General features: G+C 38.1%; 111 protein-coding genes, 1 riboswitch and 2 other annotated features (2 of these 114 cut by a window edge). Of the genes, 83 read left to right on the top strand and 28 right to left on the bottom strand.

What is annotated here, in order from left to right; genetic code table 11:
- Window positions 1-1071: the 5' portion of a hypothetical protein gene (locus QH639_RS05755; protein WP_281115785.1), read on the bottom strand. 114 nt of this gene lie to the left of the window's left edge; the window shows 1071 of its 1185 coding nt (coding positions 1-1071); its start codon is at window positions 1069-1071; its stop codon lies beyond the left edge, outside the window.
- 235 nt (window positions 1072-1306) lie between these two features.
- On the opposite strand from QH639_RS05755, the gene QH639_RS05750 reads away from it, so the two are divergent.
- The 4 genes from QH639_RS05750 to QH639_RS05735 all read left to right on the top strand — a co-directional run bounded on the left by QH639_RS05750 (window position 1307) and on the right by QH639_RS05735 (window position 3635).
- Entirely contained in the window at window positions 1307-1957 is a 651-nt protein-coding gene (locus QH639_RS05750) for a BMQ_0737 family morphogenetic spore coat protein (RefSeq protein WP_004231775.1), read from the top strand.
- 84 nt (window positions 1958-2041) lie between these two features.
- Window positions 2042-2614, top strand: coding sequence for a hypothetical protein (locus QH639_RS05745; RefSeq protein ID WP_281115784.1), 573 nt, complete (start codon window positions 2042-2044; stop codon window positions 2612-2614).
- Window positions 2607-2888, top strand: coding sequence for a hypothetical protein (locus QH639_RS05740; protein ID WP_112116799.1), 282 nt, complete (start codon window positions 2607-2609; stop codon window positions 2886-2888). Before QH639_RS05745 ends, QH639_RS05740 begins: the two co-directional genes overlap by 8 nt.
- 9 nt (window positions 2889-2897) lie before the next feature.
- Window positions 2898-3635, top strand: coding sequence for a hypothetical protein (locus tag QH639_RS05735; protein WP_281115783.1), 738 nt, complete (start codon window positions 2898-2900; stop codon window positions 3633-3635).
- Between the two features lie 148 nt (window positions 3636-3783).
- Here QH639_RS05735 and rpmG read toward each other — a convergent pair whose 3' ends face one another.
- On the bottom strand, window positions 3784-3933 hold the full coding sequence (rpmG, locus tag QH639_RS05730; protein WP_004231780.1) for a 50S ribosomal protein L33: 150 nt from the start codon (window positions 3931-3933) through the stop codon (window positions 3784-3786).
- 169 nt (window positions 3934-4102) lie between these two features.
- Here rpmG and QH639_RS05725 point away from each other — a divergent pair, with 169 nt between their 5' ends.
- Window positions 4103-5296 carry a GTP-binding protein gene (locus QH639_RS05725; protein ID WP_131520932.1) on the top strand — a complete coding sequence of 398 codons (1194 nt, stop codon included), beginning with the start codon at window positions 4103-4105 and terminating at the stop codon, window positions 5294-5296.
- 20 nt (window positions 5297-5316) lie between these two features.
- On the opposite strand, the gene QH639_RS05720 is transcribed toward QH639_RS05725, so the two are convergent.
- Both QH639_RS05720 and QH639_RS05715 read right to left on the bottom strand, forming a co-directional pair.
- Window positions 5317-5859 (bottom strand): isoprenylcysteine carboxyl methyltransferase family protein, encoded by a 543-nt coding sequence (locus QH639_RS05720; RefSeq protein ID WP_112116796.1) that lies wholly within the window; start codon window positions 5857-5859, stop codon window positions 5317-5319.
- Window position 5860: 1 nt separating this feature from the next.
- On the bottom strand, window positions 5861-6943 hold the full coding sequence (locus QH639_RS05715) for a type III polyketide synthase (RefSeq protein ID WP_281115782.1): 1083 nt from the start codon (window positions 6941-6943) through the stop codon (window positions 5861-5863).
- 392 nt (window positions 6944-7335) lie between these two features.
- On the opposite strand from QH639_RS05715, the gene rsgA reads away from it, so the two are divergent.
- The 4 genes from rsgA to metG all read left to right on the top strand — a co-directional run bounded on the left by rsgA (window position 7336) and on the right by metG (window position 11552).
- Window positions 7336-8406, top strand: coding sequence for a ribosome small subunit-dependent GTPase A (rsgA, locus tag QH639_RS05710; RefSeq protein ID WP_004231826.1), 1071 nt, complete (start codon window positions 7336-7338; stop codon window positions 8404-8406).
- Window positions 8407-8423: 17 nt separating this feature from the next.
- Window positions 8424-8849, top strand: coding sequence for a FosM family fosfomycin resistance protein (gene fosM / locus QH639_RS05705; protein WP_131520930.1), 426 nt, complete (start codon window positions 8424-8426; stop codon window positions 8847-8849).
- A 15-nt stretch (window positions 8850-8864) separates the two neighbouring features.
- Window positions 8865-9512 (top strand): HAD hydrolase-like protein, encoded by a 648-nt coding sequence (locus tag QH639_RS05700; protein WP_036079520.1) that lies wholly within the window; start codon window positions 8865-8867, stop codon window positions 9510-9512.
- Window positions 9513-9599: 87 nt separating this feature from the next.
- Window positions 9600-9860, top strand: a binding site (T-box leader).
- Between the two features lie 57 nt (window positions 9861-9917).
- Window positions 9918-11552, top strand: coding sequence for a methionine--tRNA ligase (gene metG / locus QH639_RS05695; RefSeq protein WP_281115781.1), 1635 nt, complete (start codon window positions 9918-9920; stop codon window positions 11550-11552).
- Window positions 11553-11601: 49 nt separating this feature from the next.
- Here the strand turns inward: metG and QH639_RS05690 are convergent, their stop codons facing one another.
- Together QH639_RS05690 and QH639_RS05685 are read right to left on the bottom strand one after the other, a co-directional pair.
- Entirely contained in the window at window positions 11602-13173 is a 1572-nt protein-coding gene (locus tag QH639_RS05690; RefSeq protein ID WP_036079516.1) for a 2-isopropylmalate synthase, read from the bottom strand.
- A 91-nt stretch (window positions 13174-13264) separates the two neighbouring features.
- Window positions 13265-13503, bottom strand: a binding site (T-box leader).
- A 261-nt stretch (window positions 13504-13764) separates the two neighbouring features.
- Window positions 13765-15459: a methyl-accepting chemotaxis protein gene (locus QH639_RS05685; RefSeq protein ID WP_131520927.1), complete on the bottom strand. Its 1695-nt coding sequence runs from the start codon at window positions 15457-15459 to the stop codon at window positions 13765-13767.
- 311 nt (window positions 15460-15770) lie between these two features.
- On the opposite strand from QH639_RS05685, the gene QH639_RS05680 reads away from it, so the two are divergent.
- From QH639_RS05680 to QH639_RS05665, 4 genes are all read left to right on the top strand, one after another.
- Window positions 15771-16265 (top strand): DUF1648 domain-containing protein, encoded by a 495-nt coding sequence (locus QH639_RS05680; protein ID WP_131520926.1) that lies wholly within the window; start codon window positions 15771-15773, stop codon window positions 16263-16265.
- A gap of 232 nt (window positions 16266-16497) precedes the next feature.
- Window positions 16498-17088 (top strand): RNA polymerase sigma factor, encoded by a 591-nt coding sequence (locus tag QH639_RS05675; protein ID WP_281115780.1) that lies wholly within the window; start codon window positions 16498-16500, stop codon window positions 17086-17088.
- The gene (locus QH639_RS05670) at window positions 17060-18184 is read left to right on the top strand and encodes a DUF4179 domain-containing protein (RefSeq protein WP_131520924.1); all 1125 of its coding nucleotides are present in this window, start codon (window positions 17060-17062) and stop codon (window positions 18182-18184) included. The genes QH639_RS05675 and QH639_RS05670 overlap by 29 nt, the downstream gene beginning before the upstream one ends.
- A gap of 524 nt (window positions 18185-18708) precedes the next feature.
- Window positions 18709-19689 carry a GNAT family N-acetyltransferase gene (locus tag QH639_RS05665; RefSeq protein ID WP_237898819.1) on the top strand — a complete coding sequence of 327 codons (981 nt, stop codon included), beginning with the start codon at window positions 18709-18711 and terminating at the stop codon, window positions 19687-19689.
- A gap of 48 nt (window positions 19690-19737) precedes the next feature.
- On the opposite strand, the gene QH639_RS05660 is transcribed toward QH639_RS05665, so the two are convergent.
- The gene (locus QH639_RS05660; RefSeq protein ID WP_048394127.1) at window positions 19738-20175 is read right to left on the bottom strand and encodes an Rrf2 family transcriptional regulator; all 438 of its coding nucleotides are present in this window, start codon (window positions 20173-20175) and stop codon (window positions 19738-19740) included.
- Between the two features lie 190 nt (window positions 20176-20365).
- Here QH639_RS05660 and hmpA point away from each other — a divergent pair, with 190 nt between their 5' ends.
- The 11 genes from hmpA to QH639_RS05605 all read left to right on the top strand — a co-directional run bounded on the left by hmpA (window position 20366) and on the right by QH639_RS05605 (window position 28074).
- Complete coding sequence (gene hmpA / locus QH639_RS05655) at window positions 20366-21532, top strand: NO-inducible flavohemoprotein (protein WP_281115779.1); 1167 nt, start codon at window positions 20366-20368, stop codon at window positions 21530-21532.
- A 220-nt stretch (window positions 21533-21752) separates the two neighbouring features.
- Window positions 21753-22013, top strand: coding sequence for a metal-sensitive transcriptional regulator (locus QH639_RS05650; RefSeq protein ID WP_004231849.1), 261 nt, complete (start codon window positions 21753-21755; stop codon window positions 22011-22013).
- A gap of 41 nt (window positions 22014-22054) precedes the next feature.
- The gene (locus tag QH639_RS05645) at window positions 22055-22396 is read left to right on the top strand and encodes a rhodanese-like domain-containing protein (RefSeq protein WP_131520921.1); all 342 of its coding nucleotides are present in this window, start codon (window positions 22055-22057) and stop codon (window positions 22394-22396) included.
- Window positions 22397-22408: 12 nt separating this feature from the next.
- A complete protein-coding gene (locus QH639_RS05640; RefSeq protein WP_281115778.1) occupies window positions 22409-22708 on the top strand; it encodes a rhodanese-like domain-containing protein in 300 nt (99 codons plus the stop codon).
- A gap of 47 nt (window positions 22709-22755) precedes the next feature.
- A complete protein-coding gene (locus QH639_RS05635) occupies window positions 22756-23322 on the top strand; it encodes a sulfurtransferase TusA family protein (RefSeq protein ID WP_281115777.1) in 567 nt (188 codons plus the stop codon).
- Between the two features lie 17 nt (window positions 23323-23339).
- Window positions 23340-23735 (top strand): DsrE/DsrF/DrsH-like family protein, encoded by a 396-nt coding sequence (locus QH639_RS05630; protein ID WP_016992899.1) that lies wholly within the window; start codon window positions 23340-23342, stop codon window positions 23733-23735.
- A 79-nt stretch (window positions 23736-23814) separates the two neighbouring features.
- Window positions 23815-24942, top strand: coding sequence for an MBL fold metallo-hydrolase (locus tag QH639_RS05625; RefSeq protein ID WP_259419935.1), 1128 nt, complete (start codon window positions 23815-23817; stop codon window positions 24940-24942).
- Between the two features lie 144 nt (window positions 24943-25086).
- Entirely contained in the window at window positions 25087-25314 is a 228-nt protein-coding gene (locus QH639_RS05620; protein ID WP_131521045.1) for a sulfurtransferase TusA family protein, read from the top strand.
- Between the two features lie 80 nt (window positions 25315-25394).
- Window positions 25395-26171 (top strand): sulfite exporter TauE/SafE family protein, encoded by a 777-nt coding sequence (locus tag QH639_RS05615; protein ID WP_103118920.1) that lies wholly within the window; start codon window positions 25395-25397, stop codon window positions 26169-26171.
- Between the two features lie 12 nt (window positions 26172-26183).
- Window positions 26184-26888, top strand: a complete 705-nt coding sequence (locus tag QH639_RS05610; RefSeq protein ID WP_054549636.1) for a DsbA family oxidoreductase — start codon at window positions 26184-26186, stop codon at window positions 26886-26888.
- A 235-nt stretch (window positions 26889-27123) separates the two neighbouring features.
- Window positions 27124-28074: a c-type cytochrome gene (locus QH639_RS05605; RefSeq protein WP_131520916.1), complete on the top strand. Its 951-nt coding sequence runs from the start codon at window positions 27124-27126 to the stop codon at window positions 28072-28074.
- A gap of 39 nt (window positions 28075-28113) precedes the next feature.
- Here QH639_RS05605 and QH639_RS05600 read toward each other — a convergent pair whose 3' ends face one another.
- On the bottom strand, window positions 28114-29808 hold the full coding sequence (locus tag QH639_RS05600; RefSeq protein WP_281115775.1) for an FAD-dependent oxidoreductase: 1695 nt from the start codon (window positions 29806-29808) through the stop codon (window positions 28114-28116).
- A 250-nt stretch (window positions 29809-30058) separates the two neighbouring features.
- On the opposite strand from QH639_RS05600, the gene QH639_RS05595 reads away from it, so the two are divergent.
- The gene (locus QH639_RS05595; RefSeq protein ID WP_131520914.1) at window positions 30059-32047 is read left to right on the top strand and encodes an ABC1 kinase family protein; all 1989 of its coding nucleotides are present in this window, start codon (window positions 30059-30061) and stop codon (window positions 32045-32047) included.
- A gap of 322 nt (window positions 32048-32369) precedes the next feature.
- On the top strand, window positions 32370-33524 hold the full coding sequence (locus QH639_RS05590; RefSeq protein WP_004231877.1) for a C40 family peptidase: 1155 nt from the start codon (window positions 32370-32372) through the stop codon (window positions 33522-33524).
- A gap of 161 nt (window positions 33525-33685) precedes the next feature.
- Here QH639_RS05590 and ytvI read toward each other — a convergent pair whose 3' ends face one another.
- The gene (gene ytvI / locus QH639_RS05585) at window positions 33686-34744 is read right to left on the bottom strand and encodes a sporulation integral membrane protein YtvI (protein WP_281115774.1); all 1059 of its coding nucleotides are present in this window, start codon (window positions 34742-34744) and stop codon (window positions 33686-33688) included.
- A 90-nt stretch (window positions 34745-34834) separates the two neighbouring features.
- Here ytvI and QH639_RS05580 point away from each other — a divergent pair, with 90 nt between their 5' ends.
- From QH639_RS05580 to QH639_RS05485, 20 genes are all read left to right on the top strand, one after another.
- The gene (locus tag QH639_RS05580; RefSeq protein ID WP_131520912.1) at window positions 34835-35389 is read left to right on the top strand and encodes a hypothetical protein; all 555 of its coding nucleotides are present in this window, start codon (window positions 34835-34837) and stop codon (window positions 35387-35389) included.
- Between the two features lie 81 nt (window positions 35390-35470).
- Window positions 35471-36016, top strand: coding sequence for a glutathione peroxidase (locus QH639_RS05575; protein WP_131520911.1), 546 nt, complete (start codon window positions 35471-35473; stop codon window positions 36014-36016).
- Between the two features lie 124 nt (window positions 36017-36140).
- A riboswitch (cobalamin riboswitch) is annotated at window positions 36141-36338 on the top strand.
- A 158-nt stretch (window positions 36339-36496) separates the two neighbouring features.
- The gene (locus QH639_RS05570) at window positions 36497-37054 is read left to right on the top strand and encodes a hypothetical protein (protein ID WP_131520910.1); all 558 of its coding nucleotides are present in this window, start codon (window positions 36497-36499) and stop codon (window positions 37052-37054) included.
- Complete coding sequence (locus QH639_RS05565) at window positions 37038-37988, top strand: ABC transporter substrate-binding protein (RefSeq protein ID WP_281115773.1); 951 nt, start codon at window positions 37038-37040, stop codon at window positions 37986-37988. The genes QH639_RS05570 and QH639_RS05565 overlap by 17 nt, the downstream gene beginning before the upstream one ends.
- A 145-nt stretch (window positions 37989-38133) precedes the next feature.
- Entirely contained in the window at window positions 38134-38901 is a 768-nt protein-coding gene (locus QH639_RS05560; protein ID WP_237898813.1) for a tyrosine-protein phosphatase, read from the top strand.
- 134 nt (window positions 38902-39035) lie between these two features.
- Complete coding sequence (locus QH639_RS05555) at window positions 39036-40403, top strand: MATE family efflux transporter (protein ID WP_259419929.1); 1368 nt, start codon at window positions 39036-39038, stop codon at window positions 40401-40403.
- A gap of 2 nt (window positions 40404-40405) precedes the next feature.
- Window positions 40406-41239 carry a putative RNA methyltransferase gene (locus QH639_RS05550; RefSeq protein WP_281115772.1) on the top strand — a complete coding sequence of 278 codons (834 nt, stop codon included), beginning with the start codon at window positions 40406-40408 and terminating at the stop codon, window positions 41237-41239.
- A gap of 79 nt (window positions 41240-41318) precedes the next feature.
- Window positions 41319-41921, top strand: coding sequence for a lysophospholipid acyltransferase family protein (locus QH639_RS05545; protein ID WP_048394163.1), 603 nt, complete (start codon window positions 41319-41321; stop codon window positions 41919-41921).
- Between the two features lie 60 nt (window positions 41922-41981).
- Window positions 41982-42443: a low molecular weight protein-tyrosine-phosphatase gene (locus tag QH639_RS05540; RefSeq protein ID WP_259419928.1), complete on the top strand. Its 462-nt coding sequence runs from the start codon at window positions 41982-41984 to the stop codon at window positions 42441-42443.
- Between the two features lie 201 nt (window positions 42444-42644).
- A complete protein-coding gene (locus QH639_RS05535) occupies window positions 42645-43364 on the top strand; it encodes a YebC/PmpR family DNA-binding transcriptional regulator (RefSeq protein WP_237898810.1) in 720 nt (239 codons plus the stop codon).
- 64 nt (window positions 43365-43428) lie between these two features.
- Window positions 43429-44724 carry an arsenic transporter gene (locus tag QH639_RS05530; RefSeq protein ID WP_281115771.1) on the top strand — a complete coding sequence of 432 codons (1296 nt, stop codon included), beginning with the start codon at window positions 43429-43431 and terminating at the stop codon, window positions 44722-44724.
- An 82-nt stretch (window positions 44725-44806) separates the two neighbouring features.
- The gene (locus tag QH639_RS05525; protein WP_281115770.1) at window positions 44807-46555 is read left to right on the top strand and encodes a methyl-accepting chemotaxis protein; all 1749 of its coding nucleotides are present in this window, start codon (window positions 44807-44809) and stop codon (window positions 46553-46555) included.
- 224 nt (window positions 46556-46779) lie between these two features.
- Window positions 46780-48522 carry a methyl-accepting chemotaxis protein gene (locus QH639_RS05520; protein ID WP_281115769.1) on the top strand — a complete coding sequence of 581 codons (1743 nt, stop codon included), beginning with the start codon at window positions 46780-46782 and terminating at the stop codon, window positions 48520-48522.
- 90 nt (window positions 48523-48612) lie between these two features.
- On the top strand, window positions 48613-49173 hold the full coding sequence (locus QH639_RS05515) for a YdcF family protein (RefSeq protein WP_131521044.1): 561 nt from the start codon (window positions 48613-48615) through the stop codon (window positions 49171-49173).
- Window positions 49174-49314: 141 nt separating this feature from the next.
- The gene (locus QH639_RS05510) at window positions 49315-51012 is read left to right on the top strand and encodes a M3 family oligoendopeptidase (protein ID WP_131520900.1); all 1698 of its coding nucleotides are present in this window, start codon (window positions 49315-49317) and stop codon (window positions 51010-51012) included.
- Between the two features lie 165 nt (window positions 51013-51177).
- Window positions 51178-52269: an AI-2E family transporter gene (locus tag QH639_RS05505; protein WP_281115768.1), complete on the top strand. Its 1092-nt coding sequence runs from the start codon at window positions 51178-51180 to the stop codon at window positions 52267-52269.
- Window positions 52270-52280: 11 nt separating this feature from the next.
- A complete protein-coding gene (locus QH639_RS05500) occupies window positions 52281-52904 on the top strand; it encodes an NUDIX hydrolase (protein ID WP_131520898.1) in 624 nt (207 codons plus the stop codon).
- A gap of 134 nt (window positions 52905-53038) precedes the next feature.
- Complete coding sequence (locus QH639_RS05495; protein ID WP_004231915.1) at window positions 53039-53503, top strand: hypothetical protein; 465 nt, start codon at window positions 53039-53041, stop codon at window positions 53501-53503.
- A 22-nt stretch (window positions 53504-53525) separates the two neighbouring features.
- Window positions 53526-53717 carry a hypothetical protein gene (locus tag QH639_RS05490; RefSeq protein ID WP_004231917.1) on the top strand — a complete coding sequence of 64 codons (192 nt, stop codon included), beginning with the start codon at window positions 53526-53528 and terminating at the stop codon, window positions 53715-53717.
- Between the two features lie 17 nt (window positions 53718-53734).
- Window positions 53735-54343, top strand: a complete 609-nt coding sequence (locus QH639_RS05485; RefSeq protein WP_131520896.1) for an alpha/beta hydrolase — start codon at window positions 53735-53737, stop codon at window positions 54341-54343.
- Between the two features lie 44 nt (window positions 54344-54387).
- On the opposite strand, the gene QH639_RS05480 is transcribed toward QH639_RS05485, so the two are convergent.
- From QH639_RS05480 to QH639_RS05470, 3 genes are all read right to left on the bottom strand, one after another.
- The gene (locus tag QH639_RS05480; protein ID WP_131520895.1) at window positions 54388-56499 is read right to left on the bottom strand and encodes an MMPL family transporter; all 2112 of its coding nucleotides are present in this window, start codon (window positions 56497-56499) and stop codon (window positions 54388-54390) included.
- A gap of 105 nt (window positions 56500-56604) precedes the next feature.
- Window positions 56605-57621: an inorganic phosphate transporter gene (locus QH639_RS05475; protein WP_004231925.1), complete on the bottom strand. Its 1017-nt coding sequence runs from the start codon at window positions 57619-57621 to the stop codon at window positions 56605-56607.
- A gap of 21 nt (window positions 57622-57642) precedes the next feature.
- Window positions 57643-58263, bottom strand: a complete 621-nt coding sequence (locus QH639_RS05470) for a DUF47 domain-containing protein (protein WP_004231927.1) — start codon at window positions 58261-58263, stop codon at window positions 57643-57645.
- Between the two features lie 425 nt (window positions 58264-58688).
- Between QH639_RS05470 and QH639_RS05465 the strand changes: the two genes are divergently transcribed.
- Together QH639_RS05465 and QH639_RS05460 are read left to right on the top strand one after the other, a co-directional pair.
- The gene (locus QH639_RS05465) at window positions 58689-59375 is read left to right on the top strand and encodes an ABC transporter ATP-binding protein (protein ID WP_004231931.1); all 687 of its coding nucleotides are present in this window, start codon (window positions 58689-58691) and stop codon (window positions 59373-59375) included.
- A 1-nt stretch (window position 59376) separates the two neighbouring features.
- Complete coding sequence (locus QH639_RS05460) at window positions 59377-60696, top strand: ABC transporter permease (protein WP_131520893.1); 1320 nt, start codon at window positions 59377-59379, stop codon at window positions 60694-60696.
- 62 nt (window positions 60697-60758) lie between these two features.
- Here QH639_RS05460 and QH639_RS05455 read toward each other — a convergent pair whose 3' ends face one another.
- Entirely contained in the window at window positions 60759-61919 is a 1161-nt protein-coding gene (locus QH639_RS05455; RefSeq protein WP_131520892.1) for a class I SAM-dependent methyltransferase, read from the bottom strand.
- 198 nt (window positions 61920-62117) lie between these two features.
- On the opposite strand from QH639_RS05455, the gene putP reads away from it, so the two are divergent.
- The 12 genes from putP to QH639_RS05395 all read left to right on the top strand — a co-directional run bounded on the left by putP (window position 62118) and on the right by QH639_RS05395 (window position 75664).
- Window positions 62118-63605, top strand: a complete 1488-nt coding sequence (gene putP / locus QH639_RS05450; RefSeq protein ID WP_066038005.1) for a sodium/proline symporter PutP — start codon at window positions 62118-62120, stop codon at window positions 63603-63605.
- 133 nt (window positions 63606-63738) lie between these two features.
- Complete coding sequence (gene hflX, locus QH639_RS05445; RefSeq protein ID WP_066038006.1) at window positions 63739-65025, top strand: GTPase HflX; 1287 nt, start codon at window positions 63739-63741, stop codon at window positions 65023-65025.
- A 400-nt stretch (window positions 65026-65425) separates the two neighbouring features.
- On the top strand, window positions 65426-66913 hold the full coding sequence (locus tag QH639_RS05440) for a peptide MFS transporter (protein ID WP_048394189.1): 1488 nt from the start codon (window positions 65426-65428) through the stop codon (window positions 66911-66913).
- A gap of 205 nt (window positions 66914-67118) precedes the next feature.
- Window positions 67119-68264 (top strand): M20 peptidase aminoacylase family protein, encoded by a 1146-nt coding sequence (locus QH639_RS05435; RefSeq protein WP_131520889.1) that lies wholly within the window; start codon window positions 67119-67121, stop codon window positions 68262-68264.
- On the top strand, window positions 68264-69088 hold the full coding sequence (locus QH639_RS05430; protein WP_131520888.1) for a GNAT family N-acetyltransferase: 825 nt from the start codon (window positions 68264-68266) through the stop codon (window positions 69086-69088). Before QH639_RS05435 ends, QH639_RS05430 begins: the two co-directional genes overlap by 1 nt.
- 21 nt (window positions 69089-69109) lie before the next feature.
- On the top strand, window positions 69110-70216 hold the full coding sequence (gene menC / locus QH639_RS05425; protein ID WP_131520887.1) for an o-succinylbenzoate synthase: 1107 nt from the start codon (window positions 69110-69112) through the stop codon (window positions 70214-70216).
- 51 nt (window positions 70217-70267) lie between these two features.
- On the top strand, window positions 70268-71320 hold the full coding sequence (locus tag QH639_RS05420; RefSeq protein ID WP_131520886.1) for a YkvI family membrane protein: 1053 nt from the start codon (window positions 70268-70270) through the stop codon (window positions 71318-71320).
- Window positions 71321-71604: 284 nt separating this feature from the next.
- Window positions 71605-72555: an ABC transporter permease gene (locus tag QH639_RS05415; protein WP_131520885.1), complete on the top strand. Its 951-nt coding sequence runs from the start codon at window positions 71605-71607 to the stop codon at window positions 72553-72555.
- Window positions 72548-73501 carry an iron chelate uptake ABC transporter family permease subunit gene (locus QH639_RS05410; protein WP_131520884.1) on the top strand — a complete coding sequence of 318 codons (954 nt, stop codon included), beginning with the start codon at window positions 72548-72550 and terminating at the stop codon, window positions 73499-73501. The genes QH639_RS05415 and QH639_RS05410 overlap by 8 nt, the downstream gene beginning before the upstream one ends.
- Window positions 73498-74259: an iron ABC transporter ATP-binding protein gene (locus QH639_RS05405; RefSeq protein WP_131520883.1), complete on the top strand. Its 762-nt coding sequence runs from the start codon at window positions 73498-73500 to the stop codon at window positions 74257-74259. The genes QH639_RS05410 and QH639_RS05405 overlap by 4 nt, the downstream gene beginning before the upstream one ends.
- Before the next feature lie 63 nt (window positions 74260-74322).
- Entirely contained in the window at window positions 74323-75348 is a 1026-nt protein-coding gene (locus QH639_RS05400) for a siderophore ABC transporter substrate-binding protein (RefSeq protein ID WP_131520882.1), read from the top strand.
- 1 nt (window position 75349) lies between these two features.
- Window positions 75350-75664: an antibiotic biosynthesis monooxygenase family protein gene (locus QH639_RS05395; RefSeq protein ID WP_237898801.1), complete on the top strand. Its 315-nt coding sequence runs from the start codon at window positions 75350-75352 to the stop codon at window positions 75662-75664.
- 79 nt (window positions 75665-75743) lie between these two features.
- Here QH639_RS05395 and QH639_RS05390 read toward each other — a convergent pair whose 3' ends face one another.
- The 4 genes from QH639_RS05390 to QH639_RS05375 are packed head-to-tail and all read right to left on the bottom strand — an operon-like array spanning window position 75744 to window position 79258.
- Complete coding sequence (locus QH639_RS05390; protein ID WP_481817322.1) at window positions 75744-76283, bottom strand: C40 family peptidase; 540 nt, start codon at window positions 76281-76283, stop codon at window positions 75744-75746.
- A 4-nt stretch (window positions 76284-76287) separates the two neighbouring features.
- Window positions 76288-76986, bottom strand: a complete 699-nt coding sequence (locus QH639_RS05385; protein WP_281115766.1) for a phage minor tail protein L — start codon at window positions 76984-76986, stop codon at window positions 76288-76290.
- Entirely contained in the window at window positions 76986-77315 is a 330-nt protein-coding gene (locus tag QH639_RS05380; protein WP_069904044.1) for a phage tail protein, read from the bottom strand. Before QH639_RS05380 ends, QH639_RS05385 begins: the two co-directional genes overlap by 1 nt.
- Window positions 77312-79258 carry a phage tail tape measure protein gene (locus QH639_RS05375; protein ID WP_281115765.1) on the bottom strand — a complete coding sequence of 649 codons (1947 nt, stop codon included), beginning with the start codon at window positions 79256-79258 and terminating at the stop codon, window positions 77312-77314. Before QH639_RS05375 ends, QH639_RS05380 begins: the two co-directional genes overlap by 4 nt.
- On the opposite strand from QH639_RS05375, the gene QH639_RS05370 reads away from it, so the two are divergent.
- Both QH639_RS05370 and QH639_RS05365 read left to right on the top strand, forming a co-directional pair.
- A complete protein-coding gene (locus QH639_RS05370) occupies window positions 79197-79484 on the top strand; it encodes a PhoU domain-containing protein (protein WP_348638172.1) in 288 nt (95 codons plus the stop codon). The two genes, QH639_RS05375 and QH639_RS05370, sit on opposite strands and share 62 nt — an antisense overlap.
- 424 nt (window positions 79485-79908) lie before the next feature.
- The gene (locus QH639_RS05365; protein ID WP_001614175.1) at window positions 79909-82395 is read left to right on the top strand and encodes a hypothetical protein; all 2487 of its coding nucleotides are present in this window, start codon (window positions 79909-79911) and stop codon (window positions 82393-82395) included.
- A gap of 472 nt (window positions 82396-82867) precedes the next feature.
- Here QH639_RS05365 and QH639_RS05360 read toward each other — a convergent pair whose 3' ends face one another.
- Window positions 82868-84055, bottom strand: coding sequence for a pentapeptide repeat-containing protein (locus QH639_RS05360; protein WP_001614174.1), 1188 nt, complete (start codon window positions 84053-84055; stop codon window positions 82868-82870).
- Between the two features lie 301 nt (window positions 84056-84356).
- Here QH639_RS05360 and espY4 point away from each other — a divergent pair, with 301 nt between their 5' ends.
- Window positions 84357-86765 carry a T3SS effector EspY4 gene (espY4, locus tag QH639_RS05355; RefSeq protein WP_281115763.1) on the top strand — a complete coding sequence of 803 codons (2409 nt, stop codon included), beginning with the start codon at window positions 84357-84359 and terminating at the stop codon, window positions 86763-86765.
- Between the two features lie 136 nt (window positions 86766-86901).
- Here the strand turns inward: espY4 and yieH are convergent, their stop codons facing one another.
- On the bottom strand, window positions 86902-87567 hold the full coding sequence (yieH, locus tag QH639_RS05350; protein ID WP_281115762.1) for a 6-phosphogluconate phosphatase: 666 nt from the start codon (window positions 87565-87567) through the stop codon (window positions 86902-86904).
- Between the two features lie 141 nt (window positions 87568-87708).
- Here yieH and QH639_RS05345 point away from each other — a divergent pair, with 141 nt between their 5' ends.
- Window positions 87709-88242: a phage portal protein gene (locus tag QH639_RS05345; protein WP_077871121.1), complete on the top strand. Its 534-nt coding sequence runs from the start codon at window positions 87709-87711 to the stop codon at window positions 88240-88242.
- Between the two features lie 493 nt (window positions 88243-88735).
- The gene (locus tag QH639_RS05340; protein ID WP_021563763.1) at window positions 88736-91330 is read left to right on the top strand and encodes an SIR2 family protein; all 2595 of its coding nucleotides are present in this window, start codon (window positions 88736-88738) and stop codon (window positions 91328-91330) included.
- Window positions 91331-91533: 203 nt separating this feature from the next.
- Here the strand turns inward: QH639_RS05340 and QH639_RS05335 are convergent, their stop codons facing one another.
- Window positions 91534-92172, bottom strand: a complete 639-nt coding sequence (locus QH639_RS05335) for a hypothetical protein (protein WP_281115761.1) — start codon at window positions 92170-92172, stop codon at window positions 91534-91536.
- A gap of 167 nt (window positions 92173-92339) precedes the next feature.
- Here QH639_RS05335 and QH639_RS05325 point away from each other — a divergent pair, with 167 nt between their 5' ends.
- The 3 genes from QH639_RS05325 to QH639_RS26470 all read left to right on the top strand — a co-directional run bounded on the left by QH639_RS05325 (window position 92340) and on the right by QH639_RS26470 (window position 93488).
- Window positions 92340-92762 (top strand): DUF977 family protein, encoded by a 423-nt coding sequence (locus tag QH639_RS05325; protein WP_281115760.1) that lies wholly within the window; start codon window positions 92340-92342, stop codon window positions 92760-92762.
- The gene (locus QH639_RS05320) at window positions 92759-93115 is read left to right on the top strand and encodes a class I SAM-dependent methyltransferase (RefSeq protein WP_001310834.1); all 357 of its coding nucleotides are present in this window, start codon (window positions 92759-92761) and stop codon (window positions 93113-93115) included. Before QH639_RS05325 ends, QH639_RS05320 begins: the two co-directional genes overlap by 4 nt.
- A 262-nt stretch (window positions 93116-93377) precedes the next feature.
- Window positions 93378-93488, top strand: coding sequence for a DUF7167 family protein (locus QH639_RS26470; protein WP_001224677.1), 111 nt, complete (start codon window positions 93378-93380; stop codon window positions 93486-93488).
- A gap of 1336 nt (window positions 93489-94824) precedes the next feature.
- Here the strand turns inward: QH639_RS26470 and QH639_RS05315 are convergent.
- From QH639_RS05315 to QH639_RS05300, 4 genes are all read right to left on the bottom strand, one after another.
- Window positions 94825-94980 carry a hypothetical protein gene (locus QH639_RS05315; protein WP_193767392.1) on the bottom strand — a complete coding sequence of 52 codons (156 nt, stop codon included), beginning with the start codon at window positions 94978-94980 and terminating at the stop codon, window positions 94825-94827.
- A 57-nt stretch (window positions 94981-95037) separates the two neighbouring features.
- A complete protein-coding gene (locus QH639_RS05310) occupies window positions 95038-95631 on the bottom strand; it encodes a DUF2812 domain-containing protein (RefSeq protein ID WP_281115759.1) in 594 nt (197 codons plus the stop codon).
- Window positions 95618-95905 (bottom strand): PadR family transcriptional regulator, encoded by a 288-nt coding sequence (locus QH639_RS05305; protein ID WP_193767394.1) that lies wholly within the window; start codon window positions 95903-95905, stop codon window positions 95618-95620. Before QH639_RS05305 ends, QH639_RS05310 begins: the two co-directional genes overlap by 14 nt.
- A 145-nt stretch (window positions 95906-96050) precedes the next feature.
- On the bottom strand, window positions 96051-96677 hold the full coding sequence (locus tag QH639_RS05300) for a YczE/YyaS/YitT family protein (protein ID WP_004230690.1): 627 nt from the start codon (window positions 96675-96677) through the stop codon (window positions 96051-96053).
- A gap of 162 nt (window positions 96678-96839) precedes the next feature.
- Between QH639_RS05300 and QH639_RS05295 the strand changes: the two genes are divergently transcribed.
- Together QH639_RS05295 and ade are read left to right on the top strand one after the other, a co-directional pair.
- Entirely contained in the window at window positions 96840-97262 is a 423-nt protein-coding gene (locus QH639_RS05295; protein WP_048392416.1) for a pyridoxamine 5'-phosphate oxidase family protein, read from the top strand.
- A gap of 94 nt (window positions 97263-97356) precedes the next feature.
- Window positions 97357-99102, top strand: a complete 1746-nt coding sequence (ade, locus tag QH639_RS05290) for an adenine deaminase (protein WP_281115757.1) — start codon at window positions 97357-97359, stop codon at window positions 99100-99102.
- Window positions 99103-99268: 166 nt separating this feature from the next.
- Here the strand turns inward: ade and QH639_RS05285 are convergent, their stop codons facing one another.
- Together QH639_RS05285 and QH639_RS05280 are read right to left on the bottom strand one after the other, a co-directional pair.
- On the bottom strand, window positions 99269-100063 hold the full coding sequence (locus QH639_RS05285) for an SDR family NAD(P)-dependent oxidoreductase (protein WP_131521477.1): 795 nt from the start codon (window positions 100061-100063) through the stop codon (window positions 99269-99271).
- Between the two features lie 111 nt (window positions 100064-100174).
- Window positions 100175-101185: an AraC family transcriptional regulator gene (locus tag QH639_RS05280; RefSeq protein WP_131521582.1), complete on the bottom strand. Its 1011-nt coding sequence runs from the start codon at window positions 101183-101185 to the stop codon at window positions 100175-100177.
- A 508-nt stretch (window positions 101186-101693) separates the two neighbouring features.
- Between QH639_RS05280 and QH639_RS05275 the strand changes: the two genes are divergently transcribed.
- Together QH639_RS05275 and QH639_RS05270 are read left to right on the top strand one after the other, a co-directional pair.
- A complete protein-coding gene (locus QH639_RS05275) occupies window positions 101694-102233 on the top strand; it encodes a flavodoxin family protein (RefSeq protein ID WP_281115756.1) in 540 nt (179 codons plus the stop codon).
- Window positions 102234-102495: 262 nt separating this feature from the next.
- A complete protein-coding gene (locus QH639_RS05270; protein ID WP_103119090.1) occupies window positions 102496-103395 on the top strand; it encodes a LysR family transcriptional regulator in 900 nt (299 codons plus the stop codon).
- Window positions 103396-103417: 22 nt separating this feature from the next.
- Here QH639_RS05270 and QH639_RS05265 read toward each other — a convergent pair whose 3' ends face one another.
- Together QH639_RS05265 and QH639_RS05260 are read right to left on the bottom strand one after the other, a co-directional pair.
- On the bottom strand, window positions 103418-104446 hold the full coding sequence (locus QH639_RS05265; RefSeq protein WP_281115755.1) for an S-layer homology domain-containing protein: 1029 nt from the start codon (window positions 104444-104446) through the stop codon (window positions 103418-103420).
- Between the two features lie 125 nt (window positions 104447-104571).
- Complete coding sequence (locus QH639_RS05260; protein WP_016991666.1) at window positions 104572-105309, bottom strand: SDR family NAD(P)-dependent oxidoreductase; 738 nt, start codon at window positions 105307-105309, stop codon at window positions 104572-104574.
- Between the two features lie 160 nt (window positions 105310-105469).
- Here QH639_RS05260 and QH639_RS05255 point away from each other — a divergent pair, with 160 nt between their 5' ends.
- From QH639_RS05255 to QH639_RS05205, 11 genes are all read left to right on the top strand, one after another.
- Complete coding sequence (locus tag QH639_RS05255; RefSeq protein ID WP_066037768.1) at window positions 105470-106078, top strand: TetR/AcrR family transcriptional regulator; 609 nt, start codon at window positions 105470-105472, stop codon at window positions 106076-106078.
- Between the two features lie 206 nt (window positions 106079-106284).
- Window positions 106285-106446: a hypothetical protein gene (locus tag QH639_RS05250; protein ID WP_004230657.1), complete on the top strand. Its 162-nt coding sequence runs from the start codon at window positions 106285-106287 to the stop codon at window positions 106444-106446.
- Between the two features lie 152 nt (window positions 106447-106598).
- Complete coding sequence (locus QH639_RS05245; RefSeq protein ID WP_281115754.1) at window positions 106599-107513, top strand: metal ABC transporter solute-binding protein, Zn/Mn family; 915 nt, start codon at window positions 106599-106601, stop codon at window positions 107511-107513.
- A gap of 9 nt (window positions 107514-107522) precedes the next feature.
- Window positions 107523-108251 carry a metal ABC transporter ATP-binding protein gene (locus QH639_RS05240; RefSeq protein WP_048392425.1) on the top strand — a complete coding sequence of 243 codons (729 nt, stop codon included), beginning with the start codon at window positions 107523-107525 and terminating at the stop codon, window positions 108249-108251.
- A gap of 11 nt (window positions 108252-108262) precedes the next feature.
- Window positions 108263-109135, top strand: a complete 873-nt coding sequence (locus QH639_RS05235; RefSeq protein WP_281115753.1) for a metal ABC transporter permease — start codon at window positions 108263-108265, stop codon at window positions 109133-109135.
- Entirely contained in the window at window positions 109132-110001 is an 870-nt protein-coding gene (locus QH639_RS05230) for a metal ABC transporter permease (RefSeq protein ID WP_281115752.1), read from the top strand. The genes QH639_RS05235 and QH639_RS05230 overlap by 4 nt, the downstream gene beginning before the upstream one ends.
- A 220-nt stretch (window positions 110002-110221) precedes the next feature.
- Window positions 110222-111409 carry an MFS transporter gene (locus QH639_RS05225; RefSeq protein ID WP_036077291.1) on the top strand — a complete coding sequence of 396 codons (1188 nt, stop codon included), beginning with the start codon at window positions 110222-110224 and terminating at the stop codon, window positions 111407-111409.
- 153 nt (window positions 111410-111562) lie between these two features.
- On the top strand, window positions 111563-112831 hold the full coding sequence (locus QH639_RS05220) for an MFS transporter (RefSeq protein WP_131521472.1): 1269 nt from the start codon (window positions 111563-111565) through the stop codon (window positions 112829-112831).
- Between the two features lie 16 nt (window positions 112832-112847).
- On the top strand, window positions 112848-113339 hold the full coding sequence (locus QH639_RS05215; RefSeq protein WP_237898163.1) for a kinase: 492 nt from the start codon (window positions 112848-112850) through the stop codon (window positions 113337-113339).
- 563 nt (window positions 113340-113902) lie between these two features.
- Complete coding sequence (locus QH639_RS05210) at window positions 113903-114691, top strand: lipid II flippase Amj family protein (RefSeq protein ID WP_131521580.1); 789 nt, start codon at window positions 113903-113905, stop codon at window positions 114689-114691.
- 141 nt (window positions 114692-114832) lie between these two features.
- Window positions 114833-115343: the 5' portion of a response regulator transcription factor gene (locus QH639_RS05205; protein ID WP_131521471.1), read on the top strand. The gene runs 164 nt beyond the window's last position; only the first 511 of its 675 coding nucleotides appear in the window; it begins with the start codon at window positions 114833-114835; the stop codon falls past the right edge of the window.

The raw sequence follows: 115343 nt of genomic DNA, 5'->3' as shown, positions 1-115343 counted from the left end.
AACCTCATAGGTTGCATCAGCATGATACACTTCAATATATTCTTCTGTTTCTAATGAAGGAGAATGATCTATAGCTGCAGGTTCTGCTACTGTTTCTGCAATGATTTGCTTGAGAGGCTCACTAGCTATTGCTTCAATGTCTTGACTAACAGGTTCGCTAGGTTGCTCCAAGAGAACTTGTTCTATCGATTCATTCGTTACAATGGGATTCTCAAGATTGTTATGTTCATTCTCAGTTTTTACAGCCTCCATAGGATTATTGAATGTTTCAGTTTTAGCGCTATTTTCATTAACTATAGAAGATTGTAAAGTATCATTCTCGATGTTTTCTTCTCTTGAAGCAGGCTGTACGGCAGATGGATCATAAACACTTACTGGAACTTCCTTTGCATCCATAGCATTTTTAAAATGGAAGGTGGATTCAACTGTCGTGTTTCTGTATAAACCATTGTATATTTGGCTGGGGTGCGTATTGATTGATTGGAAATATTGCTGATTAAAATGCCGTTCTTCAGGTTTAGTTTCCGGTAGACCATTCTGAGGAGAGGGACCCCCGATATTTACATTTGGTTGGTGGTTTTTGGCTTTACCTGCCACACTTTGTAGTAGTCTATAAGAAGGTTGTGCTGATGTAATTGTAGTTTGATCTACTGTCTGTGTCATTCTAGGTTGTCTAGGTAAAAGATTCGAATAAGTTTGTGCAGGCATGTCAATGGAGGGAGGTACGGTTTTTGTTTCATTTCCTTTAATTGGCAATAGCTTATTTAAAATTGATAAAATCTCTTGGTTCATTCCTTCAATGGTTTGATTCAAAGACTCAAGCTGTGTTGAAAGAACCTTGATTTGATCGTCGTATCCTTTTATATATGAATTTTGTTTAGTATCCAATGTCTCTGTAATCCCTTCTAAATGGGCCATCTGTGTTTTTAGTCCATCAAACTCCTGCTTCATATAAAGGAAATCTTCAATTGACTTCCCCATTTTTAACGAGGTTAATGATTCTCTATAAGATTCAATTTTTTGCTTTAAATTTTCAATTTCTTGAGTGGTATACAATTTTGACTCTTCCATTGTAGTTCACCCCTTTCAGTCCATTATTAGTTTATTAAAAATATTGACTTTCTGTTACAAATATAACGGTTCTTTCAACATTTTGATTCGTATCGTTAATGAGAGAAGTGTATGAAAACAAATCTTAATTGATTTTAATAAATATCCAATGTAACTATTTGTTAGCCCATGCACTTATAGCTGAAAAACATATGCTACAAACGAAAGATAAAAATTTTATGGAGGTGTCAAAAGGATGCAAGAGCATATGCCATCCCAGGCGCAGGAACTAATCTGTATAAATGTTGATAAGGTATACGACTGGATTGTAAAAGAAATGTCGTTTGATATTTCACCTACTGGACCAATTACATTCCCAGGTGTTACAGCAACTACTGACTTAACAGGTGCTATTGTTACTTGTCGAGTAATTCCAGCAACTACAAATCCAATTGTGATTCTGAACCGTGAGAATCGCCAGTTCTCTATTGATGGATCAACTGTTTGTCTGCAACATCTAAATGTTCAAAAGAACTTCATTCTAACAATTGTCGTTACTTTACCTAATGGTACTGTTTTCACAAGCAATAATATTCCAGTTTCTCGCTGTGAGCAAGTGACATTATGTGCACCTAAGGGAACAGACGTTGAAATATTATACACAGATTTAGATTGCTTCGTTTGTACAACTGGAACACTTAGTGTTGGAACAGGTGCTGCAGCAGGTACAATCACGTTCTCTGCGTTGACAATTACTGTTGCTGTTTGTCAAAGTATTCAATCTACATTCCCAGTTACTGTGGAATTTTTAGCAACTTTCTGCGAACCAAGAGCAGACTTACCATTCTCATGTCCAACTGCGGTTCGTCCACAACAATGCCCAGTTATTTTCCCAACTGTTGGTTAATTGTGATAACAAAAAGAAGAAAGTCATACTATGAAGAGAGGGTAATCCTCTCTTTTTTTAATGGAAATAACAAGGAGGTTTAAAGTGGCAGATCGTATTGAAGACAAGATACAGGCACTAAAAGAACAAACAAATGCCTATGTTCATGATATTAAAAGGTTGGTTGAGGAATTGGCAATTCCGAATAGGATTAACCTCATTAGTTATTTTACAACTGCATTTAATATTTCTTATGATCCTGAGCAAGAGAGTTTATGTTTAGGCTCCTATCATATTCGTAATATGGGTAGTGCAGCCGTCACGAACCCATCTTTGTGTATAACAATACCCAAGGAGTCACCGTTTTACTTTTCAGGGAGATATGTTCATGAAAATTTCACTCCAAATTTTAAAACACAGGGGCAGAGTCAGTGGGAGCGTTTTAATGACAAATCAAGCAAAGAGGAGTATTGGCTGAGACCAGTTGGTAAGTCAACAATCGAACCGAATGAAACCATTTCATTTACCAATTTTCAAATAAAATGGTCCCACAATTTATCATATTCAGGAACGATTATGGGTTTTACATATTGCGATCAGCTCACAGAAGGTGTTGTTGTTTTAAATCCAATTAATCTAAATGGAATGGGCCAAACACAGGAGGAAGACAATGGGTGACAACGAAAAACAAGAGTTTGGTAGTGTAATTCAACAATTAGTGAAGGAACAGTTAAGTCGTCGTAATGAACAAGATAATAGCTTTGCTTTTCTTGAAAAAAGTACATTACAGTTATTAATGGCCTATCTTGTTTCAGGTGAAAAGAGTCATGTTGAACAAATAGAGAATTCAAAGTTAGAAGAAAAATGGATGAAGCAGCTGGATGATTTACTAGAGGAAAGTAGAGAGCAGCTTGAAGAGGTGGTCGATTTACTAAAAAGATATTCAGGCTAGGGGGGTGTGATGATGGACAATGATATTGTGAAAAACAATGATCCAATACAGCTCCAACAAATGATTATTTTTTTAAGGGCCGAGTTAGCCAAGTACAAAAATGAAGTAAAAAGACTTAGAGATAGTGATTATTATGCTTTGGTTCTTCGACTTGAACGAGAAAATGTTCAATTAACAAGGCATAAAAAAGAACTTTCGATGGAGCTCCTAAAGCTGAAAAGAGACTTTGATAAAGAATTGCAAGCTTACGATGAAGAAATTCAGAAGAGAGAAGCGCAAAGAAAAAAGCAAATTGCATCCATTGAGGCATTATTAAAGGAATTGGCAGAATTGCGGGCTGAAAAAAAGTCATTGATGGACAAAATTCAAGCATCGAAGGAGGCTTCGATCGATTCAAATGAAAGGTCTATTATGGAAGGCATAGATAAAAAGTTAAGTGACTATACAACCATAGCAAGTAAACAAATGGAGAATATTTTAGAGACACTAGAAAAATACCATAGAGAGAAAGTAGAATCGGACAGCCTTCATCGACATTTACTAAGTGAGTTAGAGACGAAAAATCTAGATATTGAGCGATTATCCAATGAAATAGTTGCATTAAAGAAACAATCGAAGGATGGTAGCCCATCAATGACACAAGGAGTTAATATTGATGAACAAATAGATTTTAGATTACGCATGCTCGATGAATTAGATGAGAAATTGAATGAATTAGCGTTAGAAATCAATAGTGAGCAGCTTTAGCTATAAAATTTCATCATGACTGTTTCAAAGTGTACCCTTGAAACAGTCATTTTTTTGATTCGAATAAGAAGCTTTTAAGAAGGTTCAACCCCTCACAAAGAAGAGGAGGGTGCTCCAAAGCATCTCATCTTGACCCCCTATTCCAATATTACTTTGTTTCTCTATGCAGGGTTACGCGTTTCAGGCGAGGGGAGTACTTTTTAAGCTCCAATCTTTCGGGATTATTGCGTTTATTTTTAGTAGTAATATAGTTTTTATCACCTGTTTCAGTACAGGCTAATGTTACTTGTACACGCATTGAAGGACCTCCTTTTAAATAGTAATTATTACGATTTAAACAATATATTTCTCACTGGATATTGTCAAGTTTAATTTCACTAGTAATAAAAAGCTTTGCATTTTCCAAAATAATATGATTTAATTACAAATTGTAAATAGTAATGATTACGATTTGAGGAGTTGTAAGAATGACAAAGAAAATTCCTGTTACAGTATTGAGTGGATATTTAGGTTCTGGTAAGACAACAATGATGAATCATGTATTGCAAAACAAAAAGGATTTACGTGTCGCTGTTATTGTGAATGATATGAGTGAAATTAATATTGATGCGGAGCTTATCGCAAATGGTAGCGGTATATCACGTACAGAAGAGAAATTTGTGGAGCTATCGAATGGTTGTATTTGCTGTACATTACGAGAGGATCTATTGCAGGAGGTGGAACGTCTTTCGAAGCTAGGCAATATTGATTACATTTTGATTGAATCGACAGGGATTAGTGAGCCGATTCCAGTTGCACAAACATTTAGTTATTTAGACGAGGAGCTTGGCATTGATTTAACGAAGTTTTGTCGATTAGATACAATGGTTACTGTCGTAGATGCCCATCGTTTTTGGCATGATTTTCAGTCTGGGGAAAGCTTATTGGAGCGGAAGGAAGCTGTTGGTGAATTAGATGAGCGTGATGTTGCAGACCTTCTTATTGATCAAATTGAATTTTGTGATGTCCTTATTTTAAATAAGTGCGATTTAGTATCCGCAGAGGAGCTTGAGCGATTAGAACGTATTTTACGTGCATTACAGCCTGAGGCAAAAATTATACGTACAACAAATGGTGTTATTGATCCAGTTGAAATTTTAAATACGGGGCGCTTTGACTTTGAACGTGTCTCTGAATCGGCTGGTTGGTTAAAGGAGTTGGAGCTTGGTCATGAAAACCATACACCAGAGACTGAGGAGTACGGGATCTCTTCTTTTACCTATAAACGCAAAAGACCGTTTCATCCGATGCGCTTTGTTGAGTGGTGTGATCACATGCCAGATTCAATAGTACGAGCAAAGGGTATTATTTGGAGTGCAAGACATCAGGAAGTTGCGCTATTATTATCGCAAGCGGGGTCATCTGCAAAAATTGAACCAGTCTCTTATTGGGTAGCGGCACTTTCTCAAGCCCAGCAGCAGGATGTATTCCAGCAAAGCCCTGAAGTATTGGAAGATTGGGATGAAGAGTTCGGAGATCGAATGACACAACTTGTGATTATTGGCATTGATCTAGATCGAGAAGACATCACTAAACAGTTGGACAACTGTTTGTTAACAAATGAAGAGTTTCAGAACCCTTGGGAACGTCTACAAGATCCCTTTAACTGGGAATGGCAATAAAGAAGAAAAGAAGATTTCGGCTAAGACTCCGAAATCTTCTTTTGAAATACACGATTATAATTAGTAGCATCTCGTAATGCTTTTTCTTCTATAGGTATTCGGACAGAAAGCATTGTAATATTGAGTAATGTAAAACAAAATGCTGTAAAGTATGCCTGAAACATGAGTGGTAGCAAAAGGATTTCTAAACAAACTACCGCATAATTGGGATGGCGCATATATTCATATGGCCCTTTACGAACAACATGTGCGTCAGGTAAAATGAGGATCTTTGTATTCCAAAAAGTGCCTAAAGAACGAATACACCAGATTCTTAAAGCCTGCACAGCTAAAAATAATATAAAAAATAACGGAAATAAGGGCGAGATACCATTGTTGTTTGTGACGATTTCCACTATTAAAAACAGAAAAAAGCTAATATGCATGGCTACCATATAGGGGTAGTGTGAAGCACCTACTTCATAGGCTCCTTGAGAAAGCATCCACTTCTCATTGCGCTTGGCAATAACAACCTCTGTCAATCTTTGTAGAACGACAAGGATAAAAATAAAATAAAAGATCATGTTACTCCCTCCAGTTTAATAATACAGCTTCTGCACAAAAACCAGGGCCAAGAGCTACGAGCAAGCCTGTATCCTCCACTTGTCCTTCATTTAACATAAACTGCTCTAATACGTATAACACTGTCGGTGATGACATATTACCATGTCGTCTCAATATTTCCCGAGAAATGTCGGTTTTTTGGGGAGATAGATAAAGTGTATCTTCGTAAGCTTTTAATACCTTTTTTCCTCCAGGGTGCGCAATAAAATGACTCAATTGTTCGCTATACAGTCCTTGTTCCATTAAAAATTGCTCAATGAAAGGTCCGAGCCAATTGGTAATAATAGAAGGAATACTTTTTTGGAAAACGACATGAAGCCCGTTGTTTTTCACATCCCAACCCATTACATTTTCCGAATCTGGCATCCATTTAGAACCTGTAGCTAGAATATTAGGGGTTGGCCTTTTTGTTGCGATAGCTACTTCATCCCCACAAACAAGTATGCATGCTGCACCATCGGCAAAAAGGGAAGCACCAATTAAATTACTTTTAGAAAAATCATTTGGCTGAAAAGTAAGGCTACATAACTCGACACAAACGACAAGTACCTTTGCATGTGGATGGGCTTTACAAAAATCATAGGCTCTGCTTATACCAGCGGCTCCTCCTGCACAACCAAGACCCCATAGAGGAATGCGTTTAAGTCGATCTGAAAAGGGAAGCTTGTTCATAACACGTGCGTCAATGCTAGGTGTTGAAATTCCTGTACTGCTAACAAAAATGATGGCATCGATGTCCTCAGTAGGAATAGATGAGGATAAAAAAGCTGTATTAGCTAAACATGCTTGAATGACACTTACACTGTATTGTGTAGCTAACTCAATATATAAATTATTACGTTCTTCAAAGGAGTGATTCGTACGATGCCATTCAGCTGGCACACAAAAATGGCGTGTGTCGATGCCACCATTTTCAAAAACCTTTAAGTAGCGCTCTAGTTTTGGAATTTTTGCATAAAAAAGCTCTTTCGTTAGTTCCTCTGCGTTATCTTGCTGTAATGTGTAAGGTGGTTGATATGTGCTAATTGAAATGATTTTAGGCAATCCAACATCTCCTCGCATTTAATGGTTTTGTTCATTGTATGCGTGGAAGATTGGAATAAATGCTTATAATATTGTAATTGACAATTTCTGAAAATTTAGCTATATTGATAACAACTAAATGGAAAGTAGGTGATGTGACATGATGAATAGATCTGTAATTAGCGAACTGCAATCCGGTTTGTTCAATTTCACACGCCTAAAATATACAAAGTGACGCCGTGCCATAACTCGGGGTATTTGTGTATCTTTTAAACGTGCCTGTGAAACCTTGTAACTGCCGAATTGCAGCTACAAGGTTTTTTATTGTAGTTCCAAAAGGTGAATTGCGATAGGGCCTCTTGCGGATGACAACTATTTTCGCTGAGGCATCATACGTTTAGGAGGAAAATAAATTGAATTTAACAACATTAGGTTTTACAACATATTTTGAAGAGCAAATGATAGAAATGAAAAAACAGGCTAAATTAAAAAATTGTGTGCCTGCAAGGGTTACTTTAGAGCATAAGCATTCTTATCGGGTGTTAGCTGAAGAGGGAGAATGGCTTGCGACAATTGCTGGTCATTATGCGTATACATCTTTAGCGAGGGAGGACTATCCAGCAGTTGGTGATTGGGTGCTAGTGGAGAAAATGCCCGGAGAGGAACGAGCAATTATTCATCAGCTATTCCAACGAAAATCTGTATTTTCACGTAAAGTTGCAGGAACGGAAATTCAAGAACAGATTGTCGCATCAAATGTCGATATTGTGTTACTTGTTATGAGCTTGAACGCAGATTTTAATATTCGACGTTTGGAGAGATATTTAGTGGCTGCTTGGGATTCAGGGGCAAAGCCCATTATTGTCCTGACAAAAGCTGATTTATGCGAGGATGTTTCGAGCTTAGTACAAGAAGTGGAGTCTGTAGCCTTTGGTGTGGATATCTTTGTAACGAGTGCTCTATCGGGCGAAGGTCTAAAGGAAATTCAGACGCTATTCACAGAGGGGGTCACGGGGGCACTATTGGGGTCTTCTGGAGCAGGGAAATCCACATTAACAAATGCTTTATGTGGTGAGATACTAATGAAGGTAGCGGGTATACGTGAGGATGATGCCAAGGGACGACATACAACAACCCATCGAGAGCTAGTAGTATTGCCTGCTGGCGGCTGTCTAATTGATACGCCAGGGATGCGTGAGCTTCAATTGTGGGATCAAGGGGATAGTTTAGCTTCTAGCTTTCAAGATATTGAGGAACTAGCAACAGCTTGTCGTTATCGTGATTGTACACATCAAAAAGAGCCTTATTGTGCTGTCCAGCAAGCTATAGTAGATGGGGACTTGGACCAATATCGTCTACAAAGCTATTTTAAGCTGCAAAGAGAATTGGCTTATATGGAGCGCAAAACAAATACGCAAGCAAAACTTGAGGAGCAGCGCAAGTGGAAGCAAATAGCCAAGGGAATGAAAAAGGGGAAGAAATAATCAATAGGAGCACAGCCATGACAATTCAAAACATCAATCATTTATTGTTTTCAGTTTCTAATTTAGAGGAATCCATCACTTTTTATGAAAGAGTATTTGATGCCAAGTTGCTAGTAAAGGGGAACAGCACAGCCTATTTTGATGTAAATGGGCTGTGGCTAGCTCTTAATGTAGAAAAGGATATACCCCGTAATGACATCCATCATTCCTATACACACATTGCCTTCACAATCGCTGAGGATGACTTTGATAATATGTATGACAGATTGGTGCAGCTAAAGGTCAATATTTTAGCAGGTCGGCAAAGAGATGAAAAGGATAAAAAATCGATTTACTTTACAGATCCTGATGGTCATAAATTTGAATTTCATACAGGAACTTTGCAGGATCGTTTGAGTTTTTATAAGCAAGAAAAGCAGCATATGTTGTTTTTTGATAACTAATGAAGGAGAGATTTTATGAATAAAGCGTTTATTTTTGATATGGACGGAACATTATTTCAAACCAATCTTATTTTAGAGCCTGCGCTCGATGCAACATTTGATGTGCTGCGGACAAACGGCTTGTGGCAGGGAGAAACACCTATAGAAAAATATAGAGAAATAATGGGGGTTCCTTTACCTGTTGTGTGGGAAACATTATGTCCTATGCATGCTTTAGAGATACGAGAAGAGAGCAATGTATTATTCCATGTAAAGCTGATTGAGCAAATACGTGGACATAAAGGTGCTTTGTATCCAAACGCTGAACAAACCCTTGCAACATTGTCAGAGAATTATCCGTTATACATAGCGAGTAATGGACAGGTTGACTATTTACAGGCAATCGTCGAAACTTATCAGTTGGAGCGTTTTATAAAAGGAATTTATAGCATTCAAGCAATTGCAAGTGGGCATAAATCGGATCTGGTAAAAAGAGTTGTAGATGAAAATAAAATTGATTATGGAGCAGTGGTAGGAGATCGTTCTTCGGATATCCAAGCTGCACAGGACAATCAATTACTATCAATAGGTGTTCGCTTTGACTTTGCACAAGATAAGGAGTTAGAAAAAGCAGATATAGTAATTGATGATTTAACTGATTTGCTAAAGGTTACATTCGATTAACTCAAGAAAATGAATTAAAAAAAAGACGCTTTTATAACAGTCATTGCAATTCTTCACAAGAAGGCGTAAAATAATGCCAATCCTATAGAAAAAGCATTGAGAAGGAAAAGTAAATTGGATTAGCATTTTATAGAGAGCCTCTGTTGGTGGAAATGAGGTAAATGAACCCTTTTGAAAATGACCTTTGAGCTTCGTACCGAAAGCTTTTTAGCCAGTAGATTACGACGAGATGGGCACTCGTTACAACAGCAGCAGTATCTCTTTTTTGAGTGAAGACGTACTGATAGAGGCAAATAGTGTGAGCTATTTGTAAATATAGGTGGTAACACGGGTATACTCGTCCTAATCAGATTTGATTAGGGCGATTTTTTTTTACCATTTTTTCTGTGAGGGGAGCAATTTAGAATGACAATTGTTATTGGAGGCGCTTGGCCGTATGCAAATGGCTCTTTGCATTTAGGGCATGTTGCCGCATTATTACCAGGTGATATTTTGGCTAGATATTACCGACAAAAAGGTGAGCAGGTTTTATATGTATCGGGCAGTGATTGTAATGGTACACCCATTTCTATTCGTGCCGCCCAAGAAAATACAACGACAGAAGCTATAGCTAATCACTATCATGAGGAGTTTACTAGATGCTTTCATGATTTAGGATTTACCTATGATTTGTACACAAGAACGGATGCGGAGCACCACCATGAATCCGTTAAGGCCCTTTTCTTACAGCTACTGGCTAATAATTTCTTATACAAAAAGAAAATTGAACAGGCTTACTGTGAGACGGATAATCAATTTCTACCAGATCGATTTGTCGAAGGTCTTTGTCCAAATTGTGGAGCGAAAGCAAGGGGAGATCAATGTGATAACTGCTCAGAAATTTTAGACCCCTTGGATTTAATTGATAAGCGCTGCAAAATTTGTGGGAACGAACCTGTTATTCGGGAAACTGAGCACTTTTATTTTACCTTTAGTCAATTTCAAGGAAGGTTGGAGTCTTATTTAGCACAAGCAAAAGTCGAGAAACGTTGGCGTGACAATGCTTTAGGGTTAACGGAGCGATACTTGGCAGAGGGAGTTCCCGACCGAGCAGTAACAAGAGATTTACCGAATGGCATAGATGTTCCAGTGCCAGGTTTTGAAGGAAAAAAAATATATGTATGGATTGAAGCTGTAGCAGGGTACTTAACAGCAAGCTTAGAATGGGCAAAAGAGCATCAAATAGCTATTGAAGATTTATGGAATGAAGAGACCATTTCATACTATGTACATGGAAAGGATAATATTCCATTCCATACAGTTATTTGGCCAGCCATTTTAATGGGAATTGGATCCAAGGCATTACCTACTCATATCGTATCTAATGAGTATTTAACATTAGAAAAACGCAAATTATCTACTAGTCAGAATTGGGCTGTATGGGTTCCTTATATTTTAAGCCGTTATGATGCGGACTCTATTCGTTATTTCTTAACGATGAATGCGCCAGAAAATCGTGATACTGATTTTTCATGGCGGGAATTTATTTATAGCCATAATGGCGAACTACTCGGAGCCTATGGCAATTTTGTAAACCGTACATTGAAGTTTATTGAGAAATCATTTGCTTGTCAGGTGCCACAAGCGGAGGTGGATAGCGACATTCGAAAACAAACCGTACAATTGTTTAATGAAGCGGGTGTTCTTATCGAAGGTGGTCATTTCAAGCAGGCGTTAGAATCCATTTTTGAATATATTCGTGGTGCTAATCGTTATTTTGATGAACAACAGCCATGGCTACAGGTAAAAGAAAATGTAGAGGCAGGTAATCGTACATTAGCAACTTGTGTCTATATCATTGCGAATTTAGGACAGCTGCTGCATCCTTTCTTACCGTTTTCAGCAAAGAAAGTAAGAAATATGTTAGGTATAAATGAAATGATGTGGCATGAGCAGGTAGATCTCCCTAAAGTCATTCGAGAGGTGACACCATTATTTGAACGTCTTGATATTGAACGAATCGATGAGGAATATCAAAAACTAGTTAGGGATAGTCACTAGGATTGAAAAAGCAGTATGGCGCAAGAGCCATACTGCTTTGCTATTTCATTTAATTCATAACAGGTGTTAATTTTGTCACTACAATGCTATTGATGGCATTAATATAGGCTAATGCACTTGCCTTAAGAATATCTGTATCTGCTGCTTTTGCAATATACTTTTCGCCTTCATGCTCAATCGTAATTTTTACTTTACCTAAAGCCTCTTTGCCTCGTGAAACACTATTGATATTATATTCCACTAGTTTTACATCCATATTTGTAATTTCTGCAATGGCTGAATAGAGGGCATCAATTGGACCAGAGCCTACTGCACTAGCTTTAAATACTTCGCCGCCTTTTCGAACCTTAACACTTGCTGAAGGGAAGCTTGTATTGCTGACGACTTGTAGATCATCAAAATCAAAGAATTGCTCACTATAATGTGTAGCATTTTTATTATTGGCATCATGTTTTTCATAATAGCTTTCAACAATAACATATAAATCGTGATCATATACTTCTTTCTTCGCATCGGCTAGCTTTAAGAATCCTTCGAAAATACCTTCAAATTCCTCTGTTGAAAGATTAGTAAAACCTAATTTTTCAAGAGCATTTTTCACTGCATGGCGGCCAGATCGAGCTGTTAGTACTAGCTCCATATCATCAAGACCTACATCCTCAGGATGGACGATTTCATAAGCATCACGCGATTTTAACAAACCATCCTGGTGAATACCAGAAGAATGGGCAAATGCATTATCTCCTGTAATGGCTTTATTGACCTGTACATCTAAGCCCATAAAGCTAGAAACAAGACGTGAAGTATTCATAATTTCTTTTGTATTAATGCGTGTTTCTGCATTGTAGACGGAGCTACGAGTTTTAAGTGCCATGACAACTTCTTCTAATGCAGCATTACCTGCGCGTTCACCGATACCATTGATTGTACACTCTACCTTATCTGCACCATTTTTAATTGCAGCTAGCGTATTAGCCGTTGCCATGCCAAGATCATTGTGACAATGAACGCTTAAAAGAACGCTATCATCTAAGTTTTTCATACGGTCATTTAATTTAAAAATCATTTCGCCAAATTCCTCTGGCTCTGCAAAGCCAACCGTATCAGGAACGTTAATCATCGTTGCGCCAGCTCTCATAACAGCTTCAATTGTTTTCCAAAGATATTCAAAGTCAGAACGAGAGGCATCCTCTGTGGAATATTGAACTTGCGGCAATAATGTTTTAGCGTATTTCACAGCATCCACGCCAATTTGTAAAATTTGATCTTTTGACTTGCTGAATTTTTTCTCCACATGAATATCAGATGTGCCAAGTACCATGTGAATCATTGGGTTTTGAGCATATTTCACAGCGTTATAGACAGCATCGATGTCAGCCTTTACTGCACGTGCTAATGCTGTAATCATAATGTCGTTTGTATTGCCAACCTTTTCAGCTACAGCTTTGACGGCATCAAAATCACCTTGAGAGGAAGCGGGGAATCCAGCCTCAATAATATCGACACCTAATTTTTTCAGCTGCTGTGCGATCTCTACTTTTTCATAAAGATTTAGCTTTGCTCCAGGCACCTGTTCGCCATCACGTAAAGTTGTATCAAACACCCAAATTTTTCTTCCCATTTTCAAACACTCCTTTTTAGTGATTAGTATCTAAAATCTACACTTAGGCCAATAAGTCATTAAAAAATAAAAAAACCCGTCTCTATTTAAAAATAGAGACGAGTTTATGCTCGCGGTACCACTCTAATTGACCTTCTCTTTATAGAAAAAGTCCCCTTATCGACAGCTATCACTGTCTATCCTGTTAACGGGGGAAACCGACATCCCTTACTAAAAAGTTCAGGGAGTAGCTCATGGACGAGTTCAAAATGTGTGCCTACCGATTTACACCAACCATCGGCTCTCTACAAGTACACAAACACTTTTACTATTTCCAATCTTGGCCTGCAATGTGTTGTTGAAAGCAATATTACTTGGATATTAACTTCCTGTCAATAATATTCTAAAAATTTATTTAATTCTGTCTTAGGTAATGTCTATTTTATTAAAAATTTGATATTTGGTGAAGTGTGAAATGAAATGGTGAAGAATGTATTTATTTGGATAAAATGTAAGTGAGGTTAGCATACGATAGGTAGAAAAATCATGCTATTTTTCATTGTATGAAGAAACTGCTCGTTTTCTATAAACCTAAAGAAAACGAGCAGTTTTTTATTCTACCTTAAAACGAGAGACTTGCGTGTGAAGTTCTTCTGCCATATTTGAAAGTGTTGCTGCTGAAGCAGCTACTTCTTCGATAGTAGCTAATTGTTCCTCGGAAGCAGAAGCAACATTTTGTAAATTAGATGAGGACATCTGTGCAATAGTTGCAATTTCATCAAAGGAAGCATAGATTTGCTCTGCACTAGAGGACATCTCCTCTGACACTGTCGTTGCTTCTTGGATTTGCATGGATACTTGCTCAATCAGCTCAACAATCTTAGAGAAACCTTCTTCTGCTACCTTCACTACTTGCATACCAATTTGAACCTCTTGAGTTCCAGTATCCATCACCGTTACAGCACGGTTTGTATCCTGCTGTATTTCAGAAATCAAGGTAGCGATTTGCTCAGCGGATTTTTTTGATTGCTCTGCTAGCTTTTTCACTTCATCTGCTACGACTGCAAAGCCGCGTCCATGATCGCCTGCACGAGCCGCTTCAATGGCAGCATTAAGTGCTAATAAGTTTGTTTGTTCTGCAATATCAGTAATAATGCCAATGATATTGCCAATTTCAATAGAATGTCCGTCTAGATTTTTAACAACACTTGCTGACTCTAAAACAGCCGTGTTGATTGTTGTCATCTGAGAGATAACACGATGTAAAGAATCATTCCCTTTCTTAGCCTCTGAATTTGTTTCGATTGCCAGTTCAGAAACAGCCGCAGTAGTAGAAGCTAATTGTTGTATACCCTTTGTCATGTTTTTCATTGCTTCTGAGCTTTCAGTTGCGTTTTTCCCTTGAGCCTCTGAGCCACTAGCAACCTCTTGAATAGAAGAAGTGATTTGTTCTGTAGCCTGTATAGTTTGCTCTGCACTAGCTGTTAACTCAGCAGCAGAGCCACTTACTTGTACAGTATTTTGGCGAACATTCGTAATTAAATCCTTTAAATTTGTAGCCATTTGATTAAACGCAAGCGCTAAATCACCCACTTCATCACGATTCTTTATACGAATTTTTTCAGCTGTTAAGTCACCCTCAGCTATTTTTTTCGCAGCCTTAGCCATGCCGTTAATTGGACGAGACATTAGACTACCAACAACCATAGCAATTATCAGACTTATGACAACAGCAAAAACTCCAAGAAGCATCATTTGGAGCTTGATGTCTTGAATTTGATTGGATGTAGCAGCCATTTTACCTTCTACATATTCATTTTGATAATTAGAAAGGTTTTCAACACGTTCATCGAATTGTTTAATAATTAAGCGTCCTTGAGTACTATCCAATTTTTCGTACTTCTCTGTTTCGCCAGCAGCTTTTAACTCAAACATACGATCTGCAAATTCTTGCACATTTTGCTCACTTTTATTAATCGCTTCAAGCATCTTAATTGATTTTTCTGAATCTAAAGTAGCCATTAATTCTTCTGATTTTTGTTTGAATTCCTCGCGTGAGGCTTGATTACTTTGAAAGTTTTGTTTGTCTCCAAGTAGTAAGTAGCCTCGCATGCTGACAATTTCCTGTTTTGCAATCACCCGTAATTCCTGAATACTTATAGATTTAGTAGTTTGTTCCTCCAATAATGTACGATAGGTCTTATTTACAGAATCAAGCTGTTTTATATTTAAGCCGATTGTTGTAACGAGTACCAAAATAACTATAAAAAAACCGAGTAATAATTTCTTGTAGATAGTAAATCGCATAGTTGAAATATCCCTTCTCAGTAATTAGTAGAAATGTTACAAAATAATGAAATATGTATATATATCATTTATATCAGATTATATGAATTTTACAAAGTATTATGAGTATTTCTACAGTAATTAGTAGTTTGAAAATGGGTCTTAATTATATATGAAGTAATAAAAAAAGTAGATTTTATCGCTATAATGCTACTAATAATAGGGATAATTAATGGTGCATGTTGAATATTAAGTCAATTTTCATAAATTTTGAAACTTTAATAGTAGTCATAACGTAGAAGTAGTAGAGGAAAAGAACAGGGGTGGAGAAAATGTATAGGCCAATTTTAAAGTTACCTAAAACAAGATCAGAAAAGATATGGGACTATATTGGTGGTAGTATATTTATTTTATCCATCTTTTATATTATATTGGCATGGGGTAAGTTGCCTGATGAAATACCTGGTCATTTTAATGGATTAGGTGAGGTGGATCGTTGGGGCGCAAAAATAGAATTATTCATTCTTCCGTTCATCGGTTTATTTTTATGGATTGTTATGGGGCTGCTAGAAAAAGCACCTCATATGCATAATTATCCGACACGTTTGAATGAAAGTAATGTAAAAGCATTTTATTTGAATAGCAGAAAAATACTAAATCAAGTGAAAAACATCTGTCTCATTTTATTTGCCTTTATATCGTTTCAAATGGTTCGTATCGGTCTTGGTGAGGTAAATTCATTAGGAAGGTGGTTCCTACCCATTGTATTGATAGGAGTATTTATCCCAATTATTAAAGGGTTTATAACAAGCTACAAAATAAAATAGTGAGACTCAAACGCTTAGGATACCCTTAAGCGTTTTATTTTTGCGAAAAAATTTTTATAGTGTGTCACAAATGGCTGTTGATTTCAGTTATATAGGCGAGGAAGGGAAGAAATAAAAGATTTCTCCAAGTAACTCGATGACATTCAAGATAGAAATAAAATTTTCAAGATTTTTTATCTAGTGTCACAAACTTCTATTAATTTCAGTTATAGATTGGAAAGGGGGGACAACTTTGACTGCACTAAATCAATCAAAAGAGCGAGCTGATATAGATATTGAATCAATTGTGGAGCAAGTTCAATCAGGTGATACGCGTGCCTATGCAGAAATCATTTGTTGTTTTCAAAAGCAAATTTATATTTATTGTTACTATATGCTAGGAACTAAAGAGGAGGCGGAGGATGCTTCGCAAGATATTTTTATTAAGGGATTAGAAAATATTCATAAATTTTCTTATACAGTATCCTTATCAGCTTGGCTTTATAAAATCGCTCATCATCATTGTATTGATGTCATAAAAGCAAAAAATAAGGGCTATAAATTTTGGCTAAATCTGAAGCAGGAACAGGTGAAGCAGACACAGACACCAATGCCTGAATATGATGAAATGGTACATAGGCTACTGGAAAACTTACATGTAGATGAAAAAAGAATTTTACTGCTTCGTTCTATTGAAGAGTATAGCTTTGAAGAAATTGCTGCCATTATGGATTTGAAAGCAGCTACAGTAAGAAAAAAGTATGAACGATTACGGAAAAAATTGATGAAGGAAAATATGTTAGGAGGGGATATTTATGGACACTCGTTCAAAATTGGAGGATAAGGAGTTAACTCAGATAGAAAGATTTATTCGGGAAACACCTGTTGAAGTGGATATAGTAAATCGGACTATGGACAAATATGAAAGCAGCCGTGATACAAAGCAGTCTGAAAAATTTAAAGCTCGTAAGAACTTACGTCAAAGAATCATGATGATTACAGTCTCCGCAGCAATGATTGTTAGTTTGATTATTATTACAGGTTTAATTTCACCAACGATGGCTGCGGCGATGAAAGAAGTGCCTTTATTATCATCTGTTTTTAAATTTACAAGGGATCTTGGTCTACACGCCGCAGATGAAAAGGGACTCTCAACAAAATTGAATATAAGCGTTACGCATGAAGGCTTTACATTAAATGTAACAGAAGTAGTGTATGACGGTACACGTGTTGCAATTGGGATCGAACGCCATCATAAGGAAGATGAAAATGCCAAAGAAAGTTTATCAGAGCAAATCAGTAATATTGAATTTTTACTAAATGGTGAACCATTGAATCACACCAATTTTAGTAGTGTTTTTGGACAACCAAGTAAGGATAAGAATTCCGCCATTCTTGAATTTGCAGATTTGAAAAACCAAGGTGGAAGTCCTTTTCCAAAGCAATTTAATTTGACATTTTCTGCTACAATAAATGGGGTTTCTAAACCTTTTAAAATGGATATTCCAGTGAGTGATATTGGTAACTATGTAAACCTACAGCCTAATATAAGTAGAAAATACAAAAATAATCAGTTTACTATTGAACAAATTGTGCTAACTCCCATAACAACTAGTATTACAACAAGAATAGCCTTGCTTGATAAAACAACTTCTGTCGATTTCCGGGAAGGAATAAGTATCGAAGTTTATGATGAACAAGGGCATGAACTAAAACTAATTCATGGCAATGGTAGACGTGAGACAAATAAAGGAAATAGTGATTTCATCATGGATCTACGGGTACATCCATTTGAAACCGTACCGAAAGCTATTACAATGAAACCGTATATTCATCTTTATGACGATGAGGGATCATACCAACTGGATGAAAACGGAGACCCCAAGATTCAATACATTCCAGAGCTAGAAATAACAATACCAATTAACTCAAAAGAATAAAAAAGTAAAGAAAGTGAGGCAAAGCTCACTTTCTTTACTTTTTAGTACTTCAAACTATCCTCTTATATAAAAATAATAAGTACAAGTAGTGCTTGTACTACAGCGTTCCCCACATTGACAACTCTCTCTCCTTGCGCAATTGACCAATGATGACCATTCAATGCGATTCTAGAGTCAACATTTTGAATTAAATTCCAATAAATAATAACGTTATAAAAATAACGTGTTATGAATTTAATGGTAAATATCGTATATTTTACAATAGGTGTTTTATAATGAAATGTTGCAAAGTGAGTAATGCATAAAATACAGTTGATCTTTTATAGAAAGGAATAATGAAAGTATTAATAAAGTAAACTTTTTTATAACTCGTTTGGTTGTAGTTTTTGTTGCCTTTATTTAAAGTAGTTTGTAAGGCTACAAAGATTATTACGTCTTATGGATATTCCAATCGATGAAAAAGTTTTTCGTAAGCTTTACAATAAAGAAAATGTATTGTTAACAGAAATAAAGGAGAATAGAAGATGACGGTAACTTTAGTGAGACACGATATCAAATATGCCGAGGCTATGCATGCGTTGTCTTCTATGCCGCAGGTTCGTGATGCCCTTGGCTTACCTGCCGGCAAGGTAGAAGACACGATTCATTTTATTAAGCGTGAACGTATAGATGAAGAAGAAGGTAAAACCGTTCCTCGTGTGGTTTTAAATGAGGAGGGGCAAGTCATAGGTGTTACATCTCTGATGTTTATAGACCATCATAAAAAGAGCTGTCATATCGGCTCTTGGCTTGGCTATCAATTTTGGGGGAAGGGCTATAATCTTGAAGCAAAAACGGCTATTTTAGATATTGCGTTTTTTGAGTTGGGATTATCACGTGTTTTTGCAGGAGCCCGAAAGGTTAATATCCGTTCACAAAAAGCCCAAGAAAAGCTCCCTTTTGTTCGAGTAGGGGTGGAACAAGATTATCCTGAGGAGCATTTGTGGTTAGAAGTGAAGGAAAAGCAACCATGTGTGTTGAATGTTTTTGAACGAGAAGATTATGTCCGTTATCGAACATCCCTAGAAAAGGTAGAAGGAAACCGAGAAGCCTTTTTACCTCAGCTTTTATTAGCGGATGAGAGTGAGGTGGCGGTTCGGAAATATTTAGATAAGGGTACATTATATAAAATTAATTGTGGGGAACTGCTGGTGGGAGTGGCATTAGTCATTCCTCAAACTGATACTACAATTGAATTGAAGAATATTGCTATTGAAGCCAAGTATCAAGGTAAGGGAATAGGCAAAGAGATTTTGCGACAACTTACTGAAAAATGCCGTAAGGAAGGCTATCAGGTAGTATTGGTTGGAACAGCGAACTCAAGTATTGATAATATTGCTTTTTATCAAAAAGCAGGCTTTCGCATGGAGGCTATTGAAAAGGATTTCTTTAGTCATTACCCAGAACCAATTTATGAAAATGGTATTCGTGCATTGGATATGATTTTCTTTACAAAGCAATTATAGGCAATTTCATAAAAAAATACCCGTTCAACAAATGTTGAGCGGGTATTTTTATTTACCGAGCAGTAGAGCCATTAATTTTTCCTTAGAATGAAGGAAATCGTCCAAGGTGTATTGATCTAATACTTTCAAATAGGCTTGCAAAGCTTCATACAGTACACCCTTTAATTGACATTCTGGAGCTATTTTACATAGGTTATTTTCTTTATCGAAACATTCTACAAGATGAAAATCCTCTTCTGTATGACGAACAATTTCACCGATGGTAATGGTTTTTGGATCGATAGCAAGGCGAATTCCACCGCCGCGTCCACGAATTGTTTCAATGTAACCTAATAATCCAAGCTGGTGTGTCACCTTCATTAAATGGTTTTTCGATATATTATAAGCATCTGAGATCTCTTGAATAGTTGATAATTGACCATCTTCCTTTGCGCCTAAATAAATAAGCGTGCGCAGAGAGTAGTCCGTGTATAAAGTTAAGCGCATCCGAACACCCTACTTTCTATAATTCATAATAATTATAGCATTTTTACATTGAAGTATAATATCTTCAACCTATTTTTAAAGATGTATTTAGAATACATCAAATATGTCTATTTTGTTAAAGATGTATTTTATATATTGCTTTAAGAGAATGAAAGCGTTATATTGTAATCACGAAAGGATGGTAAGCGATATGTTAAAACAAGAAACAATTCAAATTATTAAAGCAACAGTACCTGTATTAGAAGTTCATGGTGTTGAAATCACAAAGACGTTTTACAAAAATATGTTTCAAGCTCATCCAGAATTACTAAATATTTTTAATCACACGAACCAAGAACAAGGCCGCCAGCAAACAGCATTAGCTAATACTGTTTACGCTGCAGCAGTTCATATTGAAAACTTAGAAGCGATTTTACCAGCAGTAATGCTTATTGCACATAAACACCGTAGTTTAGGGATTTTACCTGAACATTACCCAATCGTGGGTGAAAACTTATTAAAAGCGATTAAAGAAGTACTTGGTGATGCAGCAACTGATGACATTATTGGTGCATGGGCCGAGGCTTATGGCGTTATCGCAGATATTTTCATTCAAGTAGAAGAAGAGTTATATCAAAAAACTGAGAACAATGGTGGTTGGCGTCTATTTAAACCATTAAAAGTGGCAAAAAAAGTTGTAGAAAGTGACTTAGTAACTTCTATTTATTTTGTTAATGAAGATGGATCACCACTACCAACTTATGAACCAGGTCAATACATCTCTATTCGAGTGAAAGTGCCAGGAGAAGAGTATTTAATGAACCGTCAATATACACTTTCACAAGCGAGTGCAGAAGATGGCTATCGTATTTCGGTGAAACGTGAAAGTGACCATACGCCAAATGGTAAAGTGTCAAATTATATTCATGATCACTTACAAGCTGGAGATTTGGTAGATGTAAGTGCTCCAGCCGGATTATTTGTGTTAGAAGAAACGGCTGCACCAATTACATTTGTAAGTGGCGGTATCGGTGTAACACCTTTAAACAGTATGCTGCAATCTTTAAATGATAATGCAGTGAATGAAGTGAATTTTATCCAATGTGCTCGTAATGAGAAGGTTGTAGCATTCAGTGATGACATTCAAGAGAAAGTAAACGTATTACCGAATGCATCCTATACAGCTTTATACTCTGATGAAGACAAGCTTATTACAAAAGAATTGCTGGCTGAAAAAGTAGCTGATAATGCAGATGTATATGTATGTGGCCCTGTAGGCTTTATGGAAGCGGTTATTAAAAATTTACAGGAAATTGGCGTGAAAGATGAAAAAATTCACTATGAATTCTTTGGACCAGCCATGCAATTAGCTAAATAAAAAATAAACTCCCTGCTATGAGTAATAACTCGTAGCAGGGTTTTTTGTTGAAATAATAAGGAAGCAGATAGTTGAGGTTAAAGCAATAGGCAGAACATTGTGACTCGCAAGTGCAGCATTAAAAAAAGATTGAAGCTTTATATTGACAATATACCTATAGGGGTATAATATAAATCTCGTAAGGAAGTTGAAGCTATCGTTTGAAAGGGGGCAAAACAGAATGGCGTATGGTTCAAACACTGCAAATCGTGTGAAACGTATGGAAGGTCAAATGCGGGGTATTTTACGCATGATGGAAGAAGATCAAAGTTGTAAAGATGTGATTACACAGCTATCTGCCGTGCGTTCTGCTGTTGACCGGACGATCGGTGTCATTGTAAGTGAAAATTTATTAGATTGTGTATCGACTGCTGAAGGTAATGCTGAAAAAATGAATGCTGCTATCCAAGAGGCGATGGATTTGGTCGTGAAAAGTCGATAACTTGATATACCCATAATTGTATAAAAAGGAGGACTGATCATATGGAAATATGGATTATTATCGCGCTTGTGGCAGCCTTTTTCGTTTGGCGAATGAAGCCGGCGAAAGGCGTTCAATCAATTTCTACAACCCAATTAAAAGATATGCTGAATGATAAGGATAAGCTATTTATCGATGTACGCACGCCTGCTGAGTATAAAGGTCGGCATATCTCGCAATTTAAAAATGTTCCGCTTGGATCAAGCTTTGAAAATCTTCCGAAGGATAAAGAGATCATAGTTATTTGTCAGAGTGGCATGCGAAGTAGTCAGGCTTGTAAGCAACTGAAAAAGCAAGGCTTTGAGCGTGTTTCTAATGTTCGTGGTGGAATGAGTGCATACTAGGAGGAGAAAAAAATGAGGGAAATTACAGCCAGAGAAGTTCAGCAAACGATGGAGCAAGGAGAGAAGCTGAATCTTATTGATGTGCGAGAGGTAGATGAAGTAGAGGCTGGTCACATCCCAGGCGTTATTCATATCCCGCTAGGTTTATTAGAGTTTCGACTACATGAATTGAATAGGGGGGAGTCGTATATTATGGTTTGTCGATCAGGTGGACGAAGTGCTCGGGCTACTCAACTATTAGAAAGTCATGGTTTTAATGTAACTAACATGACTGGTGGTATGTTAGCTTGGGAGGGCAAAGTACAGTTATAGTTTTATATCTATATTTTTTTTGAATAAAATAATACCCTTACAGGTATATGGAGGTTATGGAAAGTATGAAGGCGGATTTTCAGCTAGATGCCAAGGGCCTTTCTTGCCCGATGCCGATTGTGAAAACCAAAAAAGCGATGGCTGATTTAGTAGATGGTCAAATTTTAGAAGTAGCTGCGACAGATAAAGGGTCAAAAGCTGATATTGCGGCATGGGCTGAAACTGTAGGTCATCAGTATATTGGTACTTTAGAAGATGATGGTGTACTGAAACACTATATTCGTAAATGTACAAACGACCAAATAGAAGAAATGACGTTTGATCAAACAATTGATTTAGAGCAAATCACAAGTTGTAAAGGATTAATTCTAGATGTACGTGAGGAAGCGGAATTCGCTTTTGGGCATATTGCGGGAGCAAAATCGATACCAATGGGCGAACTGGAGACACGACTTTCTGAGCTTGATAAAGAGCAGGAGATATATGTTATTTGTCGTACTGGAAAACGCAGTGACATGGCTGCGCAAAAGCTGGCTTCACGTGGTTTTACGAAAGTATTTAACGTCTTACCAGGTATGACATCCTGGTCAGGTGATTTAACAAAAAACATTTAAATTGGAGGAATTTTATTATGTCGAACAAAGTAGCAATCATTGCAAGTAACGGTGGTTTATTTGATGCGTATAAGGTATTTAATATCGCAACAGCTGCGGCAGCTTCTGAGAAAGAGGTAGCTATCTTCTTTACATTTGAAGGTTTGAACCTAATTCATAAGCAAGGTATGCATGCATTACCAATGCCAGCTGGAGCAGAACACTATGCTGAAGGGTTTACAAAAGCAAATGTGCCAGCTATTCCTCAATTAGTGGAAATGGCACAAGAATTAGGTGTGAAATTTATTGCTTGCCAAATGACGATGGATGTTATGAGTTTAACTACTGAAGATTTCATAGAGGGTATTGAAGTTGGAGGAGCCGTAACGTTCCTAGAATTCGCGAAAGACGCAGCACCGTCACTTACATTCTAGTGACCTACCTATAAAAGCGGAGAGGGCACCCCTCTCCGCTATAAAAAACATAAAAATAATACCGATGGGGGTAAAAGAGATGTCAATTCAAAAATGGAGCGCGTCACAAGTAGCTAAAAAGGTTATTCACAATGAAGAGTTGTTTATTTTAGATGTTCGTAATGCGGATGCATTCGAAGATTGGAAAATCGATGGACATCGTTTTGAGTACTTAAATATACCGTATTTTGAACTGTTAGATGGTATTGATAATATTTTACCGAATATCCCAACTGATAAAGATGTATTAGTCGTTTGTGCTAAAGAAGGATCGTCTTTAATGGTTGCTGAAATGTTAGCTGAGGCAGGTATTGAGGTTGCCTATTTAGCTGGAGGTATGAAATCCTGGAGTGAATATTTAGAGCCAATTAAAGTGGGTGATTTAACAGGCGGTGGTGAGCTTTATCAGTTTGTTCGCTTAGGAAAGGGCTGTCTGTCTTATATGGTCCTTTCTGAAGGTGAAGCAGCTATTATTGATGCTGTACGTTTTACAGATGTGTTTATAAATTTTGCAGAACATAAAAATGTCCAAATTAAACATGTTTTTGATACACACTTACATGCTGATCACATTTCAGGTGGGCGCCATATTGCAGAGATGACAGGCGCAACCTATTATTTGCCACCTAAGGACGCTGAGGAAGTTATGTTCCACTATACACCATTAGTTGATGGAACGACTGTTCAAATCGGTGCATCAAAAATAGATGTAGGAGCTATCTATTCTCCTGGTCATACGATAGGTTCTACTTCATTTGTGGTTGACAGCAAATATTTATTAACAGGAGATATTTTATTTATCGATTCAATCGGCCGTCCTGATTTAGCTGGCCTTGCTGATGACTGGGTTGGAGATTTACGAGACACGCTTTACAAGCGTTATCGAGAATTGTCTGATGAACTTATTGTCTTACCAGCACATTTTATGATTATTGATGAGCTGAATGAAGATGGGACGGTTGCTAGACGACTAGGGGATTTATTTGTACAAAACCATGGATTAAATATTCAAGATGAAGCAGAATTTAGACGTGTGGTAACAGATGAATTACCTCCACAACCAAATGCTTATCAGGAAATTCGTCAGGTGAATATGGGGAAAATTACACCTGCGTTAGATGAGCAAACAGAAATGGAAATTGGACCAAATCGCTGTGCAGTACGATAAAGCATGCTAAAGTGCAATGAGTATGCATGTATGCTGATTATATGTAAATTTCGTGAATTGAAGGCGCTCATCCTTCATGAAGATATAAAACAAGAAGAACCGGCAAAATCGCTTACAACCTTTGCCGAGTCGAAGGAGAATATGATGAAATCAAGTTTACAACTAGATGCAAAAGGCCTTTCTTGTCCAATGCCTATTGTGAAGACAAAAAAAGCAATGGATACCCTAAAGTCTGGGGAAGTTTTAGAAGTTCAGGTGACAGATAAAGGAGCTTTAGCGGATATTCCTGCTTGGGCAAAAGCAGGAGGTCATATCATTTTAGATCAATCTGAAGAGGCTGACGTTATTACATTTTTCATTCAGAAAGCATAGGGCTGATTGAGGGTTGTCTATTACAGTAGAACAACCCTTCTTTCCTTTTGTTGAATACAGCCAGAAAGAAGGAAAACTAAATGGATATTGCATGGATCTTAACCATTTTACTTATTGGTTTTCTCGGTTCATTTGTATCAGGGATGTTAGGTATTGGCGGTGCCATCATTAATTTCCCGATGCTACTATATATACCGCCATTACTAGGATTTGCGGCCTTTTCGGCACATGAGGTGTCAGGAATAAGTGCGATTCAGGTGCTTTTTGCTGCTCTTTCAGGTGTTTGGGTCTATCGTAAAGGTGGGTATTTAAATAAATCACTCATCATCTATATGGGGAGCGCCATATTAGCGGGAAGCTTTGTGGGTAGCTTCGGTTCAAAATTTTTATCTGAGTCTGGTATTAACATGGTCTATGGAATCCTTGCATTGATTGCAGCTGTGATGATGTTCATACCGAAAAAGCAAATTGATGATAAACCGATGCAGGCTGTTACATTTAATAAACCATTGTCGGCCCTATTAGCTTTCGTTGTTGGTATCGGTTCCGGGATAGTAGGGGCAGCTGGTGGATTTTTATTAGTACCAATCATGCTTGTGGTCTTAGGAATCCCTACTCGTATGACCATTGCGTCAAGCCTTGCTATTACGTTTATCTCCTCAATAGGAGGAACTATTGGTAAATTAATGACTGGGCAAGTGGAATATTATCCAGCGCTCATCTTGATTGTAGCTAGTCTAATAGCTGCTCCTCTAGGTGCGAGAATAGGGGGCAAGTTAAATACTAAATTCCTACAAATTATTTTAGCGGTTCTTATATTAGCAACAGCTATTAAAATTTGGATGGATATATTATAAGGGGGTATGGTAATGAAAATTGAAGTTTTCTCTGATTTTACATGTCCATTTTGTTATATTGGCAAGCGAGAACTGGAACGGGCGATTGGCATCGCAGGCTATACAGGATTAGTGGAAATAGAATATAAAGCATTTCAAATAGGCCCAGATATCCCGAAAGTGAATGCACCCTCTTTTTATGAGGCGCTGGCTAAAAAGTATGATGTCACGCTAGATGAAGTGAAAGATATGGTCGAGGGTATAGCTACGAGAGCAACGGAAGTTGGTTTGCATTATGATTTTGCTAAGATGAAAACAGCGCATACAGAAAAGGCTCATCGTTTAGCTAAATGGACGCAGCAATTTGGTAAAGCGACAGCTTATACGGAAGCACTAATGGCTGGTTATTTTAAAGATGGTGAAGATTTGAATAAAGATGAGTTCTTATTAAAAGTTATTGCGCAATTAGATTTGGATAGAGAAGTTGCAGCGGGAATATTAGCTTCAACTGATTTTAGTGAAGAGCTAGACAAGGATCGCTATGAAGCACAGCAACTTGGCGTGCAAAGTGTTCCGTTCTTTGTATTTGAAAATCGTTATGGTATTAAAGGGGCTGAGCCGAATGAAGTGTTTGTGCGAACTTTGCATCAAGCTGCAGAAATAGCTGGTATTCAGCCAACGATAATGATAAATGGTAATGGAGAATCGGTATGTGCTGATGGACAGTGTAAACTATAAAAGGCTTTAAAGGTGTCGAGTGCGTATGTGTACTTGACGCTTTTTTTTTCGAACAAATGAATACTGCAAGAGGTATTAAGTCTTGTTTTCTGTGTTATAGAACAAAATTAAATGTATAATTTATCCTTTTTTATCATCTAAATGGTTCTATTTTATGGTAGTGTGAGAAAAATCACATCCAATAAATTGTTATGTTGCTAAAATATAAGTGTGAATACAAAGGGGGGTATTATAGATGAAACCTATAGTAGCAGGAGTAGCAGGAACAGTACTGTTAGCAGGCGCCATTTTTGTTGGGACGTTTGTCAGTGACAAAATTACAGTTGATTCGAATGTGAGTGAGAAAGAAGCGACAGTGCAAGCACAAATACCAACAACAGCAGCTGCTCAGTCAGTGGTCTATGCTCCACCAAGTATTGAAGAAGTACCAGATGGTCCAATGAAAGAAGCAATATTAACGGGCTATGAACTTGTTAATAACACACATGTTGCGGCAGATGAATATGTGGGCAACCAATTATCTTGCACAAGCTGTCATGCTGGTGCTGGCTATGACGAGCAAGCCTCATCATTAGTAGGTGTAATGGCAAATTATCCACAGTATATTGGACGCTCAGGTGGTGTGGTTACAATAGAAGAACGGATTAATGGCTGTATGGTTCGTAGTATGAATGGTAAAAAATTCGAAATGAATAGTGATGAACTAGAGGCTATGGTGGCGTATTTCGCTTATATTTCTGAAGGTGTTCCGATTGGAGCAAAACGTGAATGGGCGGGCACAAGTGATATGAAGAATGTGCCGATTCCAAATGTTGCAGATGGTGAGGAGCTTTATGCACAGTCCTGTATAGCCTGTCATGCAGCTGATGGCGCAGGAACTGGTGCTAATACTGGCCCAGCTTTATGGGGAGATAATTCATTTAATGATGGCGCAGGCATGGCACGTATGTCAAAAATGGCTGGCTATATTCAAAATAATATGCCGATAGGTGCAGCGGGGACCTTAACAGATCAAGAAGCTGCAGATTTAGCTGCCTTTATTTTATCGCAAGATCGTCCAGAGTGGGCAAACCATGAAAAAGACTGGCCAAAAGGCGGACGTCCAAATGACATCATGACTAAGGAAAAACGTGAACAAGTTAAAAATGGTACGATTGACTGGGAAAAAGTTTTGTCTACAAACTAACGTAGAAAAGGGATGCTGATAATTGGCATCCCTTTTAATTTATTTAAAATTATAAGCAGTTACTATTTTGTCTCTGTTTGTTGTGATATCTGTAAAATATTCATATAAGCTAATCCCAAGGAATGACCCACTTACATTAAAGACGTTAGAAAAACCGCTATTTTGAAGGGCCATAACAGCATTATAGCTACGTTGACCAGATCGGCAATGCACATACACTGCTTGATCCTTCGGAATTTCATCCATTCTTTCCCGAAGTTCACTTAGAGGAATATTGTGTGCATTGATGAGGTGACCTGATTCAAATTCATTTTTTTCACGAACGTCTAAGAAAAAGGCTTGATTTTCAATGAGTTCCCTCACTTCATCAACTTTTACCTGCTTAAAGTGTCCGTGTAATAGATTTTGAGCTACAAGAGCTGCCAAATTAACGATATCACGGGCAGTGCTAAACATTGGGGAATAGGATAACTCTAGCTCCTTTAAATCTTCTAAAGTACCACCCATGGTGATGAGGGTAGCTATTACGTCAATCCTCTTATCTGCATTACCTTTGCCTATTGCTTGAGCCCCTAGTATTTTACCTGTGGGTGTTTCATAAACAAGCTTAAAGTGAAGTGGATGACTATTAGGCATTAGTCCTACTTTGTCGGGAGCTATCAAATAAACACTTTTTGCTTGAAAGCCATTTGCTAGGGCTGTTTTTTCGTTCAAACCTGTTGTTGCGCATACGAGATCGAAAATTTGTACGCTTGAAGATCCAATGACTCCTTTGTTGTGATGAGGGATGTTATACATATGATTAGCTGCTGCACGTGCTTGTCGTTGAGCGGGACCGGCTAAAGCAAGGCGCGTCTGTTTATGGGTAAGCTGATGGAATACTTCTATCGCATCTCCCACAGCATATATGGAAGGATCAGACGTCACGTAATTTGCATCAACTTGGATACCTCCGAGTTCACCAATTGTTAATCCGGCCTCTTTGGCTAAGCGGATTTCAGGTCGAACGCCAATTGCTAATACGACTGCTTGTGCCTTCAAGTGTTTGCCTGAGTTCAACGTCACATTATTTGGTGTAACCTTTGCAAGACCGTCATTGACAATAACTTGAATCCCTTTATCAGTCATTTCCTTGTGTAAGATTTGAGCCATATCATAATCAAAAGGGGCCATAATTTGTTGGCCGAATTCAACTAGAGATATATTATAGCCTGCTAGCTTCAAATTTTCCGCTACCTCTACACCAATGAAGCCTCCGCCGACCACGGCAATATCCTGTACATTATCTGCTTGTAGATACCAATTTAAACGGTCAATATCAGCCACGTTTCTAATAGTAAAGACGTGCTTAGATTGAATGCCCTCTAAGTCAGGGACGATAGGACTTGCTCCTGGGGATAAAATTAATGTATCGTAACTTTCCTCATAATCTCTATTCGTTTTTAAATCCTTAATGGTGATGGTTTTTTGCTCTCTGTTAATACGTACAACTTCCTGCTGAACACGAGCCTCTATATTGTATTTTGTTTGGAAGCCTTGAGGCGTCATTAAAATTAATTTGTCGCTATTTTCAACAATCCCGCTTAAATGGAAGGGGAGAGAACAATTAGAGAATGAAACATTCGGCCCCTTTTCAAATATAATAATTTCTGCCTTTTCATCTAGACGACGAAGACGAGCAGCTGTGGATGCACCACCTGCAACGCCGCCGACTACTAAAAATTTTTTACTCAAATGTAAACACTCCTTTTCTTAGTAAATACATGATGGGGTATTTGAAAGCTTATAAATAAAGATTTTGTTTCTATAAGTAAGTAGATTATGTAGTTTAAATACTACAAATAAATAATATACCCTAAAGGGTATATTATCAAGGTGCAAAATTAATAAATTTTCTGTGGTGTTCCTTCTTCAAGAAAGTTGGTGCACAAATTTGCTATACTAACGGTAGTAGGAAATGGAAATGGCACAGGGGGTGAAACTGTTGATCTTTTTGAAATTTTTAACCCAAATCCTCATAGTATCGGGTTTGATTTATATTGTGAGTGGACGATTAATTGGCTCGAATATCAATTTTGTACGAAGAGTGCTGTCAGTTGTTATTAGTGTGACATTAACCTCTTTTGTGTATTGGTATTCTTATCTGCGCCATACAGATTTTTTATCAGAAACGATGATGCAAACAGTAACCGAGGTAAGCACACTGATTTGGATCGGTAGTATGCTACTAATTTCGATGTTGCTTTATTTGGTATTTGAGCTTTTTGACCCGAGTGGTATTACAAATGGAGATCGCCGTCACGGCCAAAAATCTTTAATACTACGATTGCGTAGCTATTGGCGACAGCAGAAACGCCTGCGTCAGGTATTAAAAATTGCTGTTACAAACGGTGTCGTACAAACGATTAAATATGCGAGGCAACGAGAAAATGAAAAAGAGCTTGCAATTGCTTTGCGCGCAACGTTAGAACAATGTGGTGGGATTTTCATCAAATTTGGCCAGGTGCTTTCCACACGAAAAGAGCTTTTTTCACCTATTTTTATTGATGAATTAGAAAGACTTCAACACCGAGTAAGGCCTTTATCAGAGGAGCAGGTGAAACAAATTTTAGAGAGGTCTCTTCCGCAATCAATGGACGAAATATTTAGCCAATTTCAAATGGAACCCATTGCAGCAGCCTCTATTGGCCAGGTGCATAAAGCAAGGCTTAAAAATTATGAAGAGGTGGTAGTCAAGCTATTGCGTCCAGAAGTAAAGGGAATTATGCGCGATGACCTTGAAATTTTAGAGGAATTTGCTAATTGGCTATCCACAAAATCAACCTGGGCAGAATCATTGGGCTTTCGAGAGTTGGCTGGGGGATTTGCAGATGGGTTACGTGAGGAGATTCATTTAGATATTGAGGTACGTAATACGCTACAGGTGAAGAATGCTTTGGCGAAAAGCGATTACAAGGTTCGCATTCCTAAAATTTTTACGCCTTACAGTAATGAAAATGTTATTGTGATGGAGTATATTCGTGGACAAAGTGTGGCAGATGGGGCATCTGAATTTAATCGCTTGTCTATTGATCGTAGGCAGTTTGCAAGAACCGTACTCTATTCATTTTTTGAGCAGATGCTATTCTCTGGTATTTTTCATGCAGACCCGCATCCAGGAAATATCCACATAGATGAAACAGATGGCACACCAGTCTTGCTTGACTTTGGCGCAGTAGGACGTTTAGGTGCAACACAGCAAGAAGGCTTAAAGTTATTTCTGATGGGCATTCAACTAAATGATTCAAGTGTTTTATATGATGGTTTAACATTATTGGTGGAAAATGCTGATCATGCAGAACGTGCGAAAATGGAGCAGGCAATCGACCAAATATTACTGAAAATTTCCTATGTTGACCGTATACCAACTGAAGAATTAATTCACGCGCTATTTACAGTGGTAAGAGATTTTGGACTTGCATTTTATCCAGCAGTAGGATTAGCTCTCCGTTCCTTAGTGACGTTAGATGGCACATTACGGGTAATAGATCCACGTTTTGATATCTTTACTGAGGCAAAGGATTTTTCTGCTACATATATGCGTGCCTCTTTCCTTAAGCCTTTTAAAGAACCGATGGCAACTAAGGAGCGGCTGCAAGAAGAATTATCTATGCTAATACCGACTTTACGTAAAATGCCTAGAAGAGTCGATCAGCTCATTCAGCGAGTTGAGAGCGGAAAAATCATTTTACATCATGATGTCTTTTCGGATGAACATAATTCACGTTTTATTACACATTTGTTTTCTCAATTTGTTTTGCTGCTGGTGGGTATAACTTTTGGTATTATATCTGTCGCTCTTTTAGCTATTTCACAATTTATCCACGATTCTTATGCGGTCTATTTGAACACAGCGGCATATTTAGGTTTATTTTTATGTGCTATTTTGTTAGTGAGATTATCTATACAAGCCTTAAGGTCGATGAAGCAATAGGTAGGGAATTTTTTCCCTACCTTTTTTCTTTGGCACCTAGAAATATTACAAAAACATTACAAAAGATCTGTTAGGTCTAATGTCGAATTAGCTAATAGTTTCTTTGTGTAGAAGAAAAATGTGTTTTGTAGAATAATGTAGTTTAAGTGCGAATGTTACAGAATTATTTCGAGTTTTACTAATGTATTAAATAGACATGAAATAGTATAAAAGTTATGTAGAAAATGCTAAACTTTAAAAGGCTAAAATAAATATAAGAACATTTGATTAAAATAGAAATCGTTCAAGTGATTACATAGAATATCGAGAGCGAAATTGATAGATGAAGGGAAATGAAGGTAACGTGGCTAAGCGTAACAAATGGCGTAAGTCGATGGTGCTAGCATTAGCACTAGCTGGCGGCTTATTATTTAATACAATTCAACCAACAGAAGTACATGCCGAAGAAACTTCTCAACAAATGATTGAGAAAAAGGCTGAAATAGATGCACAAATTAAAAAATTACAAGAAGAACTAACGAAACTACAACAAGAGATCGACGCAAAAGTAAAGGTATTTAAACAAGTACAAGCAGATATTAAAGAAGTGGATGCTAGTATTGTTGAAACACAAAAACGTATCGAGCAACGTTCAAAAATTTTAAGTGAGCGTATGGCTGCATACCAAGCACAGGACAACACTGTAGGTGTTTATTTAAATGTAGTGCTTGAGGCAAAAAGCTTTGCAGATTTAATGGATCGTGTCGTAGCGGTAAAAACATTAATGGATGCTGACCAAGAATTAGTAGATCAACAGGAAGCAGATAAAGCAAGCTTAGAGCAACAAAAAGCTACATTAGATGAAAAACAAAAGGAACTTCAAAAACAATTCCAAGAGCTTCAGCAAAAAGAAAGCGAAATGGAAGTGAAGAAAGCTGAGAACGAAGCGAAATCACTTGCATTAAAAGCTGAAATTGCAACGAAACAAGAAGAAGAACGTTTAGAAGCTGAGCGTAAAGCAGCTGAAGAAGAGGCAGCTCGTTTACGTGCACTTCAAGCAGCTACACCAGTTATACAAGCAACTCAAAATAATGGTGGAGGCGAACCACAAAAAATTATTGTTGGGTCAGGAGCTGGCACTGTTTCTTCAGGAGATGCCATTTCTACAGCTAAACAATTCCTAGGACGCCCTTATGTTTGGGGTGGTAGCAACCCATCGACAGGCTTTGACTGTTCAGGTCTTGTACAATGGTCATATAAGCAAGCGGGTGTTTCTTTACCTCGTACAGCATCACAACAATATTTAGCAACACAACGCATTTCAGCAGGTGAAGCACGCGTTGGGGACTTAGTGTTCTTCAGCTATGGTTCAGGGGTAGCACACGTAGGTATTTATTTAGGTAATAACACAATGATCGACGCTCAAAACAATGGTGTCGTAATTGAATCACTTGATTGGTGGAATCAATACTTAGTAGGCTTTGGACGTATTCAATAGGCCTCACTATTATATAGACGGTTGAGATAAGAAAAAGGTCATCTTTGTAGAGAAAAATATACAAAGATGACCTTTTTTGTTTTTGGAATGCTATTCTTTCAAAGAAACAAGACGACAACTTCTATTCTTGAAAAGAGATTTTCCTGCATACTAGATGGATATTAAATTTTAAAATTTACTTTGATGACACCTGTCTCTTTCAACGCTATAAAGAAAATAATAACGAATGGGCCGACAAGTAAACCGATAATACCAAATAACTGTAGACCTATGAACATGGAAATTAATGTTGGTAAAGTGGATAAACCGATATGGTCTCCCATTAATTTAGGCTCGACTACTCGACGAATAATAAGTAAAATAGCAGCTAAGATGAATAATTTTACAGCTATAGAGGTGTTTCCCATCAATAGGTGATAAAGTCCCCATGGGGCTAGAATAATGATAGAGCCTAGGAATGGTACAATATCTATTAACCAGATAATAATCGTCATTGTTACTGCGTATTTCGGTTGGATTAATAGCAGTCCAATGAGTGTGACGCCTCCAATAATAAAGCTTACAAATAAGTGAGCCTTCATATAGCCAAGTGTTGCATCTTTTAAGCGATTTAAAATAATTTTTATCTTCTTTGCTGTATTGGGCTTTAAATATTTATAAGTGATTTGCTTTAACTTAGGCAAATCAAGCATAAATAGGAATAGCGCAATCATATAAACGAGAAGACTGATGAATAGGCTGGGTATCTCTGAAAAGAAGGCAGAAACTTTGCTATAATTAAAGAAGCTTAAAAAGGATTCTTCAACTTTCTTTATGAAATCCATTGTGGTTTTTTGAAGCGAAGCACTTACTTCAGGTGGAAAGTCTTCTGTATATTTAGAAATATTTTCTTGCATATGAAGCCACATATCTGATAGCTTGGAAATATAATAGGGAGCTTGCTTAGACAGTAAAATTATTTGTGTCATTATTTGGGTAATGGACAGATAACAAATAATAGATATAACTATTACACTCACTATGTAAATAAAAGCAACTGCTATTTTCCGTGACATTTTCCATTTCCGTTTAACGAACATGACAAGTGGTTCTAAGAAAAATGCACTAATCCCAGCAAGGATTAAAGGCATGGACACTGGGATAACAAAATACGCAGCTAGAAGTAGGAATATAATCACAATCAACCGAAAAATCAATTTCCTAGCATTAAATTTATTCATAAACTCACCTTCTTTGCGAAAAAAATTAAGTTAAGTGTACCATAAATCAAATTTTATTACGTTCTGAATCAATAAAGGTAGGGATGAATTATGGAAAAAGAGATTTTGCAACTTTTTAGTAATTTAACAGAGCATGATCGCGATATTCAATATGAATCTTACGAGGAATTAATGAAAATTATGCAGGAACCTGTAGATTGGACATATGCAGTTTGGGAACAGCTAGTAAAAGCACTTACATACAATAATGGTTATTCTCGTGCACGTGCTGCACAAATTTTATGCGCTTTAGCTGCAAAAAGTGATCCAGAAGAAAGGGTCTTGGAGGATTTTTTAAAGATTTGGGCTGTGACTTACGATGAGCAATCTGCTACAGCAAGGCATGCATTACAAGCAATTTGGAAAATTGGACAAGCGGGTCCAGTACAAAGAGATTTGGTTGTATCGTATCTAGCTAAAAGATTTCAAACATGTATAGATGAAAAACAGCCATCTCTTATTCGTCAGGATATTATTATGTCATTTAAAAAGCTATATGATCAAACAAATGACTCGAAATTATTAGATATTGCCCATCGTTTAATTAATGAAGAACAAGATGCTAAATATAAAAAGAAGTATAAGTCAGCCATCCGTTCAAAGTAGCGAGGTGGTGTTTTTTTGTGCAAATTCTTTGATGAGCGGTAGAATAGTCAACTATAATAAATGAAAAAAGGGGATTATGGCATGAGCATTTATAATTATCTAGTTCGGAAGCCTAATGGCGAAATTTTATCGATGGAAACATATCGTGGAAAAACAATGTTAATTGTTAACACGGCAAACCAATGCCGATTTACATATCAATTTGAAGACTTACAGAAAATGTATGATAAATATGGAAAAGAGAATTTTGTAGTTCTTGGATTCCCTTGTGATCAATTTGGCCATCAAAATCCTGAAGATGGGGAGGAAACTAAGCATCTCTGCAAGGTAAACTATGGGGTCACATTCCCGATTTTTGAGCTTGTACAGGTAAATGGAGAGGCTACCCATCCACTCTTTAATTATTTAAAGCATGAAGTGGATTACCGAGAGTTTGGGAAGGCAAGTATGCAGGAGAAAATGTTGGCAGAAGCAATTGTTCAACTTGCCCCAAGCTTTTTAGATGGTCGTAATATTCGCTGGAACTTTACAAAATTTCTAGTAGATGCTAATGGTAAGACCGTCTCACGCTTTGAACCAACAGATTCACAGCTCGATATTGAAAAAGCAATTGAAACACTATTATAGTAAATTTCTTAATAATGTAAAAATTTGTTAGGGTTTTCTCTTCAAGTAGAAATATTGCTATATTTTAAAACTGAGTACAGCTATTTTTTCTGAAGCATATATGATAAACTGCTTTACAAATGAAATATTCTTGCAGAATAAAGGTGCTAATTAGCATAATCGGGAATCCGGTGAAAAACCGGAGCTGTTTCCGCAACTGTAAGTGCAGCCATTATAAAGATTTACCACTGTCTCAAAGAAGATGGGAAGGTCCTTTATAACACATTCGTTTCATGTGACGAACTGTACAAGCCAGGAGACCGACCTTTATTTGAACGTATAAAAACTTCTCGGAAGCTAGGAGGATATACGACAAATACATAGGCTTTGTCCAGTTTGATGGCTCATTATGTTATTTTTGTCGTTCCTTTGCAAAAAGGAGCGACTTTTTTATGCCTTTCAAATAAGAATTTTTCATTATAGAAAATAGGGGGGAAGCAAGTGAAAAAAGATGCCCGTTATTCTTGTTATCCATTTATGCGTGAGAAAGCTTCAACGGTCGATTTTGAAATTCGAACAGATAGCCTTACAACACATCTAGGAGTTGCATTAGCTGCGGTAAAAAAAGAGGATGTTCAAGTCGTTGCTGAGGATTTATTGCTTATGTTACCTATGGCGTATCATGTGAATGGCTCAGTTCGTGGGAAATTAGCAGTAACTGAAGAGGATTTATCTTGGTTAAGTGAGCGTTATGATTTTTACGTTCGCCATGTGAAGGAAGAGATTCAAAGTTTTGTTTTACCTCAAGGAACAGAGGCCGCTGCAGCCTTACATCTTTGTCGCAGTGAAGCAAAAAAATCATATCGTACTTTACACAAAGTATCAGAAGAACGAGAGGTTCCTGCTATTCTTTTCGATTACCTTGGTTTATTAGCTAATGTATGTTTTGTCATGGCTGTTTTTATGAATCAGCAAGCTGGAATAGCTGAAATACCGTTTATTAGTAAATCCTACCCAATGAAAAAGAAAAAGGAGAATAACAATGAAGAAAGTATTTAATTTCCAATGGCTATCGGTGCTCTTACTTGCACTGGTATTAGCAGGCTGTGGCACTGCTGAAGATACAAAAAATAAAGATGCTTCGCAAGATACACAACACGCAGAGAAAACAAGCTATAAAGTGACAGATGACCGTGGAGTGGAAATAGAGTTTAAAGAAGTACCAAAAACAGTTGTATCTTTACAACCAAGTAATACTGAAATTTTGTTTGCTTTAGGTGTTGGCGATAAAATTGTAGGAGCAACTGAGTACGATACTTACCCAGAGGAAGCACAAAAAATTGAACGTGTCTCTGATACTACGAACTTTAACAGTGAAAGAATTATAGCGTTAAAGCCAGATGTTGTCATTGCTTATACAATCGGTGATAAGGATGCCCTAAAGCCGCTTGAGGACGCAGGAATTAAAGTGTTTGTTATTCAATCTGCGACTACTTTCGATGATGTTTATGGAGATATCGAACAAATTGCTGCTGTGATGGATGTTGCTGATCTAGGAAATAAATTAAATGAAGAGATCAAGGCGAAAATTGCTGAAGTACAAACGAAGGTGAAGGACGTAAAAACGCCGAAAAATGTTTATTTAGAGGTTAGCCCTAAGCCAGACATATATACAGCAGGCTCTAGCACTTTCCAGCAAGAAATATTAGATGCAGCTAATGTTAATAATGTTTTTTCTGACTTGAATAGCTGGGCAAAAGTGAATGAGGAAGATGTTATTGCGAAAAATCCAGATGTTATTTTAACAACAGTAAACGATACAGAAGATCCAATAGGAGAAATTCTTGAACGAGATGGTTGGAATACTGTGACAGCTATTCAAAACAAAGCGGTATTGTCCATCGATACAGATATCTCTAATCGACCTGGTCCGCGTATTGGTGAAGCTGTAGAATTAGTAGCGAAAGCTGTGTACCCCGAATTATTTAAATAAGAAATGTTTCCATGCTAGCTGTGAGCCATTCAGCTAGCATTTTTTATGTGGTTTAAATTATTACCTAGCGTGAAAATTGGAATTAATGTAGTTTGTTCTTTAAAATAAAAGTAAGTATGCTTAATAATCTTAGGAGGTGTAGTGATTGGAGCAATTAGAGACAAAGGTAATTCCATTTGAGGCAGTCTATAATTTCCGAGACATGGGTGGATATAAGACAAAAGATGGGCGTAGGGTAAAAAAAGGTTTATTTTACCGCTCAGCTGCTCTTGGAAAAATGACACTGGCAGATAAAGAGCTATTTGAAACATTAGGGATTAAAACCATTTTTGATTATCGCGATAACAATGAGGCGTATCATAATCCTAACCCAGTGTTCTCGTATGCTCAATATATACAAATCCCAGCGAAGGGTAATCATGCTTTTGAAATGCCTACCAATGCTGGTGGTAGAGATTTCTATAAAGTGGTAAGCCCTGAGATGTTTCGGGATTTTTATGCACAAATGCCTTTTAACAATCTTTCATTTAAAGAGTTAATGCAAACGATTCAAAATCCTAATAATCTAGGTCTTGTCCATCATTGCGCAGTTGGTAAGGACCGAACGGGTATTGGAGGAGCACTTATTTTACTAGCTTTAGATGTACCTGAGGAGACTATCATGGAGGACTATTTAGATACTAATATACATTTACGTCCGATGGTAGAAAGAATGGCTCAGGCTATTCAGCATCAGTATAATGAGCAAGAACTACTGCAATTTTATGCCTTAATGTCCGCCCGTGAAGACTATTTACAAGCAGCATTGGATGCGATGGATCGTCGCTATGGTTCTAAGACTGGGTTTTTAGAGCAGGAATTTGGCCTAACAATTGAAAAACGAGAGCAATTACAATCCTATTGCTTGATTTAAAAATGGACCCTTTCACACGATGTGAGAGGGATTTTTTATGTGGAAGCGCTGTCTTCCTATAAATCTCTTTACAGTCTGAATATTTGTGATAAGATACAATAGATTTTTAAGAAAAAATAGGAGAAGTGAAAGTATTGGCAGACACAATTAAAGAGACAAATAAGTTAAGTCTATTCCATTTAACATGGCCGATCTTCTTAGAGGTTTTTCTATTTATGTTGATGGGACTAGCCGATACTTTTATGCTCAGTGCTTTATCGGATAATGCTGTATCAGGAGTAGGTGCAGCCAATCAATATATCCATATTGCCATCTTGATTCTGGAGGTAGTGGGCAATGGTGCATCTATTGTTGTTTCTCAGTATTTAGGCTCCAGACGCTTTTTTGAAGCAGCCAAGATCTCGGCGTTAGCGGTCACGATGAATTTGGTCGTAGGGCTTTTAATGAGTATTTTATTTTTCTTCTTTGCGAGACATTTAATGACAATGATGAACTTGCAGGGAGAAGTACTCCACTATGCACAAAGTTACTTAGCCATCATTGGGAGTTTTATTTTCTTACAGGCTATTATTAATGCACTCGCTGCAATTATTCGTGTACATGGTTGGACAAAACAAACTATGTACGTTTCACTTGGCATGAACGTCTTACATGTTGTGCTAAACTACGGTCTTATTTTTGGGAATTTAGGTTTACCAGAGCTTGGTGTGAAAGGAGCGGCTATTTCCTCTGTCATTAGTCGCGGATTAGCTGTCCTAGTATTTTTCTGGTTACTGTATCAGGTAATGGAAGTGCGCGTAAAGTTACAATATTATTTTGAGTATTCAAAGGAATATGTGAGGAAAATACTAAACATTGGTTTACCATCTGCGTTTGAACAGGTACTTTATCAATTTTGCCAAATCATCTTTTTATATTATGCGACATACTTAGGAGCAGAAACACTAGCAGCACGACAATATGCTATGAATATTTCGATGTTTACATATTTATTTGCAATTGCCATTGGTACAGGAACAGCCATTATTATTGGTCGTCATGTAGGTGCAGGAGAAAAAGATGAGGCGTATCATCAGCTATGGAAAAGTGTTCGTGCAGCATTTGCTTTTACGATTATTATGGTCGCTGTCGTTACGCTATTCCGTAAGCCACTTATGCAGGTATTTACTGATAATCCAGAAGTCATTAAGATTGGGGCATCCGTGTTAGCATTAAGTATTTTGCTAGAGACTGGCCGCACAATGAATATCGTGGTCATTAACTCTTTACGCGCTTCTGGGGATGCTAGATTCCCTGTGAAAATTGGTTTTCTATCAATGGTTTGCATGAGCCTGCCGCTTGGCTATTTATTTGTCTTTGTATTGGATTGGGGCTTGGTCGGAATTTGGCTAGCCATTTCAGCAGATGAATGGGTGCGGGCAATTATCGTATACTTTAGATGGAAAAGTCGTAAATGGGAGCGTTATGCTCTTGTATCACCGAACGACAAAAAGGAGGCATAGAAATGGGCGCATTATCGAAACGTGCGATCGGGGCGGCATTAATGGATCAACATATCACCCTTTTTGCTTGTCCAATCTGTCAGCAATCAATGCATGTCTATGAGCAGGGGAGATTGGTTTGTACTTCTAACCATTCCTTTGATATTGCGAAACAAGGCTATGTCAATATGCTGACACATAACGCCGCTTCTAAATATAGTAAGAGCCTTTTTGAATCCCGCAAGGCTGTTATTGATAGTGGGATTTATGATGCTGTAGAAGCCCGAATCGGTGAGCTTATAAGCTCTGCTAAAACGGTGCTCGATACTGGTTGTGGAGAGGGCTCACATTTAGCTCGCATTATGAATGATAGAGATCATGGTATTGGCGTTGGAATTGACATAGCGAAGGAGGGCATTTTGGCTGCAGCACGTCATTATCCTCAACAAATTTGGTGTGTAGGGGATTTAGCTAAAAGTCCATTTGCTCAAGCGAGTTTCGATGCCATTTTAAATATACTATCACCAGCAAATTATGAGGAGTTTAAACGACTTCTTACACCGAATGGCTGTCTTGTGAAGGTTGTACCGCAAAGTGGTTATTTGAGGGAACTGCGTGCTCAATTATATGCAGATTCAAATAAGGAAACTTACTCTAATGAACAAATTGTAGCTCGTTTTCAAGATAGTTTTCGTGAGGTAAACGTAGAACGTGTAACTTATACTTTACCGCTTTCGGAAGAGCTAGTACCCGCGCTATTAGAAATGACACCAATGGGTTGGCATAAAGCAGAACAAACAGCCGTTGAACTAAATGAAATCACGATTGATGTGGATCTATTAGTAGGGAAGGTTTAAGTTGGTCACCTGCAATTGCAGTATACTGGTCTTTTCGATTACAATGGGAATAACTATTGAATAAGGTAGGAATGTAACAGTGTATAAACTAGCAGCAAATGTTGTCAAAGTAATATTAAAATTAATGGGTTCAAAGGCTCGTGTATACGGAGAAGAAAACTTGCCGAAAGAGGGTGGGTTTATTATAGCTTGTACACATACCGGCTATGTTGATATTTTAAACCTTGGTGTAGCCATGTACCCTCGTGAAATTCACTTTATGGCGAAGAAGCAATTATTTGAAATGAAAGGGCTTGGCTGGCTTGTTAAGCATTTAAATGCTTTTCCGGTAGACCGTGATAATCCTGGACCAAGCGTGATTAAAATTCCTTCGCAGTTATTGAAGGAAGGTAAAATTGTTGGGATTTTCCCCTCTGGGACTCGTAGTGCAGAAGGAACAGATTTAAAACAAGGGGCTATTACCATCGCACAGTTGGCAAAGGCGCAAATTGTTCCAGCTGCTTATGTTGGTGCACGTAATGTGGGTGATGTAATGAAGCGAGGTAAGGGCTATTTAATTTATGGTGAGCCATTTTATGTAACAGGCAAGGGTAAAGAAGGCCGTGAGCAGTTTACTCAACACCTTGAGCATGAATTAGTTGCTTTAACAGAAGAACTACAGAAACGTATTCCCGTAAAATAAAAGCAAATGGCACTCAGAATCAAATTGATTTTGAGTGCTTTGTTGTAGGAGGACAATAAAATGATTCGAGTACTTTTCGTATGTTTAGGTAATATCTGTCGCTCACCCATGGCTGAGGCGGTCATGCGCGACATGGTGAAGAAAGAGCATTTAGAAGATAAGATTGAAGTGGATTCCGCTGCTACTAGCTCATGGCATATCGGTGAACCTCCACATAGAGGAACACAGGATAAGCTTAGGGAATATGGTATTTCTACAATAGATATGCAAGGTCGACAATTACAACAATCAGATTTTGAAAAGTTTGCTTATATTATTGGAATGGATGAAAGCAATATTCGTAATATCCGTACAATACTAGGTCATCCAAACTCGCCAAAGATTTTTCGTTTTTTAGATTTAACAGCACATCGCAAGGATGTCCCGGATCCTTATTATACAGGTGATTTTCAGGAAACCTATGAATTGGTGCAAGAAGGCTGTCAGGCATTGCTAGCAAAAATTAAACAAGAGCTGTTGTAAGATGGCGCTAAAATCGTAAATTTTAACAGCCGTTTTTTTAGAAAAATACTACCTTAAACATTGGTATATCTAGCTTTGTAAGCATCATTGTGTTATTATTTGCAGAGTAAAGATACGATAAGTATTTAATTACCATTTACAGATATACAACTGTGTATCTATTATTTTTATAAATTTATCTTTTGAAAGAGAGTGGAAACAATGGGTCGTAAGTGGAACAATATTAAAGAAAAGAAAGCGTCTAAAGATCAAAGCACAAGCCGTATTAATGCAAAATTTGGGCGAGAAATTTATGTGGCAGCTAAATCAGGCGAACCAGATCCAGAGTCAAACCGTGCACTTAAAGTAGTGCTTGAACGCGCAAAAACATACAGTGTTCCAAAACATATTATAGAAAAAGCCATTGATAAAGCAAAAGGTGGCGGTGATGAAAGCTTTGATGAATTACGTTATGAAGGCTTTGGACCAGCCGGCACAATGATTATCGTGGATGCTTTAACAAACAATGTAAATCGTACAGCATCTGATGTACGTGCAGCATTTGGTAAAAATAACGGCAATATGGGTGTCAGTGGATCTGTAGCTTATATGTTCGATTCAACAGCGGTTATTGGCTTAGAGGGTAAAACGGCTGATGAAGTACTAGAGATTTTAATGGAAGCTGATATAGATGCTCGTGATATTCTAGAAGAGGATGAAGCGGTAATTATTTATGCAGAGCCAGACCAATTCTTTGCGACACAAGAAGCATTAAAGGCTGCGGGTGTAGAAGAATTTACAGTAGCAGAGCTTTCTATGTTGCCTCAAACAGAAGTGACTTTAACTGGCGACGATGTAGCGAAGTTTGAAAAACTAATTGATGCATTAGAAGATTTAGAAGATGTACAAAATGTTTTCCACAACGCAGATTTAGGCGAATAAACCATTAACAAAATGAGTAAACCAGTAGCATTTAAGCTACTGGTTTTTAATTAGGGAGGAAAAGATGCAGACTGCTTTAGCCATTATTTTATTTTTAGTCACATTATTTTTTGTCATCGTGCAACCACGAAAACTATCAATTGGCTGGTCAGCCTGTATAGGAGCAGCTATTGCGCTAGTAATAGGTGTAGTAACCTGGCATGATGTGTTAGAGGTAACGGGGATTGTTTGGAATGCAACGCTATCATTTATTGGTATTATTTTAATTTCACTCATTTTAGATGAAATTGGCTTTTTCGAATGGGCGGCTCTACATATGGCACGACTTGCAAAGGGAAGTGGAATTCGCTTATTTGTTTATATTAGTTGCCTTGGAGCTGTTGTATCGGCTTTGTTTGCGAACGATGGGGGTGCTTTAATTCTAACGCCAATCGTTTTAGCGATGGTGAGAAAACTGAACTTGAGTGAAAAAATGATCTTTCCATTTATTATTGCAAGTGGATTTATAGCAGATACAACCTCGTTACCGTTCGTTATTAGCAATTTAACGAATATCGTATCAGCTGACTTTTTCGATATAGGCTTTATAGATTATGCAGTTCATATGCTTGTACCGAATTTCTTTTCGTTAGTGGCAAGTATAGTAGTGCTTTACATTGTTTTTCGCCGTTCCATACCACAACATTATTCTCTTGAGGCAGTTGAGCAACCAAGTCAGGCAATCCGAGATCCCAAATTATTTTCGATCGCTTGGTATGTAATTGGGATTCTATTAGTGGGCTTTGTAGCTGGTGAGGTTTTACACATCCCTGTATCTTTTATTTTATGTGGGGTCGCTGCAATATTCTTATGGCTAGCACAGCGTAGCTCTGTGGTAGATACAATAAGAGTTGTAAAAGGAGCGCCGTGGAATATTGTGTTTTTCTCAATTGGCATGTATGTGGTTGTCTATGGGTTAAAAAATGTAGGGATGACAGGAATATTAGCAAATTTATTAGAACTAGCTATACAGCAGGGCTTCGTAGTAGCAACGATGACGATGGGATTTGTTGCTGCCATTTTGTCTGCTGTCATGAACAATTTACCTACTGTTATGATAGATGCTTTGGCGATTTCAGAAACAAGCGCATCGGGCATGATGAAAGAGGGACTGATATATGCAAATATAATTGGTACGAATTTAGGCCCAAAAATGACACCGATTGGCTCACTGGCAACATTGCTATGGCTTCATATATTAGCCCAGAAAGGCATTAAAATTAGCTGGGGACAATATTTTAAAATTGGTGTTATTCTTACCATTCCGACACTGTTCGCCACTTTAATTGCATTAATTATTTGGATATGCTTAATATCATAGATTTATTGTCGAAATAGTTAAAAAAATAGTACAATAGGAACTATTAAGATATTAGTATATCAATATATTAAAGGAGGAACGTATGCGAGCGACAGGCAAATTAAGCAATAAAATAGTGTTAATGTCATTAGTAATGTTAGTGGCTTTGTTATCTTTTTTCGTTATAACAACAATCTACACAGCAAAATCATCTGTTAATAAAACCATGGGAACACAGGCAGTTGCAGTTGCTGAGAATATTGCAAAACATCTAAATGCTGCTGAATATGAGCAACTCTCAAAGGAACCAAAAGAATCTGAGTTATATTGGCGACTTCGAGAAGAGCTCAACGAATTACGTGAAATAAATGGTGTTCTCTATGCCTATACTTTCGCAGTACCACAGGAAGATAAAAAGGTACGTTTTTTAGTGGACGGTATGCCAGCAGATGATCAAGAAAATGCTGGAGCTATAGGAGATGAGTCCTCCACCACATACTACAAGGATATTGAAAAGGTAAAGAATACAGGAAGTTATTATTCCGCTATTTTACATAGTGATTTTGGAGATTATTTATCTGGTACTGTTCCATTAAAGGATGAGGCAGGGAATACTGTTGCCTTTGTTGGGGTCGATATAGAAGCAACAGAGGTAAGCAATGTTGCGAATACCGTATTAACGGCTATTTTGCCTACATTAATTGTTGTCATCTTAGCTTTAACAGGTATTGTTATGTTCATCCTATATCGTTACATTAATGGAGCATTAAAACCCCTTGCACATTTAGGTGATGCAGCACAAAGTTTTGCTCAAGGTGATATTGCTAAGGCAACGATAGCAGTGGAGAAAATCCAGCTAAAAGGAGCAAATGAAATTACAATATTTGCACAATCCTTCAGAGAATCACTACAAAAATTAAAAGAAACTTTCCATACGATTCAACAACGCACATTTGCTTTACAAAATGTTGTTCAAAAAATTGATGAGACTTCTCAGCATGTGGAAGAATCAAACGCTCAAATTGCAGATCGAATTATTGAAATTGCTGCTGGTAGTGAGCAACAGCAGCAAAATAATCAAGAGGTTGTATTAACGATGAATGAGATGTCAATTGGTATTCAACGACTGGCTGATACAACTTCAGAAATTGCGGAGTCATCATCAGCAATGACGGGACTTGTGGAAACAGGTGTTAGTCATTCTCAAGAAGTTGTATCTCAAATTCAAAACGTAGAATCTTCTGTTTTACGTACGGCTAATCATGTCGAGGAAATGGGTGATAAGTTCCGCTCAATTGAAGAGATGGTGACCATCATTACGAGTATTGCGGATCAAACCAACCTACTAGCTTTAAACGCGGCAATAGAAGCAGCTAGAGCAGGAGAAGCTGGTAAAGGATTTGCGGTCGTGGCAGATGAAGTTCGTAAACTTGCAGAGATGTCTAAAGCATCTGCTGACGAAATACACATGCATTTAGAAAGCTTTAAGAAAATTACTGATCGAGCGTTACAAGAGATGGCTAGTAGTACCATAGATGTACAGGCAGGCAATAAAGCAGTGCAACACATAGGTGAAAGTCTAGAGAAAATATTGCAATCTGTCCTTGAGGTGAATAATAAAATTCAAGATGACTCTGCTGTCATTGAAGAAATGTCAGCAGGCTCTGAGGAAGTATTAGCTACTACCGAACAGATGAATGCTATTGCGAAGCATAGTGTCCTAGGAACAAAGGAAGTAGCAACTGCCTCAGATTTACAAGTAACGATGGTTTCTGAATTAAATGAAGTTGTAACAATATTAGATCAAACATCGAAAGAGGTTATAGAAACGATTAATACATTTAAATTATGATTAGTTTAGAACTATTTCTCTATAAGCTTATGTCTTGTGGAGAAATAGTTCTTTTTATTTTTGGCATTTAAAATTTAACTGGAGATTAGCATAAAGGCATGAAAACAAACCATATTAAGGGAAATAAGAAAATAATTTGTGCTTTACCCATTGTGAAAACTTTCAAACCATAACATAATATAAAGTAATATATTGTTGAACGAAGAAAATAGGGGGGCTAAAGTATGAAGTTTTTACGTTCAATACAGGGGAAATTGATTATTATTTCATTGGCACTACTAATTATTCCAAGTTTAATAATTGGTATAGTTAGTTATGGTAAGGCTAAGAATGGAATGGAGGATATAGGAGAGCAGGTACTTTACAATAGTGTTGAATCTGCTTTGCAATTAATCGAGCTCGCAAACGAGAGTGTTGAAAAGGGCGACATTCCCTTAGAGGTTGCACAGGAGCGAGTACGAGAAGCATTTCTTGGTCCGAAAGATAGCGAAGGAAAACGGCCAATTAATTATCCTGGTGATTTAGGGGAATATGGCTATATCTATGTGTTGGATGATAAGGGAACATTAACAACACATCCAACACGAGAAGGAGATAATCTTTGGAATGACCAAGATAGCAGTGGCAATTACTTTATTCGAGAAGTAACTGAAAAGGCACTTGATGGGGGTGGCTTTACACAATATGAATTTGAACTACCAGGTCAGGATGTCTTAGCCGATAAAATTATTTATTCTGAGAAAGATCCATATTGGGGATGGATTATTGCATCAGGTACATATATGCAGGATTTTAATGCAGAGGCGAATTCTTTATTGCTAGTAATTGGTTTGACATTAGTAGGTGCCATCATTATTGGGACAATCGTTGTCATTCTTGTATCAAGACATCTGGCATTACCAGTTCAAAAATTATCTAAACGTGTACGTGAAGTAGCAAAAGGGAATTTAACGGTTGAAATTGAGCATTTACAGCGCTCGGATGAAATAGGACAGTTAAATGCTGGCTTTAATGAAATGGTACATCAACTTAAAACACTTATTTCAGATGTCGAGGAAGCGATTGTAGAAATACAATCAACATCAGCCAACTTAACCGCAGTCGCTGAAGAGACAAATGCCTATGGGGATGAAATCGTCAAAGCAATCAATGAAGTATCCAAGGGTGCAGTCAAGCAAGCATCTGATGCAGAGGATACAAACCGAACGGCTATCGAATTTGCGCACCAAATTGAAGGATTGCATGATAAAAATGAATTAATGTTAGATGCCTCACAGCATATGAAAAAATCAAATGAAGAAGGCCTAGTTAATCTAGAAAGCTTAAAGGATAAGTCGAGAGAGTCTTCAAATCTCGTTCAGAATATTCAGTCTGTATTTGGTAGCTTAATTGTCAAGGTACGTGAAATTGAAGGCATCGTGGGCACGATTACGGAGATTTCAGATCAAACGAATTTACTTGCACTTAACGCCTCTATTGAAGCAGCAAGAGCGGGTGAACATGGTAAAGGATTCGCAGTTGTCGCGGAAGAGGTACGTAAACTTGCTGATCAAACCTCTGTAGCAACTGAGCTAGTACGCACAACGCTAAAAGGCATTGAAAGTGAAACAAACTTAGTCAATGGTGAAATGCAGAAAACCCATATCATTGTAAGTCAACAAAATGATTCTGTCATGGTAACAGAATCATCCTTTACAGAAATTAAATTAGCTGTTGAAAAAATTATAGCCATTATAGGCGATACGACAGATAGTGTAGAATATTTAAATAGCTCTAAGAATACGATTATGCAATCGATTGAAAGCATTGCGATGATTAGTGAAAAGAATGCTGCTGCATCTGAAGAGGTAACAGCATCTGTAGATGAGCAACAACGCGCAATACAACTGGTTAGCGAATCTTCCAATGATTTAACCGATGAAATATCTGCCTTACAGGAGTCTATTAAACGATTTATATTGAGATAATATTTCAGGGTGCTTGGTTAACAAGCATCCTTTTCTTTTTATCATCGTTAATAAAAGGTAAAGGAGGAATGATTTGTGAGAAGGTGGTTGATGACAGTTGGTGTTATTTTAATCGGTAGTGGAATCGTTCTTTATATTTGGCTTGGGAAAGAAATTGATCAGGGTATGGAACCGAATGCTGATGGTTCAGCTGATTATATGATTGTATTGGGAGCAAAAGTAAGGCCAGGTGGTGTACCATCGCTTTCATTAAAAAGTAGATTAGAGGTGGCTGTTCCATACTTAACAAAATACCCACATGTTAAGGTCATTGTGTCAGGCGGACAAGGGCCAGATGAAGATCGTACAGAGGCATCTGTAATGCAAGACTATTTGGAACAGCATGGCATTGATGCCACGAGAATTATCATAGAAGATCAATCTACATCTACTTATGAAAATTTAGTATTCTCTAAAGAATTATTACCAAAAGAGACAAAGAAAATTACCATCGTTTCAAATGACTTTCATTTAAAACGTGCAAAATATCTTGCTGAAACTTTAGATTTTGAAGTAGATGTCCTATCAGCAAGAACCCCAAAATCAGTAGAAGCAAAATTAAGAATAAGAGAAAGAGCTGCGTTATTAAAAACATATATTGTGGGCTATTAAACAACAACGCCATTAGATTTAGGAACTGCTTCTTTCTCATAAAAATCATTTCAACAGAAAAGAGATAATTGTTTCTTAATAGATTCTATTTGGCATATAATAGAAATATTACGGGGTATAGGACAGAAAGAGGGGACTTTAATGACAACGTTTAAAGAATATCAGTACAGCCGTCCAAATGTGGCATCGATGAAAGAGCAGCAATTAGCACTCATTGAGCAATTTAAACAAGCACAATCCATGGACGAGCAAAGTAATATCATTGAAAAGCACAATGCAATTAGTAATGACTTTGCGACAATGGCTAATTTAGTATATATTCGTGCTTCAATCGATACGAATGATGAATTTTATCAAGCAGAACGTGATTATTTCGATGAAGTAGGTCCTGAGCTAGAAGAAGTAACGACGGAATACTATAAAGCTTTAATTGATTCACCATTTCGTGAGCAATTAGAAGAAAAATGGGGTCAGCAATTATTTGATCTAGCAACTTATCAAATTAAAGGCTTCTCACCAGAAGTTATTGATTTGATGCAAAAGGAAAACAGACTTGTTTCTGAGTACAATAAGCTTGTTGCATCTGCACAAATTGACTTTAATGGAGAAACATTAACGCTCGCTCAACTTGGTCCGTTTGCAGAGTCAACGGATCGAGAAACACGTAAGGCAGCAACGGATGCTCGCTTTGGCTTCTTTGCACAGCATGAAGATGAATTCGATCGTTTATATGATGAACTTGTCAAGGTACGCCATGACATTGCGATTAAACTTGGCTATAACAACTATGTTGAACTAGGCTATATTCGTATGAATCGGATTGATTACAATGCTGATATGGTTAAAAAATTCCGTGATCAGGTACGTGATTTAATTGTGCCTGTTGCAACAAAGCTTTACGAGCGTCAGGCAAAGCGAATTGGCATTGAAGATTTCAAATTTTATGATGAAGCACTTAACTTCTTATCAGGTAATGCTACACCAAAAGGGAATCCTGAGTGGATTGTAGCAAACGGTAAAAAAATGTATGAGGAGCTTTCACCTGAGACAGGAGAATTCTTTAATTTCATGATTGACCATGACTTAATGGATCTTGTAGCGAAGAAAGGGAAAGAAAGTGGCGGTTATTGTACGTTTATTGAAAACTATCATTCCCCATTCATTTTCTCAAATTTTAATGGTACTTCAGGTGATATCGATGTATTAACACATGAAGCTGGACATGCTTTCCAAGTTTATTCAAGCCGTAACATTGGCATTCCTGAGTATTTATGGCCTACCTACGAGTCTTGTGAAATTCACTCGATGAGTATGGAATTCTTCACATGGCCTTGGATGGAGCTGTTCTTTGAAGGTGATACAGAGAAATATAAATTTACACATTTAAGTAGTGGTCTTTTATTCTTACCATATGGTGTGGCAGTAGATGAGTTCCAGCATGTTATTTATGAAAATCCAACAATGACTCCTGCTGAACGTAAAGCTGCATGGAAAAAAATTGAGGAAACGTATTTACCACACCGTGACTATGATCATAACAGCTACCTAGAGGCTGGGGGCATTTGGCAACGTCAGGCTCACATCTATGCAAGTCCGTTCTACTACATTGATTACACGTTAGCGCAAATTTGTGCCTTCCAATTCTGGAAACGTTCACGTGAAGAATTTGAAGCGGCTTGGAAAGACTATATTCATCTTTGTGGTTTAGGTGGCTCTATGTCCTTTACAAAGCTTGTAAAAGAGGCAGGTTTAATCTCGCCATTTGAGGATGGCTGTGTTGAATCGGTTATTGGAGAAATTGAGACATTCTTAAATTCCATTGATGATTCTTCTCTATAATTGATGACTTAAATTCGTTTCACTTCCACGATAACTAGTATTGTGGAAGTGAGCGAATTTTTTAGTTTGTCAGAGGAGTTCTGTAAAAAAATACTAGGATACTTGCGAAATGGTTAATATATCAGTAGTATTTTCAGTAACTGCTATTAAAGGAAGTGAAAGAAAGTGACAAGGAAAGTTTGGTTTCAAGTAGGAGTAGGGATACTACTTACACTACTAATCATTAAATATTTTATAGAAATTCATTGGATTTTTTCACCGCTTGTCATCATATTAAAAGCGATTTTTGTGCCTTTACTACTTGGTGGTGTTCTCTATTATGTGACGGAGCCAATTCAGAGATTTTTAGAAAAACGTAGATTTCCTCGATGGGGAAGTATATTGACGATTTTGTTCGGACTAATAGCAATGGTAGGTATTTTTGGCTGGATTATTGGTAACCCAATTGCCGAGCAGGTCAATAAATTAGTGAAGAATGCCCCTATGATTAGTACGAGTATTAGTACGAGCATCCAGCAATTAACAGACTATGTAACGCAAAATAAGGATAACTTCCCTGAGCAATTAAATGATGTTATCGAAAAAATGGCGAATTCGGTACAAGATATTGCAGTAGTGGCGAGTAAAGGTTTTATGTCCTTTTTACAATCCATTGTATCTGTGTCGTTATTAGCCATTTTAATTCCGTTCTTCTTTATTTTTATGCTGAAGGATCATGAGAAGTTTGCTCCATCCATCTATAAATATTTCAGTGGTGAACGTCAGCAATGGGTAAAGAAAACGTTAAGTGAAATTGATGATGTATTACGTACCTACATTCAGGGCCAACTGCAAATTAGTTTTTTATTAGCACTAATAATGTATGTAGGCTATTTAATTATCGGATTAGACTATTCGTTATTACTAGTGATTTTTGCATTCTTTATGAATATGATTCCATTTATCGGGCCTTGGATTGCCTTTGCGCCAGCCCTGATTGTGGCAGTTATTCAAGATCCAATTTTAGTGGTGTGGGTTTCGGTTGTGACGCTGGTTGCTCAGCAAATAGACAGCAACTTTATTACACCTAATGTCATGGGGAAATCACTTGATATCCACCCCCTTACCGTTATTACAATTATTTTAGCAGCAGGTAATATAGCAGGTTTTATTGGTATTATTATCGCTGTACCATTTTATGCAGTCTTAAAGGTTATCGTATCCAATATTTATGATCAACGTAATGCAATTAAGAAAAAAGCGACGAAGTCAGTATAGGAGTCGAAACAATGGAACAAGAAATTGTAAAGGTATTTAATGAACAGCATGAGCAAATTGGGACAGCTACGAGAGCGGAAGTGCATGAAAAGGGGCTTTGGCATGAGACTTTTCATTGCTGGCTTGTAAATGAAGACTATATTTATTTTCAAGTACGTAGTTCACAGAAAAAGGATTATCCAGGGTTACTCGATATTACAGCAGCAGGACATCTTTTAGCGATTGAGACAGTAGAGTCAGGCATTCGAGAAGTAAGAGAAGAATTGGGCCTTAATATTGATGTCCATGAGGTTGTCAAAATGGGTATGACATCTTGTAGTATCGTTTCAGAAAATATGATCGACAATGAATTTTGCCATGTCTACATATATCCTTTCAAGCATGATTGGGATTCCTTTGCTTTGCAGTATGAAGAAGTATCGGGTGTAGTTAGAGCGAAGCTAGATGAGGCGGAGGCTTTCTTCTTGGGAGAAACGACGACACTTAATATTGAAGGGTATGAATATTTCCCTGATGGTCAACGTGTGAGAATTGTCAGACCAGTAGGTACTGCACAATTTGTTCCTTATCGGGAATTGTATGTTGCACAGGTGATAAAATTCACACGTGAAAAAATAGTTAATCAAACCTCATAAGTTTAAATAGGATAAGCTATAATATTAGCTTGTCCTATTTTCTTGCGCAAAAATGATTTAGAAACGACACGATATAATAGGAAAAAATGAGTTATACTGTTAGATAGATTGTAAAGAAAAGGAGCATTTTTTATATGCTAACATTTGAACAAAAACAAGCGATTATTGAATCGTTTTCTGAGCTAACAAAAAAAGAAATTTCTTTAAAGCGCCTAAATTATCATTACATGGACAGTCTTTACGAAAAGACGATTGTAGTTGAGAAATTACATCCAAACGGCAATGGCTTTGTCTTTGTAGGAGATTTATTACGCTATGAGAATGAGGCTAATGATAAAGGATTAGTAAATATCCGCGATTACGATGAACAACAACTTCGTGAAATTATTGAAGACGCAATCCAATATTTATCTGAAGAAGTAGAAGAGCAGGAGCCAATTGTAGAGATTTGGCATAGTCGCGATGGTAGTCAGTTACAGCTAGCTTTTGAGCAACGTTCGTGGAACGTGTATCATGGAGACAATCTAGAAGAGGCATTTGGTACGTATGAGGCAGCAAAGGAATATTTACTAGAAGAAGGCTTTCGTACAAAGAAATAAGTTATACGGGGGATCATGATAGATGAACGGAAAAAAATTAGTGGGAATTGTTATTGTTGTTGTGATTGCGGCATGTTTATTTTCAGTTTATACCATTACTAATTTTTATAAAAATCACGAAGAACAGCCTAATCGTGAAAATCGTGAAATTAATAAGTCAAAGAGCTTGAATTTAATTTTGCCACAGGCTACAATTATCTCGAATTCAAGATAATTGAGAGGTGACTGTCAGTGCAACATATTTATTATAAAGGTACAGACGAAACAAAACCGACTTTATTATTGCTACATGGTACAGGTGGTAATGAGGAAAGTCTTATTGGGCTAGCAAAAGAAATAGATGAAACAGCCAATATTTTAAGTGTTCGCGGAAATGTACTTGAGCATGGAATGCCACGATTTTTCCGCCGATTAGCCGAAGGTGTCTTTGATATGGAGGATTTAATCTTTCGTACAAAGGAGCTTCATGAATTTTTGGAGACGTCAGCACAGCAATATGGCTTTGATCGCCAACGAATTGTAGCAATAGGGTATTCGAATGGTGCTAATATTGCAGCAAGCTTATTATTCCACTATGATGATGCGTTAGCAGGAGCTATTTTGCATCACCCAATGGTACCAAGACGTGGTATTGAATTACCGCAACTTTCTCCAACACCTGTGTTTATCGGTGCTGGTACGAATGATCCGATGTGTACAGCACAGGAGTCTGAGGATTTAGAAACCCTTTTAAGTGCTGCAGGTGCCAAAGTAACGACGAAATGGTTTAATTTTGGTCATCAACTAACAATGCCTGAAGTACAAGCAGCAAAAGAATGGTATAAAAGCATTTACGCTTAATTGAAAAATCCACCTCCTTTTAAAGGAGGTGGATTTTCTTTATGTTATTTACTTTTCTTTGAGAAAGGAAGCCACCAGTTCCAATCACCAAACAGCTTCATAAGACTAGGTACAAGCATAAGACGAATAATCGTTGCATCAATGGCAACAGCAATAGCAATACCCACACCAATTTGCTTCACAGGCATTACATCTGTGAAGGCAAATGCACCTGTAATAACAATCATGATAAGCGCTGCCGACGTAATTATTCGGCTAGTGGATGTTAAGCCATCAATTGTTGCGCGCGTATTATCGGAGCCCTTTAAATATTCCTCTTGGATACGAGAAATTAAAAAGACTTCGTAGTCCATACTTAAGCCAAATACAAGACAAAAAACAATAACTGGAATGATTAGCACAATGGAGCTTGCTTCAATACCAAAATGACCATATTGGAAAATATAAACGAGTATACCGAATGCAGATGAAAGCCCAATAATGTTCATGATTATTGCCTTTAATGGAATTAAAATAGAACGGAATGCCAACATTAAAATAAAGAATGTAGAAACGATAATAATTGCTATAGCTAAAACAATTTTATTAGCAATTTCATCAAAGATTTCTTGGTTGAATTTAGCTGGTCCACCAAGTGCAAAATCCACGCCCAGGTCTTTGTCCATCCATGTTCGGGCAAATTTTTGAGCTGTAGAGGAAGAACCTGCTGCATCAATTGTAATTGGAACAAATAGCTGTGTATCCTTTGAAAATGAATTAATAACAGGTTTTAATTGTTCAGCAACCTGTGGAATAGCTAAAGAAGCAGAAAGCTCCTCTGGTGTTTGAATGTTAGCAGCTGTATAAATAGTTGAAACATTAGTCACTAATGGGTCCTTTAATAGCTTTTCTTGAATCGTATAAATTAGCTCTCTACCCTCAGTATCCTCCCAGCCATCTTTTCGTTCAGCCAACAAATACAATGTAGAGGATTCAGCTAGTCCAAACGTTTCATCTAATTTATCGTATGCTGCACGAGCATCATATTTCGTAGGTAAGGAGTCCACCTGTGGAATGGTTAATTGGATATCCTTTAAAGGGATCATGCCGATGCCTAGTAATAATAATGCTGAAATCACTATAGCTACTGGATGCTTCATGACAAAACCTGCAAAGCCACGCCAACGATTTGCCCCACCTGGTTTAACGCGTATTAAGCGCCATTTATTAAGTCTATCTCCTAATAGCATCATAGTGGCAGGAAGTAATGTTAAGCCAGAAAGAACGGCTAACAGGACGACTATAGTGCCTCCTAGGGCGATATTATGAAAAATTTCTACATCAATGACAATCATAGCACCTAAGCCAATCATGACACAGACTGCGGAGAAAATGATAGAACGACCTGCTGTCTGAATAGCAGTTTGAATGGCTTGAGCAATAGAAGTATGTGTGCGTTCTTCTCGGTAACGATTAATAAACAGCAACGCAAAATCAATACTTAAAGCCAGCCCAAGCATTGGAACAATATTTAAGACGAAAATAGATAGATTGACATTAGCACTGAGCAGCGTCATCATACCAAAGGCGGTAACCACTGTCACAACACCAATGACGATTGGCAAAATAGAAGCAACAACTGTACCGAACGCTAATAAGAGAACCACGATGGCAATTGGCAATCCAATGGCCTCAGCTGATGCCAAATCCTTTTGACTAGCAGTATTTATGTCAGCAGATATAACAGGCCCTCCAGTGATACTAATGCCGTCTTTTTCAATTAATGAACGGCATTCCTCAACAATGTCAGGAAGGTTTTCTACATCGTTCTTTATGTGAACCATCGCATAGGCAATACCATCTTTCCGTAAAGAGGAGTCTTCTAAAGGTGATTGAATAGAATGAATCTCTTTTATGCTATCTAATTTTTTTAAAGTGTCTTCAATTTTCTGATCATCAGCTGGATCAAAGACAACCAAAATCGTATTAGATGGTAAATCAAATTTTTCTGCTAGCTCGTTGGTAACATAGGTATGATCTGCTTCGACAAAGAAACCATCACCTTGAAGTTTGCCTGGAAGCTGTAAAGCAAAGTACGCCATTGCTAGAAAAATAATAAGCCATATGACTACGATTGCTTTCGCATGTGCTGTAATAAAAGCTGAAAAAGTTTTCATAGTTGTTTATACATCCCCCTTTTCAATTAGTGTAAAGGATGTGTCACATTTTGTCGTGTGACAAAGTAAAGACTCCCATCCACTTTTTGGACAGGAGTCTTACTATTAAAAGAATAATGATAATATGAAATAAATAACAGATGCCATAACGGCAGAAATTGGCATTGTAATCACCCAAGTAGTAACAATCTTTCGAGCCATACCCCAGTTTACACCACGCACACGCTGTGCTGAACCGACACCCATAATGGACGAAGAAATGACATGTGTTGTTGATACTGGTAAGTGGATTAGCGTAGCGCCAAAAATAACAGTAGCAGATGCTAAATCTGCCGCAACACCATTAACAGGGCGGATTTTCATAATCTTACCGCCTACCGTTTTAATGATTTTATAACCACCAATTGAGGTACCTAGCCCCATTGCTGTAGCTGCAGCAGCACGCACCCAGAAAGGTATTTCATCTCCAGTGTGCAAGCCACCAGCGATTAACGCCATTGTCATAATCCCCATCGCTTTTTGCGCATCATTTGTACCATGGGTGAACGATTGGATGGCAGCAGTAAAAATTTGCATTGTACGGAAACCCTTATTCGTCCGATATAAATTTAAATTTTTAAACCATAATTTAAAAAGAGTCATCATAATAAAGCCTGCACAAATAGCAAGTAAAGGTGAAAATACTAAAGCCATGATGATTTTAGTAAAGCCGCCATAGTTTAACACATTAAAACCAGCGGATGCGATTGCAGCACCGGCAATAGACCCAATTAATGTGTGTGAAGAACTTGACGGTATACCGAAATACCATGTCAGTAAATTCCAAATTATGGCTGAAATTAATGCAGCTAAAATAACGACTGAGCCAGTTGTGTCTCCTTCAAAAGCATTTAATGCAAAAGGATCTACAATATCTTTTGTTAGAGCTTTTGCAACCCCTACAAAGGTGATAGCGCCAATAAAGTTCATAGTTGCCGCCATGATGATTGCCGTGCGTGGCGGCAAAGCTCTAGTAGAAACCGAAGTTGCAATAGCATTTGCTGTATCATGGAAGCCATTGATAAAGTCAAATGTTAGGGCAAAGATGACGACCAGTACGGTTAAGATAATGATTGTGTTCATTGTAAAGTGCCCATCTCCTAATTATGCGTTACGCATGATAATTGTTTCCATAGTATTTGCTACGTTTTGACAATGATCAGCGATATCTTCAAGTTGTTCATAAATATCCTTAAATTTAATGAGGCGGATTGGATCCTTTTCATTTAAAAATAACTTCTTAATAGAAGTACGTTGTACCTCATCACATTCACGTTCATAGTCTTTAATAAGAATTGCGTGTGGACGCATGCCAATTAGATTCTTTTTCTTTAACTCTTCTGTCGCTTTGACTATTTCATCAGCACTTTTTGAAATAAACCCTAAGAAAATGCGCATAGATTCATCAATCTCAGTGAGCGAAAACATTTCAAAGTGTGCAATACAGTGTTCTGTTCCATCTAAAACATCATCCATACGAATGGCGAGCTCTAAAATATCCTCACGTTCAATAGGTGTCATGAATGATTTGTTTAACATGACAATCAGTTCATGAATAAGCTTATCACCAGCAGTTTCATAATTTTTCATTGTAATGCTAATCTCTTTTAGGTCAGCTACACTGTTAATACGAAAATCATTTGCGTAATGTACAGCCTCTCTCATATTTTCAGCAATTTTATGCAATGCAATAAAGAAAGGGTCTTGTTTTTTTGAGTTAAGCATGTGAATCGAATCCTCCTGGATATAAATAAATTAATCGACCTCTAAACTTTACTATCATAACAAAATCTTTAATTTATCTACATAAAAATTTACTAATCGACACGAAAATTTACATTGCTGTAATATACAATTCGTTCACAAAATGTGAGGTAATCCAACTGTATTTATTTTTATGAGTACAGATAAAACCTTGTTATAATGGGCAATTATCCTATTACGCTGACTTATTAGTACAGATTAAGACACGAAAGATAATAGAAGGTAATAAAAATAGCGCATTCGAATTGTAAAGGTATTGTAAATTCATTTGATAACCAGAAGAGTACCTTCTTATTCTTAAGAATATCTTCATTTTTATCCTCCCTCTTTATTAAGAATTGTTTACTACAATGGAAAATGAATAGGAAAGGAGCGTTTATTAACTAATGATTCAGGTTGAAAACTTACAACATACATTTTTAATTGGAAAACGAGGGAAGGAAAAGCAAGTGCCGGTATTGAAAGGTGTGAACTTCGAGGTCAATAAAGGAGAAATTGTTGCCATTGTAGGTAAAAGTGGCTCAGGAAAATCGACCTTATTACAAGTTCTAGCTGGTTTTATGAAGGCTGAACAGGGCTCTATTAAAGTAAATGGAAAGGAAACAGCCCATCTAACTGAAACAGAAAGTGCTGCCTTCCGTTTACGTCAATTTGGTTTTATTTTTCAAAACTTTCAATTGATGCCTGGCTTAACTGCTTTTGAAAATATCGAATTACCTTTAAAGCTACAGGGTTTGCGTAAGGCTATGCGCAAAGAAAAAGTAAAGAAATTAATGGACAAGGTTGGTTTGACAGAAGTAGCAGACCATTATCCCAATGAATTGTCAGGTGGACAGCAACAGCGTGTCAGCATTGCACGAGCCCTTATTACGAATCCTCCTATATTACTTGCTGATGAGCCAACAGGGAGTCTCGATTCAGAAACCGAGCAGGATATCTTATTGCTTATTCAAAGTTTAAATCGTGAATTAGGGCTAACTTTTGTCATTATCACGCACGATGAAGAAGTAGCTACGATCGCACATAGACGCTTCCGCATGTACGATGGAGAACTTGTAAAGGAGGAAGCTTAACATGTTATTTAAGGATCAATTAGATTTTGTAACACAGCATATCAAGAAAAATAAGCTGCGTGTGTTTATGACGATACTAGCTGCAACGATGGGCTGTGCCTTTCTAATCGTGCTAGCATCCGTTGGTTTTGGTTTACAGGAATCTTTACGCAATGAAATTCTATCAAACGAAACAGTTACAAAAATTCAAGTATATGGCGATAAGCAATTAACTGAAGAACAAGTACAAGAAATTAAAAAAATGGAACATGTAGAAACAGTGCTTGAAACAATTAGTGTCAATGCTTCCGCACAATCATTTTTTGAAGATCGTGATACAACTTCTAATTTAATATTGTCAGATATGCAGGACTTTGAACAGGTAAATGGAAAGCTTGCAAAAGGGCGTTATCCAACAAAATCTAATGAAATTGTTGTAGGCTATCATTTTGCTCAAACATTATTGAATGACACAGAACGTGATGTCATTGCGGAAAAAAGTAAAAAGGCTGAAGCAGAGGGTACGTATTATGATGGTAGTGAAGAGGGCTATAAAGAATCATTAATTGGAAAAAACATAGACCTGTCGTTAGTTCCTCACACGGGTACAAATAATGAAACACAAAAAATGAGCTATACAATTGTTGGCGTAATGGAGAAACCTTCTTATGATTGGATGGTTGATAACGCTATTCATATGGATAAAGCGCAAAAGGCAGTATTAGTTGAAAATTTATCTACAACTAATAACATGGCAGAGAATGAGCTGTTTTACTCTGAATTTAATATTTTTGCGGATACTTTAGAAAACGTAAAGCCGATTTTAGAGAAGTTAAAAGATAAGGGCTATAGCGTATATTCAGTAACAGAGCAACTAGATCAAATGAATGTATTTTTCCTTGTATTAAAAATTGGCTTAATCTTTGTTGGCACAATTGCTGTGTTGATTGCTTCCATTGGTATTTTTAATACAATGACAATGGCTGTCACAGAGCGAACACGTGAAATTGGTGTGTTAAAGGCAATTGGGGCAAGTCCAAAGCTTATTCAACGATTATTTTTAATGGAGAGCACATTTATCGGCATTTTTGGTACGCTAATTGCGGTTGTCATCTCGTATGCTATTAGCTTTGCAGCTAATGCAGCATTACCATTAATTCTTAAGGCGGCAACAGGGGAGGAAGCTTTCGCAACAAATGATATAACATTTTCTCTTATTCCATGGCAACTAGTCATTATTGCAGCAGCCATTAGTGTTGGCGTAGCGATGATTTCAGGTTATCGCCCAGCACGTAAAGCAACAAAAATCGACGTTATTCAAGCTTTACGACAAGAGTTATAATAAAAAAGGCGGTCCAATCAACATTGGATCGCCTTTTATTTGGATTGAAGTACATCTGTATGTTATAAATACTCTTTTAACTCATTCGCTAAAAATGGTGTTGCATTCAATAATTTTAAGAAGGCATCATAGCTGGCACGTTGCTCTTCATTTGGTTTTTTACCTGTTTGATAGGCTCGAATTAATATGTTTTTAGGTGTATTCTCCATATCGATAAACTCTAAAAGCTGTGCCTCATAGCCAACAAGCGATAAAATTTCAGCTCGAATAGCATCTGTAGCAAGTGCCGCAAATCGCTCTCGAACAAGTCCATGTTGCAACATAATATCGAGAGCAGGTGTATTTAGTTGACGATTTAACTCATGCTGACAGCAAGGCACACTTAGAATGACACTTGCTCCCCATTTCACAGCACGAGCCAAGGCCATATCTGTCGCTACATCACATGCATGGAGTGTCACCACCATATCCACAGCACTTTCATCATTATAATCATTGATATCTCCTACAAGAAATTCTAGCTGATCATAGCCTAGATCCTGTGCTATTCTTGAGCACTCTTCAATAACCTCTTTTTTTAAATCTAAACCAGTAACACGAATGTCTAAGCCTTTTTCAATTTTTAAATAATGATACAAAGCAAAGGTTAAGTAGGATTTACCTGAACCAAAATCTAAAATCCTCACCTGTCGATCCTGAGGTAAATAGGTTAAGGCATCATCAATAAATTCAATGAAGCGGTTAATCTGTTTAAATTTATCATACTTTTGTTTCTTAACCTTTCCTTCTTCTGTTTGTACCCCCAGTCGAATTAAAAATGGATAGGGTTGATCATCAGATAGTAAATAATTTTTTTTACGATTATGGCTTAGATGGACTTGTTTAGGTGAAGCTGTTTTATCTGATTTCCAAAGGACTTTGTTCTTTTTTGATAATTGTACTTGTACCGTTTCATCTACGAAATCAATATGAGCTTGACGATACTCCTCAAAAAACGCGTCAAGCTTGGAAGGTAAACGAGCCAATAGAATATTTTCATGTTTTAAAATCCGTTCATATTGGTATTCAATTTGTATATGGTACTGATTTTTTAACATTAATGGTTTTAATTTTATACGTTTTATTTCATTTGATTTCATACGTGGTTGACTGATTGTAGCTGTCACAAGCTTTTGTTGCAAAATTTGCTCAGTGAGCAGAGCTTTCATTTCTTCAAATGTCATACATTTTCGCCTACTTTATTGTGTTATAGATGGCACTAGTTTAACACATTTTATAAAAGACAATGGCATCTTTGGTATTCGGAATAAATTTAATAAAAATTCCGAGTATTTATAGGTGGAATTGTATATTCGTGGTATCTTAAATACAGGAATTCTTTTTAAATTGGTGATACTAAGGATTAATAAGGAGGAGAAAATATGTCGGATAACATGTATCAATTATTAGCGATTGTTATTTATATGATCGCCATGCTAGCAATTGGCTGGTATGCATTTGTTAAAACATCTAATTTAACAGATTATATGCTTGGCGGTCGTTCCTTAGGTCCAGCGGTTACTGCGCTAAGTGCGGGTGCTGCGGATATGTCTGGCTGGCTCCTAATGGGCTTACCAGGTGCGATATTTTTATCAGGTCTTGTGGAGGCTTGGATTGCAATTGGATTAACAATAGGAGCTTACCTAAACTGGCTACTTGTGGCACCACGTTTACGGGTATATACACAGGTTACAAATGATTCCATTACTATTCCAAGTTATTTGGATAATCGATTACGTGATCATACGAAGCTTATTAGAATTGCTTCAGGTATCATCATCCTCATATTCTTTACATTTTATGTATCGTCAGGAATGGTAGCAGGGGGCAAGTTTTTCGATAGTTCTTTTGGTTATGAATACCATACAGGCTTATTAATTGTGTCAGCTGTAGTTGTAGCATACACTCTTTTTGGCGGATTTTTAGCGGTAAGTTATACAGACTTCTTACAAGGTCTTATTATGTTTTTAGCACTTATTATGGTACCGCTATTTGGCTTATTTGTAACAGGTGGTATAGGTGAAACCATTTCATCTATTAAATCTGTTGATCCAGATCTTCTAAATTTATTACCAGCCACTGCGACAGCAGCAGGGATCATTTCTTCAGTTGCTTGGGGATTAGGCTATTTTGGGCAGCCTCATATTATCGTCCGCTTTATGGCGATTAGTTCCGTTAAAGAAACGAAGCAAGCTCGACGCATTGGTATTGGCTGGATGATGTTAAGCTTATTTGGAGCTATTGGAACTGCCTTGGTGGGTGTAGCCTATTATCAGCAAAATGCTGGTGAGCTAAAAGACGCTGAAACAGTATTTATTGTACTTGGTCAGATTTTATTCCATCCATTTATAGCAGGTATTATGCTGGCGGCTATTTTAGCAGCTGTTATGAGTACAATTTCTTCTCAATTAATCGTAACTTCTTCAGCACTTGTAGAGGATATTTATAAAGCATTATTTAATAAAACAGCAGACGATAAGCATTACGTTTTTGTTGGGCGTATGGCTGTATTAGTTGTTGCAATTATTGCAGCAATACTAGCGTGGAATCCAGATAGTTCTATCTTAAGCTTAGTTGGCTTTGCTTGGGCAGGATTCGGTGCAGCCTTCGGACCTGTTATTTTACTTTCTTTATATTGGAGAAAGTTAACGAACTACGGAGCACTTAGCGGAATGGTAACAGGGGCTGCAACTGCGTTTATTTGGGGTAAAGTAGATGCTTTATCAAGTGCGTTGTACGAAATTGTTCCTGGCTTCATTGTTTGTTTAATTGTTGCGGTTGTTGTCAGTATACTGACATATAAACCAAATAAAGAAATTGAAGAAGAGTTCACACGCTCAGAAGCCCTGCTAAAAGAAGAAAGAAAATAGTTGAGATGCGCCTTTACATGAGGCGCATTTTTTAGGAAAGTTAACGATGATCTTCAAATACGAAAAAGGGTATATTATGGTAAGATGAAGAAAATTTGTCGTAGCGACACCAAGCTTTGGTGGGAGGTTTCTAATGGATAGAATTAAGGAAGTTGATGTATTAATTGAAAAGGCCATACTAGTTGGCGTGAATTTACGAAATGATGAGCACTTTGACTATTCTATGGAAGAGTTACAAAATTTAGCTGAGGCCTTGCATGTAGAAGTGGTTGGGACTGTCACGCAAAATTTGGAACGTGTGACACCTTCCCATTATGTGGGTACAGGTAAAATAGAAGAAATCAAAAATTTTTATGAAGAAGCACAAGCAAACCTCGTGATTTTTAATGATGAACTGTCTCCTTCGCAAATCCGTAATTTGGAGCGTGATTTAGCAACGAAGGTCATTGATCGAACAATGCTTATTTTAGATATTTTTGGAAGGCGCGCAAAAACACGTGAAGCCCAAATGCAGGTGGAATTAGCACAGCTTCAATATATGCTACCTCGTTTAGTGGGTTTGCATGCCTCTTTAAGCCGTCAGGGTGGAGGTACTGGGGGAGGATTTAAAAACCGTGGTGCTGGTGAGACAAAGCTGGAATTGGATCGACGAAAAATTGAAGATCAAATTGCTAAAATTAAAAAGGATCTAGAGCACGTTAAGGAACAGAGAGAAACGCAGCGTAAACAGCGTCGTAAAAACGCTCTTCCGGTTGTATCGATTGTAGGCTATACAAATGCTGGGAAATCAACGATTATGAATCAACTGCTTACACAAATAGGACAAGAAGAGCACAAACAAGTCTTTGAGAAGGATATGCTTTTTGCTACCCTTGAAACTTCTGTTCGTCAGATTGAGCTACCTGATAAGAAGACCTTTTTACTGACAGACACTGTAGGCTTTGTTAGTAAATTACCTCACCATTTAGTGAAGGCATTTCGCTCCACTTTGGAAGAGGCGCGAGATGCGGACCTTTTACTCCACGTGGTGGATGTTTCGAATACAGAGCACGGATTTATGATGGATGTAACGAACGAAACACTTAAAGCAGTTGGTGTTGAGGACATTCCGACAATCTATGTATACAATAAAGCAGATATAGCAGATGTTCCATATCCTGTGGTAAGTGGAGATAATATTTGGATTTCAGCAAAGCAGGGGGTTGGTTTAGAAGAATTAGTACAGCTAATTCGTCAACACATCTTCTCGCATTACGTAACGTGTGAAATGTTAATACCTTATGATCATGGGAACGTTGTTTCTTATTTAAATGAGAATGCCTCTGTTTTTAATACAGCCTATGAAGAGGGTGGGACATTATTGTCTCTTGAAGTAAAAGCAGCAGATTACGCAAAGTATCAGCACTATGTAATTAATTAAAAAATGTACTTCCCAAAGCATGCCAAAAGATTTTTGGCATGCTTTTTGTGATTAGAGGGAATAGTAGAATCTAGAACAAAGGTAAAACGTGTACTCAAGAAATTGTATTAATTTTCAAGTAAAGTAAGGAATCTGAATTTTAAATATTTTAGAATAATTCATTGTAAATTTAAAAATCTTTTAGGGATAAAGTGTGAGAAAACTTAGATATATCAAAGGATTTAATAATTTATCTAATAATCAATCAGAATTTATAGAAAAATGACAAATTTTCAACATTTTTTAAAACTCTTGCTAAAGTTTATAAAACGCTTTAGTATGATGAAACAAAGTTTTTTTATCCTTATATTAGGGTAGTTGTGTTTTTGTAGAATAATTTTTTATTGGGAGAGGGTATTGTATGTCTAGTAAAGATGAAGTTGTAAAATCTGTCCCTCAAAATGGTTTTGTTGGACACCCTAAAGGGCTCTTTACTTTGTTTTTCACAGAATTTTGGGAACGTTTCTCGTACTATGGTATGCGAGCAATTCTTATCTTCTTTATGTATTACGAATTACATGACGGGGGCTTAGGTCTAGACCGCGGAACAGCAAACTCTATTATGGCCATCTACGGCTCACTTGTTTATATGTCTGGAATTATAGGTGGATGGATTGCCGACCGAGTTTTAGGAACACGAAAAACCATTTTTTATGGTGGCGTGTTAATTATGATTGGTCATTTACTGCTAGCATTGCCTGGTGGTGTGAGCATGTTATTTGCTTCCATGGCATTTATCGTTATGGGTACTGGTTTATTAAAACCGAACGTTTCAAGTATTGTTGGGGACATTTATGCTGAAACAGATAGCCGTCGTGATGCAGGTTTTTCTATTTTCTATATGGGTATTAATATGGGAGCATTTATTGCACCTTTTATTGTCGGAACAATTGGACAAAAATATAGCTTCCACCTTGGCTTCGGTTTAGCGGGTCTAGGTATGTTTATTGGTTTAATTGTTTATAAATTAACAGAGAAAAAATATTTAGGCTTAGCGGGCTTACAAGTAAACAACCCATTAAAGCCTGAAGAACGTAAAAAAGTCTTTACGCAATTCGGAGTTGCAGCTTTACTTATTATCATCTTGGGTGCTATCGGTATTAAAACTGGTACTTTAACAATGAATGTATTTAGTTTAATCATCACAGCTCTAGGTGTATTAATTCCAACTGCATTCTTTATTTATATGTATCGCAGTAAAAAAACAACAAAGGATGAAAAGTCTCGTCTACTTGCTTATATTCCTTTATTTTTATCAGCTGTAATGTTCTGGGCTATTCAAGAACAAGGAGCAACTATTTTAGCGACTTATGCAGATGAGCGTACACAGCTAAGTTTTGGTGGTATTCAGCTTCAATCTTCTTGGTTCCAGTCATTGAACCCATTATTTGTTATTACAATGGCCCCATTATTTGCGATGCTATGGCTTAAATGGGGAGACAAGCAGCCGACAACACCACGTAAGTTTTCATATGCATTGTTCTTTGCGGGTCTATCATTCTTAGTGATGATGATTCCAGCACACCTGTCTGGTGGAGATACATTAGTGAGTCCTTTATGGTTAGTATTGTCATTCTTCTTAGTGGTTGTTGGTGAGCTATTATTATCACCAGTTGGTCTATCTGCCACAACGAAATTGGCACCACAGGCATTCGCAGCGCAAACAATGTCTTTATGGTTTTTAACAAGTGCAGCAGCACAAGCAATTAATGCGCAATTAGTTAAGGTCTATGAAGTTGTAAGCGAATTCACATACTTTGGTTTCTTAGGTACCTTATCTATTGTAGTCGGGATTATTATATTGGTGCTTTCACCAATTATTTCAAAAGCGATGAAGGGTATTAATTAAATGAAAGATGCAAGTACAGTTATTAAAAAAACTGTACTTGCATCTTTTTTTGCTATCTAAATAAAAGTCTATCTAAGAAGCTGAGAGCGAAATATATTATCGTAAGTAGTTATTTTGTTGAATGTGGGTATAAGTTTCTATGTAGAAAATTATCATTTTCGTTATAATAATTTTAATAATATGAAAATTTAAGGGGTTGGAATCTATGAAGGAAGAGTTAGATTATTTGAGGCCAAGATTAATGGAGATTTTTACGTATTTACATGCAAATCCAGAAATCAGTTGGCATGAAGTAGAAACCACCAATTATATAGTGGAGCTATTAACACAGGAAGGCTTTTCCCCAATACGATTTAAAAATTCCACAGGATTATATGTTGATGTGGGCAACGGTGACCCCAAAGTAGGGCTAAGAACTGATATAGATGCCTTATGGCAAGAAGTAGATGGTCATTTCCGTGCGAATCATTCATGTGGACATGACGGTCATATGACGATGGCCATTGGTACACTATTACTTTTAAAAGAACTACAGCAATCTATAAATGGTACAATCCGCGTTATTTTCCAACCTGCTGAAGAAAAAGGAACAGGAGCATTATCTGTACTAGAAGAAGGTGTTATTGATGACTTAGATTATTTATTTGGTGTCCATGTAAGACCTGTTCATGAGCTAGAGGACGGCACTTATTGTGCAGCCTTATATCATGGTGCCTCTCGTTTACTTGAAGGCGAAATTATCGGAGAGGATGCTCATGCTGCAAGGCCACACCTTGGTATTAATGCCATTGAAGTAGGTGCAACAATCATCGAAGATTTGCGAACCATTCATACAGATCCTATGGTCCCTGTATCTGTTAAGATGACGAAATTCCATGCAGGGGGAGATTCGGGCAATATTATCCCAGGTAATGCCTCATTTACGATTGATATTCGTGCACAGCAAAACAAGGTGATGGACGATTTAGCACAAGGCGTAAAGCGTGTGATCGATTCATCTAAATTGTTGCATAAGGTACAAATTGAATTACGTACGGTGGCCAATATCGTAGCTGCTGAAGTTGATACAAGTGCTCAATATTTGATGGAGCAGGCAATTATACAGGCTGCTGGATTATCAAATTTAAGAAAGCCTGTTCATACACCTGGAGGAGAGGATTTTCACCATTATGCTGTACAACGGCCGCATTTAAAAACAACCATGCTGGGCTTGGGTTGTGGATTAACACCAGGCTTGCATCATCCGAAAATGAAATTTAAACAAGCAAGACTTGTCACAGGAGTGGAGATACTTACAAGAGCAGTTTTATTAGCTTTGGAATCAGGGCATAAAAAGGAGGCGTCAGCGTAATGTTAGAGCAAGTGCGAATTCACAAAGTAACGACACCGAAAGAAATTGCAGAGATCCAAAAATTAAATGCTGAAATATGGGGCAGCCAAGCAATCCCCTCCCATCAATTACTAGCTGCTGTACAAAATGGCGGAATCGTATTAGGAGCGTATTTCGATGAAAAGCTAATTGGCTTTAACTATTGCTTCGTTGGCTATCGGAATAGAGAAATGTACTTACATTCGCACATGATTGGTGTAGAAAAAGCATATCGTGAACAAGGTGTGGGTGAATTATTGAAGCATGCCCAACAAGAATATGCAAAAGAGCATGGTTTTCAACTTGTCCGCTGGTTAATTGACCCATTAGAGGCGCGTTTAGCGAATCTAGCATTTCTAAAATTGAACGCCACTAGTTATCAATATGAAAATGATTATTATGGTCCGCTTCGCGATGACTTTAATGAAGGACTACCTTCAGATAGACTAGTCGTTGAATGGTGGATCGAGCGTGATCAAATGGCAGATAGCCTTGATGAATTAGAAGAGGGGGCACAGAAAATAGTACCTTGGACATTAACAGTAGATGGATTACCAGTTCTAGATGTAGAAAATACATTTCAGTTAAAACAATCCTTTTATAAAGATGCCTATCTTTTACCGATCCCTCAATCTCTACAGAAAATGAAAGTGGAAAGTCCAAAACTTGCAGAGGACTGGCGTTATAAAATTCGCACAATCTTAACAACATTATTTAACCAAGATTATGCCATCGTACGCATGAAGAAACATCCAGAATATGTTCATAGCTATCTGTTAGTCAGACGCTCCTTATTAGCTTTATAATAATGATAAGGAGTGAACAATGTGAGATTAGAAAAGATTACATTAAGGCATTTGAAAATGCCTATGAAAGCACCATTTACTACGAGTTTTGGCACAGTTGATGAAAAGGAAATGTTACTGATAGAAGCAAAAGATGAATCAGGGACGACGGGGTGGGGAGAAACTGTTGCTTTTGTAGCACCATGGTATACGGAGGAAACATTAAAGACAACATGGCATATGCTACAAGATTTTTTGATACCCATCTTGTTACATAAAGAGATTGGGCATCCAGATGAGGTAACCTCATTATTTGCACCTATTCGGCGAAACTGCATGGCGAAAGCTTCAATTGAGGGTGCTGTATGGGATATCTATGCTCAGCAAACAAAGCAATCACTTGCACAGGCGTTAGGTGGTCAAAAACAACGTATTGAAGTAGGAGTCAGTGTGGGTATCCAACCCTCTATCTCTCAGTTAATAGCATTAATAAAAGGTCATATTGAAAAAGGCTACAAAAGGGTGAAGATTAAGATAAAGCCTGGAGAGGATGTAGAGGTAGTACAGGCAATTCGTGCGGAATTTCCAAATTTACCCTTGATGGTAGATGCAAACTCTGCTTATACATTAGATGATATAGAAATACTACAGCAGCTTGATGACTTTAATTTATTAATGATTGAACAACCATTAGCTACTGATGATATTGTCGATCATGCAACATTGCAGAAAAAGTTAAAAACGCCTATTTGCTTAGATGAAAGCATCACCTCCTATGAGGATGCCAGACGAGCAATTGAACTTGGAAGCTGTGGTGTCATAAACATCAAGATTGGACGAGTAGGTGGTTTAACGGAAGCAATACGAATCCATGACCTATGTAAAGCAAACCATATTCCAGTTTGGTGTGGTGGTATGTTAGAGGCTGGAATTGGACGAGCACATAATGTTGCCTTAACGTCTCTTAGTCAATTTATTTTACCTGGCGATACAGCAGGTTCTAGTCATTATTGGTACGAGGATATCATTGATCCTGAAGTAAAAGTCAAAGATGGCTATATTGAGGTACCCCAGTCGGTAGGTATTGGTTTTAAGCCTGATATGGCTGTGATTGATAAATTAACAATTAGCAAAGAAATCTATCAATAAGGCAGTACTTAGTCGATCATTTAGTATTTAGGAAAACGAGGAGAGAACTGATTGAAAAAAAGCTTGCAAATCGGTGGTGCCTATGTGGGGATTATCGTTGGAGCAGGATTTGCATCTGGGCAGGAAATTGTCCTTTATTTTACAAGCTATGGCTTTAAAGGAATATATGGAGCATTGTTAGCTATGGTTGGTTTCTCAATTGTTGGCATGTGTGTTGCTCAAGTGAGCTCTAGGCTTCGCACATCGTCCCATAAGGATTTGATCTATCAAATTTCAGGGAATACTATGGGCTTTGTATTGGATATAGTGCTATCACTCTTTTTATTTGGTGTAGCTGTCATCATGTTTGCTGGGGCTGGTGCAACATTTCAGCAAATGTTTGGACTGCCTATTTGGCTAGGGAGTATTTGTATGATCTTGCTTACAGTAGCCACTGTCATGATGGATGTGAAAAGCATCATTAATATCATTGCACTTGCCACACCGTATCTACTAACCGTCGTCTCCATCATCGCTATCTATGCTATTGCAACGATGGATTTTACCTTTGCAGAGCAAGCCGTTATTGCTCAACAGGCTCAAATAAGTGAGAAAAGTTGGTGGGTAACGGCTTTATTGTACATGTCGTTTAATGTAGGGGTTAGCTTCTCTTTATTGACTGTTATGTGTGGCTCCATACGCAATCATAAGGTAGCTGGCATGGGTGGTATAATTGGTGGGATTTTGTTAGGTGCTTTAATCTTACTTGTGAATTTCTCCCTTTTAGCAAAGATGAATATCATTGTTGGACTAGACATTCCGATGCTAGCGTTAGCGAATGAAATTCATCCGATTGTTGGAGTGTTAATGACTATTTCTCTTTTAGGAATGATTTATAATACGGCAGTAGGGATGCTATATTCCTTTATGGTAAGGTTTTTCGAGCCTAGTAGAGCAAGCTTTAGGATCGCAGTTATATTTATAGGTGGTCTCGGCTTTCTAGCAAGCCTTGTAGGGTTTACAACGCTAGTAGCTAAACTATATGCAGTGATGGGCTATGTAGGGTTAGTATTAATCATATTCATTATTTCTGCATGGTTAAGAGGCACTAAAAAAATTATCTAATATAAAAATGGTAATTGAGGGATAGATTTTATTCTCAATTACCTTTTTATTTGGATAAAAATATTGTAGAAATAGTGAATTATTTCTGTTGATTGATTTACGGTTATACTGATATTTCGTTAATTTGGCATATTTTTTAGTTAATCATTCATAAAACGAGAATAATTCTCATTTGCTTGTTGACTGAGAATAAAATCATGCTTATAATGGAAAACGTGAGTAATGATAATCATTTTCACTAATAAGTAAGTTACACACAAAAATGAAATCTACCGGGGATTACTATGAAAATAAGATATCTTTTAACAGCAACTGTTTTGCTGTCTATTGTGTCGCTATTTATCGGAGTAGTTGATATTAAGCCTAGCGACCTATTAGACTTCCAATCAGAAGAGGCTAGACTATTTTTAATTAGTCGTGTACCTAGACTTGTTGCAATCTTGCTAGCAGGTGCAGGTATGAGTATTGCTGGTTTAATTATGCAAAGCTTAAGTAGGAATAAATTCGTTTCACCAACAACAGCTGGTACATTAGATGCCACACGGTTGGGTGTATTGATTTCCATGATGTTCTTTTCGAACGTTACGTATTTCCAAAAAATTTCCTTCGCTTTCATATTTGCTTTAGCCGGCACATTACTATTTATGCAAATATTAAACCGAATTAAGTTTAAAGATGCGATTTTTATACCGCTTATTGGCTTAATGTTTGGGAATATTTTGTCCTCTGTTACAACATTTTTTGCATATAAGGCGAATATCATCCAAAACATTTCTGCATGGTTACAAGGAGATTTTTCATTAATCATGAAAGGCCGTTACGAACTGTTATATGTAAGTGTACCAATACTCATTTTAGCTTATATTTACGCAAATCGTTTTACAGTAGCTGGGATGGGGGAGGATTTTGCAAAAAATCTTGGTCTATCCTATAAATTTGTAGTCAATTTAGGCTTGGTGTTGGTAGCTCTTATCTCCACGACAGTGGTGTTAACAGTCGGTATCATTCCATTCCTTGGTTTGATTATTCCGAACATTATTTCCCTGTTCAAAGGTGATAATTTGGCAAAAACCTTGCCGCACACAGCATTACTTGGTATGTCATTCTTATTATTCTGTGATATTTTAGGACGAGTACTGATTTTCCCTTATGAAATACCAATAAGTATGACTGTTGGTGTAATTGGAAGTGCCATCTTCCTATTCATGTTGTTTAGGGGGAGAGCCTATGCGTAATCGTACAAAAATGTTCATTTTACTAGGTCTCGCTGTTATAGCAGTTGTCCTATATTTATTTTGGGAACTCAATGGTAATTATCACTATGCTTTTCCACGCCGTGTCATAAAGGTTGTGGCAATGGCATTAACGGGTATAGCAATTGCCTATTCAACCGTAGTTTTCCAAACAATTACACATAATCGTATTTTAACGCCAAGTGTCATGGGTTTAGATGCTTTGTATATGTTAATTCAAACATGCATCTACTTCTTCTTTGGCTCTACATCCATATTAGTTATTAATATCTACTATAATTTTACGCTTGCAATTGGGGCGATGATTCTATTCGCTTTAATTTTTTACCGAGTATTGTTTAAAGAAGGAAAACGACCGATTTATTTTCTACTGCTTGTAGGAATGATTGTTGGTACGTTTTTAGGAAGTATTACTACGTTCTTCCAAGTATTAATAGATCCGAATGAATTTTTAGGCTTACAAAGTAAAATGTTTGCAAGTTTCAATAATGTTAATTCAGATTTAGTTTGGCTGGCAGGCGTTATCATTTTAATAACGTTTATCTACGGCGCTCGTCACATGAACCAATTAGACGTTATGTCTCTTGGACGAGACACAGCTATAAATTTAGGTGTACCTTACGATAAGCTGGTACAACGTATGTTAATTTTAGCTTCAATTTTAATTGCTGTTTCGACAGCGCTTGTTGGTCCGATCACGTTCTTTGGTTTAATCGTTGCAAATTTATCATATCAGTATTTCAGAACATACAAGCATTCCATCTTAATTACTGGCTCCTGTGTAATGAGTATTGTAGCTTTAGTCGGTGGACAGTGGATGGTTGAACGTTTATTTAGTTTCACTACTACACTTAGTGTCATTATTAATTTTGTGGGTGGGGTTTACTTCATCTACTTATTATTAAGAGAAAGTAGGTCAGCAGGATGATACAAGTCAAAGAAATCACAAAGTTTTTTGGTAAAAAACCTGTCGTTCAAGATGTAAGTGTTGATATTGTTTCAGGAAAAATCACATCGTTTATTGGACCGAATGGTGCAGGGAAGTCCACGCTACTTTCTATGGTGAGTCGTTTACTGAATGCAGATACTGGCGAAGTACTACTCGATAAGGCAGATGTACGTAGCTGGAAATCGGATGATTTTGCTAAACGTGTATCGATTTTAAAGCAGTCCAACTTTATGAATGTTCGTCTAACGATTCGTGAGCTTGTATCTTTTGGCCGTTTCCCTTACTCAAAAGGGCACTTAAAACCTGAAGACGAAGAAAAAGTGGACGAAGCTATTCGCTATATGAATTTAGAAGATATGCAACATAATTATTTAGATGAACTATCAGGTGGTCAACGCCAGCGTGCATTTATCGCAATGGTTATTGCCCAAGATACTGAATATATCTTACTGGACGAACCATTAAATAATTTAGATATGAAGCATTCTGTCCAGATTATGAAGATTTTACGTAAGTTGGTTGATGAGTTAGGCAAGACAGTGATTATCGTTTTACACGATATTAATTTCGCTTCTGTATACTCTGACCATATTGTTGCATTAAAAGATGGCCGTGTTGTTAAAAATGGTCCTACAAATGACATTATTAACTCACATGCATTGAAGGAAATTTATGATATGGATATTCCTGTTCAAGAGCAGGATGGCTGTCGAATTTGTGTTTATTTTAATTCGTAAAAATAGTTCAAGATGGATGCACATCTAACTATCAAATCATTTAATTAAAGGAGAAATTTCACAATGAAAAAATGGAAATTACTTACGATATTAATGGCTATGATGCTATTAGTATTAGCTGCTTGCGGTTCGAAAGATGAAGCAAAAGAAGATGATAAAGGTACTTCAACTGACAAACCAGCTGAGGAACAAAATGAAGAATCATCGGTATATCCACTAACAATTCCAGGTAGTACAGTTGAAGGTCGTGATGGTAGTACAACATTTGAAGAAGTAACACTTGATAAAATGCCAGAAAAAGTTGTTGTTTTTGATAATGGTTTCTTAGATACATTAGATGCTTTAGGCGTTAATCCTACTGCAGTGGTACAAGACTCATTACCAGCATATTTAAGCAAGTTTAAAGATAGTACTTATGTAAACGCAGGTACATTATTCGAGCCTGATTATGAAAAATTATCTGAAATTAACCCAGATATTATTTTCATCTCTGGTCGTGCTTCAGCAGCTTATGCTGAATTATCTAAAATTGCTCCTACAGTATACATTGGTGTAGATAATACTAACTTCTTAGAGTCATTCAAAGCGAATACAGAATTAGCTGGCAAAATCTTTGGTAAAGAAAAAGAAGCGGCAGATGCAATTGCTGCTTATGAAGCAAAAGTAGAAGAAGTAAAAGCTAAAGCTACTGCAACAGAAGAAAAAGCGTTAATCGTTTTAGGTAGTGAAGGTTCATTATCCGTATTCGGTCCTGGTTCACGTTTCGGTGTGATTTATGATGTATATGGTGTAAAAGCTGTAGCTGAAGCTGGTGGCTTCAAAATCGAATCACATGGTGATAATGCAAGCTTTGAATTCGTACGTGAGAAAAACCCAGATATCTTATTCGTTATTGACCGCGACGCTGTTGTAAATGAAAACGGTGAATCAGGTACAAAAGCTGCAATTGAAAACGAAATCGTAAGTGCAACAAACGCTGTGAAAAACGGTAAAGTATTCTATCTAGATCCAGAAATTTGGTACCTTTCAGGTGGCGGTTTACAATCAGAAACACAAAAAGCTGAAGATGTATTAAAGGCGTTCAACTAATATGTTTGTACAAATTAAACGTATTGTTGTGACGGAAGGGAATTCGGATAAGGTTGTGGATCGTTTTGGTGGTAAGCCAAACAGTCCCTCATTACTTGAACAACAACCTGGCTTCATTGATAAGCAGGTACTTGTAAAGAAAGTTCGCCGTGGTGATGAAGAAGTGCTAGTGATGGTTCGTTGGGAATCGGAAGAAGCATGGAAAAATTGGGAGAAGAGCCCTGAGCATATTGCAGGCCATAAGGCAAGTGCAGGTAAACCGAAGCCTGATCATATCATTGAAAGCGGTCAAGAAGTTTATTATGTAAAAGGTTAATCATCTAAAGGTGTCTCAAGGGATTGAGACACCTTTTCTTGTTGTTGAAAAAAGAATGTCACTAGCAGAAAAAGCCCTTTTAGCAAGGTGAGGGGTTGATTTCCGTTCCGCCAGCGTCCTTTCCAGGGGGCGTCCGATGAGCCGCTTCACTCACTTGCGCTCGCTCCAGGGTCTCCTCAGTGACGCTAAATCCCCTAGGCGTGACGCTGGCTCCACTCCAATCAACCATTCTGCAAGCATCCCGGAACAGCGTGTAACAGTCCGTCACCCCGTGCTCAAAGCGCCGCCCGGTGAGATGCGGCACACAGCGGAACTTATGAATCGTCCCCCGGCAGACCAGCCACCACGGCAAATCACTCTGCACCTGCAGCCGCCTGTCGGCCTCACTCAGCCAGGGCAGACCACCGGGGTGACTGTGGACCAGCGCCACAATCTCACCCTGCATTTTGGCCTGCAGCCAGTCCTCCGGAGCCATCCGGAAATAATCCTCCGGCTCAGCGGAGATATTCACGCAGGGAAAATATCTTTCTCCCTCCGGTGTTCTCACCACGAAGCCGCACGACTCCGCTGGCGCACATCGCCTGGCGTGCGCCAGAATCGCTGATTCAGTTTCTGTCATGGATTTACTGCGAAAGTTTGTTAATGGAAAGGTAACCGCCAAAATTGCCGAGGTTATTGCGAAACTTACAACCGCTCAGGCATTTGCTGCATTTATCCTTCGTGATATCGGACGTCGGCTGGTCATATTCATCCGCGACAGCCGGTCCGTGATAACCGCACTCATCACCGCGATAGGTCCAGGTACAGGTGTTGGCCAGCATGATGCGCCCCGGAAAAACAGCGCCGTCCGTTTCCGTCGGCGTGGAGAGCACAAAGGAGGCACTGACCGCACTCAGTTCGCTGCACTGCTCAATGCGCCAGCGGCTGATCACCTCCTGCTCCGGATCGGCTTCGCTGTTTCCGTTGACGAAGTTCACCGCATCCAGAAAACGGGCGTAAACCTTGCGCCGGGCCACCGTTCCGCCGACCAGACTCTGCAGGTCTTCCGCCATCACGGTGACCATACCGTACAGGTTAGAAACCGTCAGCGTGGGGCGCGTACTGGTGCCTTTGCCATTCAGTTCGAAACCACTCCCCTGAATGGGATACGCCTGATACTGTCGCCCCTGCCAGGTGACCGGCTCACCTTTTTCGTTCTGCTCATTACAGAAAAAATAACGTTCTCCACCAACCTCTGTCAGATCGATTTCCCAGAGAACCACGCTGGCAGACTGCTCCGCACGGGTGCATTCATTCAGTGTTTCCTGTTGGATATCCTGCATCAGTTCACCACCTGTTTAAACTCTGCGCTGAACTCAACACGCAGCATACTGACCCGCGACGTCCATTTTGCGCAGGTCACCTTTATCTGTCGGTAGCCATAAGGCGGCGTCCACAGAAAGGCCTTCCAGCCCCCGTGCTCAGCCAGAAACGACTCCAGCGCCGTGGCCTCCTCGCGGGAGACAGAAAGCGTCACGCTGTACGTTTTCAGGTCAGTGTTCAGCCCGGCAGGCGCTCGCTGGGAATAGCCATCACCAAAGCGAACCTCCCTGACGGAAGGCGACGAAGTCACATCCATGCCAGGTTTCACTTTCCAGCGGAAGGTTTTCATCGTCCACCTCCGGATAACAGCCCACCATCACGGGACTGCTGTTGCATAAAGTCAGCTGCTGCTTTTTTCCCGAGGTCATACACCACCTTCAGTGCAGCCGGGCCTATCTGCCCGTTCGTGCCGTCATTATTAATCTCAATGTGGTACTGAGGGGCAAACATCGCCATGCCCGCACCACTGGTCGCTGCCACAACCCCCAGTTTGCCGTCAGCACCACGACGCAGTGGCAGAATGGCTTCAGGCCCGGCCTCGCCCATCACACCCGCGCCTTTTGCAAAAGCAAAAAATGTCGGACGGTTTACCACCGTGCCACTGTAGCGACTCAAATCAGCAGACTGATAAACACCACCACAGGCATTAAAGGAAAGACTGTCGAGAACAGACCCCAGCCCCAGTGCACTACCAACGCCCTTGACAGCCTTCATCATGGTTGCATGCGCCAGAATTTTCGCCATATCTGACAGCACGGATGAGGTAAAAGATTTGAAATTCAGTTTACCTGTCGTGCAGAACGTCGCCAGCCCGTTGTCCATGCTGCTGAACGCGGTATTAAACAGCTGCTCAGCGGTACCCGCCGCGTTATCCGCATCCTCTGTAAAATTCTGAAAAGCCCGTATGGCACCGTTTTTCCAGTCTGCCTGCATCAGTTCCTGTTCCTGCCAGTAACGTCTGTTTTCGTTCAGTTGCCGGTTAAGACTGTCTGTCAGCGTCTGCTCAGCATTCCGGTATTCATCTGTGCCATATGTTCCTTTCTGCTTACTGTCACGCTCCAGCTGTTCCCGCTGCTGCTGATATTTTTGTTGCAGACTGAACTGTGCCTGGTATCGCTGACGCTGTTTATCCCCCATCCCTGTCGTGGCGATATCCAGGTCATGTTGCTGACGCAGAGCCCGCTCCTCTTCCGCCAGCTGGCTGGCAAGCTGAATGGATTTTTTCTTCAAATCATTCAGCGCCGTCTGCTTCTGCAGCTCCTGCTGTTTTGCATCCAGCAGCGTCAGTGCCTGAACAAGTTCATCCTTATGCGCCAGCACGCTTTTTTCATCTGCTGTCAGTTTTTTACCGGCCAAATCGCTGATACGCTGCTGAAGGGCCAGAAGCTGTTTATGCGCTTCTGTCATCCTTTCAGTAGCCATGCCTGCTGACTGTCTGGCGGCGGCGATCTGCCCCTCCACCTGCGCCTGTTGCTGGCTGTACTGCAGTAATAACCGGGTGGCCTCATCATTACGGGTGGCAGGCGTTTTTTTCTTAATGGCTTTTTCGTAACGTTCATTTTCACGTTGTATCGCTGCATCCCTGACCGCCTGATCGGCGTACTGCATGGCATTAATACGCACAAGTTCACGCTGATGTCGTGCTGCTTCCGTTTCATTCATCCGGTTCAGCGCAGCATTTTCAGCATTACGGCGTTTCTGTTGCTCCTGATAATTCCGCTCTGCCTGCTCTTTTGCATCCTGCAAATCCTGCTGGCGCTTTCGCTCTTTCAGCGCATCCAGTTGTTGCTGATCGTATTCCACCGTGGTGGACGCGTTCGTCCACGGAAATCTCTTCGCACGCTGAATTTTTTCCTGCAGCGCCGCAATCTGCGCATCAAGGGAGTCTTCCCGACCAATGTTCATGGCCGCATCCCAGAACTGCCTCCACCAGTCAGACAATGTCTGAAGCGTACTGCCCAGCGCATTCAGGTTATTATCAATATCCGACGTACGTTTACCGGTTTCCTCTGCCAGTGCAGACATGGCTATCCGTGCCGCATCACTGGACCGTCCCTGATCCCCAAGGACACGTATCTGCTCAAGCTGAGTGGCAGTAAGAAAATGTAGCTCATTGTCCAGAGCCTTCGCGGCATTTACAGGATCATCCTTCAGCCGCTTAAACTGATTTATGGTATCGCTGACCGACTGGCCAACCGATCGCTCCATCTGTGCGGCAGCTCTCGCCACCATACCGATATCGTTTCCTCGTCAACTGATGACCTACATGATGGAAGATTCGCGTACCATTCCGAGCGTACTTACTGCGCTGTTCTGCGCGCGTTCTATCGAACGTATTGGCGACCGCTGCCAGAATATTTGTGAGTTTATCTTCTACTACGTGAAGGGTCAGGATTTCCGTCATGTAGGCGGTGATGAGCTGGATAAACTGCTGGCGGGAAAAGACCCGAAAGAGTAGTGCTAACTGTAGGCCAGATAAAGCTTTTTGCCGCATCTGGCAATCAGCCCGGTCATACATAGTTACCGGGCTGATACACTTTCTCCCTGAAATATAGCCACACAAACTCACCTCGAAACTACCCCCAGTACATTGCATATACATTATTTCATTTGAATTATTTTACTTTTAATGTAGTGCCCCGCTATAAAAACATTTTTGTTATTCTTTTCATTTATATCGCTACCTGCACAGAGAATGGAAAAGAAAACAAAAAACAGGGTAAAAGCCCTATATCGAGACATAAAAAATGAGCGATTTTTTACAGTATTCATAGGTGGTTTAGTCATAATCGTAGCAAACCAACACCCAGGTATGCTTTTTAAGACAAATCGGCAATGTATTGTGCTCGGGCGAATAAATATTGTGTTCAGGAGAAATGATTATGGCTATATCATCATATAGTACAGTTACAGATAAATTTGCTAATCTGACTAAAATGCCAGATGAAAATAATGGATTGCAAAAAAAATCAGAAAAATTTTGTTTGTCTGTTGGTAATAAGGAGAAGTATTCAATAACCCATAAAGATATAACAAACCTTATAGCTGGTGATAGACAATCTTTTCTTAAACTAACTCTTTGGGAATTTATACTCGATCTCTTTCCCATGTATCATATTAAGGAGGCTAAAGAAACAATTGTAGAATTTGTAACGAAAACTGAGGACAAAGTTAAGAGATTTGAGAGAATTAAATCTCTCGCTATTCCAGAAGAAAAATGGCGCTTTAGTACGACGACAGAATTTACAGTAGATGAGAATAAAGACATTATTGTTAGTAGAGTATTTAAAATAAATATTAACTCGAAAGATAATCATAATAATGCTGAAGAAAATACAATGCTTTCTGTATTATCAGAAGAACGCAATTATAATAGTTATAAACATGATATTCATTTTGATGAGAAGGCTTTTCAATCAGGGATATTGAAAATGCAGTTCCCTAATGATAATGAAAAACTAAGCGTATATTTAAAAAATAAAATCCCCTTTGAAAATATGATAATTGATTTATCTGCACTGAAAAAAGATGTTCTGGTATCGCTAAAACAGTGTTGCTTTAAAAAGATGACATTCACAGGTAATATATCTTACGAAAATCTTAACGGCCCAGTATTTGAAAATTGTTTTTTTGAGGGTTGTAATTTCGAGAATGTGTCCCTTGTTGGCTTTGATAAAGTGACCTGTGAAAGCTATGACGTTCTTTGTAAAGTAAAACCAAATAATAAAATACCGATTTACGGTATGTTTAAAGGGTGTTTTTTGTATCAATGCGAAATGAAAAATTTCAAGATAGAGACATCAAAAATATACTCTATAAATCAAGATCCCCAAAGAGGGGATAAGAAAGTCGGTGCATATCTGTTTATGCAGTCATTTGTATATGCAAGTAATCTTCAAGATGGAGTGTGTAAAGAAGCAAGTGTTATTGCAAGCAGTTTATTATCTTGCAATATAGCAGAGCTTAATGGTGTTGGAATGGATTTCATAGAAACTTCGTTTTATAGAAAAACTCGCGGTGGTTTTAGAGATAGTAATAATTTTTATGATTGTGATTTTCGTTATGTTAATATGACATGCAAACGAGATGGAATTCGTGAAGATTTACGAGATTATGATCCAAGAAAATATTTCGGAGAAAGTGAAAATAAACTTAATCTGGATAAAGCTCTTTTAAATTTTATCCACGATGATATTTTCCAAAATATTAAAACTCATTATAATATAAAAGACGATATAGATAAACATATAAATCTTAATCATTGCTGTTTATATGGTGCTTGTTTGGGCGAGTTAACCGGTGGAAATCCATTGTATGATTGTGCTATTGATATTTATACCACCAGGTTAAGTGGTAATCTTGCTGCAAACACTCAGGTTAAAATTCCTGTTTATATGTACAATAAAGGAGCTATAGCTAAAAATGATATGTTACCTTTCATGGAAAAGGTAACGAACATTTATTCACGGATAGAAGGTATTTATGAGCATAGCAATAATATGAAGAATAATTACAAAAAGGCACTAGCCGATTTACGAAACTTATTAGATAATCTGCATAAAATCATGCCTGGTGATGATGTAAAATATTTTCAACTTAATGATGAAACTATAAAATATATTATAGATAATGTTTTGTACAATAGAAAAAAAGATATAGCTAGTGAAATAGATACTGATAAAGTGAATTTCATGCAGAAAATCTATAATAACCTTGATTGGTATAGACATTACGATGAAAATGGGAAAATAAAAACATATCGTTCTATTAATCCAAATGGCAATAGATTTCACTTTGATTTTAATGATTTGCAATTTCTTTACTACGATCATGAGAAGACGAATGGTCCTAAAGTGGAGGATTTTGTGAAAATGCAAAATGTTTTTTTAACGGTGAAAAACTTTAAGGCAGAAGAAAAAATAAACCAAGAGAAATATATAGAAAAACCAGCAAATGTAGCCCATGAAATTGCTTCATTCTTTGACATTGAACAATATTTATTGGAGGTCATTGATAGAAATAATAATTATATTAATGAAAATTTCACTTATAAATTGCAAGATTTAGCCAACCTTTCTGGCGCAAGAGATGCTCAGCTAGAAAGAAAGGTTTATTTTGATATAAAGATGCTTAATTTAAATGATAATGATGAAAAAGAAAAAGTCAAAATCGAAAATGATATAAAGAAAATAGATAAAAAAATTGAAGAAATAGATAATGCAATCTGGGATCTTTCCTCTGAAACAGAGAGATTCAAGATAAAGTTTCAACAAGAAAATAGACTTAATGATGTAATTCTAGGTATCAGTCGTTGGCTAAAAGAAAATCAAGTTATGGTGGAAACTATTAAGAAAATTGATACTGAATAATAACGTGGCGAATAAATAAACGGATCAAGTCGTTTCTGAAACAATGAGGTTATACGAAAAGACGCTTACTCATCAGAAATCTGGTATGCTTTAATTAAACCAGTGTCGCTGATGTGTAAGCGTTGACGTTGGGAGACGATTAAATGGTTATACCACTCCTACGTCTTTTCCATACGGCGTATAAGAGTGCAACATGTTGAGTTTTCCGAGTGAATGGTGCATTTTACTAACCGAGCCATTTGAATCAACCAACGCAATAAAAAAGACTGGAATAATAAGCCTGTATTTATTATTTATCGCAATCGCACTCTACGGTTTTATCCTGCAGAAATGAGACTACTTCCAGCGGTTGTGGATTCTCCCCGGGCGATAGTCATAGTCTGGTGTCAGGATTCACAAATGACCTGTTACCTGACATGGATATAAAAACAACATAGAGTGCGGTAGTTAATCTGAATCATCTATTTTTCGGCTACACAGCACAAAACAACATTATTGATTCTTTATAAGAGAGAATCTCTCCATCATTTTTATATAAATCATTATTAAGAAAATCCAGAAGCTCTTGCCTTACACTATAAATATTGACTTTTTGGTCAACCAACGACAGTAATATATTCTTGATACCTTTTAATTTCATATTTCTATCAGATATTGTATTAAAAGTGAAGATGATATTACGTTTATTACAACTGGAGAACCAATATTTTAGAGTGTTATTCGTCCACTTTGTTGGTGTCTTAATTAGTTGCGCTGTTGTTGTTTTTACATTGTTAAATGTAGAACCGCTAAAATTTGTCCCGACGCACGAAATGAAATTCATCTCTGAATTGTCAAAATTGCAATTCTTTATCTCACACATATCAAGGTTAACATCATGAAATGTCGAATATTTCATGTTTGCATGTGAAAATAAACATGCAATAAATGTTATATATTGCAACCTGGCATTACAAAAAGATTTATTTTTAAAATCAAAACAAAAGGTTTTTTTTATTTTGAAATTGTTATTATATCTGCAATGTAAAGAAATCATGTTTTTTATTAACTGATAACACCATTGTGATGATTCTGGTAATTCATAGGGATGTAAATGGATGTTTTCATCGAATATAACCTGTGAGTTATGGTTGTTTATTGAAGATATATGGAAGCTATCATTTGTTAAAGCTATGGTTGTGCTAAAATTATAGTGGTGATCAGCGCTCATGAAATCAAATGTAACAATGTCGTTGTTTCCTTTCTTTTCTTTGTGATATGCGTTTAAAAAAGAAATATTTTCGATCTGTTCATCAGTTAATGTAAATGGCATTTCGTCATCAAAGAAAGCGTAATCGGCATTTGGGACTGGAATACTCTCAATTGAGCATAGTTTTAATAAAAAAGCATGAAAACAATGAAACTTGTTTTTATACATAAGAGAACTTAATCGCTGTTGTATCTTCTGTAGTTGTCCTTTGGGAAATAAATGCTGTAAATTTGAAAGCGAGCCATCTAAAATATATTTATATGTAAAAAGGTCCTCTCTTGGACCATTTATTAAAAAATCGTCAGACAATTTAGAAAAACGATTGAGATGACATAAATATTCCATTTGCTCCATGTCTATATAGTTATGGGGAACTGCGTGGTTTGGTGGTGTGCCAATAAGATTATCCATAAATCACCTTGATAAAATTTAATAAAATATCTTTATTTTAACCTCGACAATAAAAGCGGCTATAAAAAAACGCTCATTTTCTGATGCTGCGGTTAACCCGTGGAATGTACCGTTAACCCCCAAAAAAAATGCAAATCCAGGGTGAACACCCTGGGTTAAAATGGAAATAATGAGCTATTTTTTACAGTATTCACCGGTAATGTAAGTAACACTTGTTGCTAACCTAACTAGCAGTACGGTTAATTAACAACATAGAAGTTATTGTTTTTCAAACAACTCAATATTGCACGCCGGAGGGTTTATGGTTGCTAAATTAAAACCAAGTGTTCTTATTAATACTAATCCTTTTTTAGAAGCAATGAATAAGGAGAGGCTTAGTCATAAAGGATATTCTGATAAAATTGCTTTAAGTATTAATGATAAGAAATATAATGTAAACTCTAAGGATATTGAAAATATCCTTGATGGCAAAGGGGATTTATTTAAAAAACGTACACTGTGGGAGTTTGTTCGCGATCTTTTTCCCGGTTCTCATATTAAACAAGTCAAAGGCTTAATTTACGAATTTGTCACGAAAGTTGATAACAAAGCCGAGGTGTTCGATAAGATTAAATCGCTGGCAAAAACAGAACAACAATGGCGATTTAGTACTAAGACAGACTTTACCACAAATGAAAATAATGAAGTTATTGTGAGTAGATCCTTTAATCTCTACACGGGGGTTACTCCGAATGATAACGAAAAAAAACAGGTTTCTTCAGAGAGATTAACGCTTGATAATTATCTTGATGATTCACATTTTGATAATTCTCCCTTGAATAGATTAACGTTTGATGATTATTCTGTAAAACTTACGACGCTGATTAAAAATAAAATTCCTATTATTAATACAACAATCAATTTATCATCGTTGTCTAAGGATGTTTTAAATTCATTAAAATATTGTAGTTTTAAGAATGTAATTTTTTCAGGAGTGATAAACAGCCCTAACCTTGAAGGTCCGGTTTTTGAAAATTGCTATTTCGATGATTGTAAATTCAACAACATACAGCTTTATGAGACTAATGATGATACTGTGGGGTCAGGAAATAAAAAACCAATAAAAGGTATGTTTAAAGGTTGTTTTATTTCTAAATGCAAAATTGAAAATTATAGATGTGAGACGTCTAAAATCTACACCGTTACACAACCTGATAGTATTCAAGAAAAATTAGGTTCTTATCTCTTTATGCAGTCTTTCGTTCAGGATTGTATAATCCAGGGAGGATGTTGTCCTGGATCGAGTATACTTCTGAGTCATTTTTATAACTGTAATATAATAGGGCTTGATGCTCATGGAATGGATTTTTTGGCAAATTCGTTCAATAAGTCTAATTATGATGAAATCAGGGGTCCGGATACGGGGACTGTGTTTTATAATTGTAATTTGAAGCATATTAAAATAAACGATGGTCTTCGTGAAGATGGTTCAGATAGATCTATGTTTAACCCCAAAGAGTATTTTTCTGATTACATTGAAAGAAGATCGAGAAATCTTAAGTTAGATGATAATTTTTCGAAATGCGTAGAGAGTATAAAGAAAGGGGCCGATTCTTCATTTAGCAAGAAAAATACAGAGAACAATAATGTCTTCTTTAAAAATAGTAATTTGATTGGGGCAAATTTAGGCTATTATTACAGTGGAGATAGGTGCAAAGACTGTGCTATTGATCCAACTACAAATTATTCAAAAGATGGTCTTACAGCGCAAAAATATATGTATATGGATCTGGACGGAGCTATAAGTAAAGAACAAATACCTGATTTCTTAAAAAAGGTAAGTGCTATCAATAGAGATGTGACATATTTTTATAATTCCGAGTCAAAGACTAAGGGAAAATATAAAAACGCATTTTCAGAGTTAGAGTTGTTTTTGACTACACTTTATGTTGAAAATAAATCGTACGAGGAAAAATATCATTTTGATAATAGTAGGGTTGAGTTTTTTATTTTTAAAGATATGCAGGAAAATGCACAAAATATCATTAACAATATGATAGAAAGTGACCGGGTTAAGTTTGTTGAGTCTATAATAAATAAAATGATTCCGCCGCCAGATGGAACAATACTTACTGAAAATCCAAAAGAATATGTCCAAAAGCAAATAAAGGAGTCTCATAAAGAATCTGCTACAAATGTAACATTTGATTATAAGGAACTTGCACCCATTTTTGAAGGTGTTGAAGAAAAACAAATTAAAGCACTATCAAACCAACTGGAACATATAAAATCTTTTAAGACAGATTACGACTCAAGGCTCAATAAGTATGCTCGCGATTTTCACTATTTTTCCAGTGCATTCGCAATTAACAGGAAGGATTTACTAAAAAACTATGAGGAAATAAGATCTTCCATTAAAGATTACGATGACTTATTGCGAGAAATTAAAGAGTTAACCATAAAGCGTGATAAATCAGTAGATGATAAAAGGACTTTGTTTGATAAAAAAAGGGACAAGTGGAATAGTCAAGAAGTACAGGATGAAGTAGCGGCATTAAATCAGAAGATTGCTGACGATGACAATAAGATACGTTCTAACCTTAATATTGTTCAAAATTTTAGACGCGAGAATCAATATAAAGCTAATAAAAAAATCAGTGACGCGATGCGTAATATTCTGGATTGGTTCGAACGGTATCCCGATATTGTGAAAAATATAACCCAGGCTTAACCATACAGAGGGTGAGCGACTGGACGATTAACGACATAAATTATTTATAGGGAATAGACGCTTACTCATCAGACACCTGGTATTTTTTATCTCAAACCAGCGTGACTGATGTGTAAGCGTTGAAGTAAGGAGGCGATTATCGCGTTATATTCCAGCCCCGTGCCTTCCAGAGTGCAGGCAGCTGCGCCAGCTCGGTAAAGGTGGTGACTTTCGGGTGAACGATCGGTTTATTGTGCGGGTCAGCGCAGAAGTAAAACACTTCCATTCCGGCATCTATCCCTGATTGAACGCCGGCGCTGGAGTCATCGACCAGAATGCAGTTTTCAACGTTCACATTCATCGCTTTTGCCGCATGGAACATTAATGCCGGATCGGGCTTCCAACGCTGGATATCGTAGCCGCTGAACAGTTTTTCCGGGAAGTAGTGCAGCATGTTGAGCTTACCAAGCGAATGCTGCATTTTGCTGACCGGACCGTTAGAGACGACGCACATCGGCACGTTAACGCTCGCCAGCAATTCGTTCGCTCCTGCGATGACCTCAAGTTCGGTATCAAACAGACGCGCCACTTCTGCGCGGTAAACGTGCTCGGCATCGGCCTGGATCATCGTCACGCCCTGTTCTTTACTGATGATGTCGATGATTTCGTAGAGTTTTACGCCTTTAAAACGGGTAAAAATCTCCTCCAGGTCAACGTGAATGCCAAATTCCCTGAACATCGTGACATAGGCGCGAGAGCAAATGACCTCGCTATCGACCAGCGTACCGTCGCAGTCGAAAAATACCGCTTCTATCTTGGACATGTCTTTCCTTTATCGTTAGTTTAACGTTTTCGTCATGCCAATTCGCATGACGCAATCGTTGCCGTATAAGCAAATACAATGAAAAAAAGTTATCTTCAGCCGTCCATATTGTCTCATTTTGGTATACGATAGCGACCGGATATTAATCAGGAGCTGTACGGCCTGCCGGAATATCTCAGCGCCCTTAACTCTGCCTGGCTGAATGAGTCGGCCACGCTGTTCCGCCGCAAGTATTACGAAAATGGCGCACATGCCGGATACATCATGTACGTCACTGATGCCGTGCAGGATCGCAACGATATCGAAATGCTTCGCGAAAACATGGTCAAGTCGAAAGGCCGCAACAACTTTAAAAATCTGTTTCTCTATGCCCCGCAGGGGAAAGCCGACGGCATTAAAATTATCCCGCTCAGTGAAGTGGCAACGAAGGACGATTTTTTTAATATCAAAAAAGCCAGCGCCGCTGACCTGCTGGACGCGCACCGCATCCCCTTTCAGTTGATGGGCGGCAAGCCGGAGAACGTCGGGTCGCTGGGTGATATTGAGAAAGTGGCAAAGGTCTTTGTCCGCAATGAACTTATCCCGCTACAGGACAGGATCCGCGAGATAAACGGCTGGCTCGGTCAGGAGGTCATCCGCTTTAAAAACTACTCACTGGACACTGACAACGGCTGAACATCGCCGCCTGCGGGCGGCTTTTTTACAACCCGCCATCACGCCCTCACACGCTCACCACCGCACAAAACATCCCACAGACACACCAACGCCCCGGCGAACAATCTAAACGCCATCACGACGCGCTCAGACGCTGAAAAAATAAAATCAGCACCACCGCCAGCGCGCAGTGCTTTCCCCGCCTCGCCCGCCCGCTTCATGAGACGGTTTTAATGCAGTTGCATGAAATAACCTAAAGCGCACCAGCTCTGACATAACAACATTAGTAAGCATCTGACAAATGCATGCAAAATCATTCAACGCTATGGTACATCATAAACTATTAGTACAAGCTAATTAGCCTCTAGCGAACAATAAAAAAGTATTTCTCCCTCATAGCTTGATCTCAGTCACAAAATGCAAATAAGAAAAACGAAAACCCATTGAATTTCATGTAAAAATAGCCATACCTAGGATTATTCTTACTTCACACAGCATAATTTATGGAGGGAAAATGTCTGATCGTGATACTACCAAGGAACAACTGGTTGCCAAAAAAAGAACAGTTAAAGATTTAGCTGATTATATAAAAATCAAATCAGGTACATCACCTAACTATTCACTCTTTCTTGGTGCTGGTGCATCCGTTACATCAGGAATAAAAACTGGTCAAGAGTTAGTTGCAAAATGGAGAGAAGAGATATACACAAGACTATCCAATGAAGAATATATCGATGCCGAAGAAGCTAAAAAATGGCTATCCAAAAACCATCCAGTCTGGTACGACCCAAACAATGAATACTCCTCTCTTTTTGAAAAGAAATTTGATCTCCCATCTCAACGCAGAAGATTTGTTGAGCTTCAAGTAGACAAAAAATTACCTTCAATTGGATATGCTTATCTCGTTGAACTATTTGAATCAAAGTTTTTTGATACTGTCTTCACAACAAATTTTGACGATTTAATAAATGAAGCATTTTATCAATTTTCTTCTGACAGACCATTATTATGCGCACATGACTCATCAATTAAAGGCGTCTCAATTACTTCTTCAAGACCCAAAATAATAAAATTACATGGTGATTATCTATTTGATAGCATAAAAAGCTCTTTAAAAGAAACCGAGTCATTAGAAGGTAACACTCGTGAAAAACTAACTGAATTCACTAAAGAATACGGGATTATTTTTGTTGGTTATGCTGGCAATGACAGCTCTATCATGGATGTTTTAAAACATTTATTAAAACAGGACGATTACCTACGGAATGGGGTATATTGGTGCGTAAGACAAAATGACGCCATCCCACCAGAACTAATTAGGCTTCTAGGTCAAGAGAAAGTTTATTGGGTAGAAATAGAAGGCTTTGATGAGTTAATGGCAGAACTAGCCCTTGAATTAGGTTGCGCACTCTCTTTTGGAGGGAATCAAAAATCCACAAAAAGAGAGATGATGATCCAAAATTTTATAACTGATGAGTACAAATTATCTAAAAATGACATTATCAAATCCGATCTTTCAAAATTAAAAAGATACACTCTAACACATGACATATCATCATTAATAAATGAGTTATCCCAAAATGACTTAGACGATCAAAAGATCCCTGAAGAAAATTTCAAGAATTTGTTATACATTGACAACCTCATTAGAAACAAAAAATATTTAAGCGCTGAGACAAAACTAAAGGAATTAATCGATAACGCTGATAATGACAATATAAAATCCAAATACCTGCGCAGGCTAATTGAAATAAAAGAAGAACAAAAAGATACAAAGTCTGCATTAGAAATCAGTGATAAACTTATCGCTCTTGATGAGTTTAATATAAATTACGCCCTATCAAGAACAAACATATTCACAGATCTAAAGGAAAAAATACATTACCTTAAGGGATTGCTAGAAAAATTCCCATATAGCATAAACCTTAAGAATCATTTAAGCAGAATTGCTATTCTTCATCTGGAAAATCATGACGAGGGATTAATAACCTTTGATGAAATACATAACCTAATTGATAAGAGCTTACTCCAAAGTAGCGATCTAGACAATATCGCTTGGAGAATAAAATATGACGCAATAATGATAAAACATCAATCAAGCTATGATAAGAAAGATTGTAATAATTTAATACAAGAAATGCTCGACCAAATAAATGAAATCAACCCTACCCACGATACATATTTGTCGTTATACACTGATTTTACTTGTGCATTACAAAAAAAAGAAAAAACATTATTGTGCATAGAAACATTATCCAACATTTACAAAACGTCATCGAAAAACAAAAAGAGAAACATATTAAGATATTTAACAAAACTACACCTGTCTTTATTTGAAACAGACTTCGATGAAAACACTCCCAGTTTAATGAAAGGCTTCATTGATAAATATGAAGAAGAGGGCGACATTGCAAGAATTGCTCCTTTCATTATATTTAAAGCTCGATATGAGATAGGCTGCAACAGAGACATTAATGCAGGCATTGAATTAGCTAAAGAAGCCATGAATCATCCGTGGAAGAGTAATCATGCGGATAGTATTGTGGACATATTATTAATTAATAAAAACAACATCAAACTGGCAGAAGAGTTTATTGACAGCCTGCCAAGAAACAAATCAGAAATTACCATTCTGAAATTAAAATCCGATATTGCATCTTTAAACAGTGATTTCAAAAAAGCGATAGAACTTCTTGATGAAGCTTATGATAAAGGTTATGGATTCAGTAATTATATTTTAGGCAAAGCTTATACCAACCTGCTTGCAGGAAACTATAAAGAAACAATTAATATAGTCAATGAAAACCTTGACAAAATTAAAGACTACAGAGAGAGAGATGTCTTAATAATAAACAGAGAAGTTGCCAAGAAAAAAGACAATCAAGACATTAAAGAAAACGACATAAATTCAGTTTTAGCACATAACAATTCAAAAGGTGATGCAGCCATGTGTGCATTCTTTTTACTTGACGATGAATTTAAAGCAAACAAACAACTAAAAAACCTGATAGAAAAAGATTATATGAACTATTATAGATTCTTAGCTTGGCCAGCAGTTCCCCAAAACGCTCTCTTAAAATATAAAAGCAATATGGAAATTGCCGCTTAAATAAACAAAGGGCAAGAACACCTTCTTGCCCTATATTATTTCATATAGTTACTTATCCTTAATCCAACCCATAACAATCGCATGTTGAAAACTTAGCCGTTATTTTTATTCATATCACTCGAAACTATTGTACTCTAACCGAATGGTTATACAGATAAATAAAATTCTTAGTCTCATCAACATCTCTTTGTCAAACACCATTATTAGTTTGAGGAAAATCCCGACCACTCATCAGCAACCGGATACGTGAATTTTTTCCCGTCATAATTTACAGTTGCCCCACGCGCCAGCGCCTCAAGCTCCCATCGCTGAGGCCTGATACCGTTCTGAGTAAGGTCAACGCGGATACGGGTAATTTGCATTCGTTCCGACCGGGTCAGTCTGGCCGATGGCGCTATTTCATGCGGTTTTAACGGGCTTCCGTTTCTTTGCTGACGGTTTGGTCTTCTCAGGCCGTGTTTTAATGCACTTCTGAGCGCTCTCACGACCTCCGGGTCATTCCATTCGATAACACCGTCATCTACCAGATTAAGCACTGCTGCGGCGTGCTCAGAAGGTGTGGGAGCCGGTAACGAAGTATCACCACCAGTGAGCTTTCCACAGTTATTGACAGGACTCCGAGGCGCGGCGATGCCGCTTTTTAAAGTCAAAGGCTCAACGACCGGCACTTTCGGAACAATGCGCCAGTCCGTCGTTCTGGTGATATGAATATGACGCGCGCCGAGATGCGCCTGGGCCAATGACGTGCGCACAATGCGGATGCTGGATGGCAGAAGCCACAGACAAATTTGCGAAATGTTTGGTCGGGTACAGCGAGATCCATTCTGGGTAAAAAACATCATGAGCCCGTCAAAACTCCGCGAAAAATGGGACGAACTGGTCATCCGCTTGGGACGTTCACCTGTACAGCGTTGTGTGAATCATATTTCTGAACCGGATACAGAAATTCCGCCTGGTTTCAGGGGATAAGTGTTGATTTCAGGTCATGAGGTAATTTTAAGGAGGACTTGTGGCAAAAGTTTTTACACAGGAAGAGCGGGAAAAAATTAAAGAGCAGGTGGTCGAACTTGTGCGCCAGAGCGGTCGCGAGACATTACGACAGTTGGAAGCTAAAACAGGTGCGACAAGATATCTGATGAGCATTCTTGCCAGAGAGCTGGTTGCCAGTGGTTATGTATACAACTCCGGCTACGGGTTATTCCCGTCTGAACAGGCACGAAAGGACTGGCAAAATGCCCGCAAAAAACTCTCTAGGGCGAAGGTGAAGAAACCCGCTGTGGTTGATCCGGACCTTATCTGGTCACTACCTGATGGAGAAATACGTCGCTACGACAGTCGTCTAAACATAATCTGTCGCGAGTGCCGGAAGAGCGAAGTTATGCAGCGCATACTGGCTTTCTATCAGGGTAATTTTCAGGACGTGGCGCAGTGAGTGCACCGGCAACCATTCTTGATATGTGCTGTGGCAGCCGCATGTTCTGGTTCGATAAGTCTGACGAACGGGCGATATTCAGCGATATCAGAAAAGAAGGATACACATTACGCAATGGGAGACGCTTGATTATCAGCCCTGACATTATCGCAGATTTTCGTGCATTATCATTTGCAGACGCATCTTTTTCGATGGTTGTATTAGACCCTCCGCATCTTGAGAGTGTTGGTGATAACGCCTGGATGGGAAAGAAATATGGACGGCTGAATAAAGATGCCTGGCGTGATGATTCGCGACAGAGATTTAAAGAAGCCTTTCGGGTGTTGAGGCCGCACGGCGTTCTGATTTTTTAATGGAATGAAACGCAAATACCGGTAAGCCAGATTCTGGCACTGACAGACAGAAAACCTGTTATCTGTCAACGAACAGGGAAAAAACGATAAAACCCACTGGATTATTTTTATGAAAGAGGCATCCAGTGAGTAGATTCGTAAGGCTACAGATACGTATATCTGAATAATTAAATTCAGTTCTGTAAATAAAATTTAATCCTTAACCGGATGGATTTCTGCACCCTCAGAACATCAGGAGGCCGCCCGAAAGGGCGGTAGTGAAATGCGAAAGTTCAAAATTATTATTGAAACGGGAATAGCTGGTGGAGATTTTGAGGATGTATTCGAAGTGGACGATGACGCAACACCTGAGGAAATTCATGACGGAGCATAAGAAATTTTCTTTAACTACTGCAATTACTCATACCACGAAATAAAAGACGATGAGGAAGAACAAAGTGGCTGATTTTTGTTCAGCTAAATATAACATCAGTTTTGAAGAGCGGGATGAACTATTAATGGACTATGGTGAGTTACGCGGTGGAAGTGCTGCTGATGTCGAATCCTAGCGTGATGACTATGAAGCGGGAAAAACTCCGGTCGAAGCATATTGTGATGAGTGGGGCGATGAATGAGCGAGATTAATTATCAGGAAGGGCATGAAACGGCGGGGCAAGCAAAACCAGTGGCATGGCGATATCGCTACGTGAAAAAAGGCGTTACGGACTTTCAGGGGAAGTAGTGGTCTGGTGACTGGAAATATGTACCGAAAAAAGAGGATTGTAACGACAGGCCGAACTATCAAATTCAGGCCTTATTCACTGCCTCACCAGTCCCAGTTACATCAGAAGAACTGGTTAAAGCTGTGCACTTTTATGAACAACTAAAACGCGAAAATCCACCAACATCCGGCAACTAGATTAATGGATTAACTATGTCGGTTAAACGACCAGCCAACTGAAAAAGCGGAAACCTGATTACAGGTTGCCAGATAAGGCAATGAGCTACCTGGCGCGGAACGGACTGATAAGTATGGGGAATGTTTTACGATGAACCTTTAGACTAAAGAGTTTGTAACGCTATGTAAGTGATTTTTTCTGGTTTAGATATTTATATGTCCGGCCAAATTGAGGTGTGTTTAAATGTAATTGCACATTGATTGTAGGAGGAATAATGAAAAACGCATTGCAGTTTTTGTTTGTTGCGTTCTGGTTGTTCGCATCATGTATGCCCATCATCTTCACAGCAAGGTATATGGAAAAAGTTGATGTTTTGATATTAATATTTGGATATATAAATGCCCTTTTTTTAGGGGTGTTCATGGCGGTCATGTGCATTGAATACTGGCGGTAAATACAGCGAACTCCATTGGTTTAGTTGGATATTTACTGTGCTGGACAAAAACGGTTTGCGGGGAAATCTTAGTTAAGTAGAATGACTGCGGGTGCTTGAGGCTATCTGCCTCGGGCATGGACACCAACGGCAGATAGAGAAAAGCCCCAGTTAACATTACGCGTCCTGCAAGACGCTTAACATTAATCTGAGGCCAATTTCATGCTAGACACATGTAGGTTAGCCTCTTACGTGCCGAAAGGCACGGAGAAGCAGGCTATTGTTAACACCAAGCTGTAATGTCCCCTTTGAACCATTCTAAAATGTCCTCTTTACTTTTTCATACTAGCATAGCGATCAAATAGCCCATTATCTGTATTCTTAGAGGGGATAAGTTCTTATTTCCAAGGTGGAGAAGTGATGCGTGACAACACCTCTTCATAAAGAGTAATGAACACCTTCACTTTATTGCCCACAGGAAAGCAAGTAGCCTGCAACAGAAATCCATTTTCACCTTTCACAAAAATTCTATTGATTGTTTTGTTTTTCAACACTATGAGGAGCCTCCTTACACTACGTAAGAGGCTCCTTGTTATTTGCTATAAAAATTGCTATATGGATTTACGATAACGATAATACAGTGTGATGTAAATACTACAAGTTACTAAAAATAGCCATGGTGGGATAAAGCGCCCGATAGCAAAGGGTGTTTCAAATAAAAAGGCAAAAAGGAAAGAAAACCCTTCTTTCTCCCATAAACCAGGTGTAAAATACGCATTTTTTATACTGAAAAGGGAGTAGTAACTATCGTTGGCATAAAAAATCATTAAGAAGATAAATGACAGTATGGCCCAGTTGCTTGCTTGTTTCATTAAACGTTTATATTTCGCAATGCGGGAATCATGATCTGAAAATAATTCATCATTGCCATCTTTTCTTTTTAACCAATAGTAGGTGCCGTCATAGGCTTTTTCTTTTACTATACGCCAGCCAAAATCCTCATGTAATTGCTTATAGGTCGCTTTCTTTTCTTTGCGAAGCTCCTGCTGACAATCAATCCGAATAACTTGTTCAAGATCTTCAGTAGGCTGAAATGTATAAATACCTGCTGAGTTTATGTTGGAGCATAGCCAACCCTTGGCTAACATTTCGTTTAACCAACGCTCTTCCTTTTCGATATCAAAAAAGACTTTAAACTTTATCATGTTCGCCAGCTCCCTCATATAAAGATAAAATGTGCTGCAATCTTTGTTGCTCTGCGGCTAATATTTCTAGACCCTCTTCTGTCGTTTGATAAACCTTGCGTCTTGTATCCTGGGTTTCAACAGGTGTAATCCAATGATAATTCAATAAATTGTCAATGGCTCCATACATCGTACCTGCAGCAATTCGGACTGTACCAGCACTCATTTCCTCAATTTTTTGCATCATCGCATAGCCATGTAGCGGTTCACGTAAGGCGAGTAGAATATAATGCATGGTTTCGGATAAAGGTAATAATTTATGTTTTTTCACATCTTCACCTCAAATATACAGTTGGACTATATAGTTTGATTATATATAGTTGGACTGTATATTTCAACCGTAAAAAAAGACAATGCAAAAACTGCATTGTCATTAAAGTTTAGACAACGGCGCTTTTCACGCCTGTCCATCGCATAAATAATTTTTCGTTATAGGATAAGGCAAATTGTACAATTGGTCCAAGTCCAAATGCCATAAATACCGTACCGATGCCTATAGGACCGCCAAGTAGGAAGCCAATGATTGCAACTGTTACTTCCATTGTTGTACGAGAGCGAGTCACACTCCAGCCAAGCTTATGGACCATCATCAGCATGAGTGTATCCCGAGGTCCAATACCTAAATTCGCCACCATATACATCCCACAGCCCCAGCCTAGCAACACTAACCCTGTAAGGTAAGAAATAAGTTGCATCCAAAAACCATCAATATCGGGTAGCCAATAGTTGAAAATATCAATAAAAATGCCAGCCAAAAACATATCGATAAACGTTCCAGGTAAAGGGAATTTTTTTGTAATCAGCATATCAAACGCTAAAATAGCAAGTCCCAAAATAATGGACCATGAACCGATTGATAGGCCTACTGTTTTTGTTAAACCAATATGTAGTACATCCCATGAGCCCACTCCAAAGAGTTGGCCTTTAATTGTTAATGTGATACCAAAAGAAAGCACGATAATGCCTGTTATGAAAAACAAACAGCGCGTAAAAAAAGCTTGTTTCATTTTTTAACCCTCATTCATTCGAAAATTCCTGTTGTCCATCCAGTTATTATAACAATAGATTTTCAATATGCTCGAAGATTGTCATTTCACATTTTTCAAAAAAAGACGGTTTAGCTTTCTTGGGAGAGGGCAAAATAGATATATATGAAAGGATGGGATACTATGACTTCTGTACGTGATGAAATTTTAGAAGTGTTAAACCGAGAAAAGATTGGCACAATGGCAACTGTAGAAAATGGCAAACCTTACTCTCGATACATGACATTCCAGCATGAAGATTTTGTATTGTATACAGTGACGAATAAACATTCAGAAAAAATGGAAGAGCTACGCAAAAACCCATATACCCATATTTTATATGGCTACGAAAATGGTGGCTTTGGTGATACGTATGTAGAAATAGAAGGCAAGCTTACAGAAGTACATGAAGAAGGGATAAAAAATAAACTAGCTGAATTTTTTACGAGTATCTTTATTGGCAATCAGGATGAAATGGTGACATTAAAGATTGAGCCTATTCGTATGCGCTTGATGAATAAAAAAGGGCAACCACCTAAAGAGCTAGAATTTTCAAACGACCATTGACAATGGTCGTTTTTTACTGATGTAACGACAAATAGTTGCAATGGTTAGCATCTTTTTGGCATGATAGTTCTTAAAAGAAAAAGGAGTATAGGTTATGTCGATAAAATTACAGCAGCTAACACAAAATGTATTATCATCTCAAGGAAAACTAGAGGCAGATTTTATACTGAGAAATGCGCAAATTGCGGATGTTTTTTCGTTAACATGGCAAAAAGCAGATATCGTCGTAAAGAATGGTGTGATTGTTGCTCTAGATCGCACGAATAAGTTTCACGCTAAACAGGAAGAGGATGCGGCAGGAGGCTATGTCATTCCTGGTTTAATTGATGGTCATATACATATTGAGTCTTCTATGTTGACACCAGGGGAATTTAGTCGCGTTTTACTTCCTCATGGGATTACAACAGTGATGACAGACCCTCATGAGATCGCCAATGTCGCAGGAGCAGAAGGTATTCAATTTATGCTCGATGATGCACAAAAGGCAGATATGGATATTTTTGTGATGCTGCCATCCAGTGTACCGGGTACACAGTTTGAAAATGCAGGTGCTACACTAACGGCTAAGGATTTGGCGCCATTTTTACAACATGAACAGGTTCGAGGATTAGCAGAGGTGATGGATTTCCCAGCGGTATTAAATGGACAAGAGGACATGCTTCAGAAAATTTTATTATCGCAGGAAGCAAATTTAGTCATTGATGGGCATTGTGCAGGTCTACAAAGCGAACAAATTACAGGCTATCGAGCTGCGGGTATTCACACAGATCATGAATGTGTAACGGCTGAGGAAGCCATTGACCGTGTAGAGCAGGGGATGTATGTACTAATCCGAGAGGGCTCAGCCGCGAAAAACTTACGTGATTTATTGCCAGCTGTCCAGTCACATAATGCTCGTCGCTTTGGATTTTGTACAGATGATAAATATGTGGATGAGTTAATTGACGAAGGTAGCATCAATTATGATATCGCCATGGCAATAGCTGAAGGAATGCCACCATTGCAAGCAATCCAGTTAGCAACCGTAAACACCGCAGAATGCTATCGTTTATTGGATCGAGGTGTACTTGCACCAGGCTATAAGGCAGATTTTGTGTTAGTAGAGAATTTGTCCACAATGCAGGCAAAGGCCGTATGGAAAAATGGGCAGAAAGTGGCTGAAGATGGTAAAATGCTGACAAATCGTCAAGAGCCAGTTGTACCTGCTCATATCCACCAATCTGTCCATTTACCAACCATTACAAAGGATAGGCTACAACTAGCATTCACAAAGGGTACAAAGGCGAATGTAATGGAGATTGTGCCAAATCAGCTAATTACCAATCATGTAGTAATGGATGTACCTGTAAAGGAAGGTGTCTTTGTCCCGTCTGTAGAACAAGATTTATTGAAACTAGCCGTCATCGAACGTCATCATCAGTTACACACGACAGGTTTAGGAATCGTCAAAGGCTTTGGCTTACAAAAAGGAGCAGTAGCCACAACAGTAGCTCATGATTCACATAATGCCCTTGTTGTAGGTACAAATGATGAGGATATGGTCCTGGCGCTTACGCGCATTCAGGAAATCCAAGGGGGCTTTGTAATCGTTGCGGATGGCCAAATTCTAGCGGAGATGCCATTAACCATTGGTGGCTTGATGACAGATGTACCAGCTCAGCAGGCAAAGGAGCAGCTAGCTGGCTTGCACAGGGCATTAAAGACGCTTAATCCAACATTTGATTTCCATTTTTTACTAACATTTTCTTTTGTGGCATTACCAGTTATTCCTACTTTAAAGCTAACAGATACAGGATTATTTGATGTGACAACCTTCCAGCATATCTCAGTAGAAGCATAGACGGTAGAACGACCTAATTGCGGTAAGCGATTAGGTCGTTTATTATCATTCTGTATACCGTAATTAGGTAAATCTTTTTTACGTCGTGGAAATATATTTTCCCAGATGCTCCTTCATCGAGCAATATGCAGCCATGCGATTTATCGTCATGGAGACGAGGGGAATGTTAAAAAATTGTCGGTACCATACCACCATCCATACGAATTGGTGAACCTTTAAATGCAGATGCAAATGGACTACATACAAATGTAGTTATTCTCCCTATTTCGATGGGTTTGATAAATCTTTGGATTTCTGATTGAGGTAGGTTTGTCATCATAAATTCTCTCTCTTTCTCAGAAAAACTCATGTCTTTATTAGGAAACATACCATCAATTATTTGATACACATTCTCGGAGAGTGTTGGTCCTGGCATGATTGTATTAATTGTAACCTCTCTTCCTATTGTTAATTTAGATAGGCTTTTTGACAAAGATAATAGCATCGTTTTTGTCATGCAATATTGAGGCATTTGTCCCGAGGGCATAATTGCTTCTTCACTTGCAATAAAAATAATGCGACCAAAATTATTTTCCAACATTTTAGGCAAGTAAAATTTAGATAATCCATTTGCCGCAAGAACATTCATACGAAAGTATTTTTCCCATGTATCATCATCAACATCTTCATATGGCATAATTTCATAGATACCCATATTGTTAACTAAAATATCAATACAGGGATATTTTTCAAATAAAGCTTCTCTTTGCTGTATATCAGCAATATCGGCTGTAGCATTTTGTGGAAAAGTAGATGGATAAGTTAATTTAATTTCATTTACAGTGCGTTGTACCTCTTCATCATTTCGTCCATTTATTAGTACGTTCACACCTTCTTTGGCTAGTTCGATAGCGATTGCTTTCCCTATACCTCTTGTAGATCCGGTCACTAAAGCTGTTTTATTGTTCAATCCTATATCCATATTACATTGCTCCTCTATCTATTCTGATTTTCTAAAGTGGATGTAAAAATAAAACTCCAACTTTTTTGAATGTCTGACTATTGCTATTGTGTTTCAAAATTTTATATTTATCTAATTTGTTCCTACATGTTTAGAACGCCAATTTGAAGGCGTATCACCTTCCCAAAGGTGGAAGGCACGGTAAAACGAGTTCTGATCTTCGTATCCAATCAGGAAGGCGACATCTTTAATATCAAGCGAGGGGTCTGCTAGATACTCGCGTGCCTGATCACGTCGAACCTGTGTTAACAAAAACTTAAAGCTCGTGCATTCGCTAGTAAGCCTGCGCTGCAAGGTACGGTCGCTCATTCCTAACTCGCTCGCGACTGTCTGTATGTCAGGGCGTCCTCCTGCTAAGCTACGTTTTATTATCCATTTAACCATCTCAGTGAAGGAGCTGCTATGTTGGTGCTCATTCAACGATTGATCCAGAAGAGGGGTCAACATTTCCAGTAACTCTAAGTTATATGAGGCAAAGGGACGATCCAGATCCCCACGGTGTATCGTCAACCGGTTACACGTTGCACCCATTTGGATACTGCAACCGAAATACTCTTCAAGCGTTTGTACATCGCCCATAGGATGTGAAAATTCAACTAACTTTGCTGCTATCGGTTGACCTGTCCCCCGACGTCCGAGCTCAAGAAGAAATGCAAGTGTGATACCAACCAGCATAGGTGGACCAGGTTGCTCAGTATACGCCCAATCTAGTTCGATTGTACAATCCTCACCTTCCTCAGTGATACGCAAGCTTTCAGGCGGACACAGTTGTTTGTACCGTACCATTCTCTTTAACGCATCACGATAATCACGTGCATGGTAGGCTACTAGGACAGTAGGTGGGTAATGAGTTGGTTCAAAGCTAGTCGCTAGTTTGATGATTCCTCTAGCAGTGTCGTCAATGATATCGGAATAAGCCTGCCACATCGAAAAATATTGGGTTATAGAGACGACTGGTTCCTTAATAATAGTGATAGGTAGTCGTGCTTTACGAACCACGTCTTGCGGGGCAATTCCTACTTGACGTAATCCTTCCCAAAATCCCAAAGGCATTTTAATACGATTAGAGGTATGTAACAACATCAATTTGAGGCTCCTTCATCATGTATATTTACTGTTCATATCGTGATTTTTGCCCTGCTTTGTTTGAACGGGACAGTGTATATAGTATCTTTTCAATCACGCCTTGTAACTAGCAAACAGTGACTACTAACTTGCTATGTGCGACAAATTTTTAGAAAACAAGAATATTAATGCTTGGATTAATGCAATACTTTGTTAACTTTAGCATATCTCAATCACTATCATTCGCAGTATTCATTTTTCTCTTTTACACTATCCTCGTTTCTTAAAAACTAAAGAGACATTTTGATTTTTCTCAAGATATTTAATACAGAATAGGGTATAGAAGCTCAATACAGCAAAAAAATGTTTCTATCTTTATCCATTTTGCAAAAGAGCAACCCCTTTAAAATCATTTTTTTCGATTGATTTTATCGAAATAATCATCTTTATCGAATTGTAAATTCATAATAAGATATAGGTATACGGGAACAATAGTAAAAACTTCAAGGAAACGGGGAAATTCTAAATGTCAATAGCAGTTATTTACGGTGGCAATCGGCCGAATGGGAATGTAGAGACTTTAACAAAATTAGTAACTCAAGGCCTAATGATTGAAGAAATTTATCTAAAGGACTGTGTTATTCAGCCAATAATCGATAAGCGTCATGCTGCGGAAGGGTTCACAGATGTCAGCGATGATTATAACGCCGTCATTGACCGTATTCTTCCACATGATATTCTTATATTTTCTACGCCTATTTATTGGTATAGTATGACAGGAGCGATGAAGAACTTTATAGATCGATGGTCACAAACCTTAAGAGACCCGAATTATCCTGATTTTAAAGCATTAATGTCTTCTAAAAAAGCATATGTCATTGCAGTTGGTGGAGATGAGCCTTATATAAAGGGGTTACCAATGATTCAGCAATTTCAACATATTTTTGATTTTGTTGGGATAACCTTTGAGGGATATATTCTAGGAGAAGGAAACAAGCCAGGCGAGATCCTTCAAGATCTAAAAGCATTGTCTGCAGCTGATCATCTTAGAAAAGAATTACAATAAGTCGACCTTATTGGCCTTTAGATGATATTGACTATTTTTATAGCACAATACAATGAAACGAATTTGGAGGAAAGAAGTCTCCAAATTCGTTTCTCTTTATATGATGAAAGGTTCTTTTGATGTTAGATATTTACTTGCGCTATTGGTAAATGCAGCCATCTCTTTCTTTCAGCTACAAACTAGTGTATATTGGATTTTATTATCGAAAAGGGTGAATGTTTCAACAAAAACTATCGAAGAAATAGATGAAGGGGTTCAAGTGATGGATATTAAGCAGCTTCAAACGTTTTTTACTGCAGCTGAAACATTAAGCTTTACACAGACAGCTCAGCTTCTTGACTACGCTCAATCGAGTATTACAGCTCAGATAAAAACATTAGAACAAGAGTTAGGTGTTCATCTTTTTGAGCGGCTTGGCAAGCGCATTATTCTCACAGAAGAGGGCAAGCGTCTACAGCATTATGCAAAAAAAATGCTTGAGCTAGACCGTGAAATGAAAAAAGCTATATCCAACGAGCAGGAGCAAGTCCTATTGAAGGTAGGGGCACAGGAAAGTCAGTGTGTCTATCGACTACCAAGTATTTTACAGCAATTTCAACAAGCACACCCGCAAGTGAAAATCATTTTCAAGCCTGTGCATACAACAGCTATTGCAAAGGATTTATTACAAGCTGGTAAACTTGATATTGCATTGATAACGGACACTTATCAGGAAACAGCCATGCTCAAGCGAGAGCGATTGATTCAGGAACAGCTTGTTTTTGTGAGTGCCCCCAAAGAAATTAGTCAGCCTCTATCGGCTCAACAAATTTCAACTGAAACGATGTTGTTAACAGAAACAGGGTGCTCCTATCGTAATCATTTAGAAGCACAGCTACAGCAAGAGGGTGTCAATCCCTTACAAATGATTGAATTCGCCAGTATTGAAGCAATCAAGCAATGTGTGATGGCAGGGTTAGGTATTACATTTTTACCTAAAATGGTTGTAGAGAAGGAGCTGGAAAGTGGGCAATTAATGGAAGTACCGTCCACAATTGATTTAGCGCCAATTTATACAGATATTGCATGGCATAAAGATAAGCATATGCATCCCTGTCTCGAAGATTTTATTGCCATCGCCAAACATAGCTATGAAGCTTTTAAGGATGAAAAAAGAGCCTGAATGATTCAGACTCTGTTACAAATTATTGCTGCTTGAGGGTACCCGAAAAATTGGTGCCTTCATTACGTTCAGCACGACAATCAATCTCGGACACCTTTAGGGCATTATTAGATAAACGTTCAAACTCGACAACACAACGATTGCCATTCGAGGATGTATTCATAAGGGCTTTCGTATTGCTTGTAATTGTGGCTGTGCCATTTACACTACCTGAAGCGGAGCCATCATTCGCCGTTAAAGCAATAGAAAAGCTCTTGTTTGTGGCATTGGAGATTATAGCATCACGGCGGTTAAACTCATTTGTACCCTTACCCCATTTATAGTAGTAAGTATACACACCTTCCCATGCGCTTTTACTAGGAGTAGCCTGCTGTAATGATTTGTCGAGCTGATTTTGAGCATTTTTTGCCCTATTATTTAAAGATACGTTGTTGGCATTCTCATGAATGGCTTGTGCATCCGCTGAAATTTCATAATAATTTCGTTCGTCCATACGATAGAGCATCATGACAACTTGCGCACGGGTCATGTTGCTTGTCACGCCATAAAACTTTTGTAAATTGCGCTCTTCATACTGTGGATTTAGCCCTGAAGAAATATAGGTATCAAGTAAAAATTGAATAGATTGATCTAAGCCCTTCTTACCGCTAGCTAAATGAGCAATAGCCTGTGCCACTACACCACGCTTCACAGTAGCCGCTCGGATTCGGTTGTCGAAATAGCCATTTAAAGGCACCCCATAGCTTGCGAGTTGGTTATAGAATTCATCCGACCAGTTTGCCGAAGGCGTTTGCTTTTTTAATTCGTCGATAGGTGTTTCGAGCTCATAAAAATTGGCTAATAGTTTTGCTAATTGCTGTTCAGTAATGGTAGCATTTGGTTTAAATGTACCGTCTGTAAAGCCATTAACAATATCATATTCTTCTGCCCATAAAATAGCTTCATATGCATAATGATCCTTTGATACGTCTCGAAAGCCAGCAGCTTGTACATTGCCTGCACTAGCTATAATCAGAATAGAAAATAATAATGTACCTATTAATTTTTTCATTTGTTGTCTTCATCCTTTCTTGCTCGCTTTAGTAATAGTTTGCAGGAAATGGATAAAAACTGCAAATTTTTCTAGTGAAAAAATAATCGCTGCCCTTTGTCGGGTAGCGATTATTTTAAACGTCGTTATTGGGCTGTGTAGCCACCATCTACTGTTAATGTGTTCCCTGTCATAAACGTTGAATCGTCACATGCCATAAATAAAACAGCTTTTGCCATTTCCTCTGGTTGTCCTAGTCGTTGCATAGGTGTGATCTGACGTAATGGCTCCTTACTTTCTTCTGGGATAATTGGTGTATCAATAAAGCCTGGACATAGGGCATTGACACGAATCCCTCGCGTAGCAAATTCTAATGCTAATGAACGTGTTAAATTAATCACGCCTCCTTTTGCTGCATTATAAGCAGCTGATCCTGGCGAGCCAACCCAACCATACATCGAAGCTGTATTAACGATTGTACCACCATTCGCTTTTAGCATTTCTTTGATGGCAGCCTGCGCCATTAAAAATACACCATCTAAGTCTACATTTACAGTTTGACGCCATTCCGCATAAGGAAGCTCCTCAGTTGGCGTAACACGACCAATCCCTGCATTATTAAAAAGGACATCGACTTTGCCAAATGCCTCAATAGTTGTTTGATAAATAGCTGCTACTTCCTGTTCATCCGTTACATTTGCTTTGATAAACATGGCTTCTGCTCCTGTTGCCTGTAGTTCAGCTGCAAATGCTTGGCCTTTTTCCTCGTTTAGGTCCACAAGCACCACTTTTGCTCCCTCTGCTACAAATAATTGGGCTGTTGCAGCACCGATACCAGAAGCACCACCTGTAATAATTGCGACTTTATCTTGTAATTTCCCCATACATGACACTCCCTTAAACAAACTTTTTTCTTGCACACTGTGTAAATCACGGTGTACTTTTATTGTAAAACGCCTGAAAACGGAAACAATCATTAATGTCGTAGTAAATATCTAACTAGTAGACATATGTGCCTGAAATGTCTAAAAGGGGGAAGTAAAATTGCCAAAATGGACACAAAGACAAGAAAGAACCCGCCGTCATTTTTATGAAGCGTTTGTCGATTTAATGAAACAACATGGTTTTCAAGCCATTACAGTGAAGGATATTGTAGAACGAGCGGGCTATAACCGTAGTACCTTTTATGTGCATTTTCAAGATAAATTTGAACTAGCAGAGAATTTACTAGAACAAATGCTGAATGGTCTGGAAGTGGCAGTAGGTGAACCCTACCTATATGGAGAAAAGGTATACACGACAAAATTGAAAGCACCATCCTTTAATATTATTCATTACATTTATAAGCACCGTTTGTTTTTCGAGCTGCTGAATGTGGAAGATACGATTCCTGGGTTGCACACCCGTATGCCCTTAACGATCACAAAAATTTATCAAGAGCAATTTAAATTTGAGACGATCAATCAGCAGCCTGTCAACATGAACATGTTCAAGCATTATACTTCCTACGGCTTTTATGGATTGATGATGCAATGGATTGCAAGCGGCTATGAAAAATCAGAAGAAGCTTTAATCAAGGATATTATTGAATTAACAAAAACACATATTTATGCATTTGAATTTATAGGAAAGCCGCTAGAAAAAGAAGAATAAAAGTATATTAACATAAATCTATGTATTTTTATAAAAGAATCTCTAATGTCTGCATTAGGGATTTTTTTGTTTGGGCTAAACTAATTTTTGTATAAGAAAAAAATTTTTTTAAAGAAATTTTCATAAAGTAGTTGAATTTTCTTTGTATTAAGCATATATTTTTCCTAAGGGAAACAAAATATCTCCAAAGAAAGAAGAGTGCGTGAATGAAAGATTTAGGTGATTTCAAGCTGACGATTCTTCCAATGGCCATTTTAATTATTTTAGCAATCGTATGGAAACTGACCGATTCAGTAGGCGCAGGTATGATGTTAATCCTTTTCTGGATGAGCTGGCGCCAGCTTATCAGGAAAATGAATATAAATTAAGGTATTGCGTGGAAAAAGTTGGGATATTGGCGTTAAATACGACTAGGGCGGGCATGACAAACAATTTACGGCTTGTCCGCCTATTGGTTACTTCGTAGTTTAGGCACTTTTTTCAAACAATTGCTTAATAAAGAGAAAGTTGAGGTAGGAAAATGAAACAATGGTTAGGTGTGGTGGTATTATCACTCTCATTTCTATTATTTGGCTGTTCAGCAGAAACAGAGGGTGAAAAAGAAGGCATTGTGGTTGCAACCACAGGACAGATTGCAGATGCGATTAAAGAAATCAGTGGTGATCATTTACAGGTATCAGCATTGATGGGTCCAGGCGTAGATCCCCATCTCTACAAGGCGACTCAAAGTGATTTATCGAAATTGGATAAAGCAGAAGTCATTTTTTATAATGGCTTACATTTAGAAGGACAAATGCTCGATATATTTGAACAAATGGCGAAGGATAAAACGGTCTTGGCAGTGGGCGAGACATTAGATGAAAAGCAACTGCTTGCCAGTGATACGGATGCCATGCTCCATGATCCACATATTTGGTTTGATGTTGAGCTTTGGAAAGGTGTTGTCAAGGCAATCAGTACGCAGCTTCAGGAAGAATACCCTGAATTTAAAGTAGATTTTCAAACAAATGAAGCAGCTTACTTGAAAAAGCTGGATGATTTACAAAGCTACGCAGAAAAGCGTATGAATGAAATACCACAGCAACAAAGAATATTAGTAACGGCTCATGATGCATTCAATTACTTTGGCAGAAGTCAGGGATTTGAAGTACGTGGCTTGCAAGGACTGAGTACGGATTCAGAGTATGGTGTGAAGGATGTTCAGGAGATGGTTGATTTCTTAGTAGAAAATAAGATTAAGGCTCTTTTTATAGAATCCAGTGTGTCCGATAAGGCGATGAAAGCTGTTATTGAAGGGGCTAAGGAGAAAGGCCACGACATTGTCATCGGTGGGGAATTATTCTCAGATGCTATGGGAGCTGAAGGAACAACAGAAGGTACGTATATAGGTATGTATCAACATAACATCGACACGATCGTCGATGCATTAAAGTAGGTGAAGAATATGTATGCATTAACAGTGGAAAATCTATCAGTGGCGTATGATAAAAAAACAGTATTAGAAAATGCCTGTGTAACAGTGCCTACAGGTCATCTAGCTGCCATTATTGGCCCAAATGGTGCAGGGAAATCCACATTTTTAAAGGCCATTTTAAATCAGCTTCCTAATAAAGTGGGAAAGGTAGAAATTTTAGGGAAGGTGTTTGAGCCAAAGAGTTTAGTCGTAGGCTATGTGCCTCAGCGTAATGCGGTGGATTGGGATTTCCCAACAAATGCGTTGGATGTGGTGCTCATGGGGCGTTATGGCCATACAGGCCTATTTAAAAGACCGTCTAAGCAGGATAAAATTGTTGCTCGACAAGCTTTAGCAAGTGTTGGGATGCAGGATTTTGCAGAGCGTTCCATCGGGCAGCTTTCAGGAGGCCAGCAACAGCGTGTATTCCTAGCTAGAGCCCTTGCACAAAATGCAGATATATATTTTTTAGATGAACCATTTGCAGGAGTAGATGCTGCGACAGAAAAAACGATTATTGATATTCTAAAGGATTTAAAGGCACAGGGAAAAAGTATTTTTGTTGTGCATCACGATCTTCAAACCGTCAAGGAATACTTTGACTATACGATTCTATTAAACAAAACGATTTTAGCATCAGGCGCAACGGAAGATGTTTTTACACCAGAGCAATTACAAAAAACATATGGTGGTAAACTTTTCATGATGCAGCATGTGTAAGGAGGGACATAATGTTAAGCGGTAACTTATTGTGGGTACTGAGTGGAACGATGTTACTTGGCATTGCAGCAGGCATCACAGGCACGTTCTCCTTCTTACAGAAACAAAGTCTAGTTGGGGATGCTGCTGCGCATGCAACATTACCAGGTATTGCCCTTGCGTTCCTGCTAACAGGTCAAAAGGAATTGCCAATTTTAATGCTAGGAGCGGGCATTACATCTGCATTATCTGTGTATTGTATTCAATGGATTGTGTCATTTTCAAAAATGAAGGCTGACGCTGCCATTGGATTAGTCCTCACCGTATTTTTTGGTGTTGGTGTTGTATTTTTAACAGTGGTTAACCGTAGCCCACTGGGGAATCAGAGTGGTCTGAATAATTTTATTTTCGGTAAAGCAGCGACGATGACCAAGGCAGATTTAATGTGGCTCTTTATTAGTGCAACCATCATTATTGTGGTTAGTCTCTTGCTTTATAAGGAATGGAAGCTACTGATCTTTGATCCTGTTTATGCAAAAGGGATTGGCTTACCAATTGAGGCTTTAAAGGCAACATTAACGGTTTTAATTGTCATGACAATTGTTACAGGTATACAAGCTGTTGGCGTTATTTTAATGTCAGCTTTATTAATTATTCCTGCTGCCAGTGCCAAGTTATGGACAAAAAAATTGAGCACAATGCTCATTTTAAGTGCTGCGATTGGAGGTATCGCTGGCATAACAGGAACCTTTATTAGTGCGATTCGAACAGGGTTATCGACGGGTCCTATAATTGTCTTAGTGGCAGCAGGTATATTCTTTCTATCGTATTTTATAAGTCCAACTGGTCAAATTAGTAAATATCGTAGGAAAATGCAATTTCGAAAGCAGGGTGGTGTAGGATGATCGAATTTTGGGTTGTATTCACGGGACTGTTAGTTGGGGTAACTTGTGGAATTGCAGGTGTCTTCCTCATCTTGCGTAGAATGTCCATGATTGCAGATGCCATCAGTCATACAGTGCTCTTTGGCATCGTGATGGCTTACCTTATTACCCAAACGTTGAATGGTTTTTGGATGTTGGTAGGTGCTGCGTTTGCAGGGATTTTAACAGCCTATCTTGTGCAATTATTACATTCTTCTGGTATTCAAGAAGACGCAGCGATAGGCGTAGTGTTTACATCTCTGTTTGCAGCAGGTGTTCTCCTTATCACCTTATTTGCAGGCAATGTGCACTTAGATGTTGAGCATGTTTTAATGGGAGAAATTGCTTTTGTTCCTTGGGATAAATGGACATTGCTTGGGCTGGCAATGCCTAAGGCAGTATGGATGCTCTTACTCGTCCTCGTCATTAACATTGCGTTCCTACTCCTATTCTTTAAAGAAATGAAGCTTGCGACGTTTGACCCTGTGTATGCAGCAACCATCGGCATTCCCGTTGTCTTTCTTCATTATGGCTTTATGACATCGATTTCGTTTACAACAGTGGCAGCTTTTGATAGTGTAGGGGCCATTTTAGTGGTTGCCATGTTGATTGGGCCAGCTGCTACCTCCCATTTAATCAGCAAGACGATTAAGCAAATGTTCGTCAATAGTATGCTCTTTGGAGCTGCTGCTTCCGTCATTGGCTATTATTTAGCGAAATTTTGGGATACCTCTATAGCAGGTATGATGGCAACAACAGTCGGCTTCATTTTTATCGTGACATTCATTTGTCAAAAAATCGTTGAGCGTAGAAAAAAAGTACTTGTTCATAAACTAGAAACTTCTTAATGAAAAACGTCGTTTGATACGCCCATCAAACGATGTTTTTTCTTTTGAGGACAAGTTCAAACTTTTGAATGAGTACTCCTTCTAGGAAAAATAGTATACTCGTTAAGATAAACTAGAAAGAGAAAGAATAGTAGCATCTAGCAAATTTTTCTATATTTTTATGTACGAATATTTAAAATTTTGTTACGATAAATTTTATGATAGCAACAAGGAGAACAGCATGTGGAGAAATCGAAACGTATGGATTATTTTATTAGGTGAATTTGTCGTAGGTCTCGGCTTATGGGCTGGCATTATTGGCAATTTAGCCTTTATGCAAGAGGTAGTACCTTCTGACTTTCACAAATCATTAATTATTTCTTGTGGTATTTTAGCAGGCTTAGTTGTTGGTCCAATGGCAGGACGTATCATTGACCAATCGAAGAAAAAAACGGTTGTCCAGATGGCGAGTATCGGACGCATCATCAGTGTTTTATTTATGTTTATCGCACTTTATACTAATTCGGTCATTTGGATGATTCTATTTTTAATCACGCTGCAAATAGCAGCAGCATTTTATATGCCTGCCTTGCAATCTATTATTCCCATGATTGCGAAGGAACAGGATTTAATTACATTAAATGCTTGGCAAATGAATGCGAGAACCATTTCAAGGATCATCGGTACAGCCGCTGCCGGGTTTATGCTCAGTTTTTTTGAGTTAAAATGGTTATATATTATTTCATTTATTGTCTATTTAGGCATGTTTGTCATTACTAGTTTATTGCAATTGGATGAAGCATCTACGGAAACGATGACAAACAAAGAAAAAGGGAATTTTAAAGAAGTGTTACCGATGGTGAAAGAGCATCCAGTCGTTTTGATGACGCTTGTCTTAATGTTAATTCCTACATTATTTTTAGGCTCTTTTAATTTAGTGATTATGAAAATATCTGAAATTCATCAATCTACCACAATTTCAGGATTATTGTATACGGTGGAAGGTATCGGATTTATGCTTGGTGCAGCTGGTTTGAAAATGATTGCTGACCGTGTACAAATGGGTACACTGCTTTTTTCATTGGCCTTTATTATCGGCTCAATGGAGCTCCTATTATTACTGGCAGATATTCCATTTTTCGCTTTAGTTGCATTTGGCGTTTTTGGCTTTTCAGTTGGCTGTTTTTTCCCAACGACAATGGTAATTTTCCAAAAACAAGTACCCAAACAGTTTCATGGACGCTTTTTCTCATTCCGCAACATGATTGATTCCGTCGTCTTTCAAATCGTGCTTTTATCGACAGGTATGATGCTAGATTTAATTGGTTTAAGTGGTATGGGACTTGTTTTCGGAATCATAAGCTTAAGTTTAACCACTACTTTCTTATTTTACGCTAAGAAAAAGAATGTCGTTATGCATGCACATTAATATCATGTCCTTTATGCATGACACCAATTGGGGCATACGATAGAGGTATAAAAAGGTGGTAGCATAGGAAAGGAACTGTCTAGATGGAGACGGTTCCTTCTTCATTAATTCAAGTAATCTTATTTGATATACATAGAGAAAGAAGGTTGAAAAATGGTTGAAAAATCTCAAGAGTCAATTGCGTCCTATATTGAGTCACCAGAAAAACTAAAAAACCTATATAGGCGTGTACTGATAGTTGTTAGCTTATCCCAAATTTTTGGGGGAGCTGGACTTGCGGCGGGTATTACGGTAGGCGCTCTACTGGCACAACAAATGCTTGGAACGGATGCCTATGCGGGTGTACCCTCTGCATTATTTACGTTAGGCTCTGCGGGTGCGGCTTTCATTGTAGGAAAACTATCACAGCGTTATGGTCGCCGCATAGGCTTATCATCAGGTTTTATAGTGGGTGGACTTGGTGCAATAGGTGTAGTCCTTGCTACTTTAATGAATAGTATTTTGTTATTGTTTGCCTCTCTATTAATCTATGGAGCTGGTACGGCAACTAATTTACAGGCACGCTACGCTGGGACAGATTTAGCCAATAATAAGCAACGTGCTACGGCGATTAGTACAACCATGCTTATGACCACGTTTGGTGCTGTTTTAGGTCCAAATTTAGTAGAATGGATGGGAAAAGTAGCACTGTCTATCGGTATTCCAGCTTTAGCGGGTCCATTTCTATTATCAGCTTTGGCCTTTATTATGGCGGGGCTTGTATTGTTTACGATGCTGCGTCCTGACCCGCTAGAAATAGCGAAAGCCATAGAGGCACATAAGCAAAAAATGAACAAAGAAAATCAAACACCATCCATGCCTATATCTAGCAATAAAAGAGGCCTAGCGGTAGGAGCAACAGTTATGGTCCTGACACAAATTGTCATGGTGGCCATCATGACAATGACACCTGTCCATATGAAACATCATGGACATGGATTAGCCGAGGTTGGTATTGTGATAGGGTTTCATGTAGGTGCTATGTATCTGCCATCACTTGTCACAGGTATTCTTGTTGATAAAATCGGACGTACAGCAATGAGTATAGCTTCAGGTATTACGTTGCTACTCGCTGGCGTAGTGGCTGCATTTGCACCAAGCGATTCAATGGTGTTACTCATTGTGGCACTTTCTTTACTGGGATTAGGTTGGAACTTTGGCTTAATTAGTGGAACTGCTCAAATTGTTGATGCGACGGAGCCTTCTACCCGTGCAAAAACACAGGGGAAGATGGATGTTTTTGTGGCATTGGCAGGGGCATCAGGTGGTGCACTATCAGGTATGGTAGTGGCGAATTCAAGCTATGCAGTGTTGTCCTTAGCAGGAGGGCTATTGTCGTTAGTATTGATTCCTGTTGTCATTTGGTCTAGGAGAGCAGCTTAAAAAGGAGAAGGGGAAATTGGCATCTAAGCTAATTATTATCCGAGGAAATTCAGGTAGTGGGAAAACGACAGTTGCAAAGAAACTTCAGCATCATCTGGGACATGGTACACTTTTGATTGCGCAAGATGTTGTCCGACGTGATATGTTAAAGGTGCATGATCGAGAAGGCAATCTTTCTATTGAATTAATTCGTCAAATCGCAGAGTATGGTAAAGGTCGTTGTGAAGTTGTCATTGTAGAAGGAATATTATATGCCAGTCGTTATGGAGCTATGTTAAAAGATTTAATCCACTTCTATGATCAGAAGGCCAATACTTATTATTTTGATTTATCTTTTGAGGAAACCGTTATTCGTCATCATTCTAGCTCCAAAAAAAATGACTTCGGAGAAGATTCTTTACGTGCTTGGTGGAATCCGCATGATTATCTTGGGGTGGATGGTGAAACGCTGCTGACGGAAGAGATGTCACAGGATGATTTATTAAAATTAATGGTAAAGCAACTGTAGAAGTAACAAAAAACTTACCCTTTCGTAGGGTAAGTTTTTTCATAGTGTTGAAAAATTTCCGTGCAGGTTACATGCTTTCCTCTGGGCGAACACAGCTCCGTTTAGAGGTTACCTGTATCGCTATTCAAGAAGATTCAAGTAGCCTTCCACTCCAACCCGTTAAAATGTTTCTTTTTTTAGAAAAAATTTTCAAATAAAACAAAGGTGTTCACTACTCTTTATGGCGAGGGTAGTCACTCATCACTACTGCCAGTATGAAAGAGGAAAAGACACTTTTGTAGAATGGTTGATTGGAGAGGAGCCAGCGTTACTCCTTGGGAATTTAGCGTCACAGATGAGACCCTGGAGCGAACGCAAGTGAGTGAAGCGGCTAATCGGACGACCCCTTAGAAAGTACGCTGGCGGAACGGAAATCAACCTCTCGCCTTTTATAATTACCTTTTATGGCGTGGACAGCACATTTTTTCAATTGGAACTATTTTATTGAATAAGCGTTACAATATTAAATCGTTAGAAAGCAAAGAGTAGGTACATATGTGGATTTAATAACAGAAAAATTAATCATGATTGCTTTATTTATTTTAATCATTCATGCGATTGAAACGCTTGCATATGCAGTTCGTTTATCAGGAGCACGTGTCAAATTACTAGCTTCGGCTTTATCTCTTTTTAATGTAATGGTCATGGTGTCGAGGTTAGCAAATATGATGCAACAACCATTCACAGGGAGCCTTGTTGATACAGCACCTACGGAGAATGCCATGGCATTTGTAGAACATCAATTTCGACTAATTATTGGAGCGGCTTCGCTTGGAACAATCGTAGGAATCTTACTTATCCCCACCTTTGTAGCCATTTTTTCAAGAGCTATCGTTCATTTGGCTGAGGAAAGAGGCTCAATCCCGGCTTTATTGAAAAAGGGCTTTACATTTGACTATGTAAGACGGGGGATGAAGCATATTCATACACCCAATTTTAGTTATTTAAAAGGTATTCGTTTACAGGATATCCCGATTAAATTATTTGTCATCAATATTGTTATTACAGCTATCTATACGATTGGCGTTTTATCTGCATTGTATGCCACATTATTAGTACCAGAATTAAAGACTACTGCTGTTATGGCATCTGGATTAATTAATGGCATTGCAACAATACTATTAATCCTATTCATTGACCCGAAAATATCCATTCTAGCAGATGATGTGATCAATAAGAGAGGAAGCTATCTAGACCTGAAAAGAATGTCTGTTATGATGATGTTCTCCAGATTTTTAGGAACCATTGTGGCACAGTTATTATTGATTCCAGGTGCTCATTACGTTGCATGGTTTGCAAAGTTAATTGCTTGATTAGAACCACTTCCTTTCTATTTTTAGGAAGTGGTTTTTTAGGCCACAGCAATTAATCGTGAGGTGTGGTAGGGGAGAAGTAAAGAAATTATATAGTATAATGTGGGTGAATAATAGATTCGAAAAGAGGGGAACGAATGTATGCCGACGATACTTGTTGCGGATGATGATGCGAACATTCGTGAACTTGTTTGCCTTTTTCTGCGCAAAGACGGGTTCACTACAATGGAGGCAGGAGATGGTAAAGAAGCATTAGCCATCTACGGCTCAACATCTATTGATCTTGTTGTACTAGATATTATGATGCCAACAATGGATGGCTGGACACTATGTAAGGAGCTCCGCAAAATGAATACGGATCTTCCTCTACTGATGCTGACTGCAAGAGGGGAAACATGGGAAAAAGTGAAGGGCTTTGAGCTTGGAACGGATGATTATTTAACAAAGCCATTTGATCCGTTAGAGCTAACTGTACGTGTAAAGGCACTTTTGAAGCGCTACAGGATTGGCCATTCGCAGACCATTCAACTTGGTCAAATCACGCTGGACCGTCAGACCTATAAAATTATGAGAGGAAAAGATGTTATTTCACTACCGCTCAAGGAATTTGAATTATTATATAAGCTTGCCGAAACACCTGGACAAGTCTATA

This window comes from Lysinibacillus sp. 1 U-2021 (assembly GCF_029916965.1).
Classification (GTDB): Bacteria; Bacillota; Bacilli; order Bacillales_A; family Planococcaceae; genus Lysinibacillus; species Lysinibacillus capsici.
Note: the sequence above shows the minus strand (reverse complement) of the source record. Positions and strands in the feature narration are given on the sequence as shown.

Bases quoted from the DNA above. Each gene is read 5' to 3' on its own strand.
- QH639_RS05435 (WP_131520889.1), top strand. From the start codon at position 67,119: ATGAAGGAAGAGTTAGATTATTTGAGGCCAAGATTAATGGAGATTTTT.
- QH639_RS05340 (WP_021563763.1), top strand. From the start codon at position 88,736: ATGTCTGATCGTGATACTACCAAGGAACAACTGGTTGCCAAAAAAAGA.
- QH639_RS05265 (WP_281115755.1), bottom strand. From the start codon at position 104,446: ATGAAAAAATTAATAGGTACATTATTATTTTCTATTCTGATTATAGCT.
- QH639_RS05525 (WP_281115770.1), top strand. From the start codon at position 44,807: ATGCGAGCGACAGGCAAATTAAGCAATAAAATAGTGTTAATGTCATTA.
- QH639_RS05285 (WP_131521477.1), bottom strand. From the start codon at position 100,063: ATGGATATAGGATTGAACAATAAAACAGCTTTAGTGACCGGATCTACA.
- QH639_RS05620 (WP_131521045.1), top strand. From the start codon at position 25,087: ATGAAATCAAGTTTACAACTAGATGCAAAAGGCCTTTCTTGTCCAATG.
- QH639_RS05400 (WP_131520882.1), top strand. From the start codon at position 74,323: ATGAAAAAATGGAAATTACTTACGATATTAATGGCTATGATGCTATTA.
- QH639_RS05295 (WP_048392416.1), top strand. From the start codon at position 96,840: ATGACTTCTGTACGTGATGAAATTTTAGAAGTGTTAAACCGAGAAAAG.
- QH639_RS05530 (WP_281115771.1), top strand. From the start codon at position 43,429: ATGCAGACTGCTTTAGCCATTATTTTATTTTTAGTCACATTATTTTTT.
- QH639_RS05740 (WP_112116799.1), top strand. From the start codon at position 2,607: ATGGGTGACAACGAAAAACAAGAGTTTGGTAGTGTAATTCAACAATTA.
- QH639_RS05515 (WP_131521044.1), top strand. From the start codon at position 48,613: ATGACAGTTGGTGTTATTTTAATCGGTAGTGGAATCGTTCTTTATATT.
- QH639_RS05415 (WP_131520885.1), top strand. From the start codon at position 71,605: ATGAAAATAAGATATCTTTTAACAGCAACTGTTTTGCTGTCTATTGTG.
- QH639_RS05650 (WP_004231849.1), top strand. From the start codon at position 21,753: ATGGCGTATGGTTCAAACACTGCAAATCGTGTGAAACGTATGGAAGGT.
- fosM (WP_131520930.1), top strand. From the start codon at position 8,424: ATGACAATTCAAAACATCAATCATTTATTGTTTTCAGTTTCTAATTTA.
- QH639_RS05750 (WP_004231775.1), top strand. From the start codon at position 1,307: ATGCAAGAGCATATGCCATCCCAGGCGCAGGAACTAATCTGTATAAAT.
- QH639_RS05540 (WP_259419928.1), top strand. From the start codon at position 41,982: ATGATTCGAGTACTTTTCGTATGTTTAGGTAATATCTGTCGCTCACCC.
- ade (WP_281115757.1), top strand. From the start codon at position 97,357: ATGTCGATAAAATTACAGCAGCTAACACAAAATGTATTATCATCTCAA.
- QH639_RS05245 (WP_281115754.1), top strand. From the start codon at position 106,599: ATGAAACAATGGTTAGGTGTGGTGGTATTATCACTCTCATTTCTATTA.
- QH639_RS05645 (WP_131520921.1), top strand. From the start codon at position 22,055: ATGGAAATATGGATTATTATCGCGCTTGTGGCAGCCTTTTTCGTTTGG.
- QH639_RS05230 (WP_281115752.1), top strand. From the start codon at position 109,132: ATGATCGAATTTTGGGTTGTATTCACGGGACTGTTAGTTGGGGTAACT.
- QH639_RS05565 (WP_281115773.1), top strand. From the start codon at position 37,038: ATGAAGAAAGTATTTAATTTCCAATGGCTATCGGTGCTCTTACTTGCA.
- QH639_RS05275 (WP_281115756.1), top strand. From the start codon at position 101,694: ATGTCAATAGCAGTTATTTACGGTGGCAATCGGCCGAATGGGAATGTA.
- QH639_RS05660 (WP_048394127.1), bottom strand. From the start codon at position 20,175: ATGCGCTTAACTTTATACACGGACTACTCTCTGCGCACGCTTATTTAT.
- QH639_RS05680 (WP_131520926.1), top strand. From the start codon at position 15,771: ATGTATAGGCCAATTTTAAAGTTACCTAAAACAAGATCAGAAAAGATA.
- QH639_RS05455 (WP_131520892.1), bottom strand. From the start codon at position 61,919: ATGACATTTGAAGAAATGAAAGCTCTGCTCACTGAGCAAATTTTGCAA.
- QH639_RS05480 (WP_131520895.1), bottom strand. From the start codon at position 56,499: ATGAAAACTTTTTCAGCTTTTATTACAGCACATGCGAAAGCAATCGTA.
- QH639_RS05220 (WP_131521472.1), top strand. From the start codon at position 111,563: ATGGTTGAAAAATCTCAAGAGTCAATTGCGTCCTATATTGAGTCACCA.
- QH639_RS05440 (WP_048394189.1), top strand. From the start codon at position 65,426: ATGTCTAGTAAAGATGAAGTTGTAAAATCTGTCCCTCAAAATGGTTTT.
- QH639_RS05270 (WP_103119090.1), top strand. From the start codon at position 102,496: ATGGATATTAAGCAGCTTCAAACGTTTTTTACTGCAGCTGAAACATTA.
- hflX (WP_066038006.1), top strand. From the start codon at position 63,739: ATGGATAGAATTAAGGAAGTTGATGTATTAATTGAAAAGGCCATACTA.
- QH639_RS05500 (WP_131520898.1), top strand. From the start codon at position 52,281: ATGGAACAAGAAATTGTAAAGGTATTTAATGAACAGCATGAGCAAATT.
- QH639_RS05310 (WP_281115759.1), bottom strand. From the start codon at position 95,631: ATGATAAAGTTTAAAGTCTTTTTTGATATCGAAAAGGAAGAGCGTTGG.
- QH639_RS05375 (WP_281115765.1), bottom strand. From the start codon at position 79,258: ATGGTGGCGAGAGCTGCCGCACAGATGGAGCGATCGGTTGGCCAGTCG.
- QH639_RS05720 (WP_112116796.1), bottom strand. From the start codon at position 5,859: ATGATCTTTTATTTTATTTTTATCCTTGTCGTTCTACAAAGATTGACA.
- QH639_RS05460 (WP_131520893.1), top strand. From the start codon at position 59,377: ATGTTATTTAAGGATCAATTAGATTTTGTAACACAGCATATCAAGAAA.
- QH639_RS05520 (WP_281115769.1), top strand. From the start codon at position 46,780: ATGAAGTTTTTACGTTCAATACAGGGGAAATTGATTATTATTTCATTG.
- QH639_RS05360 (WP_001614174.1), bottom strand. From the start codon at position 84,055: ATGGATAATCTTATTGGCACACCACCAAACCACGCAGTTCCCCATAAC.
- ytvI (WP_281115774.1), bottom strand. From the start codon at position 34,744: ATGAATAAATTTAATGCTAGGAAATTGATTTTTCGGTTGATTGTGATT.
- QH639_RS05470 (WP_004231927.1), bottom strand. From the start codon at position 58,263: ATGCTTAACTCAAAAAAACAAGACCCTTTCTTTATTGCATTGCATAAA.
- QH639_RS05370 (WP_348638172.1), top strand. From the start codon at position 79,197: ATGGTATCGCTGACCGACTGGCCAACCGATCGCTCCATCTGTGCGGCA.
- QH639_RS05250 (WP_004230657.1), top strand. From the start codon at position 106,285: ATGAAAGATTTAGGTGATTTCAAGCTGACGATTCTTCCAATGGCCATT.
- QH639_RS05380 (WP_069904044.1), bottom strand. From the start codon at position 77,315: ATGAAAACCTTCCGCTGGAAAGTGAAACCTGGCATGGATGTGACTTCG.
- QH639_RS05625 (WP_259419935.1), top strand. From the start codon at position 23,815: ATGTCAATTCAAAAATGGAGCGCGTCACAAGTAGCTAAAAAGGTTATT.
- QH639_RS05365 (WP_001614175.1), top strand. From the start codon at position 79,909: ATGGCTATATCATCATATAGTACAGTTACAGATAAATTTGCTAATCTG.
- QH639_RS05640 (WP_281115778.1), top strand. From the start codon at position 22,409: ATGAGGGAAATTACAGCCAGAGAAGTTCAGCAAACGATGGAGCAAGGA.
- QH639_RS05260 (WP_016991666.1), bottom strand. From the start codon at position 105,309: ATGGGGAAATTACAAGATAAAGTCGCAATTATTACAGGTGGTGCTTCT.
- QH639_RS05335 (WP_281115761.1), bottom strand. From the start codon at position 92,172: ATGATGTTTTTTACCCAGAATGGATCTCGCTGTACCCGACCAAACATT.
- QH639_RS05615 (WP_103118920.1), top strand. From the start codon at position 25,395: ATGGATATTGCATGGATCTTAACCATTTTACTTATTGGTTTTCTCGGT.
- QH639_RS05240 (WP_048392425.1), top strand. From the start codon at position 107,523: ATGTATGCATTAACAGTGGAAAATCTATCAGTGGCGTATGATAAAAAA.
- QH639_RS26470 (WP_001224677.1), top strand. From the start codon at position 93,378: ATGCGAAAGTTCAAAATTATTATTGAAACGGGAATAGCTGGTGGAGAT.
- QH639_RS05635 (WP_281115777.1), top strand. From the start codon at position 22,756: ATGGAGGTTATGGAAAGTATGAAGGCGGATTTTCAGCTAGATGCCAAG.
- QH639_RS05575 (WP_131520911.1), top strand. From the start codon at position 35,471: ATGAGCATTTATAATTATCTAGTTCGGAAGCCTAATGGCGAAATTTTA.
- QH639_RS05465 (WP_004231931.1), top strand. From the start codon at position 58,689: ATGATTCAGGTTGAAAACTTACAACATACATTTTTAATTGGAAAACGA.
- putP (WP_066038005.1), top strand. From the start codon at position 62,118: ATGTCGGATAACATGTATCAATTATTAGCGATTGTTATTTATATGATC.
- QH639_RS05580 (WP_131520912.1), top strand. From the start codon at position 34,835: ATGGAAAAAGAGATTTTGCAACTTTTTAGTAATTTAACAGAGCATGAT.
- QH639_RS05235 (WP_281115753.1), top strand. From the start codon at position 108,263: ATGTTAAGCGGTAACTTATTGTGGGTACTGAGTGGAACGATGTTACTT.
- QH639_RS05430 (WP_131520888.1), top strand. From the start codon at position 68,264: ATGTTAGAGCAAGTGCGAATTCACAAAGTAACGACACCGAAAGAAATT.
- QH639_RS05590 (WP_004231877.1), top strand. From the start codon at position 32,370: ATGAAGGGAAATGAAGGTAACGTGGCTAAGCGTAACAAATGGCGTAAG.
- QH639_RS05735 (WP_281115783.1), top strand. From the start codon at position 2,898: ATGATGGACAATGATATTGTGAAAAACAATGATCCAATACAGCTCCAA.
- QH639_RS05630 (WP_016992899.1), top strand. From the start codon at position 23,340: ATGTCGAACAAAGTAGCAATCATTGCAAGTAACGGTGGTTTATTTGAT.
- QH639_RS05490 (WP_004231917.1), top strand. From the start codon at position 53,526: ATGAACGGAAAAAAATTAGTGGGAATTGTTATTGTTGTTGTGATTGCG.
- QH639_RS05605 (WP_131520916.1), top strand. From the start codon at position 27,124: ATGAAACCTATAGTAGCAGGAGTAGCAGGAACAGTACTGTTAGCAGGC.
- QH639_RS05405 (WP_131520883.1), top strand. From the start codon at position 73,498: ATGATACAAGTCAAAGAAATCACAAAGTTTTTTGGTAAAAAACCTGTC.
- QH639_RS05510 (WP_131520900.1), top strand. From the start codon at position 49,315: ATGACAACGTTTAAAGAATATCAGTACAGCCGTCCAAATGTGGCATCG.
- QH639_RS05670 (WP_131520924.1), top strand. From the start codon at position 17,060: ATGGACACTCGTTCAAAATTGGAGGATAAGGAGTTAACTCAGATAGAA.
- espY4 (WP_281115763.1), top strand. From the start codon at position 84,357: ATGGTTGCTAAATTAAAACCAAGTGTTCTTATTAATACTAATCCTTTT.
- QH639_RS05300 (WP_004230690.1), bottom strand. From the start codon at position 96,677: ATGAAACAAGCTTTTTTTACGCGCTGTTTGTTTTTCATAACAGGCATT.
- QH639_RS05395 (WP_237898801.1), top strand. From the start codon at position 75,350: ATGTTTGTACAAATTAAACGTATTGTTGTGACGGAAGGGAATTCGGAT.
- QH639_RS05210 (WP_131521580.1), top strand. From the start codon at position 113,903: ATGATTGCTTTATTTATTTTAATCATTCATGCGATTGAAACGCTTGCA.
- QH639_RS05535 (WP_237898810.1), top strand. From the start codon at position 42,645: ATGGGTCGTAAGTGGAACAATATTAAAGAAAAGAAAGCGTCTAAAGAT.
- QH639_RS05610 (WP_054549636.1), top strand. From the start codon at position 26,184: ATGAAAATTGAAGTTTTCTCTGATTTTACATGTCCATTTTGTTATATT.
- yieH (WP_281115762.1), bottom strand. From the start codon at position 87,567: ATGTCCAAGATAGAAGCGGTATTTTTCGACTGCGACGGTACGCTGGTC.
- QH639_RS05385 (WP_281115766.1), bottom strand. From the start codon at position 76,986: ATGCAGGATATCCAACAGGAAACACTGAATGAATGCACCCGTGCGGAG.
- QH639_RS05665 (WP_237898819.1), top strand. From the start codon at position 18,709: ATGACGGTAACTTTAGTGAGACACGATATCAAATATGCCGAGGCTATG.
- QH639_RS05280 (WP_131521582.1), bottom strand. From the start codon at position 101,185: ATGTTGTTACATACCTCTAATCGTATTAAAATGCCTTTGGGATTTTGG.
- hmpA (WP_281115779.1), top strand. From the start codon at position 20,366: ATGTTAAAACAAGAAACAATTCAAATTATTAAAGCAACAGTACCTGTA.
- QH639_RS05410 (WP_131520884.1), top strand. From the start codon at position 72,548: ATGCGTAATCGTACAAAAATGTTCATTTTACTAGGTCTCGCTGTTATA.
- QH639_RS05690 (WP_036079516.1), bottom strand. From the start codon at position 13,173: ATGGGAAGAAAAATTTGGGTGTTTGATACAACTTTACGTGATGGCGAA.
- QH639_RS05390 (WP_481817322.1), bottom strand. From the start codon at position 76,283: ATGACAGAAACTGAATCAGCGATTCTGGCGCACGCCAGGCGATGTGCG.
- QH639_RS05725 (WP_131520932.1), top strand. From the start codon at position 4,103: ATGACAAAGAAAATTCCTGTTACAGTATTGAGTGGATATTTAGGTTCT.
- QH639_RS05700 (WP_036079520.1), top strand. From the start codon at position 8,865: ATGAATAAAGCGTTTATTTTTGATATGGACGGAACATTATTTCAAACC.
- QH639_RS05495 (WP_004231915.1), top strand. From the start codon at position 53,039: ATGCTAACATTTGAACAAAAACAAGCGATTATTGAATCGTTTTCTGAG.
- metG (WP_281115781.1), top strand. From the start codon at position 9,918: ATGACAATTGTTATTGGAGGCGCTTGGCCGTATGCAAATGGCTCTTTG.
- QH639_RS05305 (WP_193767394.1), bottom strand. From the start codon at position 95,905: ATGCATTATATTCTACTCGCCTTACGTGAACCGCTACATGGCTATGCG.
- QH639_RS05550 (WP_281115772.1), top strand. From the start codon at position 40,406: ATGGGCGCATTATCGAAACGTGCGATCGGGGCGGCATTAATGGATCAA.
- QH639_RS05685 (WP_131520927.1), bottom strand. From the start codon at position 15,459: ATGCGATTTACTATCTACAAGAAATTATTACTCGGTTTTTTTATAGTT.
- QH639_RS05225 (WP_036077291.1), top strand. From the start codon at position 110,222: ATGTGGAGAAATCGAAACGTATGGATTATTTTATTAGGTGAATTTGTC.
- rpmG (WP_004231780.1), bottom strand. From the start codon at position 3,933: ATGCGTGTACAAGTAACATTAGCCTGTACTGAAACAGGTGATAAAAAC.
- QH639_RS05475 (WP_004231925.1), bottom strand. From the start codon at position 57,621: ATGAACACAATCATTATCTTAACCGTACTGGTCGTCATCTTTGCCCTA.